Source organism: Pseudomonas aestuarii (genome assembly GCF_027988105.1).
Lineage (GTDB): Bacteria > Pseudomonadota > Gammaproteobacteria > Pseudomonadales > Pseudomonadaceae > Aquipseudomonas > Aquipseudomonas aestuarii.
The window spans coordinates 568,183-662,156 of record NZ_JAQJZJ010000002.1 but is presented as its reverse complement, the minus strand read 5'-3'; the positions used below and the strand labels follow the sequence as shown (position 1 = coordinate 662,156).

At 61.4% G+C, this 93,974-nt stretch carries 97 protein-coding genes, 3 tRNA genes and 3 pseudogenes (1 of these 103 running past the window's edge); 52 read left to right on the top strand and 51 right to left on the bottom strand.

Going from position 1 to position 93,974, the window contains the following annotated elements:
• Window positions 1-91: 91 nt before the first annotated feature.
• Both PH586_RS07035 and PH586_RS07030 read right to left on the bottom strand, forming a co-directional pair.
• Window positions 92-649 carry a hypothetical protein gene (locus PH586_RS07035; protein WP_271347036.1) on the bottom strand — a complete coding sequence of 186 codons (558 nt, stop codon included), beginning with the start codon at window positions 647-649 and terminating at the stop codon, window positions 92-94.
• A gap of 86 nt (window positions 650-735) precedes the next feature.
• Window positions 736-1,332: a hypothetical protein gene (locus PH586_RS07030; protein WP_271347035.1), complete on the bottom strand. Its 597-nt coding sequence runs from the start codon at window positions 1,330-1,332 to the stop codon at window positions 736-738.
• Window positions 1,333-2,028: 696 nt separating this feature from the next.
• Between PH586_RS07030 and PH586_RS07025 the strand changes: the two genes are divergently transcribed.
• Window positions 2,029-2,208, top strand: a complete 180-nt coding sequence (locus PH586_RS07025) for a phage integrase N-terminal SAM-like domain-containing protein (protein ID WP_271347034.1) — start codon at window positions 2,029-2,031, stop codon at window positions 2,206-2,208.
• 431 nt (window positions 2,209-2,639) lie between these two features.
• Here the strand turns inward: PH586_RS07025 and PH586_RS07020 are convergent, their stop codons facing one another.
• The 4 genes from PH586_RS07020 to PH586_RS07005 form a co-directional block, all read right to left on the bottom strand.
• Complete coding sequence (locus PH586_RS07020; protein ID WP_271347033.1) at window positions 2,640-2,951, bottom strand: hypothetical protein; 312 nt, start codon at window positions 2,949-2,951, stop codon at window positions 2,640-2,642.
• Window positions 2,952-3,121: 170 nt separating this feature from the next.
• Window positions 3,122-4,507 carry an alpha,alpha-trehalose-phosphate synthase (UDP-forming) gene (locus PH586_RS07015; protein WP_271347032.1) on the bottom strand — a complete coding sequence of 462 codons (1,386 nt, stop codon included), beginning with the start codon at window positions 4,505-4,507 and terminating at the stop codon, window positions 3,122-3,124.
• Window positions 4,489-4,980 (bottom strand): hypothetical protein, encoded by a 492-nt coding sequence (locus tag PH586_RS07010; protein ID WP_271347031.1) that lies wholly within the window; start codon window positions 4,978-4,980, stop codon window positions 4,489-4,491. The genes PH586_RS07015 and PH586_RS07010 overlap by 19 nt, the downstream gene beginning before the upstream one ends.
• Window positions 4,981-5,096: 116 nt before the next feature.
• Entirely contained in the window at window positions 5,097-6,440 is a 1,344-nt protein-coding gene (locus tag PH586_RS07005) for an erythromycin esterase family protein (RefSeq protein ID WP_271347030.1), read from the bottom strand.
• Between the two features lie 510 nt (window positions 6,441-6,950).
• Between PH586_RS07005 and PH586_RS07000 the strand changes: the two genes are divergently transcribed.
• From PH586_RS07000 to PH586_RS06990, 3 genes are all read left to right on the top strand, one after another.
• Window positions 6,951-7,199: a hypothetical protein gene (locus tag PH586_RS07000; RefSeq protein WP_271347029.1), complete on the top strand. Its 249-nt coding sequence runs from the start codon at window positions 6,951-6,953 to the stop codon at window positions 7,197-7,199.
• On the top strand, window positions 7,196-7,498 hold the full coding sequence (locus PH586_RS06995) for a cell division protein ZapA (RefSeq protein ID WP_271347028.1): 303 nt from the start codon (window positions 7,196-7,198) through the stop codon (window positions 7,496-7,498). Before PH586_RS07000 ends, PH586_RS06995 begins: the two co-directional genes overlap by 4 nt.
• Before the next feature lie 149 nt (window positions 7,499-7,647).
• On the top strand, window positions 7,648-8,019 hold the full coding sequence (locus PH586_RS06990; protein WP_271347027.1) for a nuclear transport factor 2 family protein: 372 nt from the start codon (window positions 7,648-7,650) through the stop codon (window positions 8,017-8,019).
• Between the two features lie 173 nt (window positions 8,020-8,192).
• Here the strand turns inward: PH586_RS06990 and PH586_RS06985 are convergent, their stop codons facing one another.
• From PH586_RS06985 to PH586_RS06970, 4 genes are all read right to left on the bottom strand, one after another.
• On the bottom strand, window positions 8,193-8,915 hold the full coding sequence (locus PH586_RS06985; protein ID WP_271347026.1) for a substrate-binding periplasmic protein: 723 nt from the start codon (window positions 8,913-8,915) through the stop codon (window positions 8,193-8,195).
• A gap of 65 nt (window positions 8,916-8,980) precedes the next feature.
• Window positions 8,981-9,592 carry a LysE family translocator gene (locus PH586_RS06980; protein ID WP_271347025.1) on the bottom strand — a complete coding sequence of 204 codons (612 nt, stop codon included), beginning with the start codon at window positions 9,590-9,592 and terminating at the stop codon, window positions 8,981-8,983.
• Window positions 9,593-9,678: 86 nt separating this feature from the next.
• Complete coding sequence (locus PH586_RS06975; protein WP_271347024.1) at window positions 9,679-11,286, bottom strand: FMN-binding glutamate synthase family protein; 1,608 nt, start codon at window positions 11,284-11,286, stop codon at window positions 9,679-9,681.
• Window positions 11,287-11,452: 166 nt separating this feature from the next.
• Entirely contained in the window at window positions 11,453-14,092 is a 2,640-nt protein-coding gene (locus PH586_RS06970) for a CHASE domain-containing protein (RefSeq protein WP_271347023.1), read from the bottom strand.
• Between the two features lie 463 nt (window positions 14,093-14,555).
• Between PH586_RS06970 and PH586_RS06965 the strand changes: the two genes are divergently transcribed.
• The 6 genes from PH586_RS06965 to PH586_RS06940 all read left to right on the top strand — a co-directional run bounded on the left by PH586_RS06965 (window position 14,556) and on the right by PH586_RS06940 (window position 19,948).
• Complete coding sequence (locus PH586_RS06965; protein WP_271347022.1) at window positions 14,556-15,677, top strand: beta-ketoacyl-ACP synthase III; 1,122 nt, start codon at window positions 14,556-14,558, stop codon at window positions 15,675-15,677.
• A complete protein-coding gene (locus tag PH586_RS06960; protein WP_271347021.1) occupies window positions 15,677-16,288 on the top strand; it encodes an RNA polymerase sigma factor in 612 nt (203 codons plus the stop codon). Before PH586_RS06965 ends, PH586_RS06960 begins: the two co-directional genes overlap by 1 nt.
• Window positions 16,282-16,515, top strand: a complete 234-nt coding sequence (locus tag PH586_RS06955) for an anti-sigma factor family protein (protein ID WP_271347020.1) — start codon at window positions 16,282-16,284, stop codon at window positions 16,513-16,515. The genes PH586_RS06960 and PH586_RS06955 overlap by 7 nt, the downstream gene beginning before the upstream one ends.
• A 121-nt stretch (window positions 16,516-16,636) precedes the next feature.
• Window positions 16,637-17,080, top strand: coding sequence for a hypothetical protein (locus PH586_RS06950; RefSeq protein ID WP_271347019.1), 444 nt, complete (start codon window positions 16,637-16,639; stop codon window positions 17,078-17,080).
• 384 nt (window positions 17,081-17,464) lie between these two features.
• The gene (locus PH586_RS06945; protein WP_271347018.1) at window positions 17,465-18,733 is read left to right on the top strand and encodes an OprO/OprP family phosphate-selective porin; all 1,269 of its coding nucleotides are present in this window, start codon (window positions 17,465-17,467) and stop codon (window positions 18,731-18,733) included.
• Between the two features lie 90 nt (window positions 18,734-18,823).
• Window positions 18,824-19,948, top strand: a complete 1,125-nt coding sequence (locus PH586_RS06940) for a GNAT family N-acetyltransferase (protein WP_271347017.1) — start codon at window positions 18,824-18,826, stop codon at window positions 19,946-19,948.
• A gap of 20 nt (window positions 19,949-19,968) precedes the next feature.
• Here PH586_RS06940 and PH586_RS06935 read toward each other — a convergent pair.
• The 4 genes and pseudogenes from PH586_RS06935 to PH586_RS06920 all read right to left on the bottom strand — a co-directional run.
• Window positions 19,969-20,187 (bottom strand): annotated as a pseudogene (locus PH586_RS06935) (hypothetical protein); the annotation flags it as partial.
• Window positions 20,188-20,436: 249 nt separating this feature from the next.
• A complete protein-coding gene (locus PH586_RS06930; RefSeq protein WP_271347016.1) occupies window positions 20,437-20,991 on the bottom strand; it encodes a peptidylprolyl isomerase in 555 nt (184 codons plus the stop codon).
• Window positions 20,992-21,276: 285 nt separating this feature from the next.
• Window positions 21,277-22,077: an alpha/beta fold hydrolase gene (locus PH586_RS06925; RefSeq protein WP_271347015.1), complete on the bottom strand. Its 801-nt coding sequence runs from the start codon at window positions 22,075-22,077 to the stop codon at window positions 21,277-21,279.
• Between the two features lie 12 nt (window positions 22,078-22,089).
• On the bottom strand, window positions 22,090-23,016 hold the full coding sequence (locus PH586_RS06920; RefSeq protein WP_271347014.1) for a LysR family transcriptional regulator: 927 nt from the start codon (window positions 23,014-23,016) through the stop codon (window positions 22,090-22,092).
• A gap of 85 nt (window positions 23,017-23,101) precedes the next feature.
• Here PH586_RS06920 and PH586_RS06915 point away from each other — a divergent pair, with 85 nt between their 5' ends.
• From PH586_RS06915 to PH586_RS06895, 5 genes are all read left to right on the top strand, one after another.
• Entirely contained in the window at window positions 23,102-23,416 is a 315-nt protein-coding gene (locus PH586_RS06915; protein ID WP_271347013.1) for a 3-phosphoglycerate kinase, read from the top strand.
• A gap of 158 nt (window positions 23,417-23,574) precedes the next feature.
• Window positions 23,575-24,174 (top strand): FMN-dependent NADH-azoreductase, encoded by a 600-nt coding sequence (locus PH586_RS06910; RefSeq protein WP_271347012.1) that lies wholly within the window; start codon window positions 23,575-23,577, stop codon window positions 24,172-24,174.
• 311 nt (window positions 24,175-24,485) lie between these two features.
• Window positions 24,486-25,358, top strand: coding sequence for a carboxylate/amino acid/amine transporter (locus tag PH586_RS06905; protein ID WP_271347011.1), 873 nt, complete (start codon window positions 24,486-24,488; stop codon window positions 25,356-25,358).
• Window positions 25,358-26,248, top strand: a complete 891-nt coding sequence (gene rarD / locus PH586_RS06900) for an EamA family transporter RarD (RefSeq protein ID WP_271347010.1) — start codon at window positions 25,358-25,360, stop codon at window positions 26,246-26,248. Before PH586_RS06905 ends, rarD begins: the two co-directional genes overlap by 1 nt.
• A gap of 11 nt (window positions 26,249-26,259) precedes the next feature.
• Window positions 26,260-26,958, top strand: coding sequence for a cupin domain-containing protein (locus PH586_RS06895; protein WP_271347009.1), 699 nt, complete (start codon window positions 26,260-26,262; stop codon window positions 26,956-26,958).
• On the opposite strand, the gene PH586_RS06890 is transcribed toward PH586_RS06895, so the two are convergent.
• Window positions 26,928-27,344 (bottom strand): anti-virulence regulator CigR family protein, encoded by a 417-nt coding sequence (locus tag PH586_RS06890; protein ID WP_271347008.1) that lies wholly within the window; start codon window positions 27,342-27,344, stop codon window positions 26,928-26,930. The two genes, PH586_RS06895 and PH586_RS06890, sit on opposite strands and share 31 nt — an antisense overlap.
• Before the next feature lie 174 nt (window positions 27,345-27,518).
• Here PH586_RS06890 and PH586_RS06885 point away from each other — a divergent pair, with 174 nt between their 5' ends.
• Both PH586_RS06885 and PH586_RS06880 read left to right on the top strand, forming a co-directional pair.
• Entirely contained in the window at window positions 27,519-28,871 is a 1,353-nt protein-coding gene (locus PH586_RS06885) for a DEAD/DEAH box helicase (protein ID WP_271347007.1), read from the top strand.
• 265 nt (window positions 28,872-29,136) lie between these two features.
• Window positions 29,137-29,406 (top strand): annotated as a pseudogene (locus PH586_RS06880) (DUF1294 domain-containing protein); the annotation flags it as partial.
• 49 nt (window positions 29,407-29,455) lie between these two features.
• Here PH586_RS06880 and PH586_RS06875 read toward each other — a convergent pair.
• Entirely contained in the window at window positions 29,456-30,436 is a 981-nt protein-coding gene (locus tag PH586_RS06875) for a zinc-dependent alcohol dehydrogenase family protein (protein ID WP_271347006.1), read from the bottom strand.
• A 459-nt stretch (window positions 30,437-30,895) separates the two neighbouring features.
• Between PH586_RS06875 and PH586_RS06870 the strand changes: the two genes are divergently transcribed.
• Together PH586_RS06870 and PH586_RS06865 are read left to right on the top strand one after the other, a co-directional pair.
• Complete coding sequence (locus tag PH586_RS06870) at window positions 30,896-31,618, top strand: substrate-binding periplasmic protein (RefSeq protein ID WP_271347005.1); 723 nt, start codon at window positions 30,896-30,898, stop codon at window positions 31,616-31,618.
• Between the two features lie 153 nt (window positions 31,619-31,771).
• A complete protein-coding gene (locus tag PH586_RS06865; RefSeq protein WP_408636785.1) occupies window positions 31,772-32,869 on the top strand; it encodes a PQQ-dependent sugar dehydrogenase in 1,098 nt (365 codons plus the stop codon).
• A gap of 145 nt (window positions 32,870-33,014) precedes the next feature.
• On the opposite strand, the gene PH586_RS06860 is transcribed toward PH586_RS06865, so the two are convergent.
• A complete protein-coding gene (locus PH586_RS06860; protein ID WP_271347003.1) occupies window positions 33,015-33,203 on the bottom strand; it encodes a hypothetical protein in 189 nt (62 codons plus the stop codon).
• Window positions 33,204-33,528: 325 nt separating this feature from the next.
• Here PH586_RS06860 and PH586_RS06855 point away from each other — a divergent pair, with 325 nt between their 5' ends.
• The 5 genes from PH586_RS06855 to PH586_RS06835 all read left to right on the top strand — a co-directional run bounded on the left by PH586_RS06855 (window position 33,529) and on the right by PH586_RS06835 (window position 37,486).
• Complete coding sequence (locus PH586_RS06855) at window positions 33,529-34,371, top strand: CvfB family protein (RefSeq protein ID WP_271347002.1); 843 nt, start codon at window positions 33,529-33,531, stop codon at window positions 34,369-34,371.
• A gap of 124 nt (window positions 34,372-34,495) precedes the next feature.
• A tRNA-Thr gene (locus PH586_RS06850) sits at window positions 34,496-34,571 on the top strand.
• A gap of 188 nt (window positions 34,572-34,759) precedes the next feature.
• Complete coding sequence (locus PH586_RS06845; RefSeq protein ID WP_271347001.1) at window positions 34,760-36,265, top strand: sensor histidine kinase; 1,506 nt, start codon at window positions 34,760-34,762, stop codon at window positions 36,263-36,265.
• Window positions 36,262-36,879 (top strand): response regulator transcription factor, encoded by a 618-nt coding sequence (locus tag PH586_RS06840; RefSeq protein ID WP_271347000.1) that lies wholly within the window; start codon window positions 36,262-36,264, stop codon window positions 36,877-36,879. Before PH586_RS06845 ends, PH586_RS06840 begins: the two co-directional genes overlap by 4 nt.
• A 118-nt stretch (window positions 36,880-36,997) precedes the next feature.
• Complete coding sequence (locus tag PH586_RS06835; RefSeq protein ID WP_271346999.1) at window positions 36,998-37,486, top strand: GlcG/HbpS family heme-binding protein; 489 nt, start codon at window positions 36,998-37,000, stop codon at window positions 37,484-37,486.
• A 62-nt stretch (window positions 37,487-37,548) separates the two neighbouring features.
• Here the strand turns inward: PH586_RS06835 and msrA are convergent, their stop codons facing one another.
• From msrA to PH586_RS06800, 7 genes are all read right to left on the bottom strand, one after another.
• The gene (msrA, locus tag PH586_RS06830; protein WP_271346998.1) at window positions 37,549-38,223 is read right to left on the bottom strand and encodes a peptide-methionine (S)-S-oxide reductase MsrA; all 675 of its coding nucleotides are present in this window, start codon (window positions 38,221-38,223) and stop codon (window positions 37,549-37,551) included.
• A 2-nt stretch (window positions 38,224-38,225) separates the two neighbouring features.
• Window positions 38,226-38,732: a peptide-methionine (R)-S-oxide reductase MsrB gene (gene msrB / locus PH586_RS06825; protein ID WP_271346997.1), complete on the bottom strand. Its 507-nt coding sequence runs from the start codon at window positions 38,730-38,732 to the stop codon at window positions 38,226-38,228.
• A 199-nt stretch (window positions 38,733-38,931) separates the two neighbouring features.
• Complete coding sequence (locus PH586_RS06820) at window positions 38,932-39,975, bottom strand: GGDEF domain-containing protein (protein ID WP_271346996.1); 1,044 nt, start codon at window positions 39,973-39,975, stop codon at window positions 38,932-38,934.
• Between the two features lie 145 nt (window positions 39,976-40,120).
• A complete protein-coding gene (locus PH586_RS06815) occupies window positions 40,121-40,525 on the bottom strand; it encodes a GNAT family N-acetyltransferase (RefSeq protein ID WP_271346995.1) in 405 nt (134 codons plus the stop codon).
• A 242-nt stretch (window positions 40,526-40,767) separates the two neighbouring features.
• Window positions 40,768-41,094 (bottom strand): DUF2025 family protein, encoded by a 327-nt coding sequence (locus tag PH586_RS06810; protein WP_271346994.1) that lies wholly within the window; start codon window positions 41,092-41,094, stop codon window positions 40,768-40,770.
• Window positions 41,095-41,369: 275 nt separating this feature from the next.
• A complete protein-coding gene (locus PH586_RS06805; protein WP_271346993.1) occupies window positions 41,370-41,990 on the bottom strand; it encodes a hypothetical protein in 621 nt (206 codons plus the stop codon).
• A gap of 254 nt (window positions 41,991-42,244) precedes the next feature.
• A complete protein-coding gene (locus tag PH586_RS06800) occupies window positions 42,245-42,973 on the bottom strand; it encodes an oxygen-binding di-iron domain-containing protein (RefSeq protein ID WP_271346992.1) in 729 nt (242 codons plus the stop codon).
• A gap of 438 nt (window positions 42,974-43,411) precedes the next feature.
• Here PH586_RS06800 and nirK point away from each other — a divergent pair, with 438 nt between their 5' ends.
• The 4 genes from nirK to PH586_RS06780 all read left to right on the top strand — a co-directional run bounded on the left by nirK (window position 43,412) and on the right by PH586_RS06780 (window position 48,720).
• Window positions 43,412-44,830 carry a copper-containing nitrite reductase gene (gene nirK, locus PH586_RS06795; RefSeq protein ID WP_271346991.1) on the top strand — a complete coding sequence of 473 codons (1,419 nt, stop codon included), beginning with the start codon at window positions 43,412-43,414 and terminating at the stop codon, window positions 44,828-44,830.
• Window positions 44,827-45,642 carry a formylglycine-generating enzyme family protein gene (locus PH586_RS06790; protein ID WP_271346990.1) on the top strand — a complete coding sequence of 272 codons (816 nt, stop codon included), beginning with the start codon at window positions 44,827-44,829 and terminating at the stop codon, window positions 45,640-45,642. Before nirK ends, PH586_RS06790 begins: the two co-directional genes overlap by 4 nt.
• Window positions 45,635-46,255, top strand: coding sequence for an SCO family protein (locus tag PH586_RS06785; protein ID WP_271346989.1), 621 nt, complete (start codon window positions 45,635-45,637; stop codon window positions 46,253-46,255). The genes PH586_RS06790 and PH586_RS06785 overlap by 8 nt, the downstream gene beginning before the upstream one ends.
• 233 nt (window positions 46,256-46,488) lie before the next feature.
• Window positions 46,489-48,720, top strand: coding sequence for a glycosyltransferase (locus tag PH586_RS06780; protein WP_271346988.1), 2,232 nt, complete (start codon window positions 46,489-46,491; stop codon window positions 48,718-48,720).
• A 16-nt stretch (window positions 48,721-48,736) separates the two neighbouring features.
• Here the strand turns inward: PH586_RS06780 and PH586_RS06775 are convergent, their stop codons facing one another.
• The 5 genes from PH586_RS06775 to PH586_RS06755 all read right to left on the bottom strand — a co-directional run bounded on the left by PH586_RS06775 (window position 48,737) and on the right by PH586_RS06755 (window position 51,808).
• Window positions 48,737-49,096: a thiol-disulfide oxidoreductase DCC family protein gene (locus PH586_RS06775; protein WP_271346987.1), complete on the bottom strand. Its 360-nt coding sequence runs from the start codon at window positions 49,094-49,096 to the stop codon at window positions 48,737-48,739.
• A gap of 161 nt (window positions 49,097-49,257) precedes the next feature.
• Window positions 49,258-50,580, bottom strand: coding sequence for a 30S ribosomal protein S12 methylthiotransferase RimO (gene rimO / locus PH586_RS06770; protein WP_271346986.1), 1,323 nt, complete (start codon window positions 50,578-50,580; stop codon window positions 49,258-49,260).
• Between the two features lie 268 nt (window positions 50,581-50,848).
• Entirely contained in the window at window positions 50,849-51,397 is a 549-nt protein-coding gene (locus tag PH586_RS06765; RefSeq protein ID WP_271346985.1) for a cytochrome b, read from the bottom strand.
• Window positions 51,398-51,530: 133 nt separating this feature from the next.
• Window positions 51,531-51,607 (bottom strand) — tRNA-Met (locus PH586_RS06760).
• 124 nt (window positions 51,608-51,731) lie between these two features.
• Window positions 51,732-51,808, bottom strand: a tRNA-Met gene (locus PH586_RS06755).
• A 262-nt stretch (window positions 51,809-52,070) separates the two neighbouring features.
• Here PH586_RS06755 and PH586_RS06750 point away from each other — a divergent pair.
• Window positions 52,071-52,283, top strand: coding sequence for a hypothetical protein (locus PH586_RS06750; RefSeq protein ID WP_271346984.1), 213 nt, complete (start codon window positions 52,071-52,073; stop codon window positions 52,281-52,283).
• A 28-nt stretch (window positions 52,284-52,311) separates the two neighbouring features.
• Window positions 52,312-53,373 (top strand): DNA polymerase IV, encoded by a 1,062-nt coding sequence (gene dinB / locus PH586_RS06745; RefSeq protein WP_271346983.1) that lies wholly within the window; start codon window positions 52,312-52,314, stop codon window positions 53,371-53,373.
• Window positions 53,374-53,427: 54 nt separating this feature from the next.
• Here the strand turns inward: dinB and PH586_RS06740 are convergent, their stop codons facing one another.
• The 4 genes from PH586_RS06740 to PH586_RS06725 form a co-directional block, all read right to left on the bottom strand.
• Complete coding sequence (locus tag PH586_RS06740) at window positions 53,428-53,832, bottom strand: META domain-containing protein (protein WP_271346982.1); 405 nt, start codon at window positions 53,830-53,832, stop codon at window positions 53,428-53,430.
• Complete coding sequence (locus PH586_RS06735; RefSeq protein ID WP_271346981.1) at window positions 53,829-54,266, bottom strand: hypothetical protein; 438 nt, start codon at window positions 54,264-54,266, stop codon at window positions 53,829-53,831. The genes PH586_RS06740 and PH586_RS06735 overlap by 4 nt, the downstream gene beginning before the upstream one ends.
• A gap of 27 nt (window positions 54,267-54,293) precedes the next feature.
• Window positions 54,294-55,289 (bottom strand): 2-hydroxyacid dehydrogenase, encoded by a 996-nt coding sequence (locus PH586_RS06730; protein WP_271346980.1) that lies wholly within the window; start codon window positions 55,287-55,289, stop codon window positions 54,294-54,296.
• 288 nt (window positions 55,290-55,577) lie between these two features.
• Window positions 55,578-58,331, bottom strand: coding sequence for a response regulator (locus PH586_RS06725; protein WP_271346979.1), 2,754 nt, complete (start codon window positions 58,329-58,331; stop codon window positions 55,578-55,580).
• Between the two features lie 185 nt (window positions 58,332-58,516).
• Here PH586_RS06725 and cysM point away from each other — a divergent pair, with 185 nt between their 5' ends.
• The 5 genes from cysM to PH586_RS06700 all read left to right on the top strand — a co-directional run bounded on the left by cysM (window position 58,517) and on the right by PH586_RS06700 (window position 64,818).
• Window positions 58,517-59,422 carry a cysteine synthase CysM gene (cysM, locus tag PH586_RS06720; RefSeq protein WP_271346978.1) on the top strand — a complete coding sequence of 302 codons (906 nt, stop codon included), beginning with the start codon at window positions 58,517-58,519 and terminating at the stop codon, window positions 59,420-59,422.
• Window positions 59,422-60,774, top strand: a complete 1,353-nt coding sequence (rlmD, locus tag PH586_RS06715) for a 23S rRNA (uracil(1939)-C(5))-methyltransferase RlmD (RefSeq protein WP_271346977.1) — start codon at window positions 59,422-59,424, stop codon at window positions 60,772-60,774. Before cysM ends, rlmD begins: the two co-directional genes overlap by 1 nt.
• 172 nt (window positions 60,775-60,946) lie before the next feature.
• Window positions 60,947-63,190, top strand: a complete 2,244-nt coding sequence (gene relA / locus PH586_RS06710; RefSeq protein ID WP_271346976.1) for a GTP diphosphokinase — start codon at window positions 60,947-60,949, stop codon at window positions 63,188-63,190.
• Window positions 63,191-63,384: 194 nt separating this feature from the next.
• Window positions 63,385-64,221, top strand: a complete 837-nt coding sequence (mazG, locus tag PH586_RS06705) for a nucleoside triphosphate pyrophosphohydrolase (RefSeq protein ID WP_271346975.1) — start codon at window positions 63,385-63,387, stop codon at window positions 64,219-64,221.
• A 57-nt stretch (window positions 64,222-64,278) separates the two neighbouring features.
• Window positions 64,279-64,818 (top strand): DUF2058 domain-containing protein, encoded by a 540-nt coding sequence (locus PH586_RS06700; protein WP_271346974.1) that lies wholly within the window; start codon window positions 64,279-64,281, stop codon window positions 64,816-64,818.
• A gap of 138 nt (window positions 64,819-64,956) precedes the next feature.
• On the opposite strand, the gene PH586_RS06695 is transcribed toward PH586_RS06700, so the two are convergent.
• Genes PH586_RS06695 through purM form a run of 3 tightly spaced genes read right to left on the bottom strand, consistent with a single transcriptional unit; the run spans window position 64,957 to window position 67,390 of the window.
• A complete protein-coding gene (locus tag PH586_RS06695) occupies window positions 64,957-65,673 on the bottom strand; it encodes a DUF3108 domain-containing protein (RefSeq protein WP_271346973.1) in 717 nt (238 codons plus the stop codon).
• Window positions 65,674-65,681: 8 nt separating this feature from the next.
• A complete protein-coding gene (gene purN, locus PH586_RS06690; protein WP_271346972.1) occupies window positions 65,682-66,332 on the bottom strand; it encodes a phosphoribosylglycinamide formyltransferase in 651 nt (216 codons plus the stop codon).
• Window positions 66,332-67,390: a phosphoribosylformylglycinamidine cyclo-ligase gene (purM, locus tag PH586_RS06685; RefSeq protein WP_271346971.1), complete on the bottom strand. Its 1,059-nt coding sequence runs from the start codon at window positions 67,388-67,390 to the stop codon at window positions 66,332-66,334. The genes purN and purM overlap by 1 nt, the downstream gene beginning before the upstream one ends.
• A 199-nt stretch (window positions 67,391-67,589) precedes the next feature.
• On the opposite strand from purM, the gene PH586_RS06680 reads away from it, so the two are divergent.
• From PH586_RS06680 to hda, 3 genes are all read left to right on the top strand, one after another.
• Entirely contained in the window at window positions 67,590-68,633 is a 1,044-nt protein-coding gene (locus tag PH586_RS06680; RefSeq protein WP_271346970.1) for a DUF2066 domain-containing protein, read from the top strand.
• Window positions 68,634-68,770: 137 nt separating this feature from the next.
• Window positions 68,771-69,862 carry an AI-2E family transporter gene (locus tag PH586_RS06675; RefSeq protein WP_271346969.1) on the top strand — a complete coding sequence of 364 codons (1,092 nt, stop codon included), beginning with the start codon at window positions 68,771-68,773 and terminating at the stop codon, window positions 69,860-69,862.
• Window positions 69,859-70,563, top strand: a complete 705-nt coding sequence (gene hda / locus PH586_RS06670) for a DnaA regulatory inactivator Hda (protein ID WP_271346968.1) — start codon at window positions 69,859-69,861, stop codon at window positions 70,561-70,563. The genes PH586_RS06675 and hda overlap by 4 nt, the downstream gene beginning before the upstream one ends.
• Before the next feature lie 170 nt (window positions 70,564-70,733).
• Here hda and PH586_RS06665 read toward each other — a convergent pair whose 3' ends face one another.
• From PH586_RS06665 to arsC, 3 genes are read right to left on the bottom strand one after another with little or no spacing between them, the layout of a single operon-like run.
• Entirely contained in the window at window positions 70,734-71,144 is a 411-nt protein-coding gene (locus tag PH586_RS06665) for a DUF2069 domain-containing protein (RefSeq protein WP_271346967.1), read from the bottom strand.
• Complete coding sequence (wrbA, locus tag PH586_RS06660) at window positions 71,137-71,742, bottom strand: NAD(P)H:quinone oxidoreductase (RefSeq protein WP_271346966.1); 606 nt, start codon at window positions 71,740-71,742, stop codon at window positions 71,137-71,139. The genes PH586_RS06665 and wrbA overlap by 8 nt, the downstream gene beginning before the upstream one ends.
• Entirely contained in the window at window positions 71,739-72,092 is a 354-nt protein-coding gene (arsC, locus tag PH586_RS06655) for an arsenate reductase (glutaredoxin) (protein WP_271346965.1), read from the bottom strand. The genes wrbA and arsC overlap by 4 nt, the downstream gene beginning before the upstream one ends.
• A gap of 121 nt (window positions 72,093-72,213) precedes the next feature.
• Between arsC and PH586_RS06650 the strand changes: the two genes are divergently transcribed.
• The gene (locus PH586_RS06650) at window positions 72,214-73,434 is read left to right on the top strand and encodes a virulence factor BrkB family protein (protein ID WP_271346964.1); all 1,221 of its coding nucleotides are present in this window, start codon (window positions 72,214-72,216) and stop codon (window positions 73,432-73,434) included.
• 159 nt (window positions 73,435-73,593) lie between these two features.
• Window positions 73,594-73,830, top strand: coding sequence for a hypothetical protein (locus PH586_RS06645; protein ID WP_271346963.1), 237 nt, complete (start codon window positions 73,594-73,596; stop codon window positions 73,828-73,830).
• Window positions 73,831-73,881: 51 nt separating this feature from the next.
• Here PH586_RS06645 and PH586_RS06640 read toward each other — a convergent pair whose 3' ends face one another.
• Together PH586_RS06640 and PH586_RS06635 are read right to left on the bottom strand one after the other, a co-directional pair.
• A complete protein-coding gene (locus tag PH586_RS06640; protein WP_271346962.1) occupies window positions 73,882-74,274 on the bottom strand; it encodes a hypothetical protein in 393 nt (130 codons plus the stop codon).
• A gap of 127 nt (window positions 74,275-74,401) precedes the next feature.
• Window positions 74,402-75,811, bottom strand: coding sequence for a PilZ domain-containing protein (locus PH586_RS06635; RefSeq protein WP_271346961.1), 1,410 nt, complete (start codon window positions 75,809-75,811; stop codon window positions 74,402-74,404).
• Window positions 75,812-75,841: 30 nt separating this feature from the next.
• Between PH586_RS06635 and PH586_RS06630 the strand changes: the two genes are divergently transcribed.
• Window positions 75,842-76,321 carry a TlpA disulfide reductase family protein gene (locus PH586_RS06630; RefSeq protein WP_271346960.1) on the top strand — a complete coding sequence of 160 codons (480 nt, stop codon included), beginning with the start codon at window positions 75,842-75,844 and terminating at the stop codon, window positions 76,319-76,321.
• A gap of 4 nt (window positions 76,322-76,325) precedes the next feature.
• Entirely contained in the window at window positions 76,326-76,601 is a 276-nt protein-coding gene (locus PH586_RS06625) for an acylphosphatase (protein ID WP_271346959.1), read from the top strand.
• 150 nt (window positions 76,602-76,751) lie between these two features.
• On the opposite strand, the gene PH586_RS06620 is transcribed toward PH586_RS06625, so the two are convergent.
• From PH586_RS06620 to PH586_RS06610, 3 genes are read right to left on the bottom strand one after another with little or no spacing between them, the layout of a single operon-like run.
• A complete protein-coding gene (locus PH586_RS06620) occupies window positions 76,752-77,324 on the bottom strand; it encodes a transglycosylase SLT domain-containing protein (RefSeq protein WP_271346958.1) in 573 nt (190 codons plus the stop codon).
• Window positions 77,325-77,332: 8 nt separating this feature from the next.
• Window positions 77,333-78,286 (bottom strand): hypothetical protein, encoded by a 954-nt coding sequence (locus tag PH586_RS06615; RefSeq protein ID WP_271346957.1) that lies wholly within the window; start codon window positions 78,284-78,286, stop codon window positions 77,333-77,335.
• A gap of 24 nt (window positions 78,287-78,310) precedes the next feature.
• Entirely contained in the window at window positions 78,311-80,026 is a 1,716-nt protein-coding gene (locus tag PH586_RS06610) for a proline--tRNA ligase (protein WP_271346956.1), read from the bottom strand.
• A gap of 115 nt (window positions 80,027-80,141) precedes the next feature.
• On the opposite strand from PH586_RS06610, the gene PH586_RS06605 reads away from it, so the two are divergent.
• Window positions 80,142-80,549 carry a PaaI family thioesterase gene (locus PH586_RS06605; protein ID WP_271347065.1) on the top strand — a complete coding sequence of 136 codons (408 nt, stop codon included), beginning with the start codon at window positions 80,142-80,144 and terminating at the stop codon, window positions 80,547-80,549.
• A gap of 210 nt (window positions 80,550-80,759) precedes the next feature.
• Here the strand turns inward: PH586_RS06605 and PH586_RS06600 are convergent, their stop codons facing one another.
• Complete coding sequence (locus PH586_RS06600) at window positions 80,760-82,037, bottom strand: OprD family porin (RefSeq protein WP_271346955.1); 1,278 nt, start codon at window positions 82,035-82,037, stop codon at window positions 80,760-80,762.
• 732 nt (window positions 82,038-82,769) lie between these two features.
• Between PH586_RS06600 and PH586_RS06595 the strand changes: the two genes are divergently transcribed.
• Window positions 82,770-83,195, top strand: a complete 426-nt coding sequence (locus PH586_RS06595; protein ID WP_271347064.1) for an HIT family protein — start codon at window positions 82,770-82,772, stop codon at window positions 83,193-83,195.
• A 3-nt stretch (window positions 83,196-83,198) separates the two neighbouring features.
• Window positions 83,199-83,405, top strand: a complete 207-nt coding sequence (locus tag PH586_RS06590; RefSeq protein WP_238041813.1) for a SlyX family protein — start codon at window positions 83,199-83,201, stop codon at window positions 83,403-83,405.
• A 70-nt stretch (window positions 83,406-83,475) separates the two neighbouring features.
• On the opposite strand, the gene PH586_RS06585 is transcribed toward PH586_RS06590, so the two are convergent.
• The 6 genes and pseudogenes from PH586_RS06585 to PH586_RS06565 all read right to left on the bottom strand — a co-directional run bounded on the left by PH586_RS06585 (window position 83,476) and on the right by PH586_RS06565 (window position 88,133).
• Window positions 83,476-83,700, bottom strand: a complete 225-nt coding sequence (locus tag PH586_RS06585; protein ID WP_172147515.1) for a cold-shock protein — start codon at window positions 83,698-83,700, stop codon at window positions 83,476-83,478.
• 63 nt (window positions 83,701-83,763) lie between these two features.
• Window positions 83,764-84,084 (bottom strand): annotated as a pseudogene (locus PH586_RS23580) (cold shock domain-containing protein membrane protein); the annotation flags it as partial.
• A gap of 169 nt (window positions 84,085-84,253) precedes the next feature.
• Window positions 84,254-85,321 carry a GGDEF domain-containing protein gene (locus PH586_RS06580; RefSeq protein ID WP_271346954.1) on the bottom strand — a complete coding sequence of 356 codons (1,068 nt, stop codon included), beginning with the start codon at window positions 85,319-85,321 and terminating at the stop codon, window positions 84,254-84,256.
• A gap of 172 nt (window positions 85,322-85,493) precedes the next feature.
• Window positions 85,494-85,964: a Dps family protein gene (locus tag PH586_RS06575; protein WP_238041811.1), complete on the bottom strand. Its 471-nt coding sequence runs from the start codon at window positions 85,962-85,964 to the stop codon at window positions 85,494-85,496.
• A 136-nt stretch (window positions 85,965-86,100) separates the two neighbouring features.
• The gene (locus PH586_RS06570; RefSeq protein WP_271346953.1) at window positions 86,101-86,919 is read right to left on the bottom strand and encodes an SDR family NAD(P)-dependent oxidoreductase; all 819 of its coding nucleotides are present in this window, start codon (window positions 86,917-86,919) and stop codon (window positions 86,101-86,103) included.
• 95 nt (window positions 86,920-87,014) lie between these two features.
• A complete protein-coding gene (locus PH586_RS06565; RefSeq protein ID WP_271346952.1) occupies window positions 87,015-88,133 on the bottom strand; it encodes an HD domain-containing phosphohydrolase in 1,119 nt (372 codons plus the stop codon).
• 282 nt (window positions 88,134-88,415) lie between these two features.
• On the opposite strand from PH586_RS06565, the gene aspS reads away from it, so the two are divergent.
• From aspS to tolQ, 7 genes are all read left to right on the top strand, one after another.
• Window positions 88,416-90,191 carry an aspartate--tRNA ligase gene (aspS, locus tag PH586_RS06560; RefSeq protein ID WP_271346951.1) on the top strand — a complete coding sequence of 592 codons (1,776 nt, stop codon included), beginning with the start codon at window positions 88,416-88,418 and terminating at the stop codon, window positions 90,189-90,191.
• 88 nt (window positions 90,192-90,279) lie between these two features.
• Window positions 90,280-91,026 (top strand): YebC/PmpR family DNA-binding transcriptional regulator, encoded by a 747-nt coding sequence (locus PH586_RS06555; protein ID WP_271346950.1) that lies wholly within the window; start codon window positions 90,280-90,282, stop codon window positions 91,024-91,026.
• Window positions 91,027-91,202: 176 nt separating this feature from the next.
• The gene (ruvC, locus tag PH586_RS06550; protein ID WP_079201317.1) at window positions 91,203-91,727 is read left to right on the top strand and encodes a crossover junction endodeoxyribonuclease RuvC; all 525 of its coding nucleotides are present in this window, start codon (window positions 91,203-91,205) and stop codon (window positions 91,725-91,727) included.
• A gap of 21 nt (window positions 91,728-91,748) precedes the next feature.
• A complete protein-coding gene (gene ruvA, locus PH586_RS06545; protein WP_271346949.1) occupies window positions 91,749-92,354 on the top strand; it encodes a Holliday junction branch migration protein RuvA in 606 nt (201 codons plus the stop codon).
• A gap of 6 nt (window positions 92,355-92,360) precedes the next feature.
• The gene (gene ruvB / locus PH586_RS06540; RefSeq protein WP_271346948.1) at window positions 92,361-93,413 is read left to right on the top strand and encodes a Holliday junction branch migration DNA helicase RuvB; all 1,053 of its coding nucleotides are present in this window, start codon (window positions 92,361-92,363) and stop codon (window positions 93,411-93,413) included.
• Window positions 93,414-93,465: 52 nt separating this feature from the next.
• Window positions 93,466-93,918, top strand: coding sequence for a tol-pal system-associated acyl-CoA thioesterase (ybgC, locus tag PH586_RS06535; RefSeq protein WP_271346947.1), 453 nt, complete (start codon window positions 93,466-93,468; stop codon window positions 93,916-93,918).
• A gap of 2 nt (window positions 93,919-93,920) precedes the next feature.
• Window positions 93,921-93,974 carry the beginning of a protein TolQ gene (gene tolQ / locus PH586_RS06530; protein ID WP_271346946.1) on the top strand. It continues 642 nt past the right edge of the window, so the window shows 54 of its 696 coding nt (coding positions 1-54); its start codon is at window positions 93,921-93,923; its stop codon lies beyond the right edge, outside the window.

The following is a 93,974-nucleotide window of genomic DNA, read 5'->3' as shown; positions in this document are numbered from 1 at the left end:
CTTTATTCGCATGACGTTTGGTTAAGGGGTGGGCTATAGCCCGTCACGGTGAACGGAGCGAGCGACTTGAGTCGGTTGTTAGAGATGTTGGCTATCTCGTGAGTCTGGCTCTTGAGGTTAGTGTCTTTGTGATGAGACATATTGCTATAAATAAAATAGGTGGGGCTGAAATTGCAAGGAATCCCAATAGCACCTGTGTTGTGCTTGGTAGTAATTCTGGAGAAAACCAGAAGCTCGTGTCGATAATGCTTCTGCCGGCCACTTGGGAGAGAATTGTAATTACGCCTGATATTGCCAGGGCCTGATATATGAGTTGCGTTACCCCATAGGCTATTGTTAGAAAATAATAGCCTGTGAAGGCTTGGATGTTTCGGGCTGTAAACATGATTAAAGCTAAAGTGGCAATGCTGGAGAGGGCTCTGAAGTAGGCGATTTCGAGTGGTGCGAGTTTGATGTATGCGTAGTGAAATATTGAAATTCCGGCCGCTTTTGACAACGAGTTGTTGTAAATTGAGAGCAGGTGCTGGATGTCTTTCGTTAACATCCAGGTTGTTATGATTGATAACAAAAGTAGAAGGGCGTTGACGCGCAGTGAACCTGCAGTAGGCCTGGCATCTTCGTACGCTGGGGTTTTAAATGGATTGTGCACGAAAAATATCTCTAACGTTTGGTTAAGGGGCCGGCTTTAGCGGGCCCGAGTGAACGAAGCGAACGACTTGGGCCGTTTGATAGGCATTACGCGAATTTCGCTCCGAAGAAACCGAGTCCAGAAGTTATCCTCGCTACGCGAGTCCGTATTATTTCGGAGTCAACCTGTGCGCAGGTATCTATCACGTTAAGAACAAATGATATGTCTTCGAGAGCATTTTCATCGCTGCATACTAGTTCACCGCTTTCGACGAAAATACTATCTGCGTTGATCTCGACTAACGTTGACAAGTTGTAGGCCGCCTCTATCCAGCGGGCACGCGTTGAGTAAAAACGAGATTGCTCATCAATCTGCTCTTGAATTTTTTTTGCTAGGCTCTCCGTCTCGCTTGCTCTCTCCGCTTCGGGGAGAAGCGCTGTGGCAGCGAGCAGCTCTTTATTCATTGAAATAATATATTTTTCGTAAATGTTCTTATACGCTTCAACAATTACTTCAAGATCAGCTAGTTTGTGTTTTGCTAACCTACGAAACTCAGGCTGTACTAGCTTTTCTAGATCGATCACTGCAGATAATCCCAGTCGCTCCTGAGCGGCATTGAATTCCTTTAGTGCCTCCGCAGCGTATTTTCCATATTTAGCGGTGGTTTCTACCAATTGATCTACATAGGCTTTGCACGTACTCATGCTGGGGTTCTCCATGAGGCCTAACGATTAAGCTAAGGGGCCGGCTTCGCCGGTCCCAGCGAATGAAATGAGCGACTTCAGCGCCTTGTTAGCCGGTTTATAAACCTCCGAAACCGCTAAACCAAGGACGCGCAGCCCTACCTTTATGTCCTTCATACTCCGCTTTCTTTCTAAGTTGATTTCGACAATAAAATAAGCTGATCATCGCTGGGATTAATAATAAGTTGAACAGCCATTGACGTACATCTGTTGGCCCTAATGAGATTGATGCAAATAAATTAATTAGAATCACGACAGTTATAAAAAGTTATATTTGACATGTCTGCGCTTGATTAAGGCAAAGCTTTCCCAGTCGTAAATCATCCAGTCATGGGAAAAAGCATCGCATTTAGGGCACTTGTGAGTTGGAGGAAGACTGTCTGCGATATAGCTACAACTAGGGCATCGAACTTTCATGGCTCTATCCTGGTGCTCACGCTGTAGGCTAACAGTGATTAGATGGAATTCTTCGTTAATCCGATGGTAGTGGATTCTGCATAAGCACGCACCAAATTGGAATCTGCGTAACTGAAAATCCCAAAAAGATCAAAGTCTTATGTCAGTTCAACAGAAACCTTCCTGTATTCGCTTGACTTCCGCATTCTGCTCTACCGTTACCGCTGTATGAAAACACAGTAGTCAGGAGCCGGCATCGACATGGACAGTTCAACCTCCAAGCCCCGTCTGCGCGAGCAGGTGCGGGTGGTGATGCGGTTGCATCATTACAGTATTCGTACCGAGAAATCCTACTGGTACTGGATTCCTTACTTCATCCGCTTCCATCAGTTATGCCACCCTTTGGAAATGGGGGGCGGTGGAGGTCAATGCCTTTCTTAATTGGCTAGCCTCTTACCCATGTGCTGGGCCAGGGATTTGCCGGGGTGCAGAGCCCATTGGGCTAGCGCTGACTCAGGCAGGCTACCGCCGCCCCGACGCACTACGGGGCTGGCGACTGAATGACAGGAAAAGGGCGTGACGGCGATCCTTGCCGGGTAGGTGGGGAGCTGGCATTCCATTGGATTGGCCGAGCATAGTGCAGTGAGTCGTTCGCGCCAAGCCAAGGCCCCTGCGGCCTGGCAAGCGCACGCTTGGGCCCTGGCCGGCGCTGACGGCGCTTCGCTGCGGCCATCAGCCGGACGGCCGCCCCGGCCACGGCAGAGCCTTGATAACACTCTGGCTGGAGTTGCGGATGAGGTTGGCCTTCTGCACCCGTAGGGCTGCTCGGCAGGCCTGTCCGCATCCAGCGCTAATTGGGATGGCGGCACGGGTTATAGGACCCGATAGATTTCCCAGCGGTTGGTTCCGGAAACGACATGGGGCTCGAGATCTTTGCTCCATTGCTTATGGGCTTCGATGGTCGCCAGCTTTTCCCAGACTTGGTTGAGCTCGGTGAGATCGTTGATCAGGTGCTCCGTCTGAATGGTGGCCTCCAGTGCGCCGATGGAGCCGGTGAGCAGGCGCATCTTGTCCGCGCTCAAGCCGACCTGGGGGGCGATGTCGCGTATCCAGCGCTGCATCAGGTCGATCACATCCTGTTTGTAACCGAATTTCGCATCGATGCTCCAACGGGCAATCATCATGACGAATCTCCTGGCGAAGAAAAATATGACGCGAACGGTATGGCTTTTATCCGCCTGGTACGCCGGCGCCTGCGAGGCACTCCTTCGCGGCACTGTAGTTGCGTACTGATTAACTTATAGCGCAGAGACGCGCTGGAGCGGGTCAACCGGACGGACGCCGGGGCGCGTTCTCAGTCCGAGGCAGGGGCGGGCTGCAGCAAGGCCTCGATAAAACTCTGTCCCCAGTTGCGAATAGGGTTGGCCAGCAGCGCCGCATACAGCTGCCGATGACGGCTGCGGCGTTCCTCCAGTGGCATCTCCAGGGCGAGCTTGATCGCCTCGGCCAGGGCGTCGCGGTCATGCGGGTTGATGATCAGCGCGGCGCCCAGTTCGGCGGCGGCACCGGCGAACTGCGAGAGGATCAGCACGCCGGGGTCGGCCGGGTCCTGGGCGGCGACGAATTCCTTGGCCACCAGGTTCATGCCGTCGCGCAGCGGCGTGACCAGGCCGACCCGGGCCTGGCGCATGACCGTGGCGACGTCCTCGCGCCGGTGGTTGCGGCTGACGTAGCGCAGCGGCACCCAGCAGACGGCGCCGAAGCGGCCATTGATGTGGCCCACCTTGGCGTTGACGATCGCGTCGATCTCGGCGTACTCGGGGATGTCCGAGCGGCTACCGGGAGCGATCTGCAGGTAGGTGACGCGGTTGTGCCATGCGGGGTTGCGTTCCAGGAAACGTTCGTAGCCGTCGAACCGGTTGACGATGCCCTTGGAGTAGTCGAGGCGGTCGACACCCACCAGCAGGGCGCGGCCGGCCAGGCTGTTGGCGAGCTGCCGCGCGAAGTCTCCCTGCGCCGATTGCTGCGCCAGGCTGCGAAAGCCTTCGGCATCCACCCCGACCGGGAAGGCACCGACCCGAAAGTGCTGGTTGCCCAGGTAAAAGTGGCGTTCGTCGCGGGTTGTCGCGCCGATTACCTGGGTCAGGTAGCGGGTGAAGTTACTCGCGTCGTTGGCGGTCTGCAGGCCGATCAGATTGTAGGCGGTGAGCGCACCGACCACCTCGCGATGACGGGGCAGGGCGGTGAGCAGGTCAGGCGGCGGCAGCGGAATGTGCAGGAAGAAGCCGATACGGTTGGCGTGGCCGCGCGCGCGCAGGGCCAGGGCCAGCGGCATCAGGTGGTAGTCATGCACCCAGAGGAGGTCGTCTGGCTCGAGGAGTGGGCTCAGGCGTTCGGCGAAGAACTGGTTGACCCGCAGGTAGCCCTCCAGATCGGACTCGTTGAACTGCGCCAGATCCAGCCGATAGTGCAGGATCGGCCACAGCACGCGGTTGGCGAAGCCGTTGTAGTACTCGCGGAAATCCTGCGGGCGCACGTCGGTGAGCACGTACTTCATGGGCCCGGAGTCGATGGTAACGGGCGGCGGCGGGGTGTCGGACATCTGCCCGCTCCAGCCGAACCAGAGCCCGTCGCGGCCCTGCATGGCGGCCTCCACCGCTACCGCGAGGCCGCCCGGGGCGGGTCGGCCCTGTTCGTCGGGGAGCGCTACCCGGTTGGATATCACCACGAGCCGCGACATAGCCCCTCCTTCCAGCTGAGCGACAGGCGCATGCCGCTGTCGATCAGTCCAGCCATCGAGTAGGTGGGGCTGTTGCTCCACCGTTCGCCGGTGAGCGGCTGCAGATCCTCGGCCAGCAGGCCGAGTTCGCGCGCGCCCCGCTGCCTGATCATGGCGCTAGCGCCCTGGCCGCCTGAATCAGGGCGGCGGGCAATGCTGCAGAGGGCGGCGCTGGCAGCGGGCAGCAGGCGTCCACCCGCCACGGCCGGTCCGCCCCGTTCGGGCAGCATGGCCAGGGCCGCGCGCAACGCGTCCGCTGCGCTGAGCGCATCGGAGGGCTGGGCAATGTCCAGCAGGTTGGCATCGGCATCGAGAAACAGTGAGCAAGTCACGCCCCGTTTGCGCAACCAGGCGCTGAGCCGGGCACTCGCCGAGGCGTGCCTACGCGAGGCCGCGCCCGCGTCGGTTTGCCCCTGATTGAGCTGACAGGACATGGGGATTTCCCTCACAGCTGTCTGCGCCGCGTCGACGCATCCGTGCGGGCGGCGATGAGCTAAGAATAGCATCGCTGCCCTGCGGCCCGCCGGCTGGACGGCCGTTGAGAGGGCCGCTAGATGCCGAACGGGTAGGTCTCGTCATCGTGACTTGCGCTGCCGGGGGCGCTTAGTGGTTTGATCGGCTGGGTTTCGTCAAACCAGATGAAGGCATCGAACTGATCGGCCAGCACGGCCTGGAAATAGTGGCTTTGCAACTCGGTCAGCGGCCGGTAGATGACGCCGATGGCGCGTTCGAGCAGCAGGGTGGACAGCCCGTCGCGCAGGGGTTGCTGCCTGGGATCGCGCCAGTCGAGCAGGGCGGCGTCGAGGCCGCTCTGGTGGAACTGATACTCCCAACTGTTTGGGCGTGCCGGGCGGATGTCCTTGATGTGCATGGGGCCATCCCAGTCATCGGCGGCGGCCACCTGGCCATGGTCGGTGCCCATGCCGATCAGGACGGCGTCGTGCTCCCAGGCCATCCGGCTGAGTTGACCGATATTGAACTCGCCGCGCCAGCCCATGGCGGTGGCGGCGGCATTGCCGATATGCGAGTTGTGCGCCCAGACCACGGCTTTCGCCGCCGGGCCACGGTGGTGCAGCAGGGCCTGCAGGGTCTCGAACATATGCCGGTCGCGCAGGTTCCACGAGGCGGCGGAGCCGCGGTACATGACCCGGTAGTACTGCTCGGCCGCCCGCACCACCCGGGCGTTCTGCGCGGCATTGAAGAGGTCTTCGTGGTCTTGCCCGAAGGCTTGCAGGCGTTTGCCCAGCAGGCAGTTGAGCTGGGCGACCACCGCATCCTCGCAGGAGCCGCCGTTGCCGTGTTCGACGAACAGGCCATAGCGTGCCGGCTCGTCCTGCCAGGGCGACAAGCACGCATAGCGCTGGCGTGCTTGTTGGGCCTGCTGCGGGTCGACCTGATCGAGATAATGCAGGACCTCGGCCATGGAGTTGCGCAGGCTGTAGACATCCAAGCCGCGAAACTCGACGCGCTGGTCCGCGGGCAACGATTGGTTGTGGTGGTGCAGCCAGTGGATGAAGCGCGAGACATCGGTATTGCGCCACATCCAGGTGGGGAAGCGGGTAAAGGCACTTTGGGTCCAGGCCGAGGTATCGCGCTGGCGGGCGAAACGGTCGAGTTGCGCGGCGTCTGGCCAGTCCGCCTCGGCGGCGACGATGTTGAAGCCGTGCCGTTCGATCAGGCTCTGGGTAATGGCGGCGCGGGTTCGGTAGAAGTCCGAGGTGCCATGACTGGCCTCGCCGATCAGCACCACGCGGGCATCACCGTAGCGGTCGAACAGTTCGGCGAAGGCGCTGCTGTGCAGGTCCGGCAGGGGCTCGGCGTATTGCCGGATGAGGGCCGGTAGCTCGCTGGCCTGCGCCGCTGAACGGTTGGCAATTTCGATCGGGGATCCCATGACGCACCTCCGCTCACGAGTCGCTCACTTATCAGCGTAGTGCGGCCAGGCTCACGGATTCTCGCACGGCGACGAACGCACGTCCTGTGTGCCGGGCGCACTGGCAAGCGTCTGCCGGTTAAGGGAACTCACGGCGGATCGGAGCTGTCGGAGCGACTGTTAGCGATTGTGAAAACCACGCTCGCCTGCTGCGACCGCCTCCAAACGCCCGCTGCTGAGGCTGTGCGGCGTGAAAAGCAGGAGCATTCAGCTCTCTGAGCTGCCCTGCGTTTCTCGCGGCGCGCGTCTTGCCGCGAGCACTGCAGTGGGTCTCGCTGCGGCGCGCGATATTTTCACACGCTGTGCATTGTGCTGGTCCCGCGGGGGTGGCGACTCCAGGGCTCTGACCTCCGGCAGGGGGGCATTGTCGATAGGGGCGACGTCTGGTCGAAAATGGTGGTTGGCGACACCTGGCTTCTCCCGGGGCTTTTCTTTATTGTGGCGGCCCGCCAAAAAGCTCGAGTAATCAATATGTTGGAAAATAGCCTAAGTCAGTTGGAACAGCTGGTCAGTGACCTTGTGCAGGCGAACAAGGCGCTGCAGAGCACAAACGTGCAATTGAGCAGCGAACTGGCGCAGATCAAGGATGAAAACGAGACCCTGCAGTTGAGCGCGATCGAGCAGGAAGAACTGCACGGCGCCACTGTCCAGCGCATCCAGGCCCTGGTGGAGCTGGCTACTGGCAGCACCACGGTCAAGGCGAGCCCGGCTAACGTATGAGTGCTGACAGTGCATCGATCCAGGTCATTTCAGTCCTGGGCAATGACTACAGCATCAAGGTGCCGGTTGGCCAAGAAGCGGATTTGACCGCGTCGGCGCAGCTGCTCAAGCGCCTGCTGGCGGAGACCAAGGCCCAGTCGACGACCCTGATCGGCGAGCGCCTGTTGGTACTCACGGCGTTGAAGTTGTGTGCGCAGCAGATCGAGCTGGAGCAGCGCCATCGGCAAAACATCGAGCATCTCGAGGGCGCAGTCAGCGCCAGGGTCGCCGATATCGCCGGTTTGATCCGCCAGGCGTGAGGCCAAATACAAGCGCCGACTGTCGGGGCATGCCCGTCTGCATCGTGGCGCACTGCTAGCCTGTTCTATTGGCCAGCCCTGGGAGGGGCTGTCAATCGGCTCCCACTGCCGGCCACTGGAGAGTGCCGAGCGGCGCAGGAGTTAAAGCTATGACGGAACTCACGACAGACAAGCAAGCAATCAACCAGGTGGTGCGCAATTATGTAGAGGGTATGGTCTTCGCGGATCAAGACCGGCTGCGACAGGCGTTCCATCCCGACTGCCGGATCATCGGCCACTATCATGGCGATCTGGAGTGGTTATCGCTGGATGACTTCATCGCCGCCATCGAGGCCGAAGGCCCGGCCCCGAGCACTACCCCGCCAGTATGGGAGGTGGAAAGCATCGATATAACGGGTGATGCGGCCGCGGTGAAGATGACCGATCTGTATTTTGACCTGAAGTTCACGGACTACCTGGCGCTGCTGAAGATCGGGCAAGACTGGGTGATCGTCAACAAGCTGTATTACTACCATGCTTAGGTGACGAATAAGCAACACCAGGGATGCAGGCGATGACCCTAGCTTCAGGCGCGCGCCTGCCAGCAAACGTCAACAGGCCCTGGGTTTCGCACCCTGCCAAAGCCAAGACTGGCGTCTTGGATTTTTTTATTCGAGTGCGCCGCAGGCCCCCCGGGCGGCATGGCAGTGGCGAGTCAGCGGTAGCGGGAAAGGATGGTCTCGAACTCGCCCGCCTGGCTCATCTGCACCAGGGCGCGCAGCACCGCCATGGTCGGCACGTCCGGTTCGTCGCGTACGATACAGGCCACAATGTCAGCGGAAACTTCCAGCAGCGGCTGGAGTTTATGGCCAGCCGGCTGCTGGCGGTTGAACCACTGCAGCGACAATTCGTTGCTAATGGCGTAGTCGTAGCGCCTGGCTTTGAGCTTATCCAGCGCCAGCGTCTGGGTGCGGGCGTTGTCGCGGCGCAGGTGGCCGCTGGCGAACAAGGGCTCGAGTTCGGGGTAGGTGAAACCCAGTACGGTGCCGATCGTCTCGCCCTGCATCCGGCTCACCTGCACCTGCTGGTGGCTGCGGCCGACCAGCAGGTCGCGCTGGACCATGAACGGCACACTCCAGATGTATTGATGGTGCGACTCGCTTAGCCAGGCCGGGTTGACATAGCAGCGCACGTCGACTTCACCACGCACCAGCATTTGTTGAATGCGCGGGCGAGGCCTCACTAGCATTTCGGCGCGGCGGCCGACTCTCTCGGCCAACCGTTGTTGCAGGTCATGGATAATGCCGCCGATGGCCTGGCCGTGCTCAATGTGGATCAAGGGCATGGCCCAGCTTTCGCTCACGGCAAAACGTAACGGCCGTTCCTCGGCGGTAATACCCAGGCTCAACAGAATCAGGGTGAGAGAGAGGCAGCGCATAGTGGGATATTCGTTTTATTGCCAGGCAACCAGAGGCCGCCTGATGGTGAAAATGAAGGGTGAGATTAGCGGGCCATCGGCAAGGCCGCACCCATCAATGCAAACAGGCCGCCGCAGCAGCGGTTGAAGCCTTTGCCGCTGCGCTCCAGCCAGGGGCGGATACGGTGGGCGGCGCGCGCCAGCAGGTACTCGACCAGGCCTTCCACCACCGCGAAGGTCAGGGCCATCACCGCGAACTGCAGCCAGAGGTCGCCTTGCGGGTCGAGGAACTGCGGCAGGAAGGCGCCGAAGAACAGGATCACCTTGGGGTTGGACAGCGCCGACAGCAGGCCTTGGCGAAACAGCGCGCGGCCCGGTTTTGCGACTGCCAGAACAGGGGCGCTGAGGTGCAGCGGCGGGGCGCGCCAGAGCTGGATGCCGAGCCAGATCAGGTAGCCGCCGCCGATCCATTTGAGGATGTTCAGGGCGTTGGCCGAGGCCTGCAGCAGGGCGCCGATGCCGAACATCGACAGGGCCATCAGCACGGCGAAACCAATCACCCCACCAGCCACGGTCCACAGGGTCTTGCGGTGGCCATAGAGGGCGCCGTGGGTCAACGCCAGCAGGCCGTTGGGACCGGGAGTCAGCGACAGGCCGATGACGGCGGCGAGATAGAGTAACCAGCTGTGCAGGGCCATATGGTTTCCGTGGGAGAGAAGGGCGCGTGTTGCGCCTGCCTTGGGGGATGCTGGCTATACCGGGGGCAGCGGTCAAGCGGCTGCACTCAGAGCGCCGCGTCGAAGCTGTCGGCGCGGGCCATTTTCCACATCCGTTGGTAGAACTTGCCTTCGATCTGCTCGTCGAGCAACTCGCCTGGCTTGAGGTAGACGTGTTGCTGGGCGAACAGCTTGATCTCGCTGGCAGAAATGCGCCGCACCAGATGGCGGGCGTCCAGTTGCGCCGGGTGCTCGAGGCCTGCGGCGGCGAGCATCTCCGCCAGCGCCTTGAGGGTGTTGCGGTGGAAGTTGAACACCCGCTGGGCCTTGTCCTCGGGCACCAGGGCGCGTTGACGCAGCGGGTCCTGGGTGGCGACGCCGGTCGGGCATTTGTTGGTGTGGCAGGAGCGGCTCTGTACGCAGCCGATGGCGAACATGAAGCCGCGCGCCGAGTTGGCCCAGTCGGCGCCGATGGCCAGCATGCAGGCGATATCGAAGGCGCTGACGATCTTGCCGCTGGCGCCGAGCTTGATCTTGTCGCGCAGGCCGCACCCGACCAGGGTGTTGTGCACGAACAGCAGGCCTTCGCGCATGGGTACGCCAATATGGTCGGTGAACTCCAGCGGCGCGGCGCCGGTGCCGCCTTCCTTGCCGTCAACGACGATGAAGTCCGGCAAGATACCGCTCTCCAGCATGGCCTTGGCGATGCCCATGAACTCCCAGGGGTGACCCAGGCATAGCTTGAAGCCGATCGGCTTGCCGCCGGACAGTTCGCGTAACTGGGCAATGAACTGCAGCAGTTCGAGCGGGGTGGAGAAGCTGCTGTGCCGCGCTGGCGATATACAGTCTTCGCCCATCGGCACACCGCGGGTCGCGGAGATTTCCGCAGTGACCTTTTGCTTCGGCAGGATGCCACCGTGGCCGGGTTTGGCGCCCTGGCTGAGCTTGATCTCGATCATCCGCACTTGTGGCTGTAGCGCCTGGACGGCGAAGCGCTGCGGGTCGAACCGGCCATCGCTGGTCCGGCAACCGAAGTAGCCGCTGCCCAGTTCCCAGATCAGGTCGCCGTCATGTTCGCGGTGGTAGGCGCTGATGCTGCCTTCGCCGGTGTCGTGAGCGAAATTTCCCAGCTTGGCGCCCTTGTTCAGGGCGCGAATGGCATTGGCACTGAGCGAGCCGAAACTCATCGCCGAGATATTCAACAGCGACGCCGAGTAGGGTTGGCGGCACTGCGGCCCGCCGATGGTCACCCGGAATCCGGCCGGGTCGCTCAGTGGCGCCGGGCGTATCGAGTGGCCGATGAACTCGAAGCCGTTCTGGTAGACATCCAGCAGGGTGCCGAACGGCTTGTCGGCGATTTCCTCCTTGGCCCGCGCGTAGACCAGCGAACGCTGGGAGCGGGAGAAGGGCAGCTGCTCGCGGTCGGCTTCGAGCAGGTACTGGCGGATTTCCGGGCGGATCTTCTCGACCAGGTAGCGGATATTGCCCAGTACCGGGTAGTTGCGGCGGATCGCATGACGCGTCTGCAACAGGTCGCCGATGCCGATCAGGCTGAGCACGGCGCCAATCAGGGTCAGGGGCCACAGCCATTGGTGCTGCAGCAACGCCAGGCTGACCAGGGTGAACAGCAGGCAAAAAGCGAAGAAGGCGTAACGGCTGAGCAGCGACAGGGTCATGCAGGCTCCGAATGGCAAGGCAGGGCGAGGCGTCAATGTAGACGGCCGGGTGGGCGTTCGTCGATCGCTGCGCGCTCGGCTGCGTGGTCACGCCTGGCCAGCGTACTGGCGGCGATAAGGTAATCGGGCGTGCTCACTGCGGGTCGCACACCGAAAAGAAACAGGCTCAGACCTCGGCCAGCGGCAGGGTGAAATAGAAGGTGCTGCCTTCGCCCAGCACACTGCTATAGCCAATCTTGCCGTTCATGCGTTCCACCAGGTTTTTGCAGATACTCAGGCCGAGCCCGGTGCCGCCTTTACGGCGACTGTCCGAACCATCGGCCTGGGCGAATTTCTGGAAGATGCGTTCGCGAAATTCCTCGGCGATACCGGGGCCGTAGTCGTGCACCTGGACCCTGACTTCATGCGCGATGATGGTGGCGGATATCTGCACCTGGTTCTGTGGTTCGGAGAACTTCACCGCATTGGAGATCAGGTTGCTCAATACCTGTTGCAAACGCAGGCTGTCGATTACAACCGGTACCTGCTCCGGTAGCGCCTGGTCATCCAGGCTGAGGTGCACCTCGAAACTGTCGGCGTATCCCTGGTTATGCAGCAGCGCTTCATTCAGCAGGGGGCGCAAGTCGGTGCTGCTGAGCTGGATGCTGGTTTGACTGAATTCGAGCTTCTCGATATCCAGAATGTCGTTGACCAGGCTGACCAGTCGTTCCGAATTGCTTTGCGCGATGCAGACCAGCGCGCGCACCTTCTCCGGCAACTCGCCCACAGCACCCGCCGCCAACAGGCCTAGCGAACCCTTGATCGAGGTGAGTGGGGTGCGTAATTCGTGGCTGACGGTGGAGATGAACTCACTTTTCAGGCGTTCGACCTGTTTGCGCGCGCTGATGTCGCGGGCCATGCAGATATAGCGTTGACGCCCCGGCAGTTCATAGCGGCTCAGGCTGATCTCCAGTTCCAGCTGTTGCGCGTCGGCATTGTTTGCCGTGACCTCCAGCGGCTTGCCAAGCATGTCATCCCAGGGCTCCCCTGACTGCCGGTGCAGCATGGGGATCAGGCCGCCTATCTGCCTGCCCAGCAGCGCACTGGCGGTATAGCCGAACAGGCGGCTGCTGGCAGGATTGGCGCGTTCGACCCGGCCTTGCTCATCGAATATGAGAATGCCTTCGGCGGCGCTTTCCAGGATGGCACTCAGCTCCAGGGTGCGTTGTTTGACCTGATGGCGAATCTGATCGGCGCGCCCTGTGATGGTCAGCAGATAGCCGCCGAGCAGGCTGCATAGCAACAGGCCGCCCGCCAGCACCGCCCATGGCTGCAGGCCATGGTTGCGTTGCAGAAAGGCTTCGGTTGGCGAAATCGACAGCTGCAACATGCGCCCGGCCACCTGAAACGACTCCTGCCAGAGCAAACCTGCCGCATAGGGCGGTAAGCTAGCGTTGGCTTGGCCATACAGGGGCTGCGGCGTGGCGTCGGTAATATCGAGCAACTGCAATTGGAAGCTGTCCGCCGGATAGGCCTGGAGTGCATTGTCAATAAGGTCGGCAATCCGGATCACCGCCACCGCATAGCCGCGTAACTCACGGTTACGCTCGCCCACACTGAGCGGCGGATCGCCCTTGTAGACCGGGTACAGCAACAGAACGCCGGGTTGCGGCGCTGCGTTGTCCTGTATGAGGGTGATCGGTGCCGTCATCACCGCCCTGGCGCTATCGCGCGCCTTCTCCAGGGCCTGGCGTCTGTGTGGTTTGGACAGCACGTCGAACCCCAGTGCCTTGGCGTTGGCCGCGAAGGGCTCGACAAAGGTGACCGGGGCATAGGTCTCTCGTTGTGCGGCGGGAACCCGCTCGTCTGAGTCGTTGTTTTCGTTGATGCTGAACCCTGGAAAGCCTTCGGCAACCATCTGCGCCTCATAACGCGCACGCTGGTCGGCGCTGATCAATGGGTCCCAGCTCACCGCGGTGATCCCTGGATAGGTGCTCGGCAGATTCGCCACGAAGCGGGCGAAATCTTGCCGGGAAACTTGAGATGAGGATGAAAAGAACCGCTCTATGGACTGGGCTGCCTTGCCGTAAAGCTCGAAGCGGAACTGCAGGGTAGTACTCATCATCTTGGCCTGTTCGTGAAAGCGCAGGCGCAGGTTGTTCTGCTCGGCTTCGCTGGCACGGATGAAGATCAGCACCATGATGCTGCAGCTGATCAGCAGCGGCAGGCCCACGCTGCCAGCGCGGCTGCGCCAGAGGGCGCGGGGCTGGGCGAAGAGGATGAGCATCAGCGGGGTGGCGATCAACACGCCAATGCTGTCGCCGACCCACCAGGTCCACCAGCTGAAGGGCAGTTGCGCGGCCGTGATGACCTGGCTCAGGTACAGCACGCCAGCACCGCCGCTGGCGCTGATCAGGCACGCCAGCGGCCCGCCGATAAAGAGCAGGAGGAAAATGCTGCGTTCATCGGTGAGCGAGGTGGGGAACCCGACGAAATGACGAATCAGCCAGCTGCCGACCAGGCTCTGCAATGAGGTGCCGAGTGCGATGCCCATGGCGATCAGCAGGCCCTCGAGGCTCAGGTGCTCGAAGCTGACGAAGCCGATGCTGAGATTCAGCAACGTCGAGCCGAGAAACACCCCGGCGAGCATGGGGTACCCCCAGACCAGCACTGCGGCCAGGGCGATCCCCACCGGCGGAAAGATGGCACTGGCGAACCCCGGCGGAATGGCCAGCATCAGCGCCAGATGGCCTGCTACGGCATAGGCCAGAGCAAGCAGCAATATCTTCGCAGGCAGGGGCGCGGCGGCAAAGGGTGCAGTCTGCATAGACTGTAGGGCTCCGTTGATGCGGGTTATCCAACTGTGGTGGCGTCCGATTCAAGCTTGGCCTTCATGCAAACAAGCCGGTCAGCATTAATCCGAGGCAGCGCACTGGTTCTAGCGGGTGAAATATACTGGTTGGGGCGCAAGGAAAAATTAGCGGGGGGCTAGGGTCTGTTGCCGTGGGTGCGTCACTGCATGGCTCGAAAGCTAGCGGAAGAGCACTCACACCACAAGTCAGTACCGCCAGGGTGGGCGTTTTAGAGGCAGTTAGCAGCTCCCTGCAGGCACCTGTCTGTCGTGGGGACGAAGCCCAGCCGGTTGTGGCACACTCTGCGCTTTGGAACGAGTGTGCTACTGCTCGGCGATAATGCCCGTTAGCACTCAATGATTTCTGTCTATGGCCCGCCGGCCAGGGGCTCATGCATAAATGGCCGCGATGCGCGGCAAATTAACGAGAGGAATGACCGTGCACAACGTCGTGATCAGTGGTACCGGCCTGTACACACCGGCGAACAGCATTTCCAACGACGAGCTGGTGGAGTCCTTCAACGCTTACGTACAGCAGTTCAATGCGGACAATGCGGCGGCAATCGCCACGGGTGAGGTCGCGGCACTGATCGAGTCGAGCAGCGCCTTTATCGAACGGGCGTCGGGGATCAAGAGCCGCTTCGTGATCGACAAGGACGGCATCCTCGATCCGCAGCGCATGGTTCCGCGGATTCCCGAACGTTCCAACGAGCAGTGGGGCATTCTCTGCGAGATGGCCGTCGCCGCCGCCCAGGAAGCACTGGCGCGGGCGGGCAAGACCGCTGCGGATATCGACGGGGTGATAGTCGCCTGCTCGAATCTGCAGCGCGCCTACCCGGCAGTGGCCATCGAAGTGCAGGCGGCACTGGGTATCCAGGGTTTCGGCTATGACATGAACGTGGCCTGCTCCTCGGCCACCTTTGGCCTGCAGGCCGCGAGCAACGCCGTACAGCTCGGCCAGGCGCGGGCGATCCTGATGGTTAACCCGGAAATCTGCACCGGTCACTTGAACTTCCGCGACCGTGACAGCCACTTCATCTTCGGCGATGGCTGCACCGCGGTAATCATCGAGCGGGCCGACCTGGCCACCTCCGCGCACCAGTTCGATATCGTCAGCACCAAGCTGATCACCCAGTTCAGCAACAATATTCGCAACAACTTCGGCTTCCTCAACCGCGCTGCGCCAGAGGGTGTTGGTGCGCTGGACAAGCTGTTCGTCCAGGAAGGCCGCAAGGTGTTCAAGGAAGTCTGCCCGATGGTCGCCGAGCTGATTGCCAGCCACCTGGCGGAAAACCAGTTGAACGTTGGCGACGTCAAGCGCTTCTGGCTGCACCAGGCCAACCTCAACATGAACCTGCTGATCGCTCGCAAGCTGCTCGGTCGTGATGCCGAGCCAGGTGAAGCGCCGGTGATCCTCGACAGCTATGCCAACACCAGTTCGGCCGGTTCGGTGATCGCCCTGCACAAACATCAGGACGACCTGCCGAGTGGGGCGTTGGGCGTACTCAGCTCATTCGGCGCCGGTTACTCGATCGGCAGCGTGATTCTGCGTAAGCGTTAATGGACTACCCGGCCGATAGCGCGCTGCTCGCCCGCCTGCTGGCTGGCGAGGAGAAGGCTTTCCGCGAATTGGTTGCTACCTATCAGGGGGCGATGCGGGCGGTGGCTTTCGCCATCGTTGGCAGTCGCAATGCCGATGAGGTGGTGCAGGACGCCTGGCTGGCGGTGGTGCGCAATCTGAAAGGGTTCCAGGGCCGCTCCAGCCTGAAGACCTGGCTGCTGACGATCACGGCCAATACCGCCAAGACGCGCCTCAAGCACAACCGTCGAGAAGTGCTGCTGGACGATCTGCCGGGACCGCACGGAACAGTTGGCGAGAAGCGCTTCGCGGACGACGGCCACTGGTTGCGGGAACCGTTTGCCTGGCATCAGGACACGCCGGAGGCACTGCTCACGGAGGAAGAATTGCGCGAATGCCTGGAAAAAACCCTGACCAGCCTGTCGGAGCTGCAGGGCAGCGTCTTGCTGCTGCGCGAGCGCCAAGGCCTGGAGTTGGAGGAGATCTGTAATCTTTTGCAGATATCGCTCTCTAATGTCCGGGTGTTGTTGCATAGGGCACGGTTGAAGGTGTTCGCCACCCTGGAGCATTTCGAGGAGACCGGCCAATGCTGAGTTGTAAGGAGTTGGTGGCGAACTCCAGCGATCTATTGGATAGCCAGTTGAGTCTGCGCCAGCGTCTTGCGGTGCAGATGCATCTGGCCATGTGTTATCGCTGCAGGCGCTTTATCAAACAGATGCGTCTGAGTCAGCGGGTGTTGCGCGCGTTACCGGATGCCGCCATTCCCGAGCTGGAGGAGTTGGCTGCACGGCTGGCCGAAGAGGTTCGCACGCGGCGTTGATCGGGGCTGAAAAAATGAGTGTCCGTATCTGATTGCAGTCTCGGGCCATGCCAGCCAGCGCGGTTGGCGTCAGTGCCTATGCTGTGATGGCAACATTACCCTTTCGACCTGGGAGCGCTGGATGTCACCAATTACCAGCCACGATGTCTGGTTCGCCGGTCTCCGGGCGCTCAGTGGCGACAGTTTTCCCAAGCGCTGTCGCAGTTGCGGGCGGGAATTTGCCAGCGAGGCGGACTACTTCCAGCAGACCCAGGCGATTCGCCCTGATATCACCGGCCTGAAGGCCGTCTACGACGACGAAGAGGGAACGCTGGTCGAGGTCTTCCGGAACTGCGTATGCGGCTCCACCCTGTTGGTCAACTGCTTGTCGCGGCGCGACGACTCGGCGTCCGGGCATAGCCGGCGGCGGCTGTTCGACGACCTGCTCGCCTATTTGCAGCTCCATGGTGTCGAGCGGGCGCAGGCGCGGCGCGAACTGCTGCGGGTGGCGTCCGGCGAACGCAGCGAAGTGCTGGAGGCCTGGTACGGGCGGATTGCCGCACGTGGCGCCAAGCCTGGGAGCTGACAGCTTGTGAGCAAGCGCTCGCTTACTGCTGCCGTCTCCTAGCCCCCATCGTTCTGAGCAATTACCTCGAGAAATCCACGATCCGTGTCACTCGTCGCCGGCAATGCGATGTTGTTTGCGCCAGAGCGATGGCGTTCCCCTGGCCGTTTTCGCGGCTAAAGCCCCTGCCACAAGAACAGCCTGTTCTGTAGAAATTCGTCCTTCGGTACTCGGGAGCATCTATTTCTGCTTATAGATATTCGAAGTAAAAAAGTTCCACTGTCATCAAAAGTTTATATATCAGCAATCGCGCTGACATAACCCGTCGCCAAGATTCCCTGCAGCACGAACGAGCGCGATCGCTCGGGTGTTTTCAACACTAAACGTCTTTTAGAGGAATCTTCGATGATCCGTAAGCACAGCTTCCGTGGAACAATGGCCGGTTTCGCAGCCAGCGCCCTGGCTCTGGCCGTTTCCGCCCAGGCTTTCGCTGGTACCGTCACCACCGACGGCGCCGATATCGTGGTCAAGACCAAGGGCGGCCTGGAAGTAGCCACTACCGACAAGGAATTCAGCTTCAAGCTGGGCGGCCGTCTGCAGGCCGATTACGACCAGTTCGACGGCATCTACACCAAGAACGGCAAGACTGCCAACGAGGCTTACTTCCGTCGTGCCATCCTGGAAATTTCTGGTACTGCCTACAAGGATTGGAAATACGCTTTCAACGTCGACTTCGGTGAAAACGGTTCGAGCAAGTGGGATGAAGCCTCCGTCACGTACACAGGCTTCAAGCCGGTCAACGTTAAAATCGGTCGCTTCGACCCGGATTTCGGCTTGGAAAAAGCCACCAGCTCCAAGTGGATCAGCACCATCGAACGCTCTGCCATCTATGACCTGGCCGACTGGGTCAACGATAAGCAGGATGGCATGGGCATTCAGGTCAGCGGTGTGGCTGGCGAGTTGTTCTACGGCTCGGCCGGTATCAATCGCGCCAAGGGCAACGAAGACGCTAACGGCGACAACAACAACACCTACAACCTGCGCGGTGTAATCGCGCCGATGGCCGAGGCCGGTAACGTACTGCACTTTGGCGTCAACTACGCCAAACGCACTACCGAAGATTTCGATGGCCGTGTGCGCTCGCGTATGAACGTGCGTGGTACCACCGAAGACAGCAAAAACGGCAACCGTCCGGACTTCGCACCTGCAGTCGCTGGCGAGTTCGACGGCGACAATGTCTGGGGTCTGGAAGCCGCTTTCGCCATGGGACCATTCTCCGTCCAGAGCGAATACCTGCGTCGCGACATCGATGCCAAGTCTGGCTCGCTGCGTAATGACCGCGAAGCCTCTGGTTACAACGTACAGCTGGCCTACACCCTGACCGGTGAAGCCCGCGGTTACAAGCTGGACGGCGGTAAGTTCGACAGCATCAAACCGGCCGACAAGCAGATGGGTGCCTGGGAGCTGGTATATCGCTACGACAATATCGAGGCTGAAGAAAGCGGCTTCGTGGACACTAAGGCCAAGATCCACACTGTCGGTGTGAACTGGTATGCCAACGACGCGGTGAAAGTCTCCGCCAACTACCTGATGGCGGACAGCGACAATATCGCCAATGCCAACAACGGCGATGATGGCGATGCCGTAAGCATGCGCCTGCAGTACGTTTTCTAAGTGAATCGATCAGTAAGATAACGTTGCTCCCTTCAAGCCCCGCCTCGTGCGGGGCTTTTTTTCGTCAGGGCAACAGGCCAGACTGCGGCCATGCCTATATCGATCTTGTACTCGCTGAGCGAGTTGGATGCTTCGCGCTGGGATGCCTTGCGCATCGATCAGCAGCCTTTTCTGTGCCACGCCTTCCTCTCGGCGCTGGAAGACAGCGGCAGCGTGGGCGGTCGCAGCGGCTGGCAGGCGGCGCATCGTGTGCTGCAGGACGGCCAGGGACGGGTGCTGGCGGCCATGCCAGCCTATGTGAAAAGCCATTCCTATGGCGAATACGTGTTCGACCATGGCTGGGCCGATGCCTGTCACCGTGCGGGCATCGACTATTACCCCAAACTGCTCGGCGCCATTCCCTTCTCGCCGGTGAGCGGTCAGCGTGTGCTCGGCGATCCGCTCGCCGCCGGGCAATTGCTCGATGAGCTGAGCGCCAGCCTGACGCAGCAGGGCTTGTCGAGCCTGCATATCAACTTCACCAGCGCGGCCGATGATGCGCTGCTGCGGGGGCGTGACGGCTGGTTGCAGCGTCTCGGTTGCCAATACCATTGGCGCAACCGCGGCTACCGGGATTTCCAGGATTTTCTCGATGCCCTCAGCTCGCGCAAGCGCAAGCAGATGCGCAAGGAGCGTGAGCAGGTGGCGGGGCAGGGCATTGAATTCGACTGGCGCGAAGGGCATCAGCTCAGTGAGGACGAGTGGGATTTCGTCTACCTGTGTTATGCCAATACCTACCGGGTGCGCGGCCAGATGCCCTATCTGACCCGAACGTTCTTCAGTTTGCTGGCCGAGCGGATGCCGCAGATGATCCGCGTGGTGCTGGCGCGCCAGGGTGGCAGGCCGGTGGCCATGGCGTTCAGCCTGATCGGTGGCGATAGTTTGTATGGCCGCTACTGGGGCTGCCTGGCGGAGTTCGATCGGCTGCACTTCGAGACCTGTTTCTACCAGGGCATGGAGTATGCGATTGCCCAGGGGCTGCAGCGCTTCGATGCCGGTGCCCAGGGCGAGCACAAGTTGATCCGCGGCTTCGAACCGGTGATCACCCACTCCTGGCACTACCTCTGCCACCCGGGCTTGCGCGCGGCGGTGGCCGACTTTCTCGAACAGGAGCGGGTAGGCGTGCGGGGCTACGCCGAGGAGGCGCGTGGCTTGTTGCCGTATCGGCAGGGCTGAGGTTTTTCGCGGGCATGGAACTAGGCGTCCCCCCCGCTCCTACGGGTGATGCGGCGCCCAGTTCCATGGTCGCCGCGTTCGATCAACTGGCGGTGGCTGCCGGTTTCGACGAGGCGGCCCCGGTTGATTACCACCAGGCGGTGCATGCGCGCGATGGCCGACAGGCGGTGGACGATGGCGATCACTGTCTTGCCCTCCATCAGGGTATCTAGGCTTTCCTGGATCACCGCCTCGACCTCGCCTTGATACTGGTCGAAGAACGCGGCGTCCGGGTTGGCCTTGAAGACGTCGATCAGGGCTTCGAAGCGGCGAAACAGCATCTCAGGCAACCTGCCTTGGCAGGAGTAAGAATACTGATTCTATCCCTCAAGCCGTAGACGCTCGACTGGCGGGCAATGCCGCAGGGTGAAGGCCATCGCAGGGGCGCAGACGGCTGCTGTCGAGCATCGTGGGCGGCTGAACCTTGGCGGCTGTGCGCCGCCCATGGGTTACAGGCGCTTGGCTTCGAGAATCAGTACCACTTCGCGCGGTACGTTCTGCTGGCCGCCGCGAGTGCTGGTCGGTACCTGGGCGATCTTGTCGACCACCTCCATGCCACGCACCACCTTGCCGAATACCGCGTAACCGAAGTCGCGCGAGCCGTGGTCGAGGAAGGCGTTGTCCTTGTGGTTGATGAAGAACTGGCTGGTGGCCGAGTCGCGCACCTGGGTGCGCGCCATGGCCAGGGTACCGCGCACGTTGTGCAGGCCGTTGTCGGCTTCGTTCTTGATCGGCGCCCGGGTCTGCTTCTGCTGCAGGTTGGCATCGAAGCCGCCGCCTTGCACCATGAAGCCCGGAATCACCCGGTGAAACTGGGTGCCAGCGTAGTAACCGCTGTCGACGTAGGCGAGGAAGTTTTCCACGCTGATCGGCGCTTTTTCCGCGTCCAGTTCGATTTCGATGTCACCGAGACTGGTGGTCAGCAGCACTTTCGGGTTCTCCGCAGCCATCAGGCAGCTGGCAAACAGTACGGAGCAGGCGGCAAGGGCGAGTTTTTTCAGCATGGTTGTTGATCCTTGTTGAGGGCAGTGGGGTTAGGGTCTGTTGACGTTTCGTTGCGGCCGCGACGGAGACCATTTTGGCGCAGAACAAGGCGCGATGAGCGTAGTGTGGTTGTTCCACATGAGCGACGAGTAACGCCGTGCTGCGCCAAAATGGTCCCGTCCCATAGGGTTGCGCGTAAAATCTCGCCATGCGGCGTTGCGGGACTTGGCAAGGGAATACCATTCCCTGCGTCCCGCGCCTTGCCTGGCGAGATTTTACGCGGCAACGCGGCTCGCTTTGAAACGTCAACAGACCCTAGCCTGTTCGACTTCCTCGAGGAAGGCCAGCAGGCTGCTGTTGAAGCGCTGCGGTTGATCCAGTGGTGTGGCGTGACGCGAATCTTCGATCACCAGCAGGCGCGCGTTGGACATTTCCTTGACGTAGGCCTCTTTCTGCGCGACTGGGGTGTAGTCGTGATCGGCGGCGATCACCAGTGTAGGACAGGTGATGCGCGCCAGGCGTTCGCGTACACCCCAACCGATGATCGCGTCGAGGCTGGCGAGGTAGGCGCGCTTGTCGTTCTCTGGCCAGCGCTCTTCGATCTTGCGCCGCAGTTCGGCTTGCTCGGGCTTGGGGAACAACAGGTTGCCCAGTGCCTTGGCGATGGTCTCCAAGCTGAACAGGCGCGACAGGCCCCAGCGTTTGGCGATTTCCAGGTACTCGAACGGGTTTTTCGCCTTCACTTCAGGGCCGCTGTTGACGATGCACAGGCTCTTTAGCAGTTCGGGGTGGTCGACGCCCAACTGAAAACCGATCATGCCGCCCATGGAGATGCCCACCAGGTGCACCCTGTCGAGCCCCAGGTGCTCGATCAGTGCACGCACATCCTGGGCAAAAGCGGCGATGCTGTAGCTTTCGCGCGGCTTGTCCGAGCGACCGTGACCACGGATGTCGATGGCGATCACCCGGTAGTGCGCAGCCAGTTCGGGGATCTGGTATTCCCAGTCGCGGGTGCTTGAGCCCAAGCCGTGTACCAGCAGCACCGGCGCGCCCTGGCCGTACACTTCGTAGTGCAACTGACAGCCATCATTATCGTAGTAGGACATGGGGGGTTCCTGTCAGCTGGTTGATTGGGGGGCGGCGAAGGGTGCATTGAGGGGGGCAGCGTCGAAGTTCCTGATCAGGTCAACGAGAATCTGGCTGGCTGGACCCAGGGGCTTGTCCTTGTGGCAATAGAGGGTGAAGCGTGGGTGGTTGCTGCCGCCCTGTACCAGGGCCAGGGGTTTGAGTATGCCACTACTCAACTCGCGGTCGATCAGGTGGCGCGGTAGCCAGGCGAAGCCGAGGCCGCTGCTGACAAAGTGGGCGGCGGTCGACAGGCTGCTGACCGTCCAGCGTTGCTCGGCACCCAGCCAGCCGACGTCGCGCGGCTTGCTGCGCCCGGAGTCGCGTATGACCACCTGCAACTGGTTCTGCAGATCCTCGAAGGTCAGCTTGCGTTGCAGCTTGTGCAGTTGATGGTCGGGGTGGGCGACCGCCACGAACTCCACTTCGCTGAGTTCATGGCCCAGGTAGCCGACCATGGCCAGGCTGCTGATGGCCAGGTCTGCGGTGCCTTCCAACAGTACTTCTTCTACGCCCGAGAGCACTTCCTCACGCAGGCGCACGCGGCAACCGCGACTCTGCGGGATGAAGGCGGCCAGTGCCCTGATCAGCCGCGCGGTCGGGTAGGCGGCGTCAACCACCAGGCGTACCTCGGCCTCCCAGCCCTGATCCATGTTGTAGGCCAGGTCTTCCAGCTGGCTGGCCTGCTTGACCAGTTGCCGCGAACGGCGCAGCAGCACGTCGCCGGCCTCGGTTAGCACGGCCTTGCGCCCGTCGATGCGCAGCAATGGCACGCCGAGTTGTTCCTGCATCCGCGCAATGGTGTAACTGACCGAGGATTGCGAGCGATGCAGCACCTCGGCGGCCTGGGCAAAGCCACCCTGATCGACTACGGCCTGCAAAGTACGCCATTGATCGAGGGTCACGCGGGGCGCTTTCATTATCCTCTCCTATTCACGCGAGTCGTTGGGTGCACAGTGGGACGAACTCGCCCTAAACTGGCAGCCCCTTGTTGGAGACTGCCGCATGAAAATTTTTTGCTGTGCCCTGATCGCCCTGATGCCGCTGGTTGCTTTCGCTTATCCGATCGAGGTGGAAAAACAGCTCAACGGTGCCGAAGTGTCGGTCACGACCCAGGAAATCGATCACAACATGGGCACCGTGCTGCTCTACAACTACGGTCAGACGCAGGCCAAGTGCACCGGGGTGTTCCGCAACGGCCCCGAGGCGCCGCGCTCGCGCAAAGTAGTCTTGGCGCCGGGGCAGAGCAGCAACCTGACGATAAAGTTCGCCCGCAGCATCATCAAGCTGCGCGTGCAGTTGACCTGTAGCCTGCAATGACTGCCGATGACAGGGACATTAGCGATCCTAGTGCGTGGTGTTTGATAAATCAATTTTACCGATAGGTAAAGGCGGTTATTTGCGCTTTTTAATCGATAGGTGTGTCTCTACTCTTTGCTCCATCGACGTTAACCAATCCCCTCGATGGAGCAAAAAATATGTCCAATATTCTGGTAATCGAAAGCAGCGCCCGCCAGCAAGGTTCGGTTTCCCGTCAGCTCACCGAGCAATTCATTGCCCAATGGCAAGCCACTCACCCAGCCGATCAAATCCAGGTGCGCGACCTGGCAGTCGAGCAAGTGCCGCACCTGGACGCCAATCTGCTGGGGGGCTGGATGACCCCGGCCGACCAGCAGAGTGTCGCCGAGCAACGTGCATTGGCCCTGTCCAACACCCTCACCGATGAAGTGCTGGCTGCCGATGTGCTGGTGCTGGCCGCACCCATGTACAACTTCGCCATCCCCAGCACCCTGAAAGCCTGGCTGGATCATGTGCTGCGTGCTGGCGTCACCTTCAAGTACACCGAAACCGGCCCGCAGGGCCTGCTCACTGGCAAGCGTGCTTTCGTCCTGACCGCCCGTGGCGGTATCTACGCCGGCGGCAGCATGGATCATCAGGAACCCTACCTGCGTCAGGCATTGGCCTTTATCGGCATCCACGAGGTGAGCTTCATCCACGCCGAAGGCCTCAATCTGGGCGGTGAGTTCATGGAAAAAGGTCTGGCCGAGGCCAAGGCGCAAGTGGCGCAAGTGGCCTGATAGACCGTGCTCGGCCATGCGGCGATGCCGCCTGGCGAAGTGCAGTAACAGTTCAAGGCTGGCCCGCAGGGCGAGCCAGGCGAGTCAATCAGACTCGAATCCACGCCGTGGTCCCGGCGTCGTTCGCCAGGTTTTCAACGGCCTGCTAGTGTTCAAGTAACAGGCAGCTCCCTTGGCGTCCCTTTGCTCCTGGGGCGCATGTGCCCGGTCGATCGCTTTGACGGTCGGCCGGTTTTTTTTTGTGCCGGTGGCGCGGCGATTGTTCGAAACCGCACGACAGGCTAAGGTCGCCGGCCAGCTGCGAGGTGGCCATGCGTTATCTAGTGTTCGTGACCCTGTTATGGGCCTTTTCTTTCAGCCTGATCGGCGAGTACCTGGCCGGCCAGGTGGACAGTTATTTTGCCGTGCTGACACGGGTGCTGATCGCCGGCCTGGTGTTTCTGCCCCTGACCCGCTGGCACGGCGTGGCGCCAGCGTTCATGCGCGGCATGCTGCTGATCGGCGCGCTGCAGTTCGGTGTCACCTATGTCTGCCTGTACCTGAGTTTCAGCCTGCTGACGGTCCCGGAAGTGCTGCTGTTCACCATTCTCACGCCCTTGCACGTGACCCTGATCGAGGATGCGTTCAATCGGCGTTTCAATCCCTGGGCCTTGCTCGCCGCCCTGGTCGCGGTGGCGGGTGCGGCGATCATTCGTTATGACCAGCTCGGCACGGACTTCTATGCCGGCTTCTTCCTGCTGCAAATCGCCAACGCCACCTTTGCCGCCGGGCAGGTGTTCTACAAGCATCTGCTGGCCCGACATCCTTCGGACATGCCGCAGTACCGGCGTTTCGGTTACTTCTATCTGGGCGCGCTGGCCGTCGCCTTGCCGGCCTTTTTGCTGTTCGGCAATGCCGCCCGCTTACCCTCCAGCGCGATCCAGTGGGGGGTCTTGGTCTGGCTCGGTCTGCTGGCATCCGGGCTTGGACTTTACTGGTGGAACAAGGGGGCGAGCCTGGTCGATGGCGGCACCCTGGCGGTGATGAATAACGCGCTGGTGCCGGCAGGACTGTTGGTCAATCTGTTGCTGTGGAACCGTGATGCCGATCTGGGGCGCTTGAGTCTGGGGGGGGCGGTGATTGCGAGCTCCCTGCTGCTGACGCGCTTCGGCAGCCGTCAGGCACTCGTGGCGAAGGGCGTGTGATGAGGCTGTCCGGCCGTGGCGTGTCGCTATCGATTGGCGCGTCGATGCTGTTTGCCTTGATTCCCGGCTATGTGCAGCAACTGGCGCCGCTGGACGGCCTGCAGGTGTTCGCCCAGCGGGTGCTCTGGTCGATTCCGGCCGTGCTGCTGCTGGTCGCCGTGGCCCGGCAATGGACGGTGCTGGCTGTGGCCATCGGCCGTTTGCGCCGTGAGCCATTATTGCTGGCGGCCTTGCCGCTGGCGGCGGCGTTGATTGGCGTGCAGTGGGCCCTGTTTGTCTGGGCACCGCTGGCCGGGCGCATGCTGGATGTGTCGCTGGGTTACTTTTTGCTGCCCCTGGCGATGGTGCTGGCCGGGCGGGTGTTCTATGGCGAGCGCTTGCGCCCGTTGCAGCAGTTGGCGGTGTGCTGTGCCTTGCTCGGTGTGTTGCATGAGCTGTGGCGCCTGCAGGCGTTTTCCTGGGTCACCCTGGTCACCGCGCTGGGTTATCCGCCGTATTTCATGTTGCGCCGCTGGATGCGCCTGGATGCCCTGTCCGGGTTTATCCTGGAAATGCTGGTGCTGGCGCCCTTGGCAGTGTGGCTGATCGTGGCCTGGGGCCCGGTGGCGGTGTTTACCCAGGCGCCGCAGTTGTGGTGGCTGCTGCCAGGGCTGGGCCTGCTCGGCGCCCTGGCGTTTGCCGCGATGATGGCGTCCAGCCGGTTGTTGCCGCTGGGGCTGTTTGGCATCCTCAGTTATGTCGAGCCGGTGCTGCTGTTTCTAGTGGCGCTGCTGTTTCTCGGCGAAAGCTTCAATGCCCAGCAGTGGCTGACGTATCTGCCGATCTGGCTGGCGGTGCTGCTGGTTGGCTGGGACAGTGCGCGGCTGCTGATCAAGCAGCGGCGTAGATGAGAGGAGGCAATATGCAGATTAATGCGGACCTGGCCGAGCGCGTGGTGCTCGATACCCGGACTATCGACTGGCAGGCCTCACCGTTGCCGGGCGTCGAGCGACGTCCGCTGGAACGTTTCGCCGCGGAAAGCGGGCGCGCCACCTCGATCGTGCGTTATGCCCCGGGTTCGCAGTTCCGCAGCCATGAGCATCCGGGAGGCGAGGAAATCCTGGTACTCGAAGGGGTCTTCGTCGATGAACATGGCTCCTACCCTGCCGGCTACTGGCTGAAGAATCCGCCCGGCAGCAGCCATGCGCCGTCCAGTCCCGCTGGCTGCCTGTTGTTCGTCAAGCTGTGCTACCAGCCGCCGCAGGATCAGCAAGCGCTGCGTATCGATACGCACCGGGCGCAATGGCAGCCAGGCCTGGTGCCGGGGTTGAGCGTCTTGCCACTGGCCAGCTTCGCCACGGTGCACACGGCCTTGGTGCGCTGGGCGCCAGGCACCGAGTTCCATGCCCATCGGCATCTTGGCGGGGAAGAAATTCTGGTGCTGGAGGGGGTATTCCAGGATGAGTTCGGCGATTATCCCGCCGGCACCTGGCTGCGCAACCCGCATGGCTCAACACACACGCCGTTTTCCCGTGAAGGTTGCCTGATTTATGTGAAAGTTGGCCATCTGCTCGAAACAGGTGTAGCGGATCAGTCTAGTACGTTTCTCAGTACTTCGTAGACGATCCCGGTGGCAATCGCCACCAATACCACATCGGTGCCGACCTGCTTCCATTGGTAGCCGTCATAGCGCGGCAGTTGGCTGGCTACGCGGCCGTCGAAGTTCTTGGCGATGCCGGGTGGCAGTGGTTTGCCACGGGCCAGGTTCTTGGCGATGCCCGGCGGCAGTGAGCTGGTTGGGCCGATCAGTTGACGGTTTTCGCCCAGCACGATGCGCACGCGACCGATATCGATGGTGGGGCCACTGACGTGGACACTGACGTCGCCGTCATAACCAGCGCGCTGTTTGCCATGGTTATCGTTATTCGACGTGGCGAAGGCGCTCTGCGTGGCCAGGGCGATGGCCAGGCCGCTACAGATCAGCAGGATGCGAGAGGGGGTGGGCATGCAATTCTCCGGGGCTTTGGGGCGGTTATGCTGCTTGATTGGAGTGCGTACATGGCGGTTTGTTCAAGTGCCGGGTAGCATGCTTTGTGCGCTCTGGCACAAAGAAATTCGGCCGCAGCGTGGGAAACCGTTACGCTATACAGCTGATTTCCGTTTTTCGTCGAGGTTACCTCCGTGTTTTCCCAATTCGCCCTGCATGAACGTCTGCTGAAAGCCGTGGCTGCGCTGAACTTTACCGAGCCCACTCCAGTGCAGCTCGCGGCTATCCCGCTGGCACTGCAGGGGCGCGATTTGCGGGTGACGGCGCAGACCGGCAGCGGCAAGACGGCGGCCTTCGTCCTGCCGATGCTCAATCGCCTGTTAGGCGATGGTGCTTCCTCGCCGCGCATGAGTGTGCGCGCGCTGATTATGTTGCCCACCCGTGAACTGGCCCAGCAAACGCTCAAGGAAGTCGAGCGCTTCGCCCAGTTCACCTTCCTCAAGGCCGGTTTGATTACCGGTGGCGAGGATTTCAAGATGCAGGCCGCGATGCTGCGCCGGGTCGACATCCTGATCGGCACGCCGGGTCGTCTGATCGAACACGCCAACGCCGGCAACCTGCTGCTCGATGAAGTGGAGGTGCTGGTCCTCGACGAAGCCGACCGCATGCTCGATATGGGCTTTGCCGAAGACGTGCAGCGTCTGAGCGAGCTGTGCAATAGCGCGCGCCAGACCCTGCTGTTCTCCGCGACCAGCGGCGGTGCAAGCCTGCGTGAGATCGTCGCCAAGGTGCTCAAAGAGCCCGAGCACCTGCAGCTCAACCGCGTCAGCCAGCTCAATGAAGGCACGCGCCAGCAGATCATCACCGCCGACCACAACCACCATAAGGAGCGTCTGGTCGAGTGGTTGCTGAAAAACGAGACCTACGACAAGGCAATCATCTTCACCAATACCCGGGTCCAGGCTGACCGCCTATATGGCAAGTTGGTCGCCCACGACTTCAAGACCTTCGTATTGCACGGCGAGAAGGATCAGAAAGACCGCAAGCTGGCCATCGACCGCCTCAAGCAAGGCGCAGTGAAAATTCTGGTAGCCACCGATGTGGCCGCTCGTGGCCTGGATGTCGACGGTCTGGATCTGGTGATCAACTTCGACATGCCGCGTTCGGGTGACGAATACGTCCACCGCATTGGCCGTACCGGCCGAGCGGGTGCCGAAGGTCTGGCGATTTCGCTGATCTGCCACAACGACTGGTCGCTGATGTCGAGCATCGAGCGCTACCTCAAGCAGCGTTTCGAGCGGCGCAATATCAAGGATATGAAAGGCATCTACCAAGGCCCGAAGAACCTCAAGGCGTCTGGCAAGGCGGTTGGGCCGAAGAAGAAAAAGATCGATCCCAAGACCGGCAAGAAGCTCGCCGCGAAGAAGCCGGCCAGCAAGGCGCCAAGCAAGCGCAATACCATCAACAAGCCCAAGGTCGCAGCGCCCGAACTGGTCAGCCAGGATGGTTTGGCACCGCTCAAGCGGCGCACTCCTGCCGCCGAGTAAGGCCATGGTCGTTGCGCGTCTGTATGGGCTGGGCTTGACGATGTGCGTTGGCGTGGCCCAGGCGCAGGGCAGTATCCACAAATGTGTGCAGCCCGATGGCGTGGCGCTCTACAGCGACCTACCCTGTGCCTTGGCACATAGCAATCTGACCTTGAGTGTCACTGACTACGCCAGCTACCCGCCAATGCTGCAGGGCGTTGCGCGTCTTTGGCACGAACAGGCTCAGCCAGTGCTCGTTGGAGTCGATATGCCGCTGTTGCTGGCACTGATCTATGGGTTGATGAGCCTGATCTGCTTTGTCGCCTACTACCGCGATAAGCAGTTCGCCATCAAAGGCCTGCAGCGCACACCCGAGGCGCGCCTGCACCTTTATGAGCTGTTGGGTGGCTGGCCGGGTGGATTCTTGGCGCAACGCCTGATTCGCCACAAGAATCGCAAGCTGGGCTATCAGCTGACGTTCTGGCTGATCGTGCTGCTGCATCTGTCGCTGGCTGGCCTGGCACTGTGGCTGGGGTATGCGCCGGCAGCAGGTTGAACCTGCGGCGGACAGGCGCAAGGCATATCCGCCGCCGTTTTGCTGAGGCTTACTTCGGCACGATCAATATCTTGCCGTCGCGTTCGCCGCTGGCCGCAGCGGCCACCGCTTGCTTGATCTGACTGACGTCATAGGTGGCTGCCACGCGGGTGTGCAACTTGCCGCTGGCAATCAATTGGGTCAGCTCGGCGAACACCTTCATCTGCTCGGCCGGGGTGGCATTGCGAAACCATTTGGCCAGCCAGAAGCCACGCAGGCTCACGCCGCGGAACACGAAGGACGCCGGTGAGACCTGGCAAGGCTGGCGGCTCATCATGCCGTAGTTGACCAGCACGCCGTCTTCGCTGAGGCTGGCGGCCAGGTGGTCGGTGGACTCGCCGCCCACCGCATCGATGCCCAGACGCACGGCTTCGCCGCCGGTGGCCGTGCGCACGCGCTTGGCCAGGTCAGGTCCGTCCACCAGCACCACGTCGCCGCCGTCGGCTTGCACACCCGCCACTGCCGACTCGCGGCGCACCACGTTGATGGTCCTGAAACCACGCAGTTTGGCCAGTTGTATCAGGTAGCTGCCGACGCCCGAGTTGGCGGCGTTCTGGATCACCCAGTCGCCCGGCTTGAGGTCGACAAACTCGCTGAGCATCAGCGAGGCGGTCGGCGGATTGACGGTCAGCATCGCCAGTTGCAACGGGTCGGCTTCCGGCAACGGGATCAGTTTGTTCGCTGGCGCATTGAGGTGGCTGACCCAGGTGCCGCAGCCGACCGGCAGCAGCACCAGTTGGCCGACCTTCAGGTTGCTCACCTCGGGCCCCAGCTCCTCGATGCGGCCGACCCCTTCGTTACCGCCAATCGCCGGCAGCGGCGGCAGCATGCCGTATTCGCCAGTCAGGGTGAGCACGTCGGAAGGATTGATCGGTGCGGCCTCCACCTTGATCCGTACCTGGCCCACGGCAGGTGCTGGTAGTTGCAGATCGACGGCCTCGATCACGTCTTGCGGCACGGGGCCACGGCTTTGGTATTCGGCTTTGAGCATGAAGGTTCTCCGGTTGGTCGCGGCGCATCAAGAGGACAGAGTCTAGACCCGAGTGGGTAGGGCGGCACGAATGCCGTTAAATCGATGGTGGTGATTGCCCTCGGCTTCTGCACCCACGTCCGTGAACCTTGGCTTGCTCTTGCGGGTCGGATCTACAGGGCGTCGTGTGCCCGGCATTGATCGAGCAATACGCTGACTGGAGAGGATGAGATTACTGGCAACGGGGATCTGATCGAGCGCTTGCCGCATGAAGTCCATGACAGTGCGGACAGACCTTTCGCCGCCGCAGAAGAGCTGTAGCGGGCGAGCAGGCAGACAACCTCGACGAACCGGCCAGCCTCATGCAATCCATTACCTTGGCCGCTGCATGGGCTGCGGCCACCTGAGAGCCGCAACCTGGCTACCCGTTCACAATTTTGCCCGGTTATGCTGTACGCCTGCGGAACGAGGGAGATTGGCATGCAGTGGATGTGGGGAATGGTGCTGCTCTGGTTCAGTTTCGCAATCGCGGCCGAACCGCTGCGCCTGGGTATTGGAACGCACAAGCCGCCTTATGTGTTTCAAGGCGAAGCACGTGGGCTGGAATACGAGATAGTTGTGGCTGCGGCAAAACATGCAGGCTTCACGGTCCAAGTCACCTATGCGCCCATGGAGCGCCTGCATCTGCGCCTGCGTCGTGGCGAAATCGACGCCATTGCCACCACTAACGAGCGGAGCGGCATTGATGCCTTCTATTCCGAGCCGCATATCTACTACCAGAATGTTGCCCTGGCATTGCGTGCGCGCAACTACAAGATCGAGCGGATTGCCGATCTGGAAAATTACTCGGTCAGCGCCTTTCAACGTGCACGTTTTTTGCTCGGTAGCGAATTTCAGCGGATGGCGCAGAACAACCCGCGTTATCGCGAAGAGGCGCAGCAGATCGCGCGTAACCGCCTGCTCTACAGCGGGCGGATCGAGGTGGTGGTGGCGGATATGCGGATCCTGCGCTACCTCAATCGTGAAGTGCTCGATCAGGTCGATGTCAGCCAGCCACTGAGCGAATATCGGATATTCGCAGCCACCCCCTATCAGGTCGGCTTCCGCCGTGAGGCTCAGCGCGACCGCTTCAATCGCGGCCTCGCGGCCATTCGCGCGAGTGGTGAGTACCGCGCGATCGAGCGTCGTTACGCGATGTATTGAGTTCGACAGCTAAGGTAATGCTCTCTGGGCTGAAAGCCGGGCGGTGCTGCTGCATGATTTGACCATCCGGCGCTTCCAAAATCCAAAGCGGAGGAGCGAAGCATGTTGCGCACACGCATACTGGCGATACTGGGCTTGGTCGGCGTGCTGCTGATGCCGCCGACTGCCGTGCAGGCCGGTGGATACCCCAGCGAGCAGGGCGTTCTGCAGCTCCGCCCGCTGGTCACGGGGTTGGAGCACCCCTGGAGCATGGCCTTCCTGCCTGACCGACAAGGCCTGCTGGTTACCGAGCGGCCTGGGCGTTTGCGCCTGGTTGATCCGCAGGGCGGGCTGTCCGAGCCGATCGGCGGAGTCCCGGCGGTCTATGCCAGAGGCCAGGGTGGGCTGCTCGATGTGGCCTTGTCGCCCGAGTTTGCCCAGGATCGCCTGGTCTATCTGTCCTATGCCGAGGCCGGCGACGGTGGGCGTGCCGGTACTGCGGTCGGGCGCGCCAGGTTGTCGCTGGATAAGCGCAAGCTGGAAGGTTTCCAGGTGATCTTCCGGCAGCTGCCGAAACTGTCCAGCGGCGCACATTTCGGCTCGCGGTTGGTGTTCGACCGCGACGGCTACCTGTTTGTCGCCCTGGGCGAAAACAACCAGCGCTCGACCGCGCAGGACCTCGACAAGCTGCAAGGCAAGGTGGTGCGCCTGCACCCGGATGGCCAAGTACCGCGCGACAACCCCTTCGTCGGTCAGCCAGGCGCTCGCGCGGAAATCTGGTCTTATGGCCATCGCAACCAGCAAGGGGCCGCACTCAATCCCTGGACCGGGCAGCTGTGGACCCACGAGCATGGGCCGCGTGGCGGCGATGAGATCAACATCCCGCAAGCCGGCAAGAACTACGGCTGGCCGCTCGCCACCCATGGGGTCAACTATTCGTTCTTGCCGATCCCGGAAGCCCGGGGCAAGACGGTCGCCGGAACGGAACCGCCGCACTATGTCTGGAAAAAATCGCCGGCAATCAGCGGCATGGCGTTCTATGACGGCGAGCGTTTCCCTGCCTGGCGGGGCAACCTGTTCATCGGCGCGTTGGCCGGACGGGCGCTGATTCGCCTGGAGTTGCGCGGCGATCAGGTGGTACACGAGGAGCGTCTGCTGGAGCCGCTCGATGCGCGCATTCGCGATGTGCGCCAGGGGCCGGATGGCTATCTTTATGTGCTGACTGACGCGGCCAACGGCCAATTGTTGCGGCTTGAATTGCGGCCGAAATGAGTCTGGGTTACGCAGGCAGGAACTGGCCTTGGACTTGTCGGTCAGGCTGCAGGGAGGGCTGGGACTTGATTGCGGGGGGAGGGTGAAACGGTAGCCCAGCGCCTTGTCGGGTAAGCAAAGCGCTGCGGGCTAAGGTCGCTATTGGCTATTTTTTGCCAATGGTGATCTGCTTGGATGCGCCGTAGATCTGGCCACTGACGCCTTTGGCGATCTGCTGGATTTCACCGCCGGAGTTCAAGAAAGCGGCGATCTGCGCATCAATCGAAGCGCTGGTTTCAACGGCTGGAGCTGGTTTGGGCTTGCTGTTTGATGCTTTAACACGCATGGCGACCATTAACCTATTTAAAAATTAATTTGGCCGCCGATTGTACCTGAACGGCTTGACAAATGCTTGGTAAATAACGCTGGCATCTCAAGATGCGCCTAGGGCCGTGAGTGGCAGCGAGTGTGCGTGGTGCCGATGGCATTGAGTAAGTCATTGTTTTATCGAGTGTCTATCAGGCGAATGAGCCGTCCGGTGGTTTTGATTAATGGGGGCTTTCCACTGGTCGGGTTGGTCTGGGCGGCCCTGTCGAGGTCCTGCGCGTTGGCGTGTCGGCGCCGAGAATCCGGGCCACAACTCAGGTAGAATGTCCGGCTCGCAACGAGGGTAGGGCACCATGGCTGTAATTGGACGAATGAATAGTTTGCAGGTCGTGAAACACACCGACTTTGGCCTGTATCTGGATGGCGGCGCGGATGGCGAAATATTGCTGCCCAAGCGCTATATCCCCAAGGACACGCCAAGTGAGGTGGAAGACTGGCTGAATGTATTTATTTACCTGGACAGCGATGACAAGTTAATCGCAACCACGGAAACACCGAAAGTCCAGGTGGGCCAATTTGCCAGCCTGAAAGTGGTCGATATCAACCGCGTCGGTTTATTTCTTGACTGGGGTTTGCCGAAAGATCTGTTATTGCCTCACTCGGAAGAAAAGCGGCCGCTGCAAGTCGGCGACTACTGCGTGGTCTACGTGTTTCTCGACAAGCGCAGCAAGCGCATCACCGCCACTGCTCGCCTGGATCGCTACCTGGACACCGTGCCGGCCACCTACGTGGCTGGTCAGGAGGTCGACCTGCTGGTGGCCGAGTCCACCGACATGGGCTTCAAGGCGATCATCAATGGCAAGCATTGGGGTCTGATCCACAAGAACGAACTGTTCAAGTTCGTGCGCAGCGGCATGCAGGAAAAAGGCTTTATCAAGGAAGTACGCGCCGACGGCAAGATCAGCCTCAGCCTGCAGGCGGTCGGACAGGAAGCGGCGAGCAGCCTGGGTGAGCAGATCCTGGCCAAGCTGCGCGATCACGATGGCGTGCTGCCCCTCAATGACAAGAGTTCGCCAGAGGCCATCAGCGCCCTGTTTCGCGTCAGCAAAGGCAACTTCAAGAAGGCCATCGGCGGCTTGTACAAGCAGGGTCGCATCGTGATTCACGAGGACCGCATCGAGTTGTCCGCCAAGTAACAGCACCTACCCGGCAGCAATGTGCTGCTGGGTAGTGTTCTGCCTGTTGGGGCGATGCGAGCGCTGCTTTTCAAAAAACCTGCTTGAGCGGCCACAGACTCCGTTGAATAATGCCCGAACCTTTGCCGTTGTAGCTCAGTTGGTAGAGCACGTCATTCGTAATGATGGGGTCGGGGGTTCGATTCCTCTCAACGGCACCAACTCTCTCCCTGTAGTGCGAGGCATCCTCGTCGCTGTCGCTCTGCGTAGTCCTACGGAAACGACAAAGGCCGTGCCGCAATGGCACACTCTGTTGCTGATTGGCCAGTTGCTTGGCGCAATGGTCCGACCATCTTTCCGAGAGCACTTCGATGCAGATACTCAGGTTGCGCACCCGCGACGTCGCACCATGAGCCGCAAACCACTATCGCCCTGGCTCGCTGCTTTGCTGGTCTGGTTGGGACTGTCCCTGGGTTATGCCTACTGGTTGCTAGGAGAGGAGCGGGTGCGCACGTTTGAGGCGTTCGAGACTCAATCGCGGATTCTCCATCGCCTGCTGACCCAGCGTGCCGAGCAGCATGAAGCGATTCTGGCCGCCTTGGTGGCTGCCGAGCGGTCGCTGGGTACTTCGACGGCATTGTTCGAGAGTTTCGCCGGCTCGTTGCAGCGCAGCTATCCGCAGATTGTCGGCATCGAACGCTACCGCAGGGAACCCACTGGGCGCTGGACGCGCAATGCCAGCCAGGCTTCGCCCGCTCTGGCCGCGGTTACGCTTGAATCCTTGCCGGCGCTGTCGGGGCAAGCCCGACTGTGGGTGCTGGCCGATGACCCCGAGCACTATCGCCTGCTGCGCTCCAGCCCGACTGGAACGCTATACGCCATCCGTATCGCCCGCGCTCGCCTGCTGCAACCGGAGGAGTTGCCGGCCGAGCGGATGACTGCACAACTGACCTCTGATGATGGTTTGCTGCTCTGGCAGGTTGTCGCGCAAGCGAGCCGCTGGTCGGACTTGACCCCGTTGCTGTTCCGCAAGACCTTGGGCAGTCATTCTCAGCCTTTCCAGCTGGCGACCGAGCAGTCGCCCATGCCCGAGCGACTGCCCTGGCTGCGGCTGGCGATCGGTATCGTCACGCTGTTGTCGATCAGCCTGCTGTGCTGCTGGGCCTTCGCGCAATACCGGCACAGCAGCATTGCCCGGCGTCAACTGGCCTTGGCCCAGGCATCGCGGATCAACAGCATGGGCGAGTTGGCTGCCGGTATCGCCCACGAGCTGAACCAGCCGCTGGCGGCCATTCTGGCCAATAGCCAGGCACTGGCACATTTCATGGCTGATGACCCGGTGGATCTGTCGGGTGCCCAGCAGGCCGCCGGTAACCTGGCGCGGCAGGCCAAGCGTGCCGGCGCAATCGTGCACAGGCTGCGGCAGTTCCTCTCGCCAAAGGCCGATCGGGTTGAGCCGGTGGACTTGCGCGGCGTGGTGGAGGACGCACTGGCGCTGACTCAGGCGACCCTGCGCCGCCAGCAGATCAAGGTCAAAACCGCATTATCCAGCGGACTGCCGACAGTGCTGGGCGACGCCGTTGCTTTCGAGCAGGTGCTGGTCAACCTGCTGCTGAATGCTGCCGAGGCCATGAGCGAGTGCGCCGAGCGCCGACTCGACATCCACTTGACCCAGGAGGGGCAAGTGCTGCGTCTGGAGATCGCCGATTCCGGGCCGGGTCTCAGCACCGAAGCGGCCGCTCGTCTGTTTGAGCCTTTCTACACCACCAAGCCGGGCGGCCTCGGGCTTGGCCTGACTCTCTGCGCCAGTATCATCGAGCAGGCCGGCGGCAGGCTCACTGTCGAGCCCAGTCCGGCAGGCGGCTGCCGGTTCAGCGTGATTCTGCCCGTCGCCACGCAGGTACAGCGCCAATGAATGAATCCTCTCCTGTGGTCTACCTGGTGGATGACGATGCGGATGTGCGCGAGGCGCTGACCTTGCTGCTGCGCTCCATCGGCCTGCGCAGTGACGCCTATGCCAGCGGCACGGCCTTCATCGCCGGCTGGGATGCCGATGCCATCGGCTGCCTGATCCTGGATATCCGCATGCCGGGCGAGTCCGGCCTGCAATTGCTTGAACGTCTGGCCGGCGAGCAGATCGATCTGCCGGTGATCATGCTCACCGGACATGGCGATCTGGCGGCCTGCCGGCGGGCGTTTCGCAGCGGCGCGTTGGAGTTTCTCAGTAAACCGGTGGACGAAGGCGAGCTGATCGAAGCGGTACAGTCGGCCATTCGCAGCCATATCGGCCGTCGGCAAAAAACCAGCGTCTCACGTGCGGCACAGGAGCGCCTGGCGCGCCTGACCGAACGTGAGCGAGAGGTACTCGGGCAGATCGCCGAGGGCCTTTCCAACAAGCAGATCGCCCGGATGCTGGGGCTTTCACCACGGACGGTGGAGACCCATCGGGCCAATCTGTTCGAGAAGCTGCAGGTGGATTCGCTGGCGCAATTGGTCAGGCTCTACCTCAAGGCCATCGAGAATCCCTGAGGGGCGGGCTGGGTAGTTTTACCGAGTCTGCTGGGCAGTCGAGCCGATGGTGGTGGCAGTACGCCGAGCCGCAGAATTGTGGCCTCGGAACTGACCGATTCCCAACTGGAGCAACTCGATGAAATCACTCGCCAGCCTCACCCTCACTACCCTCGGCGCGCTGAGCCTGCAGGCACAGGCCGAGGTCGTCAGCGAACGCAACATCAGCCAGTCGCTCGCCGCGCAGATCGTCACTGTCGCCGTGCATAACTGCGCAGCCCAGGGCTATAACGTCGCCGCCACAGTAGTCGACCGCGCCGGTAACGTACGAGCCGTGCTGCGCGCCGACAATGCCGGACCGCATACGGTCGATGCCAGCCGGCGCAAGGCCTATACCTCGGCATCAACCAAGGCGCCGACCTCGGCCGTGCTGGCCATGGTGCAGAAGAATCCCGGTGCCCAGTACCTGCCAATGATCGATGATTTTCTGGTGCTCGGCGGCGGCCTGCCGATCAAGTTCGGCGACCAGGTCATCGGTGCCGTAGGCATCGGTGGAGCGCCCGGCGGCCATCTCGATGAGCAATGCGCCAGTGCCGCGTTGCAGAGCGTAGAGGGTGAGCTGAAGTAAGTTCGTGGGAGCGGGAACTGCTGCGAGCAGGCCACAGGCATGCCTGTGGCCTGGTGCATGCGCTAGTGTTTTTTGCCCCAGAGTTGTTCCAGCCGCGCATCGCGGCCACAGCCGTGCCGGTAGTAGCTGTAGCGCAGCGGATTCTTCTGGTAATAGTCTTGGTGATAGTCCTCGGCGGGATAGAAGGTGGTGGCGGGCAGGATTTCCGTGACGATCGGCTGGCTGAAGCGTCCCGAGGCTTGCAGGGCCGCTTTCGAGGCTTCGGCCAGGGTTTTTTCCTCGGCAGTGCTATAGAAGATGGCGCTGCGGTATTGCGAGCCGTGGTCGCAGAACTGGGCGTTCGGGGTCAATGGATCGATAGTCGGCCAATAAGCTTCGAGCAGCTTGGCGTAGCTGGTTCGACTCGGGTCGTAACGCACCTGCACCGCTTCGATATGACCGCTGCGGCCTGCCGAAACCTGTTGGTAGCTGGGGTTTTCCACGTGCCCGCCGATGTAGCCGGAGGTGGTAGACAGTACGCCGGGCACCTTGTCGAAATCCGACTCGGTGCACCAGAAGCAGCCCCCGGCGAATACCGCGACACTTGCATCCTGTGAGCTGGAGTCGCTCGGCATCATTGCCGGGGCCTGGCTTGTTTCGGCCGAACTCGGTCCGCAGGCACTGAGCAGCCCGGCCAGGAGCAGGGCGGCAGCTGTCAGCGGTCCGCGGGAGAGCCAGAATCGGGCTTTGGCGGTCATGTTCAACTCCTGAGAGCGGGCAAGGCTTCACCCTGGGGAATGAAACGCAACGCGACGCCGTTGTTGCACCAGCGTTCGCCGCGAGGCGGTGGGCCGTCGTTGAACAGGTGGCCCTGGTGCCCTTCGCAACGGGCGCAATGGTATTCGGTACGCGGGAAGATCAGCTTGAAGTCACGCTTGAATTCAGTGTGGCCGGCAATCGCCTGGGTAAAGCTGGGCCAGCCGGTACCGCTTTCGTATTTGTGCTGGCTGTCGAACAGCGGCAAATAGCAGGCGGCGCAGATATAGGTGCCCGCGCGTTTTTCCTGGTTCAGCGGGCTGCTGCCTGCCCGTTCGGTGTCCTCTTCGAAAAGAACCGCATAGGCTTCTGGCGACAACAGTTCGCGCCACTCGCTGTGCGCTTTGGTCAGCGGCACTACAGTCGCCGCCTGGCTGCGCGGTGCGTGGCTGGCAAGCAGGGGTAGGGAGGGCAGCAAGGCTATGCCCTGAAGGAATGAGCGACGTTTCATGGCGATTCTCTGCACGGGAATATGCAAAATAGACTGGCGGATGCCCGGTTTGTTACAGCCACTGAGCGATATTTATCGCGCGATTGGGCGCGTCATTTTCATGGCCGGGATGGGACCTATCTTCAGCGCCAGCCTACTCGCTAGAGCAAGTGCTTCGCCAGGGGGCTGCGTCCGCTGCAGGGCCAGTTGGTGCCGCGCGCTAATGTGCGGGCAGTGGCTTCGGGTTGTGCGGTGCGCCATCGATGATGGTGCGGTTGCGTCCGGCGCTTTTGGCTTGATACAGGCATTGATCGGCGCGTCCCAGCCAGGATTCCCAGTGCTCGTCGTCGCGCAGGATGGCGCCGCCAATCGAGACGGTCACGGGGCCGCCCGGGCCTGGCAGGTTTTGTGCGATCTGCTGTTGTAGATGAGTCGATGCGGCTTTTAGGCCGCGCTCGTCGGTGTTGGGCAAGAGCAACAGGAACTCTTCGCCGCCGAAGCGAAACAGGCGATCTTCCTGGCGTGAGCAACACTTGATCAGGTCGACGAAGGCCACCAGCACCTGATCGCCAGCCTGGTGGCCAAACCTGTCGTTGACCTGCTTGAAGTGATCGAGGTCCATTACCAGTACGCCATAGCCGATGCCGTGCCGGCGATGGGTGGAGACGGCGATCTTCAGTTCTTCATTCATCGCCCGGCGATTGCGCGCACCGGTCAAGGGGTCCTGGATCGCCAGGATCTGCAACTGGTCGCGCTGGCTGCGGGTACGGTAGGCGAAAATGAAGGTCATGGTGCTGGCCAGCATGCCGGTGACCAGGAATGACAGCATCTGGTAGCTGCTCTCGAATACCGTGCCCGGTACCAGCAGTGCATAGCCAACGAGGCTCGACAGCACCAGCACGGTGACCACCATGGCTTTCCCCGGGGAGACCATGAAGAAGTTGAACAGGATCAGCGGGTAGATCCAGAACAGTCCGTTGACCCCCAGGTTGATGGCGATCAGCGTCGCGCCCAGCGAGAAAACGATCGCCAGATAGACGCCGGGTTTGACTGTGTCGCCGGTGCGCCAGGCGTAGAGCACGGCACAGACAGTAGAAAACACGATGGTGGTATCGGCCGCGCTGACCAGGTAATTGCCTTCGGCCAGCCGATATACGGCATAGGGCGAGATGCCCATGATGCCGAACAGGCTCATCAGGGTAATGATGGACAGCTGGAAGTCATTGCGCAGCCGCTTGAGCAGTCGCTGGGTCAGTCTGGCCATGAAAGGCTCTTGTCGTTGTTATGGGTGCAGGATGCAGAGCTTTACCGGAACCGGCAAGAGCAAAAGTTGAACAAAGTGCCAGCATATGCGCCAAGTTGGCCAACAGTCCGGCATCGGTCTGCCGAGACCGTTCCCGGTGTTCCTGTTAACGGTACAGGGCGATCAGGTTTTTCTTGCGCTGATAGCGTGATAACCGCTCGGCGAGTACCGTGGGTAGGCTGGTGCAGGGCATAAAGCCCAGGCTTGCATAGAAGCTGTGCAGGTCTGGATGGCAGAACAACCAGACCGGTTCCCTGGCCTGCACCAGGGCCTGTTCGAGCAATTGGCGCGCCAGCCCCTGGCCGCGTTGACTCGGCGCGACAAACAGGCCGCTAAGCCAATACCCATGTGCCAGCGGGCGCAGGCATAGGGCGGCGACAATCGCTGTGTGCTGCGCGACCCATACCTGAGCCTGGCGGTCAATGCGCATGGGGGAGCGATGGGCGCGATAGAACTCATCCACCAGCGGTAGCAGTGGGGCCGGAAGGGCGTGGCAGTGCAGATCGGGCATGCGGGTCAGTCGTTTATCGAGAGCGGCGGGTTCGCGGTCTATCTGCCCGGTAGCAGGCCATTGGCCTGTGCTGGGTGGAGCCTAAGGGGGTCAGTCATACCACCTCCCGACGGCATGAGCCTGGACGGCTTGTAGTCTACGCCGACGACTGAATAGCCGGACAGTCGCGCGTTAAGGCCGCGCACCCTGGGGGTTCCAGTCCGCTTGTGGCGCCGGAGCGGCATTGGGCGGGCGTCATGGTCTCAGGCGTGGCGCAGCAGGCGTTCGGCAGTGATCTCTGGTAGGTCCTGGCGCTGCATATAGCGCCGCAGTGGTTCGCCGATACTCAGGCGCTCGTCGATGCGCAGGTCGAGCAGCAATTGCAGGCGATCGCGCTTGAGGGTCATCAGCTGATCCGGTCCGGCGCACCAGACGAACTCGCAACTTGGGGTGATGCTGTCTTGCGGTACATCCAGGCCGAATGAATCTTCGCTGAAGCGCACGATATGTTGGCCGGTCCTGGCATTGAAGCCGACAAAACCCTGCAGTTGGTCGGCGGCCTGGCAGATGCTGGCGGACGTGATACTCATATGAACCTCGCGCGTGTCGACTGTGTAGACCCTTGGGGGGTTGGTCGCTACAGGCTAAGGCGTTACGCGCGACGTGCATTGCTTCTGATCAATAGGCCGACCGTTAGGCGCGAATTCGGCTTGGCGGGGTGCTTGCTGGGTTCGGCTGGCCAGCACTGCCGTCGAATGCAGCCTTGGGCGGCACGCAGGGTCAGCATTGTGTTGCAGGCGTTCGGCGGCCTGATGAGGTCCGTGGGCTGCGCCGCGGCCGGCTGTTTGACCCGGCAGGTGCGGTTTTATTCGTCCCTGGACGTGGAAAAGGCGTTGATCTGACCGAAAGGTGCGCTGTGCATGCCGACATTTACCGCCATCAAGGGCGAGTTGTTGATCCAGATGTCGTCGATCACGATGGTTTTGCCGATGTCGTCATTGTCCGCCGCCACCAGCAGGTAGTAAGTCCCATCTTCCGGCGCCTCGCCATCCCAGCCCAGGCTGATCTGACCGACCAGGCCGGAGGCGCGGGTTGGTTGGCTGGCGATTACCGTGCCGTAGGCGTCGAGCAGCAGCGCCCGCGGTTTGAGGGCGAACTTGTTGAAACCCAGGCAGGCGTTGTGACACAGCGAATTGACGTTGAGCGCATAGTGTTCGCCCTTTTTCAGTTCCAGGGAGAACACCCGGTAATTGGAGATCGAGCTGCCGAAGTCAAGGCGCGGCTGATCCGCGCCGATCTGCCAGGTTGGCGGCTGCAGTCCGGGATTCAATGGCAGGGGGATCGCCTGGACATTGTGGATGGCTTCGAGATTGCTTTTGGCGATCGGTCCCTGCGCCGAGCGCGCGGCGTGTTCATCGGTCGACGGCGGGATCCCGGCGCAGGCGCCGAGCAGCAGGCAGGTGGCCAGGGTGATTAGTAGGCGCATGATAAAACTCCTCGATGACAGCGTCCTTGTGTGCCCATCACGCGCTCCCAGCGCGACGGGCGGGCATTCTACTCGCTTCGAGCCATCCTGGGTGTGATCGATGCCTTTTGATCGCTAGGCGGGCAAACGCTGATCCGTTCGATCGTAGTGGTTGAGGGTTCACCGTGGGAGCCTGGTCCTTGCTGAGCGCAGGCGACCATCCTGCAGCCAGGGCATACCGGGCAGAGGGTGATCGCCGAACCGATTCGGCTGGATCAATCGGCGCCGAGAATCTCCTTCATGACCGCGGCGAGGTCGCGGATAGCCTGTTCACCATTGCCGGTAAAGGTCGAGCCATGCATGGTCGCGAGCGTCTTGGGCTGGAGCTGCGCCAGGCGCTCGAGCGTCGGCGCGGTCTGTGGGGTGTAAGGCATGTAGGCGGCGAACGGGCTGCTCTCATAGTCCAGCAATGTCTGCCTGGCCCTGCCGATCACGTCCGAGGAGGTGATCGGCTCGACATCGCCGTTCTGGTGGAAGAGGTCGGAACAGAGCAGGGTGCCCTGGGTTTCCTCGAAGAACAATCCGGCATCCCAGCAGTGGGGGACGTGCGGTGTACGCAGGAAGCGCAAACGATATTTGCCGGTGCTGAGCAGTTCCCCATCGTCGAGCGCCTGAGCGGGCCTGGCGGCCACCACATCGTCGACACTCACCAGCTTGCCAACCACACTGCACAGGGCGCAGGCCTCTGGCGCCAGGGTCTGCCACTCGCGTAGCGAGCCGCACTCATCGGCCTCGAAGTGACTGAAGGCGATCCAGCGCAGCGTCGTCGGGTCGATCAGGCGAGCCACTGCTGCCTTGACGGATGGAAAGAGGCCCCGCATGCCGGTATGCAGCAACAAGGGCTGCTCGTCACGTAGCAGAAACTGATTGAACTGCAGGTTTGCCTCCGGCACGTAGGTTGATAGGCGATACAAGTCCGGCGCAATTTCGCTGACAACAGTCATGGTAAGCCTCCGTTAGGCTGAAAGCCGCGCTGGACGGTAACTGTCCGCACACATCAGGAACTGGCGCGGTGAAGCACTGAGCCAATGGCCGCCCAGCAGCGGCCGGTCTGGCAGTCGGCTGCTCGAACGATGCCATCAGCAACTATAGCTCTTGCCTTCTGTAACCCACGGCAAAGCCGGATTTTGGCTAGGACGGGGCGGCCATTCCGGCTGCCTCGCGTTTGGGGCTGGAAATCGCGGGCGGGGAATACTGCCCGTCTGAATATCGGAACCAATGCGTTGGTCAAAAAACGATCCAGCTCATGCCTATTCCCTGCGCAATCAGTATTTCTGCAAATTTTCACGACGTTGATTATGGTCAATCAATGATTCGTTAGGCATGCAACTATTTCGCCTGGATTTATCGCTACTTCTGCCAGTAAGGATGAGGACAGGCACATGAAAGAACGTAATTACAAGCGTGCAATAACGGAATTCGCCCTGCTGTCTTGTATGGTGGCGCTGGCCTCGACAGCCGCAGTCGCCGCGACCGAAGCGGATCTGCCGGTGATCGTTCAGGAGTTGGTTGCACCTCCGGCGCTGCCGGCGCCAATTACCCGCAAGAGCCCGGCGCGGGTGGTGGTCAATCTGACCGTGGAGGAGGTCGAGCGAGAAATAGCGCCTGGTACGCGCTATATGTTCTGGACGTTTGGCGGCACCGTGCCGGGTAAAATGATCCGGGTGCGTGAAGGCGATACCGTCGAACTGCATCTGCAGAATCTGGCCAGCAACAAACTGCCGCACAATATCGATTTGCATGCGGTGACCGGCCCGGGTGGCGGCGCCGGGCAAACCCTGATCGCTCCGGGCAACGAAGCGGTCTTCACCTTCAAGGCATTGGCCTCGGGATTGTATGTCTATCACTGCGCCACGGCGCCAGTGGGCATGCATGTGGCCAATGGCATGTACGGCATGATTCTGGTCGAACCCAAGGAGGGCATGGCCAAGGTTGACCGTGAATACTATGTAATGCAGGGCGACTTCTATACCTCGGGTGCCTACCGCGCCGAGGGGCTGCAGAACTTTGACATGCAGAAAGCGGTCGATGAAAAGCCCACCTATGTATTGTTCAACGGTGCCGATGGCGCCCTCACTGGCGAGAGCTCGCTGACCGCCAACACCGGCGAAAAAGTGCGCATGTACTTCGGTGTCGGCGGCCCCAATCTGGTTTCCAGTTTTCATGTGATCGGGGCGATTTTCGACCGGGTCTATGGCGATGGCGGCGTCCGTTATCAGGAGAATGTGCAAACCACCCTGGTCCCGCCCGGCGGCTCAACCATTGTCGAATTCGTACCCAAGGTGCCGGGCAACCTGACCCTCGTCGACCACTCGCTGACCCGCGCCTTCAACAAGGGGGCTGTCGGTCTGCTGACGGTCAGCGGGGCAGCGCAACCGGAGATCTATAGCCAGGGTTTGAAAACACCATTGCCGGTCATGGCCGGCGCGCCGGTTAAAGCCGTTGCCGCGGCCGTGCCCGAGAGCGCAGTGCCACTGGCGCGCGGCAAAGGCGTGTTCGAGCGGGTTTGTGCGGCGTGCCACTTGCCGGATGGTTCGGGCGTTGCCGGGGTGTTTCCGCCCTTGGCCAACTCCGATTTTTTCCAAGAGCGGCCGTATGAAATGGCTCACATTGTCATGTACGGGCGCAGCGGCGAGTTGGTGGTCAATGGCGAGCACTACAACGGTGTAATGCCCGCGCAGGACCTGAATGACGAAGATGTGGCGGCGGTGATCAATTACATCAACGTCGAAATGAACCAAGGCAAGCCCGTACTGACCCCGAAGATGGTCAGCGATATGCGTCAGATCAAGAAGTTGTGAACCTGACGCTGAAGTGCGCCTGGGCGGCCCGTGCGCTGCTGTTCTGCTGCGCGGGCATCGCCGGCAGTGGCTGGGCCGCCGATTACCGGTTGTTGAGCGGTGGCGAGTTTCGCAGCGTGCTGCCGGCGGATGGCGAAAGCTCGCCGGCCAGCATTCAGCCGTTCTGGCTGCGTAGCAAGCCGGTGAGCAATGCCGAGTACCAGGGATTTCTCCAGGCACATCCGCAATGGCGGCGTGGCAGGGTACCTGCGGTGCTGGCGGGCACTGACTATCTGGCGTCGTGGGCCGGGCCGCTGGCGTTTGCGCCGTTGCAGGCGAGCGCACCGGTAACCCAGGTCAGCTGGCATGCCGCCCAGGCCTTCTGCGCCAGTGAACAGGCGCGGTTGCCAACCTGGTACGAATGGGAGTTTGCCGCCGCGGCCGACGAACTGCGTGCCGATGCGCGGAGCGACCCGCTTTGGTTGGCGCGAATTCTCGCGTGGTATTCGCGTCCGGCCAGCCAGTCGCCCCAGGCCATAGGCCTGCAACCGGCCAATTACTACGGGATCCAAGATCTGCATGAGCTGATGTGGGAGTGGGTCGAGGATTTCAATGGTCTGTTCGTCAGCGCCGACAGCCGGACTCAGGGCGAGCAGAAACAGCTGGCGTTCTGCGGTGGCGCGGCCCTGTCGCTGAGCGACAAAAACAACTACGCGGTTTTGATCCGATTGTCCCTGCTGGCGGCCATGGAGGCTGATCAGGGCGGTAACTATCTGGGCTTTCGCTGCGCGCGCGAGCCAGCCCCTCAACTATCGGGAGCCCCCAATGACTAGAGTCAAACGTCTGAGTCAGGCGCTGCACGGCGCCTTGTTGTCCGCTGTCTTGCTGCTGACCCCCGGCGTATTGCCGTGGGCGCAGGAGGCGCCTTTCAATGCCACGCTCGCCAGCTTGCCCGCCGACTCCTTGTATGGGTTGGCGATGCCCCTTACCGATGCACAGGGCGAGCGTTTTGATTGGCGTGAAATGGCCGGCAGGCCGCTGCTGGTCACCATGTTCTATGGCGACTGTGCATCGGCCTGCCCGGTGCTTATGCAGAGCCTGCAGCGGACCATCGCCGAACTCCAGCCCGAGGCGGGTACGCTCCAGGTGCTGATGGTCAGCCTGAATCCACAGCACGACACCCCAGCTTCGTTGGCCCATCTGAGCCACATGCACCAGCTCGATCAACGCTTTTTCCGTCTGGCGGTGGCTGCCGATGAAGGTCAGACCCGCGCCATGGCGGCCGTGTTGAAGATCAAGTATCGGGCGCTGGACAATGGCGAAATAAGCCACAACACCAGGGTCACCTTGTTGAATGCATCCGGTCAGGTTATTGCCAGCAGCACATTGCTCAAGCCCACGGCGGACCAGGCCCTGCTTTCTGACATTCGTCAGGCGCTGCAGTGAGACGTGGGCATTGACTCTGTCTGCTCGCATGGGTGAATCCTCGGCGTTGACTGCGCCGCGGCTGTCTATGCTTAGCGCATCGAGGGCGGCTTATTAGGCTTGCGGGACTCTTGATGCCCCATCGCCTGCTTGCAGGTGATGGGGGAGCCGGACTTTGCCGCTCTCGCTCGTGGCAGAATCTTCAGCTTGGCGGTGGAGCAGTACGTCCAGGCCCTTAGCCGGATCAGTCCTCAATGACAGTGCGCCGCCCGCTCAAGGTCCTTTTCTATTGCAACGTGCTGATTGTCTGCCTGCTGCTGGGCTACAAGGCCTACCTGAACATTGTCTTGTCCGACTTCGCGGCCGAACACACCAGCCAGATAGAGGCCATTCAGGCGCGGCTGCAGGGCCGGGATAGCTTCAGTTTCGCGGTGGTGGGCAATATCAATAACTCCATCGGCATTTTCGAGCGGCGGATTATTCCCATGCTCAATGCATCCGGTGTCGATTTCATCATCTCCGCCGGCAATGCGGTCAGCGGCGGCGGCGAGGACAAGTACCGGGCGTTGCACGGCACCCTGAGCCATCTGCAGATGCCCTACGTGTTGACCTTTGGCGCCCATGAATACCAAGAGTTCGGCAGCTATCGGTTCTACGAGCACTTCGGCCCGCATTTTTTCAGTTTCCGCGCCGGCAGCAGCCACTTCATCTTTCTCGACAGCACCGGCAAAACGCCTTGGCGCTGGCAGATTCTCTGGCTCCGGGATCTGCTGGGTCAGAGTGATGTACGGCAAACCTTTGTCTTTACCGGCCAGCCGCTGCTGCACGGTGAAGTGCCTGCCCGCCTTGCCGACGAACAGGATTACCTGCAGCCTGCGGCGTTCCGTGAAGCGCTGCTGGGGCTGTTCGCCGAACACCCCGTCGATGCGGTGTTTGCCGCCAACCTGCCAGTGTTTTCCGAGCAGCGGCGCGGCAATACCCGGTTCATCAGCAGCGGTGGGGCGGGTGGTCTGCTCCTGAGCGATCAGGCCAGTTTTCATCATTATGTGCAGGTGTCGGTCTCTGCCCAGGGCGTCGGCGTCCAGTTGCAGCGTCTCAACGTGGGCCAGCACCCGCTCTTCAAGCAACTCGAGAGCCTCTGGTTCTTCATCTATTCACTGTTCTACGTGGGCTACCTGAATTTCATCCTGCTGGTCTGCGGTCTGACCATCGCCGCGATCAAGCTCTACACGCTGGCCTTCGTCGAACGCGACTATTACCCGAATTTCGATCTGGATCCCTCGCCCTGGGTGGAGAAACCCCTGCGAGTGGTGATGTTCACCAACAACTACCTGCCGTTCATCGGTGGCGTTCCCATCTCGATCGAGCGGCTGCGCCAGGGGCTGGACGCCATGGGCAACGCTGTTCTGGTCATCGCGCCAAGTTATCGGGACCAGCCGCGCGAGGAGGCCGATGTCGTCCGGGTCCCATCGGTCCTGGCCATGGGCGAGAAGCGGGAATTCCGCCTGGCCAATATTTTCCTGAGGCGTATCGGTCAGGCGGTCAGGGACTTTCGCCCCGACCTGATCCACCTACACCATCCGTTCTGGCTCGGCTCGTTGGGCCTGTTGCTGGCACATCGGCTGCGGGTACCGGCGGTGTTTACCTACCACACCCGGCTGGAACACTATGCCCACTTCGTGCCGCTGCCGGGCATGCTCTTTCGCAACTTGATCTCCCATGCGCTGATCAAGCGCTTTGCCAATAAATGCGATGCGGTGATCGTGCCGACATACTCCGCCGAAGAATATTTGCGCATGATCGGCGTGAAGCAGCCCGTCTTCGTGCAACCCACGGGCATCGACTGCCAGGGCTTTCACGAAGTTACGGAGGAACAGGTCGGCCGCCTCAGGGCGTCGCTGGGCATTGGCGAGGAGCAGGTCCTGATCAGTGTTTCGCGGCTTTCCAATGAAAAGAATATCGATTTCCTGGTCGATGCGATCGCCAGTCTGCGGGGGCTGACCGAGCGTCCCTTCCTTGTCCTGATGATCGGTGATGGCCATCAGCGTGAGCGGCTGCTCAGGCGTATCGACGAGCTTGACCTTGCTCGCCATTTCAGACTGCTCGGCGCGGTAGCGCCTGAGGACATGGCGACTTACTACCGGCTGGGCAAGCTGTTTCTATTTGCGTCCAAATCGGAGACCCAGGGCATGGTTCTCCTCGAGGCCATGGCGGCGGGTTTGCCCGTGGTGGCGGTACGCTCGAGTGGTATCGATGATGTGATCAGGCAGGGCTATAACGGCTTCAAGACCCCGGAGAACATTGCCCAGTGGTGCGCCCGGGTGCGCCTGTTGCTCGAGGACGAGCGGCTGCGCGAAGACATGTCCAGGCACGCCCTGCTGGTGGCCGAGGAACACTCCATCGAACAGTTCGCAGCGGGGGTCAAGGAGATCTATGGCACGGTCATGGCTGCTTCGCGTGCCCAGCCAGGCGCTCGATGGCGCTGAGGGCTTCGGCGCACTGCTACAGCCGGCCTTCCTGGTGCAGGCGGCGCAGCACCCAGTGGCGGTAGCCCCAGGAAAACATGGGTTTGAGACCGGGCAGGCCGAGTAACCAGGCCAGTGGGCGCAGGGCCGGGGTGCGCGCCATCAGCAGGATGTAGGCGTCCAGTTCGCGGTGGATGCGGCCTTGGGCGTCTTCGACGTGAAGTTCGGTCAGGGCCAGGTACGGGTCGATGCCGGCCCCACGCAACTGCTCTTCCTTGCCGGTGATGTCCACCCACTCGACGCTGTCATCGCTGCGCGTGCGCAGCTTTTCATAACGTCGACGGTCGGCCACGCAGCGCGGGCAGGCGCCGTCGTAATAGACCTTGAGTCTGGCCATTGGCCCGGCCTGGTTGGGAGTCTATTAGCAGTTTAGAGCAGAAACGCGCGCCCCTCGGGCGAGGGGCGCAGCGGTTCAGCGGTTGTGGCAATCTCGAGCGCCGTAGCGAGGCCCTATGCAAACGCTGGCGGCCGCAGTCGGCGAGCGTTTTTGACGGTCTCTTAGATCAGCTCGGCCCACATGTCGTATTCGTCGGCGTCGACGATGCGTACCCGTACCTTGTCACCGGGCTGGACCTCGGTGCTGGCGATAAACACGCTGCCGTCGATTTCCGGGGCATCGGCATAGCAGCGCGCCACTGCGCCCTGGTCGTCGACTTCGTCGATCAGTACTTCCAGTTCCTGGCCGATCTTCAACTGCAGGCGTGCGGTGCTGATCGCCTGCTGATGCGCCATGAAGCGATCCCAGCGATCCTGTTTGACGTCGTCGGGCACATGGTTATCCAGCAGGTTGGCCGAGGCGCCTTCTACCGGCGAGTACTGGAAGCAGCCGACGCGGTCGAGCTGGGCCTCAGTCAGCCAGTCGAGCAGGTACTGGAAGTCTTCTTCGGTTTCGCCGGGGAAGCCGACGATGAATGTCGAGCGGATGGTCAGTTCCGGGCAGATCTCGCGCCAGTTCTTGATCCGCGCCAGGGTCTTGTCTTCGAAGGCTGGACGCTTCATGGCTTTCAGCACTTTCGGGCTGGCGTGCTGGAAGGGGATGTCCAGGTAGGGCAGCAGCTTGCCGGCGGCCATCAGCGGGATCAGCTCGTCGACGTGCGGGTAGGGGTAGACGTAGTGCAGGCGCACCCAGACGCCCATGCTCGAGAGCGCTTCGCAGAGTTCGGTCATGCGGGTTTTCACCGGCTGGCCGTTCCAGAAGTCGGTCTTGTATTTCATGTCCACGCCGTAGGCGCTGGTGTCCTGGCTGATCACCAGCAGTTCCTTGACTCCGGCCTTGACCAGGCGCTCGGCTTCGCTGAGCACTTCGCCGACCGGACGGCTGACCAGCTTGCCGCGCATCGAGGGGATGATGCAGAAGCTGCAGCTGTGGTTGCAGCCTTCGGAAATCTTCAGGTAGGCGTAATGACGCGGGGTCAGTTTGATGCCTTGCGGTGGCACCAGGTCGATCAGCGGGTTGTGTTCTTTGCTCGGTGGTACCACTTCATGTACGGCGTTGAGCACTTGCTCATACTGCTGCGGGCCGGTGACGGAGAGTACGCTGGGGTGGACATTACGAATCGCGCTTTCTTCCACACCCATGCAGCCGGTGACGATGACCTTGCCGTTTTCGGCCAGGGCCTCGCCGATCACTTCGAGGGACTCGGCCTTGGCGCTGTCAATAAAGCCACAGGTGTTGACCACCACCACGTCGGCGTCCTGGTAAGTCGATACGACTTCGTAACCTTCCATGCGCAGTTGCGTGAGGATGCGTTCGGAATCGACCAGGGCCTTCGGGCAACCGAGGCTTACGAATCCGACTTTCGGCGTGGCAGGGGTGGACATGCGGCGAACCTCAGGCTTTGAAGGATGGGCGCTGGAGGCGCCTCTGATCAAAAAGTGCGCAATTCTAGCGGTGGCTTGCAAACTTCGCCAGTACTCTTGGACGCGTGAGGCAATTAGCGGGCGCTGGCAGTGGCGTCGCCAAGACATTCTGCACGGTTGTGCGGGGGCGTTGAGCGCCCAGTGGCGCAATTCGGACGCTACAGAGAGGAAGGGCGTGCCGGCATGTGGCAAGCCCTTCTTCTCTATGGGTGGCAGGCGGGTAAGCGGATTACTTGCGGCTGGGCAGCATCATTCTCAGAGCATTGTCACCGCGAACGTAATGATGAAACAGCCCGGCTGCCGCATGCAGGCCGATCAGCCAATAGCCGGCCTGGGCGATCCATACGTGCCAGTGTTCGAATTGCTTGGCGAGCGCATGGTCCTTGCTGAGCAGTGCGGGTAGTTCCAGGCCGAAGAATGGAATCGGCTTGGCTTCGGCGCTGAGGATCAGCCAGCCCAGCAGTGGGGTGCAAATCATTAGCAGATAGAGCGCCAGGTACATCAGCTTGGCAAGCTTCGTTTGCACCCTGTGCGGGACAGGCTGGATCAGAGGGGTAGGTGCGATCAGCCGCGTCAGGATGCGCAACCAGACCAGTGTCAGGATCGACAGCCCAAGCATGAAGTGCAGCTGCTTCATCAGTGCGCGGCCATCACTTCCTTTGGGGAACAGGCCGCGGTATTCCATGGTGAAGTAGACCGTAGCAATCAGCAGTAGCATCAGCCAGTGCAAGCCGATGGACAGCTTGCCGTAACGGGATTCGGTGTTTTTCCAGGTCATGATTGGGGCGGCTCCGGCGTGGTTGATTCAAAACTGCGCCTAGCTTAAGCGGCGAACCTTAAGCATTGCTGAGCAGGGCGCCGTCGCCACAAACAAAAAAGGCCACTCGATTGAGTGGCCTTTTTTGAGTATCTGGTTGCGGGAGCAGGATTTGAACCTACGACCTTCGGGTTATGAGCCCGACGAGCTACCAGACTGCTCCATCCCGCGCCGCAAATTCTATCCGAACAGGTGCTTTTGTCAATTGATTTCTGCTTTTCAATCAAATACTTAAATCCGCAAGGCGGGCACAAACAAAAAAGGCCACTCGATTGAGTGGCCTTTCTTGAGTATCTGGTTGCGGGAGCAGGATTTGAACCTACGACCTTCGGGTTATGAGCCCGACGAGCTACCAGACTGCTCCATCCCGCGGCGCCAATTCTATCGCCAAAAAACTGTCTGTCAACTCCTGTCTTGGAAAAACTGTTGTTTGTTCAAATGCTTAGCGTTGTTCTGGGGGCTTGAGTCGGGCGTCCGGCCTGGCGGGCCGGGGCTTGACGAGGGATAAGGCTGGGCACGCGGCCTGTCCGGCCTGGCCTGATATGTGCGGTTATGTGCCGGCCGATGATCGCTGGCGTAGCCCATCAACCCGCTGTTGGGCTAGAGTCGGCGGTTATTCAGTTGGAGGATGATGATGGGACTTGAATGCAAATCCTGCGGTGCGCCGCTACCGAACCAGGCAGCGACTTGTCCGGCCTGCGGCGCCGCAGTGCCGAAGAAGATGAAGCTGTTGCCCTTGGCGGCCTTCATGCTGATCGTCATCCTGGTGATTCAGGCCTATATGAACAAGCCTGAGCCCGAGGCCGGCGCCGTCGAGCCGGCGCCAGCAGCCACTGCTGCTGAGTAGCGGGCTGCTGAATTAACGACTGCACATCATGAGCGCGAGAAAAATCATCCACGTGGACTGCGACTGTTTCTATGCCGCTATCGAGATGCGTGACGACCCGAGCCTGGCCGGTAAACCCTTGGCGGTGGGGGGCGCCGCGGATCATCGTGGGGTGGTCGCTACCTGCAATTACGAGGCCAGAGCCTATGGGGTGCGCTCGGCGATGGCCTCCATGCATGCGTTGAAGCTGTGTCCAGACTTGCTGATCGTCAAGCCGCGGATGGATGCCTACAAGGTGGTTTCGCGCGAAATCCAGGCGATCTTCCGTGAGTACACCGAGCTGATCGAGCCGCTGTCGCTGGATGAAGCCTATCTGGATGTCTCGGATAGCCCGCATTTTGCCGGCAGTGCCACACGAATTGCCCAGGACATTCGCCGGCGGGTCTCGCAGGAGCTGCACATCACCGTCTCGGCGGGCGTGGCGCCGAACAAGTTCCTGGCCAAGATCGCCAGCGACTGGAAGAAGCCCAACGGCTTGTTCGTGATCACCCCGGATCAGGTTGAGGCGTTCGTTGCGGCCTTGTCGGTGAGTAAACTGCACGGGGTCGGCAAGGTGACCGCCGACAAGCTGGCGCGACGCGGCATCCGCACCTGCGCGGATCTGCGTGAATGGAGCAAGCTGGGCCTGGTGAAAGAGTTCGGTAGTTTCGGCGAGCGTCTCTGGGGACTGGCCCGCGGCATTGACGAGCGTGCGGTGCAGACCGACAGCCGCCGACAAACGGTCAGCGTGGAAACCACCTACGATCAGGATCTAGCAGACCTGCCGGCCTGTCTTGGGCAGCTGCCACAGTTACTCGACGAGTTGGCGAGGCGCATGGCGCGGCTGGATGCGAGTTATAGGCCGGACAAGCCCTTCGTCAAGATCAAGTTCCACGACTTCACCCAGACCACCCTCGAGCAGGCCGGTGCGCGCTGGGATCTGGACAGTTACCGGCTGCTGCTGAGCGCGGCCTTTGCGCGCGGTAACAAGCCGGTGCGGTTGTTGGGCGTCGGTGTGCGCCTGCATGACTTGCGTGGGCGCCATGAACAGTTGGAGTTGTTTGCGCGGTAACCGGCCCCGCGCAGGTATATCCGCAGGGTGTTCGGTTTGCCCCCTCCTTGAAGCTCAGCCTTGTTCCGGCCACAGGCGCAGCGGCTTGCCTTCGGCGGGCCATAGGCGCAGCTGCTCGATCGGCGAGACATCCCAGCGCTGCACCTTGCCCAGGCTGTCGAGGAAGCGTGCTTCTTGCTCCATCAGTGCCGGGGCGCAGATTTTTCGGGTGCTGCCGGCGGTGTCGAAGTCGAGTTGTTGGCCGGCCAGCTTGTACCTGGCGAACCAGTGGTTGCAGCCGGCGTTACCGTAGGCCCGACCATCCTCGCCGAATGTGATGGTCAGATGGCTGCGGTCGATCAGCGGGCGTTCGCCAATCCATTCCACTTGGTAGGTGCGTTCGGTCTCGAGTTGCACTGGTGCACTGGCGCAGCCGAGCAGGCTGGCGCTGAGCAGGCTGGTGGCGAGGGCACGTGTCATGGCGCTTCCTGCCGGCATTGCGTGCACTGGTGGTGGCCTTTCTGGCTGCTCCAGCCCAGCTGCTTGATCCGTGCTTCGGCTGCTGGCGCCTGGGCTTTCTTGCCGAGTGCGGCGTCGACGGCAAACTCGAAGTCGAGCTGGGCGGCGCAGCCGTCGCAGTTGACCTGCCAATTGAAGATCGCCAACTCGCCAAAGACCGGGCCTTTGGCGACTGCAACCCATTGCCCGGGCGGGTTGATCAGGTGGCGTACCTTTTCGACCTCCAAGCGCATGCTCAGCTCGCGACTGCCTTTGAGGGTGACCAGCAGGCTGTCGCCGCTGCGCATCGAGCCGCCGTTGCCGGTGACCTGGTAGCGGCCCGGTGCCAGTGCGCGGCATTCAATCAGGGTGTGTTCGGGGTTGAGCAGGGTGTAGCGAAAGTCGTGTTCGGCCATGGTTCCTCCAAGTCAGCGCAAATGCTATCACGCGCCGGCCTGCACCTGATTGCTCGGTGAGCCGGCGGCCCAGGCGGCGATGTTGTCCAGGGTGGTGCGGGCGATGGCTGCCAGTGCTTCCTGGGTGAGGAAGGCCTGGTGGGCGGTGATGATCACGTTGGGGAAGCTCAGCAAGCGTGCCAATACGTCGTCCTGCAGGGGCAGGTCGGAGCAGTCCTCGAAAAACAGCTCGGCCTCCTCCTCGTAAACATCCAGGCCCAGGTAGCCGAGCCGGCCGCTTTTCAACGCGCCAATCAGCGCCGGGGTATCGATCAGGGCACCGCGACCGGTGTTGATCAGCATGGCCCCGGATTTCATCTGCTGCAGACTCTGGGCGTTGATCAAGTGATGGCTGCTTTCCGTCAGCGGGCAATGCAGGCTGATGATGTCGCTATCGGCTAACAGTTGCGCCAGTGGGACCTGGTGGCCGCCCAAGTCTGCCAGGCCCGGAACGGGAAGTGGGTCGAACACCTGCAGGCGGCAACCAAAGCCGGCCATAATCCGTGCGAAGACCATACCGATCTTGCCGCCGCCGATGATGCCAACGTACTTGCCATACAGGTCGAAGCCGGTCAGGCCGTGCAGGGAGAAATCGCCTTCGCGGGTGCGGTTGAAGGCGCGGTGAATGCGCCGGTTGAGTGCCAGGATCAGCGCCACCGCATGCTCGGCCACTGCGTGCGGTGAATAGGCGGGCACCCTGGCCACGCACAGGCCAAGCCGCTGCGCTGCCTTGAGGTCGACATGGTTGTAGCCCGCCGAACGCAGGGCGATCAGGCGTGTGCCGCCATCGGCCAGGCGCTGCAGTACCGGCGCCGAGAGTTCATCATTGATAAAGGCGCAGACCACCTCATGGCCCGCTGCCAGGGCGACGCTGTCGATGGTCAGGCGTGCCTGCTGGAAATGCAATTGATAGTCAGCGGGTGCGCCAGCGGTATTAAAGCTGTCGCTATCATAGGGCTTGCTACTGAAAAAGAGGATTCGCATGCTGCCTCCTGGTGGACTGTACGGTCAGTTGCTTGGCTCAAATTCGCCGGCTTGAGCCTTATCCGTGGGCGGGCTGCGTCTCGGTCTGTCCTGCATCGCGACTGCGCAAGCTGGCGGCCCGCATGCGCCGCGGGGTGCGTGCCCCACATGGCGGGGGGAAATGCCCCAAGCCCGCCGGCGCCCTCATGGATGGGGGCGAGAGCGGAATCAGGAACATTTTCGAGCGCGGGCGCGGCCTCCTGCAAGGTTTCGGACAGACTCGAGTCCATGGCTTAACCGATCGGGTGGCTAGGCACTGACCTGCAGCTCTTTGGCCAGCCGTTCGATCGCCGCGTCGAGCAGATCCAGTGCGCCGGGGGCTGCGGGATCATTCTGTTTCAACAGAGTTTCGCTGCGCTGACAGGCGGCACGCAGTTGCGGCACACCGCAGTAGCGGGTGGCGCCGTGCAGGCGGTGCACGCGTTCGATCAGGGCGTTGCGCTCGCCCGCCTCGCGGGCCTGGCGGATGGCCAGGCGGTCGGCGGGCAGGCCGGCCAGCAGCATGCTCAGCATGTCGGCGGCGAGGTCGGCTTTGCCGGCTGCCAGACGCAGGCCTTCTTCGCTGTCCAGTACCCGCAGGGCGCGGCCTGCATTGGCGCTTTCGCCGATTTGCTCGGGGCCTTGGTTGCGCAGCGCCAGGCCGGTCCATTTGAGCACCACCTGGGCCAGCTGCCGTTCGCTGATGGGCTTGGTCAGGTAGTCATCCAGGCCGCTTTGCAGCAGGGCGCGTTTTTCGTTGGCCAGGGCGTGGGCAGTCAGGGCGACTATGGGGGTGGGAGGCTGGGCGTGCTCGCTTTCATGCTGGCGAATCGCTTCGGTGGTTTGGCGGCCGTCCATGCCGGGCATCTGCACGTCCATGAGAATCAGGTCGAAGCTGTTCTGCTGGGCTTTTTCCAGGGCTTCGTAGCCACTGCTGGCCGTGCTGACCAGAGCGCCCATGTCGTCCAGCAGAGTTTGCACCAGTAGCAGATTGGCCGGGTTGTCATCGACGCAGAGCACGCGCGGCGGCCGGCTCGGGGTCAGGGTACTGGCTTCCGGGCGCGCTTGCCGTGGGCTGACCAGTTCGGCCAGCGCGCGTTGCAGCTTGCGTGTACAGGCCGGCTTGGCCTGTAGCTGACTGTGCGCATCGGGCAGAACTTCGTGATAGAGCGCCTGTTCGGTGGTCGGGCAGAGCACCACGGTTTTGCAGGCGAGGCGCTCGAGATCCCAGATGCGCTGGCCCAAGCGCTCCGGTGGCAGGTGCTGGGCGCTGACGCCGAGCACGGCGATGTTCATCGGTTGGCCGCTGTGGTGCGCACTGGCGACCGCTTCGAGCAGGTTGTCGAGATTGTCGAAGGCGCTGACCAGCAAGCCGCAGTCTTCCAGTTGATGCTGCAAGGCCTGGCGTGACAGCTCATGACTTTCCAGGATGGCCGCGCGGCGTCCGAGCAACGGGGCGCGGGGCAGGTCTTCGGCGTCATCCCGGGCTTTCGGCAGGCTCAGGCTGATCCAGAACTCCGAGCCCTCGCCAGGCGTGCTGTCGACACCGATCTCGCCGCCCATTTGCTCGATCAGGCGCTTGGAAATTACCAGGCCCAGGCCGGTGCCGCCAGCCTGGCGCGACAGTGAGTTGTCGGCCTGGCTGAAGGCCTGAAACAGTGCGCGCAGGTCTTCGCTGGACAGGCCGATACCGGTGTCGCGCACGCTGATGCGCAGTTGGGCGAGGTCGGCGCTTTCATCTTCGAGCATGGCGCGCATGACGATGCTGCCTTCACGGGTGAACTTGATCGCGTTGCTGACCAGGTTGGTCAGGATCTGCTTGAGCCGCAGCGGATCGCCGACCAGGGTCAGCGGCGTGTCGCGGTAGACCAGGCTGAGCAGCTCCAGGCGTTTTTCATGGGCAACCGGGGCGAGGATGGTCAGGGTGTCCTGCAGCAGGTCGCGCAGGTTGAAAGGAATGCTTTCCAGGATCAGCTTGCCGGCTTCGATCTTGGAGAAGTCGAGGACCTCGTTGATTATCCCGAGCAGGCTGTCGGCTGATTTCTCGATGGTGCCCAGGTAATCCTGCTGGCGTGGAGTCAGCTCGCTTTTCTGCAGCAGGTTGGTGAAGCCGAGAATGCCGTTGAGCGGGGTGCGGATTTCGTGGCTCATGTTGGCGAGGAATTCGGATTTTATCCGGCTGGCTTCCAGAGCCTCCCGGCGGGCGAAGTCCAGTTCGATATTCTGGATCTCGATGGTCTCCAGGTTCTGGCGTACATCTTCAGTGGCCTGGTCAACGCTGTGTTGCAACTCTTCCTGGGCGTTGAGCAAGGATTCGGCCATGCGGTTGATGCCCGAGGCCAACTCGTCAAGTTCATGGCTGCCGAGCGATGGCAGGCGGGTGTGCAGGTGGCCATCCTTGAGCTGCGCGACGCTGTATTTGATCTGCCGCAGGGGGTCGTTGATGCTGCGGCTCATGCGCAGGGCGAGCAGGGCGGTGACGATCAGGCCGGTGCCGATCAGCAGCAGGCTGGCCAGCAGGCTGCGGTAACCCTTGAGCAGGGTGCCCTGGTGTGACAGCTCGAGTTCGACCCAGCCGAGCAGGTTGCTGTCGGGCTGCGTCAGCGGCTCGCCCGTGAGACTCAACTGGTGTGCCAGCACCGGCAGGAGAAAGCGCGTGGCATCCTGGCTGCTGCGGCGCCCCCCCTGGCTCGGGTCATCGCCGGGTGGCTGGTCGAGCATGCCCGGGCCGGCATGGGCCAGGCGCTCGCGCTCGGCACCGAGGAAGCTGACGGCTCTTACGTCCGGCTGCTCGAGTGTCTGCGTGGCAATGCGTTGCAGCAGTGCTGCGTCTTGACGCTCCAGGGCAGGCGCGGCCAGCGGCGCCAGTTGTTCGGCGATCATCTGTCCGCGTTGCAGCAGTTGCGCCTGCAAGTCAGACAGTTGCACCCAGATGAAGTAGCCGCCGAGCACCAGCGCCAACAGGCTGGTGGGTAGCAGGGTGAGCATGAGTACACGGCCTTTGATGCCTAGATCCTTGAACACGGACGTCCTTCCTCGTTGCTGGTTGGCTGAACTCAAGCTGGCAGTGTAGCGGCTGGTCTTGGCTGAACAACAGAGGCGTCGCCCTGGCAGCATGCTGCAACAAGGCGGACCAACGCCTGTTATGGCCGCTGCCCGTTTGCCGCTATCATAGGGGCCCTTCCAGCCATCTGGACCTGATCGACGCCATGACCTTGCAATACCCCACTATCGCCGATTGCGTCGGCAACACGCCGCTGGTGCGTTTGCAGCGCCTGCCCGGTAATACCTCCAATACCTTGCTGTTGAAGCTGGAAGGTAACAATCCGGCTGGCTCGGTGAAGGACCGGCCGGCACTGTCGATGATTACCCGTGCCGAATTGCGCGGCGATATCCACCCCGGCGATACCCTGATCGAGGCCACCTCCGGCAACACCGGTATCGCCCTGGCGATGGCGGCAGCGATCAAGGGCTACAAGATGATCCTGATCATGCCGGACAACTCCACGGCCGAGCGCAAGGCGGCGATGACCGCCTACGGTGCCGAATTGGTGCTGGTGTCGCGCGAGGAGGGCATGGAAGGGGCGCGCGATCTGGCCGACAGTCTGGAGCGCGGGGGGCGCGGCAAGGTGCTCGATCAGTTCGCCAATGGCGACAATCCCGAAGCCCACTACCTGGGCACCGGCCCGGAAATCTGGCGCCAGACCCAGGGTCAGATCACCCACTTCATCAGTTCTATGGGCACCACCGGGACCATCATGGGCGTCTCGCGCTACCTCAAGGAGCAGAACCCGCAGGTGCGGATCGTCGGCTTGCAGCCGATGGAAGGCGCGAGCATTCCCGGTATTCGCCGCTGGCCCGAGGAATATCTGCCGAAGATCTACCAGGCCAGCCGCGTTGACCGGATTGTCGACATGGCCCAGCGCGAAGCCGAGGATGTGATGCGCCGCCTTGCGCGTGAAGAAGGCATCTTCTGTGGTGTGTCCTCCGGCGGGGCGGTGGCGGCGATGCTGCACCTGTCGGCTGAAGTGGAGAATGCGGTAATGGTGGCGATCATCTGCGATCGCGGCGACCGCTACCTGTCGACGGGCGTGTACGACACGCCGGAGCTCTGATGGCCAAGAAAACCAGCGGTTTGCGCTTCCAGCCCAGCGGCGGCGTCCGCGCGGCGCAGGTACCGGTTGGCAAGAAGCAGACGCTCAGCATCGAACGGCTGGCCAACGATGGTCGCGGCATTGCCTTTGTCCTGGGGCGCACCTGGTTCGTCAGTGGCGCCTTGCCCGGCGAGCAGGTCGAAGCCCGGGTGCTGGGCGCACGTAGCCAGGTGGTCGAGGCCCGCAGCGAACGGATTCTCAGCGCCAGCCCAGAGCGGCGGGTGGAGCCTTGTGCCCATGCGCGTACCTGCGGCGGTTGCAGCGTCCAGCACATGAGCCATGCCGACCAGCTGGCTCTGAAACAGCGCATGCTCAGCGAACAGTTCAGCCGGTTGGCTAACTTGCAACCGGCTGAGTGGGCGCCACCACTGGTCGGGCCAGAGTTCGGCTACCGTCGCCGTGCGCGGATTGCCGTGCGCTGGGACGTCAAACACAAACGGCTGGACGTCGGCTTTCGCGCCGCGGCCAGCCAGGACATCGTCGCCATCGCCGATTGTCCCGTTCTGGTGCAGCCTTTGCAGCCAATCTTGCGCGCGTTGCCAGCGCTCCTGCGGGCGCTGGAATACCCCCAGGCCATTGGTCACATCGAGTTGTTTTATGGCAGCGCCAGCGCTGTATTGGTGCGTCACATTGCAGCCTTGGGCGAGGCCGATCTGGCGCGCTTGCAGGCGTTCTGCGTGGCCCATGATGGGCAACTCTGGCTGCATGGTAGCGGCGCGCCGCAGCCGTTCGAGCCTGAGCAGAGCCTGGGTTACCACCTGCCGCGCTGGGACCTGCAGCTGGCCTATCGGCCCGGCGATTTTGTCCAGGTCAATGCGCTGGTGAACGAAGCGATGGTCGCCCAGGCGCTGGACTGGCTGGCACCGCAGGCGGATGAACGGGTCTTGGATCTGTTCTGCGGGCTGGGTAATTTCGCCTTGCCGCTGGCGCGCCAGGCGCGCGAGGTGGTGGCGGTGGAAGGGGTGCAGGCGATGGTCGAGCGGGCGGCGCAGAATGCGGCGAGCAATGGCCTCGACAACCTACACTTCTTTCAGGCCGACCTGGCGAATTCGTTGGTCGAGAGTGGTTGGGCGCAAGGCGGTTTTGCCGCCGTGTTGCTCGACCCGCCGCGAGACGGTGCGCTGCAGGTGGTCAGGCAGATCGGCAGTCTCGGCGCCAAGCGTCTGGTCTATGTGTCGTGCAACCCGACCACATTGGCACGTGATACTGCCGAGCTGCTGGCGCAAGGTTATCGGCTGGAAAAAGCCGGTATCCTCGACATGTTTCCGCAAACGGCGCATGTCGAGGCGATGGCGTTGTTCGTCAGGCCTTAGATTGAAAGCGCGTAGCTAGGGATGAAGGCCGCTTGGCTTTGCCGCCATCACCCTTATCTATGCTGTGCAGGGGCGCACAAGGAGTGTGCCTTAAGTGGTTAAACCGACCGGGTCGAAGAAGTCCGGCGACTGTTCGGTGTGCATGGCGCGCACCTTAGGGAAGGTAAACAAGATGGTTCAGGTTAGAGCGCACCAGCCGGTCAACGATGACGGCAGCATCAACCTAGAGGCCTGGTTGGCCCATGTGCTCAGCGTCGACCCGGCACTGGAGCACGATGCCTTGCTCGCCGCCTGCGAGTTCGCCCGCGAGGCCGAGCAGCAGGCCAATGCGGCACAGAATCTGTGGTCGGAGGGGGCTTCCAGCTTCCGCGCCGGCCTCGAGATAGCGGAGATTCTTGCCGACCTCAAACTCGATCAGGACTCCCTGATTGCCGCCGTCATCTACCGTGGCGTACGCGAGGGCAAGGTGACCCTGGCCGCGGTGGAGCAGCGCTTCGGCCCCGTGGTTACCAAGCTGGTCGATGGTGTGCTGCGCATGGCGGCGATCAGTGCCAGCCTCAATCCGCGCGACTCCCTGGTGCTCGGTTCCCAAGCTCAGGTGGAGAACCTGCGCAAGATGCTGGTGGCCATGGTCGATGACGTGCGTGTGGCGCTGATCAAGCTGGCCGAACGCACCTGTGCGATTCGGGCGGTCAAGCATGCCGACGACGAAAAGCGTCAGCGTGTGGCTCGCGAAGTCTTCGACATCTATGCGCCGCTGGCGCATCGCCTGGGCATCGGCCATATCAAGTGGGAGCTGGAAGACCTGTCCTTCCGCTACCTGGAGCCCGAGCAGTACAAGCAGATCGCCAAGCTGCTGCATGAGCGTCGGCTGGATCGCGAGCAATACATCAACGATGTGATGAGTCATCTGCGTGTGGAGCTGGAGGCCACCGGGGTCAAGGCCGACATCAGTGGGCGGGCCAAGCATATCTATTCGATCTGGCGAAAAATGCAGAAAAAGGGCCTGCAATTCAGCCAGATCTATGACGTGCGCGCGGTCCGCGTGCTGGTGCCGGAGATGCGCGATTGCTACACCGCCCTGGGGATCGTGCACACCCTCTGGCGGCACATTCCCAAGGAGTTCGACGACTACATCGCCAACCCCAAGGAAAACGGCTACCGCTCGCTGCACACCGCGGTGCTCGGTCCGGAAGGCAAGGTGCTGGAGGTGCAGATCCGCACCCACGCCATGCACGAGGAGGCCGAACTGGGGGTCTGTGCGCACTGGCGCTATAAGGGCACCGACGTCAAATCCGGCTCCAACCATTACGAAGAGAAGATTTCCTGGCTGCGTCAGGTGCTCGAGTGGCACGAGGAGCTGGGCGATATCGGTGGCCTGGCCGATCAGTTGCGCGTCGATATCGAACCGGATCGGGTCTATGTGTTCACCCCGGATGGTCACGCCATTGACCTGCCTAAAGACGCCACGCCACTGGATTTCGCCTACCGGGTGCACACCGAGATCGGCCACAACTGCCGTGGCGCGAAGGTCAATGGGCGTATCGTGCCGCTCAGCTACAGCCTGCAAACCGGTGAGCAGGTGGAAATCATTACCAGCAAGCATGGCACGCCAAGTCGTGACTGGCTGAACTCCAACCTGGGTTATGTCACCACCTCGCGGGCGCGGGCAAAGATCGTCCACTGGTTCAAGTTGCAGGATCGCGACCAGAATGTCTCCGCCGGCAAGGCGATGCTCGAGCGCGAGCTGGGGCGCCTGGCGCTGCCCCAAGTGGATTTCGAGAAACTGGCCGAGAAGGCCAACCTGAAGAATGCCGAAGACCTGTTCGCCAGCCTCGGCGCCGGCGACCTGCGCCTGGCGCATCTGGCCAACCTGGCGCAGCAATTGGTCGAGCCGGAGCGCGGCAACGAGCAGCTCGAGCTAATTCCGCGCAAGGCCTCAGGCTTCAAGCCGGGCAAGCGCGGTGATATCCAGATCCAGGGGGTCGGCAACCTGCTGACGCAGATGGCCGGGTGCTGCAAGCCGTTGCCGGGCGACCCGATCGTCGGCTACATCACCCTCGGTCGCGGGGTCAGCATCCATCGTCAGGATTGCGCCTCGGTGCTGCAATTGGGTGGGCGCGAGCCGGAGCGGATCATTCAGGTCAACTGGGGACCTGTGCCGGTGCAGACCTACCCGGTGGATGTGGTCATTCGTGCTTACGACCGTTCCGGCCTGCTGCGCGACGTCACCCAGGTGCTGCTCAACGAGAAGCTCAATGTGCTGGCGGTGAACACCCACTCGAACAAGGAAGACAACACGGCAACGATGTCGCTCACCGTCGAGATTCCCGGGCTGGATGCCCTGGGGCGTTTGCTCGGGCGCATCTCGCAGTTGCCGAATATAATCGAGGCCCGTCGCCACCGGGCCTCCTGAGCTGCTGCGCTCGGCCATACGGCGTTGAAGGGGAAGTGAAAAATGCTCATTGGCTAGAGCCAACTCCGCTTTTTAACTTTCCCTTCGCCTTGTCTGACCTTCGCTCGCGACGCTCAGCGTTCCGTGTGAATATCCTGTTTTTGGAGTGGCCTTGGCTGCGAAGCTGCTGTTGAAATTTTGAGCCGGGAATTGTCATGTACCAACTCGACGACCTATTGCACCTGATGGCCCGCCTACGCGACCCGCAGCACGGCTGTCCGTGGGATCTCAAACAGTCCTACGCGAGCATCGTGCCCCACACTATCGAAGAGGCCTACGAGGTGGCGGACGCGATCGAGCGCGGCGACTTCGAGCATTTGCCGGGCGAGTTGGGCGATCTGCTGTTTCAGGTGGTGTATTACAGCCAGTTGGCGCGGGAGGAGGGGCGTTTCGAGTTTGCCGAGGTGGTCGATGGCATCACCCGCAAGCTGATTCGCCGGCATCCCCATGTGTTCGTCGATGGCGATCTGTATGGCGCCCCCGATACCTCCAGGCTGGCAGAGGCGGCGGTCAAGCAGCGCTGGGAGGAGCTCAAGGCCGAGGAGCGCGCCGAGCAGGCCGCCGTGCCCGAGCAGCTGTCGCTGCTCGACGATGTGCCCAATGCCTTGCCGGCCCTGAGCCGTGCGGTCAAGTTGCAGAAGCGCGCCGCTCAGGTTGGTTTCGACTGGCCCGAGGCCTTGCCGGTGGTGGACAAGGTGCGCGAAGAGCTGGATGAAGTGCTCGAGGCCATGAGTGAAAATGACCCGCAGGCGATTGCCGAAGAGGTTGGTGATCTGCTGTTCGTCGTCACCAATCTTGCCCGCCACCTCAAGGTCGATCCGGAGTCGGCGCTGCGTGCCGCCAACGGCAAGTTCGAACAGCGCTTCCGTTTTATCGAACAGGCATTGCGCGAAGCGGGGCGGGCCATGGAAGATTGCGACCTGGAACAACTGGATGCGCTCTGGGGCGAAGCCAAGAAGCTGGAAAAACTGGGTGGGCCGTCGGCTAGCTAGCGTCGGCGCAGTGGAGCGTGCAGTCCTTATTTATGGTTAGTTGGGTATAGGAACGTTATGGCAATCTCACTACGCGATCAGCTGCTCAAGGCCGGGCTGGTCAACGAAAAGCAGGCCAAACAGGTCAGCAAGGAAAAACAGAAGCAGCAGCGTCTGCAGCACAAGGGTCAGGTCGAGAAGGATGAGTCGCAAAAGCTCGCTGCTCAGCAGGCGATGGCCGAGAAGGCCGCGCGCGATCAGGAACTCAATCGTCAGCAGCAGGAAAAGGTCGAGCAGAAGGCCCGTGCCGCGCAGATCAAGCAACTGATCGAGGTATCCCGCCTGCCCAAGCTGACCACCGAGGATTACTACAATTTCGTCGACGACAAGAAGGTCAAGCGCCTGTCGGTGAACAAGCTGATGCGCGACAAGCTCAGTAGCGGCTCGCTGGCCATAGTGCGTAGCGGCGGCGGTTATGAAGTGATCCCGCGCGAGGCGGCCCTGAAAATTCAGGAGCGTGATCCGCGGCGGGTGATCTTGCTCAACACCCCGACCGAAGCCGCAGACGTCGATGACCCGTACGCCGCCTACCAGGTGCCGGATGACCTGATGTGGTAGTGGTGCCGCGCACCAGCGGTCTGCTGGCCGCGGTGCGCACAGCCCGCTTGCACATGCCGTCTGGTGTGTGGCTTGGTCGGATGCAAGCCTACACATGAAAAAGTCGGGCAATGCCCGGCTTTTTTCGTTACTTGAACGTCAGTCGCGGCGGCCTTCGACCGCTTTGCCGTCGACCGTGCCGTCCTTGAGCATGATCTGGTATTCCTTGCCGTCTTTTTCGACCTGATGCAGGCGAACCAGCAGGTAGCTCCAATCCTTGGCGAACCAGAGTATGGTTTTACGGCTGCTTTGCGTCGGGTCACGCACGCGCTCGACCTTGATCGCGTCGACCTGGCCGGCTTTGGTGCGCACGACTTCTTCGCCGAGGACGCGGAAATCATAGGTCTCGATTTCGTCGCCATCGACCACCTGGTAACTCATGCTTTGCTTGCCGGCGGCAACGTCATACTGCAGCGCCAGCTGATAGGTCGACTTGTCCTGCAGGCCGCGATTGAGTGGAAAGCTTACCGGGTTGCCGCGGTCGGTGCCGGTCACTCGCTTGCCGGTCCAATCGAAGTCCTGTTCGATTTTCTTGCCTCTGCCCAGGCCGTTGCGCTCGAAGCGATAGGTCAATGGCAGGAGGGCTGTCTTGTCCAGGCGGAAAGTGCTCTGTTCACTGAGACCGGCGACCAGCATGGAGGCTTCGAAGCTGAGCTCCCATCGGTCGTTGTCCAGAGCCTTGAGGCTGCGCTGCGCGGTGCCGCTGACCGGCAGTTGTTTCCAGTCGGCGGTATAGCTGGCGGAGAACGGCTTCAGCTCACTGGCCAGGGCCGGCAGGCTGAATAGGGCGAGGGCGAGCAGTAAGGCGCGACGCATGGTATCTCCTAGGTGCGGATCAGGTGGCCGGTACTCGGCAGTGGCTGGCCATCCAGCGTTGCGCCTTGCTCGGCAAGGCGCAAGCGGCCTTCGGCGAACCAGCGTACGGCCAGCGGATAGATCAGGTGTTCCTGTTCGTGTACCCGTTGCGCCAGGCTGTCCAGCGTCTCGCCCGAGCGTAGCGGAATCACTGCTTGTACGACCAGGGGGCCGCCATCGAGTTCCTCGGTAACGAAGTGCACGCTGCAGCCATGCTCGCTGTCGCCCGCCTCGAGTGCCCGCTGGTGGGTATGCAGGCCCTTGTATTTGGGCAACAACGAGGGGTGGATGTTGAGCAGGCGTCCGTCGTAGTGGCGGACGAAGTCGCTGCTGAGGATGCGCATGAAACCGGCCAGCACCACCAGTTGCGGCTCGAAGGTGTCGATGGCCGCGACCAGTGCCGCATCGAAAGCGTCACGCCCGGCAAAGGCTTTGTGGTCGAGCACGCAGGTATCGATACCGGCGGCCTTGGCGCGTTCCAGGCCATAGGCATCGGCGCGGTTGGAGATCACCGCGCGGATGTTGAGCGGGTTATCGCCCGCCTGGCTGCTGTCGATCAGCGCCTGCAGGTTGCTGCCGGAACCGGAGATCAGCACCACTACATTGCAGGCTGTCGGCATCAATGGCGCTTCAGGTTGTTCAGAACGACGCGCTCGGCGCCTTCGGCGGCAGCCGAAATCTGACCGATCAGCCACGGCTGCTCGCCGGCATCGCGCAGGGTCTTGAGGGTCAGTTCGACCTGATCCTGGGCCACGCAGATGACCATGCCGACCCCGCAGTTGAGTACGCGGTGCATCTCGGTTTCATCGACGTTGCCTTGCTCCTGCAGCCAGTCGAATACCGCCGGGCGCGTCCAGCTGGCCACGTCGACCACGGCCTGGGCACCGTCCGGCAATACGCGCGGAATGTTGTCGAGCAGGCCGCCGCCAGTGATGTGGGCCATGGCCTTGACCGCACCGGTGTCCTTGATCAGCTTGAGCAGCGGTTTGACGTAGATGCGCGTTGGGGCCATCAACAGGTCGGTCAGCGGCTTGCCGTCGAGCTCAATGGTTTCGATATCGGCGCCGGCGACTTCGATGATCTTGCGGATCAACGAGTAGCCATTGGAGTGCGGGCCGGAGGACGGCAGGGCGATCAGCGCGTCGCCGCTGGTGACTTTCGAGCCATCGATGATCTCGGCTTTTTCCACCACGCCGACGCAGAAGCCGGCCAGATCGTAGTCTTCGCCTTCATACATGCCCGGCATTTCCGCGGTTTCGCCGCCGACCAGGGAGCAGCCGGCCAGTTCGCAACCGGCGCCGATGCCGGTGACCACGGTGGCCGCCACGTCGACGTTGAGCTTGCCGGTGGCGTAGTAGTCGAGGAAGAACAGCGGCTCGGCGCCACACACCACCAGGTCATTGACGCACATGGCAACCAGATCCTGGCCGATGCTGTCGTGTCGGTTGAGGTTCAGTGCCAGGCGCAGTTTGGTGCCGACGCCATCGGTGCCGGAGACCAGAACCGGCTGCTTGTAACCGGCCGGGATCTCGCAGAGGGCGCCGAAGCCGCCCAGGCCCCCCATGACTTCCGGACGCGCGGTGCGTTTGGCCACGCTTTTGATGCGTTCGACCAGGGCTTCGCCTGCGTCGATGTCTACACCTGCGTCCTTGTAGCTGATGGAGGGTTGCTTGCTCATAGATCCAGGCCTTTAAGGGGAATATCGGATGTGCACCGGCGCGGCGGCGGTCGGTCTGCGAAGGCGCGCGATTTTATCAGGCTTGCCGGGCAGCGACCACCCACGGCGTGCGGTGGTTGCCGGGGCGCGGGCGGCTGTTTAAGGTATAAGGCTTGTGCTAAGGCCTGCACGCCGCCTTCCGTCTGTCGAGAACCTATTCATGCGCCTGATCGCCCGTCTGTTAATTCTCAGCCTGCCACTGTTCAGCCTCTCCAGCCAGGCGGCGACGGTGATTGACCTGTATCAGGTCCGCGAGCCGGTTGCCAGTCAACAGCCGGAGGAGCGTGACGCGGCCCTGGGGCGCGCCCTGCAGACCCTGGTGTTGCGCTTGACCGGTGACAGCGAGGCGCTGAAGCGCCCGGCGCTGGCCGAATTGCGCCAGGATCCGCAGCAAATCATCAGCCGGTATGGCTATGAAGAAGACCGCCTGCTGGTCGATTTCGATCCCGTCAGTACCGACCGTAGCTTGCGCCAGGCCGGGTTGTCGCTGTGGGGGGCCAATCGCCCGGCGATTCTGGCCTGGTGGCTGAATGATGCCAGCGACGTCTCGGGCCTGGTTGGCGATGGCCAGAGCAGCGCCACACCGCTGCGGCAGGCGGCGCAACACCGGGGGCTGCCGCTCCGCTTGCCGATTGGCGACTTGAACGAGCAGTTGCTGGCAACCGCCGAGAACCTTGGCGCGAATGAGCCAGAGGCGTTGCGGGATGCGTCCGAGCGTTACGCGGCCGATGCCCTCTTGGCCGTGCGGGCACGAGAAGCTAACGGCCAGTGGCAGGCCCAATGGCGTCTGTGGTTGGACGATGCGCGCTTGCAGGGCAAGGCCCAGGGCGCCGATCAAGCGGCATTGGCCGATGCGGTGCTGCTGGGGGTGAGCGAGCGGCTGGCGCCACGCTACGTGGTTGCCCCGGGCGCAGCAACCAGCCTGACCCTGGAGGTGCAGGGTACCGACCTGGCGCGCTATGCCGAGCTGCAGCGCATGCTCGAGCCTCTGGCTGCACAGTTGCTCAAGGTCGAGGGTGACCGCCTGATCTACCGCATCAAGGCCAGTGCCGAGCAGTTGCGCGCGCAGCTGGCGCTGCTGCATTTGCAGGAAGTGACCGATGCCCCCCCGCCGGTTGATGCCAGCCAATCGCCGCAACTGGCGACCGGCGAGCCAGCGCCCCAAGTATTACGGCGTGACGATGTGCTGCGCTTTCGCTGGTAGACTGCCGCGGGTCAGCGGATGAGCCCGCTTGAAACCTGTTGGCCACTCCTGCGCGGCATCCGCGCTTGTACGTTGCGCGGCCAGGTTTTCTTGCAGGGGCCCGCGGACTGTCTGGTTGTACCATTCGAGGGTTGAGCATGATTGATTCACGTCGCTGGCTATGGATAGCTGGGCTGCTCCTGCTCGGCTGGCTCCTGTATTTGTTGCAGCCGATTCTTTCGCCGTTCCTGATTGGCGTGCTGCTGGCCTATCTGGGGGATCCCCTGGTCGATCGGCTCGAGCGCTACAAGCTTTCGCGTACCTGGGGCGTGATCGTGGTGTTCGCGCTGTTCAGCCTGATCCTGGCGATCTTGCTGCTGGTGCTGGTGCCGATGCTCGGTAAGCAGCTGATGCGCCTCTACGAACTGGCTCCGCAAATGCTCGACTGGACGCAGCACCAGGCGTTGCCCTGGGTGCAGGCCAAGCTGGGGCTGCATAACGGTTTCTGGCGTTTCGATCAGCTCAAGACGGCATTATCCGAGAACCTGGGTCAAACCAGCGACATTCTCGGCATGCTGCTGTCACAAGCCTCTGCCTCGGGCTTGGCGCTGTTGGCCTGGCTGGTCAATCTGCTGCTGATTCCGGTGGTCAGCTTTTATCTGCTGCGCGATTGGGATCTGATGGTCGCCAGGTTGCGTGGTTTGTTGCCCCGCACCCGTGAAGGTCTGGTGGTGAAACTGGCCAGCGAATGTCACGAAGTCCTCGGCGCCTTTCTGCGCGGGCAGCTATTGGTGATGCTGGCATTGGGAGTGATGTACGCCGTCGGCTTGATGCTGACCGGCCTGGAGTTGGGGCTGTTGATCGGATTGTTGGCCGGTTTGGCCAGCATCGTGCCCTACCTGGGGGTGGTGGTGGGAATCGGCGCGGCCATGACGGCCGGCCTGTTTCAGTTCGGCAGCGATTTCTACCCGCTGCTGGCCATTGCCGCCGTCTTCACCCTCGGCCAGATGCTCGAAGGGATGCTGCTGACCCCCTGGCTGGTCGGTGACCGTATCGGCCTGCACCCGGTGGCGGTGATCTTCGCGATCATGGCCGGCGGGCAGCTATTCGGCTTCACCGGCGTGCTCCTGGCCCTGCCAGTGGCTGCTGTGATCATGGTTTTAGTGCGTCATGCGCATGATTTATATAAACTTTCTGATCTATATGGGGAGCCCCCCAGCGTTTCTGACGAGCCGATCAACCCCGCATGAGACCCATTCAACTGCCCTTGGGCGTGCGTCTGCGAGATGACGCCACCTTTGCCAACTACTATCCGGGCGCCAATGCCGCGGCGCTCGGCTATGTCGAACGCCTGTGCGAAGCCGAGGCTGGTTGGGCGGAAAGCCTGATCTACCTCTGGGGCGGCGCGGGGGTGGGCCGTACCCATCTGCTCCAGGCGGCCTGCCTGCGTTTCGAGCAGAACGGTGAGCCTGGGGTGTACCTGCCGCTGGCCGAGCTGGTCGAGCACGGCCCGAACGTGCTGGATAACCTGGAGCAGTTCGAGCTGGTCTGTCTCGATGACCTGGATGCCGTGGCCGGGCGCAGCGACTGGGAGGAAGCCCTGTTTCACCTGTTCAACCGCTTGCGCGATAGTGGCCGACGCTTGCTCCTGGCGGCGAGCAGTTCGCCGCGCGAGTTGCCCGTCAAACTGGCCGACTTGCAGTCGCGCCTGACCTTGGCGCTGGTCTTCCAGTTGCAGTCACTGTCCGATGAAGACAAGTTGCGTGCCTTGCAACTGCGCGCTTCACGCCGCGGCCTGCACCTCAGTGATGAGGTCGGCCGCTTTATCCTGACCCGGGGCGAGCGCAGCATGAGTGCGCTGTTCGAGTTGCTCGAACGCTTGGATCAGGCCTCCCTGCAGGCTCAGCGCCGGCTGACCATCCCCTTTCTGAAGGAAATCCTGGGCTGGTAGACCCTTGCCGGCGAACAGTTCGCGGGGTGGCTCTGGCCACCTGGTTGGCGGCGGCATAACCCTGCGTTGCCAGTTTGACTGTCAGCGCTTTGTCGGGCCGCCAGGCATCCGAGTCGATGTCGTCTCCAGCCGATGGCGCGCGGTGCGGCGAAGCAGCCCAGTTGGCCCGCTCAATTTTCCCCGGCCAACTTGCGGTCGTACTGGAAGCACCAGCGGGTATACATCAGCGCGGCGCAGAACAGGCTGATGCTGAGCAGGGTTTGCGCCCAGCCAAACAGTGCCTTGGATGGATCGAAGGCGGCCAGTACCCCCTGAATGAAGTACAGGTTGACCACGAAGCAGGTCCAGGCATGGGCGCGGGCGCTGCCCAGGATCAGACCAGGGGCGAGTAGTAGCAAAGGCCCCAGCTGGAAGGCCAGGATCACCCAGAGCAGTTTGTCCGGTATTGCGGCGAACATCAGGTTCCATACCAGTAGCAACAGCGCCAGGGCCATGAAGCTCATCAGGCTGATGACGCGGCTGACAGCCATGCGCGGCTTTAGCCAGTCGAGTGACGGCAGGGGTTTTGAGGTTTTAGCCACGGGCGGTCTCCAGTTTCACTGCAGTCTGCGCCAGGCGCTGACCCAGTACGCGGCAGAGGGTTCTTTCATGTTCGTCGAGGGTGCGCTTGCCGTCGGCGCCAGCATGGTGGCTGGGGCCGTAAGGCGTGCCGCCGCCGCGGGTCTCCAGTAGCGCGGTCTCACTGTAGGGCAGGCCGGTAATCAACATGCCGTGGTGCAGTAATGGCAGCATCATCGACAGCAGGGTGGTTTCCTGACCGCCATGCAGGCTGGCGGTGGAGGTGAATACACCAGCCGGTTTGTCGACCAGGCCGCCCGTCAGCCACAGGCTGCTGGTGCCGTCGAGGAAGTATTTCAGCGGCGCCGCCATATTGCCGAAGCGTGTCGGGCTGCCGAGGGCCAGGCCTGCGCAATTCTTCAGGTCGTCGAGGCTGACGTACAGCGCGCCTTCGGCTGGTATCTGCGGGGCTACCGCTTCGCATTCGCTGGAGATTGCCGGTACCGTGCGCAGGCGCGCCTCCAGGCCGGTCATTTCCACGCCGCGGGCGATCTGGCGGGCCATCTCGGCAGTGGCGCCGTGGCGACTGTAATACAGCACCAGAATATAGGGCGCACTCACGGCAGGATCTCCAGGACTTTCTCCGGTGGCCGGCCAATCACCGCCTTGCTGCCGACGATCAGGATCGGTCGCTCTATCAGTTTCGGATGAGCCGCCATGGCCTCGATCAATTGCGCCTCGCTCAGGCCGGGGTCGGCCAGGTTTAGCGTGCGGTAGTCGTCTTCGCCGCTGCGCAGCAGTTGCCGGGCGCCGATCCCGAGTTTGCCGAGCAAGTCGCTTAATTGGGCGGCACTGGGAGGGGTTTCCAGGTAACGCACGATGGTCGGCGTCAGGCCGCGCGCTTCGAGCAGTTGCAGGGCGCCACGGGATTTCGAGCAGCGAGGATTGTGATAGAGCGTCAGATCGGTCATAAGCGGGTCGCATCTTGCGGCAGGTGGCGGCTATTCTAACCGCGTCGGCGTCCTAGTCTGAACAGGGCGGTGAGTTTGTGGTCTGCAATGGGGCCAGTTGGCTAATCGCTAAGGAGAGGGCATGCGTCAGCGTTTGCATGATTGGATGGAATTCTGGCGCTTTCTGCTGCAGCGCTTTCTCGCCGATCGCGGCGCCAACAATGCCGCCGCGTTGACCTATACCACCTTGTTCGCGGTGGTGCCGATGATGACCGTGACCTTCGCCATGCTCTCTGCCGTGCCGGCATTTCAGGGCACGGGCGAACAAATCCAGACGTTTATTTTCCGCAACTTCGTCCCCTCGGCGGGGGAAATGGTCCAGGAGTATCTGCGCAATTTCACGGCCCAAGCCCGTCAGTTGACCTGGATTGGCGTGGTGGTGCTGGCGGTTACCGCCTTCTTGATGCTGGTAACCATTGAAAAGGCCTTCAACACCATCTGGCGGGTACGTCAGCCGCGCCGGGGTGTCTCGAGTTTTTTGCTGTATTGGGCGATTTTGAGTCTGGGGCCAATCCTGCTCGGTGCCGGCTTCGCGGTCAGTACCTATGTCGCTTCACTGTCGCTGCTCTCTGGGCCTGATGCGCTGATTGGGGCAAAAACCTTGTTGAGTTTCGCGCCACTGCTCTTCAGCGTGGCGGCCTTTACCTTGCTCTATGCCACGGTACCCAATGCGCGAGTGCCCTTTCAGCATGCGCTGCTGGGCGGGCTATTCACCGCCGTCTTGTTCGAGGTGGCTAAAGCACTGTTCGGGCTCTATGTGCAGCGCTTTCCGGGGTATCAGTTGATTTACGGGGCCTTTGCCACGGTGCCGTTGTTCCTGTTGTGGATCTACCTGTCCTGGCTGATCGTTTTGTTTGGTGCCGAATTGGTCTGCAACCTGAGCTCATCGCATAAGTGGCGCAAGCTCGCCATGCCGCGGTTGTTGGTGGTGATGGGAATCTTGCGGGTGTTTTATGCGCGTCAGCAGTCGGGTCTGAAAGTGCGACATCGCGATGTGCAGCGTCTGGGCTGGCAGTTGCCGGAGCATGAGTGGGAGGAGGTGCTCGAGTTTCTCGAGCGGCAGCAGTTGGTCGCACCGACCAGTGCGGGGGCCTGGGTGTTGATCCGTGATCTCGATCATTACAGCCTGCAGCAGCTGTTGAGCCGCAGCCCCTGGCCGCTACCACAGCTCAGCCAGTTGCCGGAGCGGCTCGATGAACCCTGGTATCCAGCGTTACGCCAGGCGTTGGAGCGGCTGTATGAGGAGCAGGCCGTGCTGTTCGATGGCAGTCTGGCACACTGGCTGAACCCTGTAGCGGAGTGACAAAAAGCGTCAGTTTACGGCGCACAGTCGATCTTCGGTTGCCTGCATGGGCAATGACAGTCCCACAGTGGGGGGCGAAAAGCAGGCTGGCACGCTTCTGGCAATCCTTATGGCATATTGCAATCAGGTTGCCGGGATTGATGGGGTTGAAGGCGTGCCATGACAGCTGAACATTTTCGCGAAGCCACTAAGGGCAAGTTGATCTACCTGCACCAGCGCGATCCGCGCGAGGCGCTGGAGCGACTGAACCGGATTACCGGGCTGAGTTTTGCGCGCTGGCCCGAGTCGCTGGTGTCTCCTCTGCCCGAACCCGAACCCGAACCCGAACCCGAACCCGAACCCGAACCACAGCCGCTGGCCGAGCAAAACGGCTGTGCGGCGCGAGTGGGTGGCTGAGCCCAGCAAAACCCCGCGGCTCTGCGCGGGGCTGGTCGACGATCTGCAGGCTCAGGCTGACGCTTGGCGGCTGTTTTGGCGGGTCGCTTCGACCGCTTGTATGAACAACTCTTCGACCACCAGAGTTGCCGTCGGCACGGCCGAGCGCAGGCGTATCTGCATGTCTTCGATCTTCTTCCGGACCGGAAGTCGGGCGACACCGGAAAGCAGAATTTTTGCGTGCGGGCTGACCTTGCCGTGATCCACGCTGACCTCGTGGCGCTTGTCGCCATCACGGTAGCTGACCAGTAACGATACCGGCAAATTGGCCAGTCCCGGCAATTGTAGCCAGGTCGCGATGTTGTATTCGGCTACACGCCCGTCGTAGGGCGTGACCAGCAGATGGGCAGCATCGACGATGTGCGATGGCACAGGGCCGATCAACTTGTCGTGGGCGTTGGTCATTGTGCTGTTCCCGGGGCTATGGCGGAGCGTAGCGTTTCGATGGCCAGCGAATTATAAGCAGGGGTGTGTCGAGCAAACTGTGCACTCGGCCGTCGTTCGCTGTGATTCCTCTCGCAGTTTCTGTTGTTCAGGCCAGTTGCAGTGGGTGGCGCGTGACCGAGGCGGTGCTGAGGTTGGCTGCGGGGAGCGGCATGATCACCTGGTTATGCACGTTGGCCTGCTGCAGCCAAAGGTTTTCCCCTTCGCCGAATTGCCCAGTGGGCAGCCACAGTCCGTGATGCCAGCCATTGCCGGGTGTTGGTGTGCTCTGCAAAACGCCTTGGTGAGTTTGTGCGCTGGGAGTGCGGCGCAGCCAGACCGGTTTCGCCAGGCCTTTCAGGTAGTGCAGGCCCAGGTGCAACCCCTCGATATTGATATGGCGCCAGCGCACTAACGCCAGAAGTGGTGCCGGCTGGCTGGTCAGCAAGAGCACCAATTGACCCACTGCTACGTGCGCTACTTGATCGGGGTGACACAGCAGGCGCGCGCCTCCTGTACTGGCATCGAGCATCTGGGCGGTCGAGGGAGCAGGCCGCTGCTCCAGCAGTTGGGCGTGGATGGCTGGCAAGCCGACCAGCAGGTTGCAGGCCACATCAAACTCTTCGCGCAGGTAGCGACGCTGTTGCTGGCCCATCCAGTGGTGCTGAACGCGCTCGAGCAGTTGGCGCTCGCGGGGGCTCTGCAGTGGGGCGGGATCATGCAGCGCAACCAGCAATGCGCCTAGTTCGAAGCGCCGCAAGTAGTCGCGACTGCCGTCGGGTTGTTGCGCATAGCCGAGACAGGGTTGCGATTCTGTCAGGTCGACGATCGGGGCTTCGCTGTCGACCTCGTCATCCCAGGGCCGTAAGCGCGCCAGGCCTGCCAGGGGCGCCAGTGCGCCGAACAGCTGCGGACATTCGCCCTCGCCAAGATGAAACGGGTTGCTCAAGGCGAGCAGCAACATCTGCTGGTATAGGCCGCGCAAGGTGCTTGCCGGCGATGGCTGGAAGGCTGCCGCGACCGGTTCATCCAGGCACTCCTGATGTTCGCCGATCCAATACAGCAGATGGCTGTCGCGCCACAGGCTGGGCGGTGGTTCCTGATACAACTGGTAGTGGCGCAACAGGCTCTGCGCGATGAAGTGCAGGGCCATATACAGGCACCAGGCCAAATGCGGGCGCGACGGTTGCCGGCCTTTGAGGATCTGCAGCAGCAGGCGCTTGAAGCCGATAGCCAGCTCGTCGCACAGGCGCACGAACAACTGCGATGGGGGCTTGCCGTCAAGGTAGACCGCGGCATAGTGTCGATATTCATCGCTGCACTTTTGCAGCGCGCGTTGCCTTTCGAGTAAGGTCATGGCACTGCGGTTCAGCTCGAACAGCAGGCTGAGCACTTGTTGCAGTGCCTCTTCATGTTGCAGCAAGCGAGCTTGAGCTAAACGCTCGTTGAGGTCGGCCAGCGGAGCCGCGTCTTCTGCGAGGATGTCCGGCACTTCAAGGCGCAAGGCATCTAGGGTCATATCAAGCCAGTCAGGACGAGGAGCGAATGCATGGGAACGCGACTCCAGGTTGTTGTACGTACGCTAATGGGAATTTGCGCCGGCTTGATTCTGGCCGGTTGTGCTGAAGATGTCGGCGTCGATCAGTATGGACGAAAGGTACCGGCTGAGCGCCTGGAAGGCCAGTGGTTGGTGATTAATTACTGGGCCGAGTGGTGCGCGCCCTGTCGTAGCGAAATTCCCGAACTGAATGCCCTGGCCGTCCAGCTTGAGGCGCGCTCGGTGCGCGTATTGGGGGTTAACTTCGATGGCCTGTCGGGCACACAGTTGAGTACGGCCTCAGATGCGATGGGGATAGATTATACCGTGCTCGCGCAAGACCCGGCCGCGCGCTATGGACTGCCGGCCAATGCTGTGTTGCCGGTCACCTATATTGTCGATGACCAGGGGCAGATGCGCGAACGCTTGCTCGGCGAGCAGACCGCGGCCGGATTGGCGGCGCGGGTGCAGGTATTGCGTAATGGAGGCTAGTGGCATGCAGCGAATTTGTTTACATGGGTATGTCAGTGGTCAGGTGCAGGGGGTGTTTTTTCGTCAGGCCACTGCCGAACAAGCCGAGCGCCTGGATGTGGATGGCTGGGTTCGTAACCTCGGCGACGGTCGCGTCGAGGTGTTGCTCGAAGGCGAGGAGCCCGCGGTGCGCGAGCTGGCCGCCTGGCTGGAGCAGGGGCCGCCAAAGGCCAAGGTCACCACGATCGCGCTGGAGGAGCAGGCGTTGCAAGGAATCGCCGGGTTCGTCGTGCGGCGCTGATGGCGTGTAATGGCACGATGTCGTGGTTGCCCGGCTGCAATGCGGCAGGCGGTGCATGCGAACCGTCTGCGCGCTATTCGCTTGGCCTATGCTGCCACGTAGCTTGCACACCAACTCGGAAGCTAGAGGCTGGGTCCAGTCATGGGCGTGTCACGGCTTGACATACCAGAAGTCGTGCCAGAAACCGATGACCTTGGCGGGGTAGGTCTGCTTGCCAAGGCTGCCGTTGTAGCGAGCCAGGGCGCGGCTCAGGTTGCCGTTCTCCTTGCGCAAATAGAAGCTGAGGATGGTGCAGCCGTAGCGCAGGTTGGTGGCATTGTCGGTGAGGTTGTCCTGCGGACGGCCCAGTTCGGCTTTCCAGAAGGGCATGACCTGCATCATGCCCTGGGCGCCGGCCGAGGAAATGGCGAAGCGGTCGAAATGGCTTTCCGTGTGAATCAGGGCCAGGACCAGATCGGGACGCAAACCGGCCTTGCTGGCTTCGCGGTGCACCAGCCTGAGCAGGCTCAGGCGTTGTTCGGCATCGGCGATGTAGCGGGTCATGCGGGTCGACATGTCCAGCAGCCAGACCTCGGCATCGAAGCGGTCCTGAAAACTGTCGGCTTCGGCCACGGTGCGTTGTAGCAGCATCCGCAGTTCCGGTTCGGGTGCCTGGCGCAGGCTGGCATGGATGGGCAGGCACAGCAGCGTAATCAGAAGTGTCAGGCACAGGCGCACGGCCATGCTCCAGTTCAGTCGTTGCCGGGATCGGCGACCAGGCGCCCGGCGTCCTGCAGCAGCGCCTGCAGAAAGCTCTCCTGCAGTTCGGGATCGTTGCGGGTCAATTCGATCAGGCTCTGTTCCAGTTCGCTGGCTTCTTCCTCCAGGCCCAGTTCGGACAAGCGCTTGACCCGATGCACCCACTGTTCGACGTCATCGTCTTCCAAGTCGTCATAGATCAGCGTGTGCGCTTCCTGCAATTTGCCGCGCAGGGTGAGGCTGATCAGTAAGGAGGCATCCGCTCGGGTCGAGCCTTGCGGGTCTTCAACGCTCAGCTGCAAGGCGCCGATACGGCTGACATCCTGCTCGGTAAATGGGCTGTCGAGCAGGTTGAGGCGCAGCACACCATTGCGGTCGGTCAGTAGCTCATGGGTTTGCTCGCTGGCTTTGACCAGTACCGAGCGCTCGGCCCAGGGCAGGCTGGAGTATTCCATGCGGGTGTCCTGGCGTTGCTCGTCGAGACTGGCAAGGTTCTGCTGCGAGCGGCCGTTGGACTCGACGTTGATGAACGGGTTAAGTCCGGCAAAGCCATAGCTGATCCAGTCTTTGGTGACGCTGTCCGGCAGGCTGCCGAGCAACACCACGTTGAGTGCGTTGGCGCCGATACCGGCGACCACGGCAAAGGCGCCCAGCGGCACTTCGTAGAGCTCGCGCCAGGGCTGATAAGGCGTGTAGCGGTCGTAACGACGGCTGACCTCGAATACGGTCACCTCGAAAGTCTTCTGTTCGTGCACCCGCACCCGCCGCTGCGGCAGTTCCAGTACGCGCGGCTCGCCAACGTCTATTTGCAGGCTGTGGTCCAGGAGTTTGCGTTCGACACGCTCCTCGTGTTCGCTGCGTTGCGGTAGTTGGTTGGCGCAGCCACTCAAAAAGAGGGCGCCGCAGAGTGCGGCGCCGATGCGGCCTAGGGTGCTTCGTGTGAACATGACGGCTCTTTTAAAATGCTGAAATCAGCGGCGGATACGTGCGTGTATGAAGGGCAGGATGTCGGCGACGGTCACCACCTGAGCCTCGGTTTCCTGGCGGCTCTTGTATTCCAGATTGCCTTCGGCCAGGCCGCGATCGCTGATCACGATGCGGTGCGGGATGCCAATCAACTCCATGTCGGCGAATTTGATCCCCGGACTGGTCTTCTTGTCACGGTCATCGAGCAGCACTTCGAAGCCGGCAGCCGTCAGATCGGCATAGAGCCGGTCGGTGGTTTCGCGTACGGCATCGGTTTCATAGCGCAGCGGCACCAGGGCGATCTGGAACGGCGCCAGCGTGTCGTTCCAGAGAATGCCGCGCTCGTCGTTGTTCTGCTCGATGGCGGCGGCCACCACGCGCGATACGCCGATGCCGTAGCAACCCATGGTCAGGATCGCCGGCTTGCCGTTTTCGCCCATCACCGTGCAGTTCAGCGCCTCGCTGTACTTGCTGCCGAGTTGGAAGATATGCCCGACTTCAATGCCGCGCTTGATCTCCAGCGTGCCCTGGCCGTCCGGGCTCGGGTCGCCGGCGACGACGTTGCGCAGGTCGGCGACTTCAGGCAGGGGCAGATCGCGTTCCCAGTTCACGCCGAAGTAGTGCTTGTCGTCGATATTGGCGCCGATGGCGAAATCGCTCATCAGGGCGACCGAACGATCGACAATGCACGGCAGTGGCAGGTTCAGCGGGCCCAGCGAGCCAGCGCCGGCGCCGATGGCATCGCGCAACTCGGCTTCCGAGGCCATGACCAGCGGGCTGGCGACCTGGGCCAGGTTGGCAGCCTTGATCTCGTTCAGCTCGTGGTCACCGCGAATGATCAGGGCGATCAGCTTGCCGGCTTCGGCGCCATGCACGACCAGCGTCTTGATGGTCTTTTCGATGGGCAGGTTGAAGCCTACGACCAGGTCGTTGATGGTCTTGGTGTCAGGTGTGTCGACCAGGCGCATTTCTTCGCTTGCTACGCCACGCACGTTTTCGCGTGGAATGGCCTCGGCCTTCTCGATATTGGCGGCGTAGTCGGAGCTGTCGCTGAAGGCGATGTCGTCTTCGCCTGACTCGGCCAGCACGTGGAACTCGTGGGAGCCGGTACCGCCGATGGAGCCGGTATCGGCCTGCACCGGGCGGAAGTTCAGGCCCAGGCGAGTGAACACATTGCAGTAGGCCTGGTGCATGCGGTCGTAGGTTTGCTGCAGGGAAGCTTGATCCGTGTGGAAGGAGTAGGCGTCCTTCATGATGAATTCGCGTCCGCGCATCAGGCCAAAGCGCGGGCGGATCTCATCACGGAATTTGGTCTGGATCTGGTACATGTTGAGCGGCAACTGCTTGTAGCTGCTCAGCTCGTTGCGGGCCAGGTCGGTGATCACTTCCTCGTGGGTCGGGCCGACGCAGAATTCGCGGCCGTGACGGTCTTTCAGACGCAGCAACTCCGGACCGTACTGCTCCCAGCGGCCCGACTCCTGCCACAGTTCGGCCGGTTGGATGGCGGGCATCAACACCTCGAGCGCGCCGGCGGCGTTCATCTCCTCGCGCACGATTTTCTCTACCTTACGCAGTACGCGCAGGCCCATCGGCAGCCAGGTGTACAGGCCGGAGGCGAGTTTGCGGATCATTCCGGCGCGCAGCATCAGCTGGTGGCTGATCACCACGGCGTCGGAAGGGGTTTCTTTGAGTGTCGAGAGCAGGAACTGACTGGTGCGCATATTTGGCCGTTCTGTCGGTTGCAAGGGCTTTTGATAGGTCGGCATTGTACGGTGCCTGTACTGTTGCGTACAGGATGCAGGTAGGCGACTCAAACAGGAGGTGAGCGTGACGGTATTGACGGCGGAACAGGTTCAGGCGCTGATTCGGGCTGGGTTGCCGCTCGCGGAAGACATCGAGCTGTGCATCGACCGGTTGGATGCGCAGGGTGTGCTGGCGCGGGTGCCTTTTCATGCCAAGCTGATACGCCCGGGTGGCACGTTGTCGGGGCCGACCATCATGGCGCTGGCGGATGCGGCCATGTATGCGGTGGTGCTGGGGCGGTTGGGGCGGGTGGAAATGGCGGTGACGTCAAACCTGAACATCAACTTTCTGGTCAAGCCAAAACCGCTAGATCTGTTGGCCGAAGCGCGGATTCTGCGTTTAAGCAAGCGGCAGGCGGTTTGCGAAGTATCGCTTTACTCTTTGGGTAATGAGGAAGAGTTGGTGGCGCATGTGACTGGAACTTACGCATTGCCACTTTGATGGGGGTTGGTTGAATTTTGATCAATTGCCAGTGGTGGGCGAGTAAAAGCGTTCTACTGGTTCGCTGCTGTGGGTCAATTGAGTGGGGCGAGTTTCATTCTGTCGTCGTTGCGTTTATGGCTGGTTGATTAGTGTCCAGTGTGTAATCGGCAGGCATGAAAAGCCCGGCAGAAGCCGGGCTTTTCATGTCACTAACGAACTACAGCTGAATTACAACACGCTCAGCGGGTATTCAACGATCAGACGGAAGTCATTCACGTCTGGGCCGTTGTCGCTGTTGGTGCGGTAGATAGCGTTACGCACACGGAAGGAAAGATCCTTCGCGGCGCCTTCCTGGATCACGTACTTGGCTTCGATGTCCAGCTCGTGCTCTTTTGCATTGCTATCCAAGAGTACGCCATTTTTGTCGCGGGCATTAATGTCGGTGCCAGTAGTGTAGCGGGTCATGAAGCTCAGGCCCGGAACGCCATAGGTGGCCATGTTCAGGTCGTAACGAGCTTGCCAGGAGGTTTCGTCTTCAGCGTTGAAGTCGGAGTACTGAACCGAGTTGTTCAGCCAGATGGTGCCGCCGCCGTCAATGCCGTAGTCGTAGCCAGCGTCACCGCTGGAGCGCTGATGGCCCAGGGTGAACTTGTGACCACCGATGGAGTAAGCGGCCGCCAGGCTCCAGATATTGTTGTCGACGTCGCCATCGATTTCTTGGCCGTCACCGCGAGTGCGGTAGCCGTTGAAGTCGAAGTTCAGAGCCTGATCATCTGCCAGTGGCAGATTGTAGTTCAGGTTGACATAGGTCTTCTTGAAATAATCTTCAACGTCAGAGGCGTGGATGGCGCCGCTGAAGTTGTCGTTGAAGCTGTAGCTGGCGCCGACAATATTGGCGGACTTCAGGCCAAAGGTATCGCGGTCGCTGCTGCGTTGGCTGCTCAGGGCGGTGAAGCGACCGGCGGTCAGTTCCAGGCCTTCGATCTCGTTGCTGGTCAGCAGGGTACCGGTAGCCACTTCAGGCAGGATGCGGCTGTCGTCGGTGCTGAAGACCGGGCTGCCGGTCATCTGGTTGCCGTATTTCAGAACGGTGTCGGAGATGCGGAACTTGATGGCGCCGCCGACTTCAGTCTGGGTGTCATCGCCGCGACCGCTATCAGTTTTGTCGAACTGGCCGGAGCCGTAGCGGCCGCGACCACTGTCCAGCTTGATGCTGGACAGGGAGTGAGCGTCGACGCCTACGCCAACGGTGCCTTGGGTGAAGCCGGATTCGGCCAGCAAACGAATGCCCAGGCCGGCTTCTTCGTAGTAGCCGTTGTCGCCGGTACCCGAAGTGTTGGAGGCGCCATTACGGAAATCGCGGTTGTGATACAGGATGCGATTGAAGATATTGAAAGTGCTCTCTTCCAGAAAGCCCTTGGACTCGGACTGGCTAGAGGCTACGGCCATTTGGGTACTGCCCGCTGCTACTGCGAGGGCGATTACGCTCCACTTCATCACTTGCATCGTGATTGCTCCTTTGGTTTAGAAGAGTTGCGCTGTCCAGTTGATTGTTATATGGACAGCTCTTTCTTTTTGTGTCGGCGCTAACTTATAGCACGCAGCCAAAGTTGGCGATAGTTGCAATCCACTCATTGCACTTTGTTCACGGTCGTGTCGCAAAAGACGATGAAGCATGTCGCAATTATGTAGATTCCTGCGTGTATTCAGCAGCGCTGACAAATTCTGCAATTTTGCTTGCGGTTAGCCTGGATTTTTTGCATGGCGCAAGGTGTCCCGAGCGCCTTAGTAACCTAAGGCAAAAACCGTGCACAAAGAACCGGACTTTCAAAATTTGTTGAGCTTTTGCCGCAGTTGGGCTCTCTCCGGCAGCATTCTAAAGGCATTGTCGCCCGGTTTCATAGGGGCTGCAGGCGCTATTTGCCGAGTGTTGGTGCAGCGAAGAGATGGTTGGTCTGGCGCCGCTTCCGTGTGTCGGCAGCATTCTGCTGGGAAGGGCACAGGTTGCAGTGGTAACGCCTGTGGCGATTCTGATTACTGTAGGAAACAAACCGTGCGCAATAATGGTGCGCGCCCTGTTGTTGTATGGCCTGCTTGTAGCGCACTTCGCGGTGCCCGAGTGTGCAGGTGAATCTGCGGCGGCTCCCGCGTATCCTGCTGGCCCGTCGCTGGGCATGTCGGGTTTGTGCTTATGGCACTAAGCTTTGTCTATTCAATGGTGTGGCAGGAGGGTGGCCGATGTTTGTTTTGGATTCGCGTTTGCAGCAGGACACTCTACCGGTGGGCGATTTTTCGCTGTGCCGTTTGCTGTTGATGAATGATGCGCACTACCCCTGGTTTATCTTGGTGCCCAGGCGCGAAGAGGTGAGTGAGGTGTTTCAGCTCGATGCCGATGATCAGCAGGCCTTGTGGCAAGAAACCACAAGGCTGGCCGAGACGCTCAAGGATGCCCTTGGGGCCGACAAGATGAACATTGCCACTCTGGGCAATATGGTCAGCCAGCTGCACATGCATGTGATTGTTCGGCGTCGTGACGATGCCGCCTGGCCGGCTCCTGTGTGGGGCAGGCTGCCTGCCCAGCCGTATAGCGATGAGCAGGTACTGGCGATCAAGGACAGGTTGCGCCTGGTGCTGGCCGAAAATTTCTGTTTTATCGAGGACTGAGGGATGAAGGCAGAGCAACGAATCACCGAGTTGGAAAGCCGTTTGGCTTTTCAGGATGACACCATTCAGGCGCTCAACGATGTGCTGGTGGCGCAGCAGCGTGAGTTGGATCGATTGCAGTTGCAGGTCGCGGCCTTGGCCAGGCGTCAGGATGAGCTGGGTGGGCAGCTCGACGCGGCTGAAGATGAGGCGCCACCGCCCCACTATTAGTATCTAGAGCCGGTTGCCTCAATAAACAGAAAAGCCCGCACTGCGCGGGCTTTTCTGTTTTTCCTGATGGTTAGCGGCGGGCGGGGGAGGCGGCAATTACGTCTTCAGCCTGCAGGCCCTTGTCGCGTTGCATGACGGAGAACTCGACGCGCTGGCCTTCGACCAGTACCCGATGGCCTTCGCCACGAATTGCGCGAAAGTGCACAAAGATGTCATCACCTGAGTCGCGGGAAATGAAGCCGAAACCCTTGGACGTATTGAACCACTTGACTGTGCCGGTTTCCCGGTCGGTCATGTTGTGAGTTGCAGTGGCGGTGTGGTCGCGGACTTTCAGGCGCAGGTTGGTTGCCAGGTGAAGCAGTACTGCGATGAGCACGGTGAGCAGGCTGAGCAGGGTAGCAGGCAGATCGGCAATCCTGGGCAGAGGAGCCAGTAGAATCAGGGCTTGCAACAATGTGCCCAGTATCAGCAAGGCAGAAACCAGGTTCTGCAGTTGATGGCGCGGGCCGGCATGCCAAATAGGCAGCTGGGGTGCCAGGATCAGGTTGATTAGGCCGAGCAGGGCAAGGCACAGGGCTTCTGGCTGTTGCAGGAATGGCAGGGTGTCATTGCTAAGGCTTGGCACAAATGACAGCAGCAGGGCGGTGAAGCCCGTTAGCAGGTGGACGATTTTCAACATTTTCAATGAGCTCACTTATTAAAAGGATCACCAGGAAGAGCCGATTGCACAGGCATTGCCTTGGGTTGAGGGCGTTGTGGATGCGCGCACAATTGGCCTATGCGCTACTCCAATGGCTCGGAACAGCGGCACGGGGCGTATTTAACAGCAAAGAGGTGAGCTACTCAAATCAAGCGCTTAGGGCGCTTTCGCAGGGCTCGGGGTGTACCTGGTTGCGACCGCTGTGTTTGGCCTGGTAAAGCGCGTCATCGGCGCGGGTAAGCAGGCTTTCCGGGTTGTCGCCGGGTTTGGCGAGGGCGAAACCGAAGGAGGCGCTGATACTGTCGAGTACCTGGTCGGTGCGGCGCACCTTTATACGCAGTGACTGGATTCTCATGCGCAGGTTTTCGGCGAAGGCGTGTGCGCTCTGGGTGTCGAGGCATTCGCGAAGAATTACGCAGAACTCTTCGCCGCCGTAGCGTGCGGCGGTGGCGCGCGGTGGCAGTGCATCGCGCAGCAGTTGACCGACATGCTGTAGAACCCGATCACCCAGGGGGTGGCCATATTGGTCGTTGAACTGTTTGAAGTGGTCAATGTCCAGCATCACCAGGGCCACGCCCTGATGATCGCCCGTCAGCGCCTGTTCGAGTAGGCGGGTAAAGGCGTGCCGATTGAATACCTGGGTCAGGCTGTCGAGGGTTGCCGCGACGTGGGCGCGTTCCAGTTGGCCGCGCAGGTGCTGGATCTCATTCTGCGCTGCGCGTATGCGGTAGAGGAACTTTTCTTGCTGATCCTGCATCTGTTGGGTGCTTTGTTGCAGGTCGTTCAATACGTTGGGCAGGTCATCGATAATCGGTTCTCTCAGTGCGGCGAGACCCTGTGCCAGGCTGGTTTGATAGTTGTGGCTTCCGGTTACGCTGAGGGAGACATCGTCTTCGATGCCATCGACCAGTTCGATGACTTGTTGTTGGCCGGCGCGGGCCTCTTCGAGTTCGTGGCGAATGACGTAGTCGCGGAACAGTTTGACGGCGGCTTCCGCTGGAAAGCTGTCGAAGTCGGTGACGATCTTGTCCAGGCGACGATTGAGTTCCGGCTCCCGGCCTTGGCAGTAGGTGTACCAGAGGGCGTAGTGCAGCGGGTTGGGTGCAATGCTATGACGCATCATCAGGGGTACGGCCTGTTTCAGCAGGGCGGCCGCTTCACGCGTGTCTTCTGGGTAGCGCTCAACAATGCTGGGTTTTTTTTTTGGCTTGCTCATGCACGTCACTGTGGCAAGTTGCAGATGGCCGAAGCATAGAACAAGCACCAGTCTTGCGCCTAGGAACATTTCGGCGCCACTGCGATCCTGCTGCAAGTCCCAGGTAAAGACCGGGAGTGGCCTTCACCTGTTGGTTGTTTCAATCAGTGGATGGGGCTGAGTCGGTGGCCTGTCAGGCGTCGAGCAAGCTGCGCAGCATCCAGGCAGTTTTTTCATGCACTTGCATGCGCTGGGTCAGTACGTCTGCAGTAGGCTCGTCGCTGACCTTGTCGAGCAAGGGGAAGATCCCGCGAGCCGTGCGAATCACGGCCTCCTGCCCCTGGACCAGCTGTTTGATCATGTCGGCAGCGCTGGGTACGCCTTCCTCTTCCTTGATCGAGGACAGGCGTGCATAGGCAGCGTAAGTGCCGGGTGCCGGGAAGCCCAGGGCGCGGATTCGCTCGGCGATCTGGTCGACGGCCAGTGCCAGTTCGGTGTATTGCCCTTCGAACATCAGGTGGAGGGTGTTGAACATCGGGCCGGTGACGTTCCAGTGGAAGTTGTGGGTTTTCAGATACAGGGTATAAGTGTCGGCGAGCAGGCGAGACAGGCCTTCGGCGATGGCGGCACGATCCTGCTCAGCAATTCCGATATTGATTTCCATACCATTTATCCTTTCATCAGGTGAGTCGGAGCTTGTCTGGCTCCGTGATGGGCAGAGCCTAGCATGGGCTCTGCGGGCTTTATCTTGGCTTAAAGTTAATCGGCACTATTGTCTGAGGCTATGGGGTGCGTAAGGTTCAACGCTTGCGCAAGAGCATGGCCAGCAGCCTGGGGTAGGCGCCCGGCAGCAGGCGTTGAATCCAGTCGAGGAGGCGGGCGTCGTTACCGATCAGGATGCGTGGGCGTTTGTTTTTGAGTCCTTCGACGATAATCCTGGCGGCCTGTTCCGGGGTGGTACGGGCCAGCTTGTCGAACTCTGCAGCTGCCCGGTTGGCGTCGCATTGGCCGTTGATACCCTGGTAAAAGCGCGCCGAACGGGCGATGCCGGTTTTGATCCCGCCAGGGTGAACGCAGCTGACCCGTACCTTGCTGTTGTGCAGTTCCTGGCGCAAGGCTTCGGTAAAGCCGCGAACGGCGAACTTGCTGGCGTTATACGCCCCCTGTGAGGGCATGCTGACGATGCCGAAGATGCTGGAAACATTGACGATGTGGCCAGCATTGTTGTCCAGCAGGTGCGGCAGGAAGGCTTTGGTGCCGTGCACGACGCCCCAGAAATTGATGCCCATTATCCATTCGAAGTCCTCATAGCTCAGGTTCGCAATGGTTTGTGACACCGCCACGCCGGCGTTGTTGATGATCAGGTGGGCGCTGCCGTGGTGGGCCAGTACGTCGTCGGCAAAGGCGAAGACTGCTGCGCGATCGGCTACGTCGAGGATGTGGCTGCTGACTTGGCGGCCGTGCTGGTGCAAGGCGCTGGAGATGCTTTCCAGGTTGCTGGCATTAATGTCCGCCAGGGCCAGATGGCAGCCTTCCTCGGCCAGTAGTTCGGCGAGGGCGCGGCCAATGCCAGAGCCTGCGCCGGTTATTACGGCTACCTTGCCTGCAAGCGATTGCATAATGCTCCCTGAGTCGAGCCTGGGCTCGCTGATGCCTGTCGATGATTGGTTAGTAGGGTGAGCGTAGGTCGGCGTGGCTGCCTGGCGCAAGGGGCTCAGCGGTGGGCGAGGGCCGGATGGTGCTGGAGTGTGCGGTTGAATGCGTCGACCCAGTTCGAGCTGAACTGGCGACCTGTCAGGCCGTTGATTTCGAGGATGGCGCGCAGTAGCGGGCGCTTGCTCAGTGTTTGGTGGGCGCGTTCGTGGGTGCGGGCATCGAAGGTGTCGACGATATTGATAATCAGCGCGCCGGGGCGAATGTCACGCTCGCGCAGGCCTTCAGGGTAGCCGCCACCGTCAGCATGCTCATGGTGTTGCAGGACGATTTCGGCGGCTGTTTGCCACTGGGGTAGTCGTTTTAGTAGGTCATAAGCCAGGTGTGGGTGCGATTGCATCTGCTGGCGTTCCTCGTGATTGAGGCCGGCTTCCTTGTGCAGCGTGTCCAGTGGCAGAAAGGCCATGCCCAGGTCGTGCAGGCATACGGCCGCCGCCAGCTGCGCAGGGGATTCCGCTGTATTGCCGAGCTGGTTGATGGCTAGGGCCAGGTCTAGTTGGCGCAAGCCGCGGCCCTGCCAATAGTGCGAGCGCCGCTCGCTGGCTTGCATCAGTTCGATGAAGAACAGGAGGTCTTCGTCCGGCACGATGCCGTGCTGCGCGAGCAGTTCGACGGCCTGTGAGTCGCCTGAGGTGGTGGGCGCGGGTAGCTGGCTGTTGGGGTCGAGTTGTTGCAGGAGCGATCGGCGGGCCTCGGTCTGTCGGGATGCGGGTGCGCCGGCCAGTTCGCGCAAGGCGTGGCTGAGTGCGTCAAACTGCTCGCGGTCGAGGCGGGCAGTGGGGCCGCCCAGGCCATGTGCGATCAGCTCTTTGAGGTGATCCAGGGTTACTAGCAGAATGTCGCCAAGCAGGTTGTCGAAGCTCAAGCGTGCCTCGCGCAAGCAGGCCAGCACATCTTCCATGGCTTGTGGCAGGGGCATTAGCGCGTTCAGGCCGATATAGCCCAGATTGCCTTTGATGGTATGAACCTGGCGAAACAGGTCGTGCAGCTTTGCTCTATCGTCGGGGCAGTGCTCCAGTTCGATAAGCAGTTGTTCGCTGCGCTGAAACTGCTCTGCGGTTTCCTGGCGAAAATCTGCCAGCACATCATTAGGTAGGTCGGCAGGGCTGGATGCAGTCATGAGCGATCTCCGTCTAGGTGGAGCTGAGTATAGATGGGCGGACAAAAGCGCTTGGGCTGGCGGCTGCAAGTGACGGCTTAACCATATATAATCCCGCGCTTTGCCGCGAAACGCGGGTTGAGGGCGGTCAGGCGCAAGCGCGCCGTTGGTCGATTGCTGGCCCCGTCGAAAGTTGCAATTGCAGAAAATACCGCGTGAACCTGCCGGCAGGCATGGCCCCGGACAAGCGCCGCACTCCACGCGGCCCAACGAATTCAAGACTCAAGAGAAGCGATTACCACCATGATGCGCAGCCATTATTGCGGCCAACTGAACGAGAGCCTGGACGGCCAGGAAGTCACCCTTTGCGGTTGGGTACATCGCCGCCGTGACCATGGCGGGGTGATTTTCCTCGACATCCGTGACCGCGAAGGTCTGGCCCAGGTGGTATTCGATCCTGATCGCGCCGAGACCTTTGCCGTCGCCGATAAAGTGCGCAGCGAATATGTGGTGAAGATCACCGGCAAGGTGCGCCTGCGTCCCGCCGGTGCCGGCAATGCCAACATGGCCAGCGGCGCCATCGAAGTGCTCGGTTATCAATTGGAAGTGTTGAACGAGGCGGAAACTCCGCCGTTCCCACTCAACGAGTACAGCGATGTCGGCGAAGAAACCCGCCTGCGTTACCGCTTCATCGACCTGCGCCGTCCAGAAATGGCAGCCAAGTTGAAGCTGCGTTCGAGCATCACCACCAGCATCCGTCGCTACCTGGACGAGAACGGCTTCCTCGACGTGGAGACGCCGATCCTCACCCGCGCCACACCTGAAGGTGCGCGTGACTACCTGGTGCCGAGTCGCACCCACGCCGGCAGCTTCTTCGCTCTGCCGCAGTCGCCGCAGCTGTTCAAGCAGCTGTTGATGGTTGCGGGCTTCGACCGCTACTACCAGATCGCCAAGTGCTTCCGCGACGAAGACCTGCGCGCCGACCGTCAGCCGGAATTCACCCAGATCGACATCGAGACCAGCTTCCTCGATGAAGCCGACATCATGGGCATTACCGAGAAGATGATCCGCCAGCTGTTCAAGGAAGTGCTGGATGTCGAGTTCGCCGACTTCCCGCACATGACCTTCGAAGAGGCCATGCGCCGCTATGGCTCGGACAAGCCGGACCTGCGCATCCCGTTGGAACTGGTGGATGTCGCCGATCAGCTCCAGGACGTCGATTTCAAGGTGTTCAGCGGCCCGGCCAACGATCCGAAATCCCGGGTTGCCGCGCTGCGCGTGCCAGGCGGGGCGAGCACGCCGCGCAAGCAGATCGACGACTACACCAAGTTCGTCGGCATCTACGGTGCCCGTGGCCTGGCCTATATCAAGGTCAACGAGCGCGCCAAGGGTGTCGAAGGTCTGCAGTCACCGATCGTCAAGAATATCCCGCTGGACAACCTCAATGTGATCCTCGATCGCGTTGGTGCGGTCGATGGCGATATCGTGTTCTTCGGTGCCGACAAGGCCAAGATCGTCAGCGAAGCCCTCGGCGCGCTGCGGATCAAGCTGGGCCATGACCTCAATCTGTTTACCTGCGAGTGGGCACCGATGTGGGTCGTCGACTTCCCGATGTTCGAGGAGAGCGATGATGGCAGCCTGAACGCACTGCACCATCCGTTCACCGCGCCGAAGTGCAGCCCGGAAGAGCTGGCGGACAACCCGGCCACCGCGCTGTCACGTGCCTACGACATGGTGCTCAATGGCACCGAGCTGGGTGGCGGCTCGATCCGTATCCATCGCAAGGAAATGCAGCAGGCTGTGTTCCGCTTGCTCGGCATCGGCGAGGAGGAGCAGCAGGAGAAATTCGGCTTCCTCCTCGATGCCCTCAAGTTCGGTGCGCCGCCGCATGGTGGCCTGGCCTTCGGTCTGGATCGTCTGGTGATGCTGATGACCGGCGCGCAGTCGATCCGCGAAGTGATCGCCTTCCCGAAAACCCAAAGCGCGGCCTGCGTCATGACTCAGGCGCCGGGTGTGGTGGATACCAAGGCGCTGCGCGAATTGCATATTCGCCTGCGCGAGCAGCCCAAGGCCGAGTAAGCCTTGCCGACGACATGGAGCCTGGGTTTGCCAGGCTTCTTCGTTATGGGTTGTACGAAACCTGATTTTAGTGATGACGGAGTGAGTTATGGCTGGTCATTCCAAATGGGCCAACATCAAACACCGCAAGGGGCGTCAAGACGCCAAGCGCGGCAAGATCTTCACCAAGCTCATTCGTGAGCTGACCGTCGCCGCCAAGGGCGGTGGCCTGCCAGCCGACAATCCGCGTCTGCGTCTGGCCGTGGAAAAGGCGCTGACCGCCAACATGACCCGGGACACCATCGACCGGGCGATCGCCCGCGGCGTCGGCTCGGACGAAGCCGACAATATGGTCGAGCTGAGTTACGAAGGTTATGCGCCCAGTGGCGTGGCCATCTTCGTCGAAGCCATGACCGATAACCGCAATCGCACCGCAGCCGAAGTGCGCCATGCCTTTACCAAATGCGGCGGCAACCTGGGTACCGATGGTTCGGTGGCCTATATGTTCGAGCGCAAAGGGCAGATCAGCTACGCCCCGGGGGTCGATGAAGATGCCTTGATGGAAGCGGCGCTGGAAGCCGGTGCCGACGATATCGTCAGCGCCGAGGACGGTTCGGTCGAGGTCTATACCGCGTTTGCCGACTTCCACGCGGTAAACGAGGCGTTGGGCAATGCCGGGTTCAAGGGTGACGAGGCCGAGGTGGCGATGATCCCATCGATCAGTGCGCCGGTCACGGACCTGGAGACTGCACAAAAAGTGATCAAGCTGATCGACATGCTGGAAGACCTCGACGACGTGCAGAGCGTCTATCACAACGCCGAGATTCCCGACGAGATCATGGAGCAGCTTGGCTGATTGTTGGTTGAGCGAAAGAGCCGGAAGCTGCTGGGGCGATGTTGCCCGGGAGCTCCCGGCTTTTTTATGGCTGCTATGTGGGTGACGGCGCCGATGCCTGCCCCTATACTCGCCGACTGGATAGATAAACAGTATAGCCGTCGGCATTGGTCGGCAACTCGAGCGGATGGTAGGGCATGACGTTGATCCTCGGTATCGACCCCGGCTCGCGCATCACCGGTTATGGTGTGGTGCGCGATACCGGGCGCAGCTGTGAGTATGTCGCCTCGGGCTGTATTCGGACTGGCAGCGGCTCGATGCCGGAGCGGTTGCAAATCGTTTTTCGCGGCGTGCGCGAGGTGATCGAGACCTACGGACCGGTGACCATGGGCATCGAGCAGGTGTTCATGGCGCGCAATCCAGACTCGGCGCTCAAGCTAGGCCAGGCCCGTGGCGTCGCTATCGTGGCGGGAATCGAGGCAGGACTGGATATTGCCGAGTACACCGCGACTCAGGTCAAGCAGGCGATTGCCGGTACCGGTGGTGCGGACAAGGAGCAGGTACAGATGATGGTCATGCATTTGCTCAAGCTGGTGCAGAAACCGCAGATCGATGCCTCGGATGCCCTGGCGATTGCGCTGTGCCATGCCCATCACCGTCAAAGCCTGATACCCCACGGTCTGGTCGCCGCCAAGCGGCGCGGCGGCCGCCTTCGTTTATAGCCTTACTCAAGGAAAACAGCGGTGATTGGACGTTTGTGCGGCACCTTGGCGGAGAAGCAGCCGCCACATTTGATTCTGGATGTGAATGGTCTGGGCTATGAGCTGGAAGTGCCCATGACAACCTTGTACCGTTTGCCCGCGGTCGGCGAGCCGTTGACCCTGCACACGCACCTGGTGGTGCGTGAAGATGCGCACCTGCTCTATGGCTTCTTCGAGAAGCGCGAGCGCCAGCTGTTTCGCGAGTTGATCCGGCTTAACGGCGTCGGTCCGAAACTGGCGCTGGCCTTGATGTCCGGGCTGGAAGTTGATGAGCTGGTGCGTTGCGTGCAGGCGCAAGACGCCTCGGTGCTGGTGAAAATACCCGGCGTCGGCAAGAAAACTGCCGAACGTCTGCTGGTTGAGTTGAAAGATCGCTTCAAAGCCTGGGAGGCCGTGCCGGGCATGGCGACCCTGGTCGTTGAACCTCGCGCCGCTGGCGCAGTCCCACATGCGGAGAATGATGCAGTCAGTGCGCTTATTTCCCTGGGTTACAAGCCGCAAGAAGCCAGTCGCGCCGTTTCCGCCGTCAAAGAAGACGGGCTGAGCAGTGAAGACATGATCCGTCGTGCCCTGAAGGGAATGGTGTAACGCCCGATGTTAGAAGCAGATCGCCTGATTACCGCCACTACCCGCGACCGCGATGAACAGGTCGATCGTGCCATTCGGCCGTTGAAGCTGGCCGAATACATCGGCCAGCCGAGCGTGCGTGAGCAGATGGAGCTGTTCATCCAGGCCGCCAGGGGGCGCAGTGAGGCCCTCGATCACACCCTGATCTTCGGTCCGCCAGGGCTCGGCAAGACCACCCTGGCCAATATCATTGCCCAGGAAATGGGCGTGTCGATCAAAAGCACCTCCGGCCCAGTACTGGAACGGCCGGGCGACCTGGCCGCGCTACTGACCAACCTTGAGCCGGGTGATGTGCTGTTCATCGATGAAATCCATCGCCTGTCGCCGATCGTCGAGGAGGTGCTGTACCCGGCAATGGAAGACTTTCAGCTGGATATCATGATCGGCGAAGGCCCGGCCGCGCGTTCGATCAAGCTCGACTTGCCGGCCTTCACCCTGGTTGGTGCCACCACGCGCGCGGGCATGCTGACCAATCCGCTGCGCGATCGCTTCGGTATCGTCCAGCGTCTGGAGTTCTACAACACCGAGGACCTGACCACCATTGTCACGCGTTCGGCGGGCATTCTCGGGTTGCCGATCGAGGCCCAGGGCGCCTTCGAGATCGCCCGGCGCGCCCGCGGAACGCCGCGTATCGCCAATCGTCTATTGCGGCGGGTACGGGATTTCGCCCAGGTGCGTGGTCAGGGCGACATCACCCGGCAGATTGCCGACTCGGCGCTGAACTTGCTGGATGTCGACGAGCGCGGCTTCGATCATCAGGATCGTCGCTTGCTGCTGACCATGATCGAGAAGTTCGATGGTGGTCCGGTAGGGGTCGACAGCCTGGCGGCGGCGATCAGCGAAGAGCGCCACACCATCGAAGATGTACTGGAGCCCTACCTGATTCAGCAGGGCTACATCATGCGTACCCCGCGCGGGCGCGTGGTGACCCGGCATGCCTACCTGCATTTCGGCCTGAACATGCCGAAACGCATGGGTGAATTACCGTCCGTCGACTTGTCTGCTGTTGATGACGACTAAGTAAAAATACTTTCTGCCAGTGATTGGCAAGTTCAGGAGCTAGCACTAGAGTATGCACGCGCAAAACGGAGTTCAGCCTTTCGCCTATCGTTGCCGGGTCTATTTCGAAGACACCGATGCAGGCGGCATCGTCTACTACGTCAACTACCTCAAATTCATGGAACGGGCTCGCACCGAGCGGCTGCGTGACCTGGGCTTTGCCCAGTCGACGCTGGCGGGTGAGGGCCTGTTGTTTGTCGTGCACTCCAGTGAGGCTCGCTATCACGCGCCGGCAAGGCTGGATGATGAGTTGCTGGTAAGTGCGCAAGTAATGGAATTAAACCGTGCCAGCCTGCGTTTTCGTCAGCAGGTCAGGCGGGCTACGGATGATGCGCTGCTCTGTGAAGGGCAGTTCCTGGTGGCCTGTGTGCGCGCCGACAATTTGAAACCCCGGGCCATTCCCGAAGCTCTGCGTGCGGCCTTTGCCGGCCTCAGCGACGCGGAAACAGCCAAAGCAGGAGAGTAAGCGTGGAAGCCAACGCAGTTGACCACATGTCGATGTGGAGTTTGATCAGCAATGCC

Excerpts from the sequence above, each read along its gene's own strand:
- PH586_RS06945 (WP_271347018.1), top strand. The coding sequence starts at position 17,465 with ATGATCCGTAAGCACAGCTTCCGTGGAACAATGGCCGGTTTCGCAGCC.
- PH586_RS07030 (WP_271347035.1), bottom strand. The coding sequence starts at position 1,332 with ATGAGTACGTGCAAAGCCTATGTAGATCAATTGGTAGAAACCACCGCT.
- PH586_RS06855 (WP_271347002.1), top strand. The coding sequence starts at position 33,529 with ATGGCTGTAATTGGACGAATGAATAGTTTGCAGGTCGTGAAACACACC.
- msrB (WP_271346997.1), bottom strand. The coding sequence starts at position 38,732 with ATGAAACGTCGCTCATTCCTTCAGGGCATAGCCTTGCTGCCCTCCCTA.
- PH586_RS06870 (WP_271347005.1), top strand. The coding sequence starts at position 30,896 with ATGCAGTGGATGTGGGGAATGGTGCTGCTCTGGTTCAGTTTCGCAATC.
- PH586_RS06680 (WP_271346970.1), top strand. The coding sequence starts at position 67,590 with ATGCGCCTGATCGCCCGTCTGTTAATTCTCAGCCTGCCACTGTTCAGC.
- PH586_RS06765 (WP_271346985.1), bottom strand. The coding sequence starts at position 51,397 with ATGACCTGGAAAAACACCGAATCCCGTTACGGCAAGCTGTCCATCGGC.
- PH586_RS06865 (WP_408636785.1), top strand. The coding sequence starts at position 31,772 with ATGCCGCCGACTGCCGTGCAGGCCGGTGGATACCCCAGCGAGCAGGGC.
- rarD (WP_271347010.1), top strand. The coding sequence starts at position 25,358 with ATGAGGCTGTCCGGCCGTGGCGTGTCGCTATCGATTGGCGCGTCGATG.
- PH586_RS07010 (WP_271347031.1), bottom strand. The coding sequence starts at position 4,980 with ATGTCCTGTCAGCTCAATCAGGGGCAAACCGACGCGGGCGCGGCCTCG.
- PH586_RS06835 (WP_271346999.1), top strand. The coding sequence starts at position 36,998 with ATGAAATCACTCGCCAGCCTCACCCTCACTACCCTCGGCGCGCTGAGC.
- PH586_RS06590 (WP_238041813.1), top strand. The coding sequence starts at position 83,199 with ATGAAGGCAGAGCAACGAATCACCGAGTTGGAAAGCCGTTTGGCTTTT.
- PH586_RS06625 (WP_271346959.1), top strand. The coding sequence starts at position 76,326 with ATGCAGCGAATTTGTTTACATGGGTATGTCAGTGGTCAGGTGCAGGGG.
- PH586_RS06700 (WP_271346974.1), top strand. The coding sequence starts at position 64,279 with ATGGCAATCTCACTACGCGATCAGCTGCTCAAGGCCGGGCTGGTCAAC.
- PH586_RS06960 (WP_271347021.1), top strand. The coding sequence starts at position 15,677 with ATGGACTACCCGGCCGATAGCGCGCTGCTCGCCCGCCTGCTGGCTGGC.
- PH586_RS06610 (WP_271346956.1), bottom strand. The coding sequence starts at position 80,026 with ATGCGCACCAGTCAGTTCCTGCTCTCGACACTCAAAGAAACCCCTTCC.
- PH586_RS06775 (WP_271346987.1), bottom strand. The coding sequence starts at position 49,096 with ATGGCCAGACTCAAGGTCTATTACGACGGCGCCTGCCCGCGCTGCGTG.
- PH586_RS06575 (WP_238041811.1), bottom strand. The coding sequence starts at position 85,964 with ATGGAAATCAATATCGGAATTGCTGAGCAGGATCGTGCCGCCATCGCC.
- PH586_RS06740 (WP_271346982.1), bottom strand. The coding sequence starts at position 53,832 with ATGACACGTGCCCTCGCCACCAGCCTGCTCAGCGCCAGCCTGCTCGGC.
- rlmD (WP_271346977.1), top strand. The coding sequence starts at position 59,422 with ATGGCCAAGAAAACCAGCGGTTTGCGCTTCCAGCCCAGCGGCGGCGTC.
- PH586_RS06860 (WP_271347003.1), bottom strand. The coding sequence starts at position 33,203 with ATGGTCGCCATGCGTGTTAAAGCATCAAACAGCAAGCCCAAACCAGCT.
- ybgC (WP_271346947.1), top strand. The coding sequence starts at position 93,466 with ATGCACGCGCAAAACGGAGTTCAGCCTTTCGCCTATCGTTGCCGGGTC.
- PH586_RS06750 (WP_271346984.1), top strand. The coding sequence starts at position 52,071 with ATGGGACTTGAATGCAAATCCTGCGGTGCGCCGCTACCGAACCAGGCA.
- aspS (WP_271346951.1), top strand. The coding sequence starts at position 88,416 with ATGATGCGCAGCCATTATTGCGGCCAACTGAACGAGAGCCTGGACGGC.
- PH586_RS06810 (WP_271346994.1), bottom strand. The coding sequence starts at position 41,094 with ATGAGTATCACGTCCGCCAGCATCTGCCAGGCCGCCGACCAACTGCAG.
- PH586_RS07015 (WP_271347032.1), bottom strand. The coding sequence starts at position 4,507 with ATGTCGCGGCTCGTGGTGATATCCAACCGGGTAGCGCTCCCCGACGAA.
- PH586_RS06955 (WP_271347020.1), top strand. The coding sequence starts at position 16,282 with ATGCTGAGTTGTAAGGAGTTGGTGGCGAACTCCAGCGATCTATTGGAT.
- PH586_RS07005 (WP_271347030.1), bottom strand. The coding sequence starts at position 6,440 with ATGGGATCCCCGATCGAAATTGCCAACCGTTCAGCGGCGCAGGCCAGC.
- PH586_RS06925 (WP_271347015.1), bottom strand. The coding sequence starts at position 22,077 with ATGTCCTACTACGATAATGATGGCTGTCAGTTGCACTACGAAGTGTAC.
- ruvB (WP_271346948.1), top strand. The coding sequence starts at position 92,361 with ATGTTAGAAGCAGATCGCCTGATTACCGCCACTACCCGCGACCGCGAT.
- PH586_RS06970 (WP_271347023.1), bottom strand. The coding sequence starts at position 14,092 with ATGCAGACTGCACCCTTTGCCGCCGCGCCCCTGCCTGCGAAGATATTG.
- PH586_RS06635 (WP_271346961.1), bottom strand. The coding sequence starts at position 75,811 with ATGACCCTAGATGCCTTGCGCCTTGAAGTGCCGGACATCCTCGCAGAA.
- PH586_RS06580 (WP_271346954.1), bottom strand. The coding sequence starts at position 85,321 with ATGAGCAAGCCAAAAAAAAAACCCAGCATTGTTGAGCGCTACCCAGAA.
- PH586_RS06895 (WP_271347009.1), top strand. The coding sequence starts at position 26,260 with ATGCAGATTAATGCGGACCTGGCCGAGCGCGTGGTGCTCGATACCCGG.
- PH586_RS06735 (WP_271346981.1), bottom strand. The coding sequence starts at position 54,266 with ATGGCCGAACACGACTTTCGCTACACCCTGCTCAACCCCGAACACACC.
- PH586_RS06985 (WP_271347026.1), bottom strand. The coding sequence starts at position 8,915 with ATGCGCTGCCTCTCTCTCACCCTGATTCTGTTGAGCCTGGGTATTACC.
- msrA (WP_271346998.1), bottom strand. The coding sequence starts at position 38,223 with ATGACCGCCAAAGCCCGATTCTGGCTCTCCCGCGGACCGCTGACAGCT.
- PH586_RS06990 (WP_271347027.1), top strand. The coding sequence starts at position 7,648 with ATGACGGAACTCACGACAGACAAGCAAGCAATCAACCAGGTGGTGCGC.
- PH586_RS07020 (WP_271347033.1), bottom strand. The coding sequence starts at position 2,951 with ATGATGATTGCCCGTTGGAGCATCGATGCGAAATTCGGTTACAAACAG.
- dinB (WP_271346983.1), top strand. The coding sequence starts at position 52,312 with ATGAGCGCGAGAAAAATCATCCACGTGGACTGCGACTGTTTCTATGCC.
- PH586_RS06780 (WP_271346988.1), top strand. The coding sequence starts at position 46,489 with ATGACAGTGCGCCGCCCGCTCAAGGTCCTTTTCTATTGCAACGTGCTG.
- PH586_RS06875 (WP_271347006.1), bottom strand. The coding sequence starts at position 30,436 with ATGCTCAAAGCCGAATACCAAAGCCGTGGCCCCGTGCCGCAAGACGTG.
- PH586_RS06585 (WP_172147515.1), bottom strand. The coding sequence starts at position 83,700 with ATGACCGACCGGGAAACCGGCACAGTCAAGTGGTTCAATACGTCCAAG.
- PH586_RS06615 (WP_271346957.1), bottom strand. The coding sequence starts at position 78,286 with ATGTTCACACGAAGCACCCTAGGCCGCATCGGCGCCGCACTCTGCGGC.
- purM (WP_271346971.1), bottom strand. The coding sequence starts at position 67,390 with ATGAGCAAGCAACCCTCCATCAGCTACAAGGACGCAGGTGTAGACATC.
- PH586_RS06920 (WP_271347014.1), bottom strand. The coding sequence starts at position 23,016 with ATGAAAGCGCCCCGCGTGACCCTCGATCAATGGCGTACTTTGCAGGCC.
- PH586_RS06805 (WP_271346993.1), bottom strand. The coding sequence starts at position 41,990 with ATGCGCCTACTAATCACCCTGGCCACCTGCCTGCTGCTCGGCGCCTGC.
- PH586_RS06995 (WP_271347028.1), top strand. The coding sequence starts at position 7,196 with ATGAGTGCTGACAGTGCATCGATCCAGGTCATTTCAGTCCTGGGCAAT.
- relA (WP_271346976.1), top strand. The coding sequence starts at position 60,947 with ATGGTTCAGGTTAGAGCGCACCAGCCGGTCAACGATGACGGCAGCATC.
- PH586_RS06570 (WP_271346953.1), bottom strand. The coding sequence starts at position 86,919 with ATGCAATCGCTTGCAGGCAAGGTAGCCGTAATAACCGGCGCAGGCTCT.
- PH586_RS06975 (WP_271347024.1), bottom strand. The coding sequence starts at position 11,286 with ATGACCCTGTCGCTGCTCAGCCGTTACGCCTTCTTCGCTTTTTGCCTG.
- rimO (WP_271346986.1), bottom strand. The coding sequence starts at position 50,580 with ATGTCCACCCCTGCCACGCCGAAAGTCGGATTCGTAAGCCTCGGTTGC.
- PH586_RS06695 (WP_271346973.1), bottom strand. The coding sequence starts at position 65,673 with ATGCGTCGCGCCTTACTGCTCGCCCTCGCCCTATTCAGCCTGCCGGCC.
- PH586_RS06555 (WP_271346950.1), top strand. The coding sequence starts at position 90,280 with ATGGCTGGTCATTCCAAATGGGCCAACATCAAACACCGCAAGGGGCGT.
- PH586_RS06950 (WP_271347019.1), top strand. The coding sequence starts at position 16,637 with ATGTCACCAATTACCAGCCACGATGTCTGGTTCGCCGGTCTCCGGGCG.
- PH586_RS06565 (WP_271346952.1), bottom strand. The coding sequence starts at position 88,133 with ATGACTGCATCCAGCCCTGCCGACCTACCTAATGATGTGCTGGCAGAT.
- hda (WP_271346968.1), top strand. The coding sequence starts at position 69,859 with ATGAGACCCATTCAACTGCCCTTGGGCGTGCGTCTGCGAGATGACGCC.
- PH586_RS07025 (WP_271347034.1), top strand. The coding sequence starts at position 2,029 with ATGGACAGTTCAACCTCCAAGCCCCGTCTGCGCGAGCAGGTGCGGGTG.
- PH586_RS06650 (WP_271346964.1), top strand. The coding sequence starts at position 72,214 with ATGCGTCAGCGTTTGCATGATTGGATGGAATTCTGGCGCTTTCTGCTG.
- PH586_RS06815 (WP_271346995.1), bottom strand. The coding sequence starts at position 40,525 with ATGCCCGATCTGCACTGCCACGCCCTTCCGGCCCCACTGCTACCGCTG.
- PH586_RS06905 (WP_271347011.1), top strand. The coding sequence starts at position 24,486 with ATGCGTTATCTAGTGTTCGTGACCCTGTTATGGGCCTTTTCTTTCAGC.
- PH586_RS06845 (WP_271347001.1), top strand. The coding sequence starts at position 34,760 with ATGAGCCGCAAACCACTATCGCCCTGGCTCGCTGCTTTGCTGGTCTGG.
- PH586_RS06620 (WP_271346958.1), bottom strand. The coding sequence starts at position 77,324 with ATGGCCGTGCGCCTGTGCCTGACACTTCTGATTACGCTGCTGTGCCTG.
- PH586_RS06630 (WP_271346960.1), top strand. The coding sequence starts at position 75,842 with ATGGGAACGCGACTCCAGGTTGTTGTACGTACGCTAATGGGAATTTGC.
- PH586_RS06980 (WP_271347025.1), bottom strand. The coding sequence starts at position 9,592 with ATGGCCCTGCACAGCTGGTTACTCTATCTCGCCGCCGTCATCGGCCTG.
- PH586_RS06910 (WP_271347012.1), top strand. The coding sequence starts at position 23,575 with ATGTCCAATATTCTGGTAATCGAAAGCAGCGCCCGCCAGCAAGGTTCG.
- PH586_RS06940 (WP_271347017.1), top strand. The coding sequence starts at position 18,824 with ATGCCTATATCGATCTTGTACTCGCTGAGCGAGTTGGATGCTTCGCGC.
- PH586_RS06890 (WP_271347008.1), bottom strand. The coding sequence starts at position 27,344 with ATGCCCACCCCCTCTCGCATCCTGCTGATCTGTAGCGGCCTGGCCATC.
- PH586_RS06930 (WP_271347016.1), bottom strand. The coding sequence starts at position 20,991 with ATGCTGAAAAAACTCGCCCTTGCCGCCTGCTCCGTACTGTTTGCCAGC.
- PH586_RS06600 (WP_271346955.1), bottom strand. The coding sequence starts at position 82,037 with ATGCAAGTGATGAAGTGGAGCGTAATCGCCCTCGCAGTAGCAGCGGGC.
- ruvC (WP_079201317.1), top strand. The coding sequence starts at position 91,203 with ATGACGTTGATCCTCGGTATCGACCCCGGCTCGCGCATCACCGGTTAT.
- arsC (WP_271346965.1), bottom strand. The coding sequence starts at position 72,092 with ATGACCGATCTGACGCTCTATCACAATCCTCGCTGCTCGAAATCCCGT.
- PH586_RS06820 (WP_271346996.1), bottom strand. The coding sequence starts at position 39,975 with ATGGCCAGACTGACCCAGCGACTGCTCAAGCGGCTGCGCAATGACTTC.
- PH586_RS06675 (WP_271346969.1), top strand. The coding sequence starts at position 68,771 with ATGATTGATTCACGTCGCTGGCTATGGATAGCTGGGCTGCTCCTGCTC.
- PH586_RS06915 (WP_271347013.1), top strand. The coding sequence starts at position 23,102 with ATGAAAATTTTTTGCTGTGCCCTGATCGCCCTGATGCCGCTGGTTGCT.
- PH586_RS06785 (WP_271346989.1), top strand. The coding sequence starts at position 45,635 with ATGACTAGAGTCAAACGTCTGAGTCAGGCGCTGCACGGCGCCTTGTTG.
- PH586_RS06595 (WP_271347064.1), top strand. The coding sequence starts at position 82,770 with ATGTTTGTTTTGGATTCGCGTTTGCAGCAGGACACTCTACCGGTGGGC.
- PH586_RS06730 (WP_271346980.1), bottom strand. The coding sequence starts at position 55,289 with ATGCGAATCCTCTTTTTCAGTAGCAAGCCCTATGATAGCGACAGCTTT.
- PH586_RS06840 (WP_271347000.1), top strand. The coding sequence starts at position 36,262 with ATGAATGAATCCTCTCCTGTGGTCTACCTGGTGGATGACGATGCGGAT.
- PH586_RS06640 (WP_271346962.1), bottom strand. The coding sequence starts at position 74,274 with ATGACCAACGCCCACGACAAGTTGATCGGCCCTGTGCCATCGCACATC.
- mazG (WP_271346975.1), top strand. The coding sequence starts at position 63,385 with ATGTACCAACTCGACGACCTATTGCACCTGATGGCCCGCCTACGCGAC.
- cysM (WP_271346978.1), top strand. The coding sequence starts at position 58,517 with ATGACCTTGCAATACCCCACTATCGCCGATTGCGTCGGCAACACGCCG.
- nirK (WP_271346991.1), top strand. The coding sequence starts at position 43,412 with ATGAAAGAACGTAATTACAAGCGTGCAATAACGGAATTCGCCCTGCTG.
- PH586_RS06800 (WP_271346992.1), bottom strand. The coding sequence starts at position 42,973 with ATGACTGTTGTCAGCGAAATTGCGCCGGACTTGTATCGCCTATCAACC.
- PH586_RS06645 (WP_271346963.1), top strand. The coding sequence starts at position 73,594 with ATGACAGCTGAACATTTTCGCGAAGCCACTAAGGGCAAGTTGATCTAC.
- PH586_RS07000 (WP_271347029.1), top strand. The coding sequence starts at position 6,951 with ATGTTGGAAAATAGCCTAAGTCAGTTGGAACAGCTGGTCAGTGACCTT.
- purN (WP_271346972.1), bottom strand. The coding sequence starts at position 66,332 with ATGCCGACAGCCTGCAATGTAGTGGTGCTGATCTCCGGTTCCGGCAGC.